This is a genomic window from Sinorhizobium terangae, assembly GCF_009601505.1.
Taxonomy (GTDB): Bacteria; Pseudomonadota; Alphaproteobacteria; order Rhizobiales; family Rhizobiaceae; genus Sinorhizobium; species Sinorhizobium terangae.
Genome location: NZ_WITC01000036.1, coordinates 1 through 115,343 on the forward strand (window position 1 = coordinate 1; position 115,343 = coordinate 115,343).

Sequence of the window (115,343 nt, forward strand, 5' to 3'; positions counted from 1 at the left end):
GGATTCCCTTTTTGTTGGGATTGTGATTCAAGATCATTGCTGGTGAGGAGGCCAGCAATGATGGCGCGACCTCTTTCTCTTGATTTACGCCAGCGCGTCGCCGCCGCTTTGGCCGGAGGCATGACGGTGCGGGCGGCCGCCTTGCGCTTTGGGATATCGGCGGCGACGGCGGTGCGGATCGGCCAGCTCGACCGGTCCGGCCGCGGTTTGGCGCCGGCCAAGATGGGGGGCCATGTCAAACCCATGCTGCGGGGCGCGGCGGCCGATGAGGTTCACCGCCGACTGGCGGCCAAAACCGATTGGACGGTGCGGGCGCTTGCCGCCGATCTGAAGGCGGCCGGGATCGATGTCTCGCATGACACCGTTTGGCGGTTTCTGCGCCGCGAAGGCAAGACATTTAAAAAAAACGCTGATCGCCAGCGAGCAGGACAGGCCGAAGGTGGCGCGCTTCCGAAGCCGCTGGAAGACCCATCAACATCGACTTGATCCGCGCCGCCTGGTGTTCGTTGACGAAACCTGGGTCAAAACCAACATGACGCGCAGCCGCGGCTGGTGTCAGCGCGGCCAGCCGCTGATCGCCAGAATACCGCATGGCCATTGGAAGACGCTGACCTTCCTCGCCGGGCTGCGTCACGACCGCATCGTCGCACCCTTCGTGCTCGACGGCCCGATCAACGGCATTGCCTTCACCGCCTGGGTCGAGCAATGCCTGGCGCCAACCCTCAACCCCGGGGATATCGTCATCCTCGACAATCTCGGCAGCCACAAGGGCAAGCCGGCGCGCAGCGCCATCCGCGACGCCGGCGCCCATCTGTTCTTCCTGCCGCCCTACAGCCCCGACCTCAATCCGATCGAGATGATGTTCGCCAAACTCAAGACCCTGCTGCGCAAGGCCGACGAGCGTAGCGTCGAGGCGACATGGCGGCGCGTCGGCGAAGCTCTCAAGGCGTTCAGCCCGCACGAATGCGCCGCCTATCTCAGGCATGCAGGATACGTTTCAACGTAGGTCTGACAGACTCTAGCGGCTGCTATTTAAGAACCAATTAAAATTGACGTATGCAAATTCAGGATGTCCGCGGCAATCGGAGGCGGCTCTAAATCGCCGCGGAACTACTGCATGATTCCTCAAATCGGAATCGATTTAAGGACAAAATCATGCAGCAATTCAAAGTGCTACAGCGACCTTTGCGCGTCCGATTGAACGCGACGCGCTTTAGCGGCGCATGAAGGCTTCGAAGGCCGCGCGCGCTTCCGCACTCTTCAACTGCGCTGCGAAGTGCTGAGCCTCCTCGTCGATACGGGCGAGCACATCACTTCGATCCCCACGAATGAGATCACGCGCAATGCGCAGCGCTTCCGGCGGCTTCCTGGCAAGGCGCGCCGCGAGCGAGAGCGTCTCTTCCTCCACCGCTTCCGGGCCAACGACCTTCCAGATCAGCCCGGCCTGCAAGGCATCGGTGGCCGCTAGAGGTTCTCCAGCGGCGAGAAGCCCGAAGGCACGCTGGTGCCCCATGATGCGCGGCGCGATCAGGCTGGATGCGGCCTCAGGCACGAGCGCAAGGTCGACGAAGGGGGTCTTGAAGACCGAACGTGCCGAAGCAACAGTCAAGTCGCAATGGAGATGGATGGTCGTGCCGATGCCGATCGCCAGACCGTCGACGCCGGATACAACCGGCTTTTTCGCGCCCGCGAGCGCCAGCAGGAAATCGAGTACCTCGGTCCCCATCGTGCCGCCCATTGCAAAGGCGAGAAAATCGGCCATGTCGTTTCCGGCGGAGAAGCATCCTTCGGAGCCGAGGAAGGCCGTGGCCCGGACAGCCGGATCGGTTCCTGCGACCGTCAACGCCTTGGTCATCTTGGCGTACATCTCGCGCGTGATGGCGTTCTTCTTTTCCGGGCGGTTGAAACGGATGACCTGGACGCCGGGCAAGGCCTCCGGGCGTTCGACAAGCACATGATCGGTCATGAGTTCCCCCTCAAACGAGAGCGGCGCGCGCGGCCGCAAGGCTTTCCGCGCCACCGACGACGCGGTCCTTGAGCGCGCCTGTTTCTGCGAGCAGGTTCTCCGCCGCGAACCGGCAGAGCGCGATGCGCGCATCTTGTTTTCCGTCGCCTGCCTGCGCCAGGCCACCCTTGGCGAGATAGGCGCCGGTCAGCACCAGCCCGAAGAGGCGCTGATAGGCGGTGGCACCGGACAGCGCGTCGGTGAGCTTTCCGCCTTCCAGCGCAGCAAGCAGCCATTCGCTCGCGTCGGCGAGATCGCCGATCGCAGCATCGAGCCGCACCGCCGTCTCGCCGAAACCCTTCCTGTTGGTGGATCCGACGGCGGCGGCGATCTCGCTCAGTTCGGCAATGAGTCCGCGCACATGGGCGCCATCGGACAAACGCAGTTTGCGGGTGACGAGATCGATCGCCTGGATACCGTTGGTGCCTTCATAGATCGGCGCGATGCGGGCATCGCGCAGGTAGCGGGCGGCGCCTGTCTCCTCGATGAAGCCCATGCCGCCATGCACCTGGATGCCCAAGGAGGCGACGTCAACACCGGCATCGGTGGCGAAGGACTTTGCGATCGGTGTCAGCAGACTCGAACGCTCCTGCCAATGACGGGCTTGGTCGCCTTTGCTGGCATGTGCCATGTCGACTGCGTGGGCGCAGGCATAGGCGATCGCGCGCGACCCCTGTGTCAGCGCCTTCATCGTCAGAAGCATCTGGGCGACATCCGGATGCTCAATGATCGGACTCATGCCCTCGCCGCTCCAGCCGGGCGCCCGGCCCTGCGTGCGTTCCTTGGCATAGGTGATCGCCTTCTGGGTGGCGGCATCGGCGATCGCGACCCCCTGCATGCCGACGGCCAACCGGGCGTTGTTCATCATCGTGAACATGCAGGCGAGCCCACGGTTCTCCTCGCCGATCAGATAGCCGATCGCACCTTTTTCATCGCCGAACTTGCCGTCACCATAGATCATCGTGCAGGTGGGCGAACCGTGAATGCCGAGCTTGTGCTCGAGCGAATGACAGAAGAGGTCGTTACGGGCACCGAGCGAGCCGTCGGCGTTGACAAGGAATTTCGGCACGAGAAACAGCGAAATGCCCTTCGTGCCGGCGGGCGCGTCCGGCAGGCGCGCCAACACCAGATGGACGATGTTGTCGGTAAAGTCGTGCTCGCCCCAGGTGATGAAAATCTTCTGGCCGAAGATGCGATAACTGCCGTCGTCGCGACGCTCGGCCCGAGTCTTGAGCACGCCGAGATCCGAACCGGCATGCGGCTCCGTCAGGTTCATCGTGGCGGTCCACTCGCCCGAGACCATTTTCGCGAGATATGTCGCCTTCAGGGCTTCCGAGCCGTGCTTCTCCAAGGCTTCGATGGCGCCCATGGTCAGCGTCGGGCCAAGCGCGAACGCCATCGAGCCGGCGTTCCACATCTCCATCGCGGCGACGTGCAGCATGTGCGGCAGGTTTTGCCCGCCGAAGGCTTCCGGCGCCGTCAGTCCGTTCCAGCCGCCGCCGATCCAGTTGTGATAGAGATCGCGCCAGCCTTCCGGCGTCTTGACCGCACCGTCGACGAGCCGTGCGCCCTGCCGATCACCGATATCGCCAAGAGGGGCCACCTCTTCCGTCGCAAAGCGCCCGGCTTCCGCGAGGATTGCATCGACCAGATCCTCGCCCAGTTCACCGAAAACACCGGCATCCAAGGCCTCGGCCATGCCGGCTACGTGCTTCAGTGTGAATGCGATCTCGTCGACCGGTGCTTTGTACATGATGGTCCTCCCCGTGCAGCCATTGCCATCGTCGACCGCGCGTCCTTCTTCGAACCGACACTATTGATTTTTACGTATACGTCAACGTCAATTGCGTTCGGCTCGCATTGCGCAGGCGTGTAACAAAACTGTCATCGACGGCGATTAGAAGCCGAGTCCGGATTGCCCGCTCACACTTTACCTCATTTCGGTCAGGCCAAGGCGCTGAGATGAACTTGATTTCTCCCGAGATACCGGGCCTTGTCTGGGCCTACCGCTTCATACCGGGGGAGAGCCGATGCCAGCGCATCGCGGCCGACTCTTCGATCGACAACCTGTCTGGCGGCGACGGCTGGGTCTGGCTGCATCTGGCGCTCAGCGATGCGCGCACGCCCGGGTTGATCGAACGCATCAGCAACCTACCGCAGGCAGCGATTGCCACGCTGACGAGTCACGACACACAGGCCGCAATTACCGTTTCCGAGGACGTCGTCCACGGGACGCTGGTGGATTTCGAGCGCACGTTCGACGAGGTCACGAAAACGATCGGCTGGCTGCATTTCGCGGTCAGTGACAAGATCATCATCACGACGCGGCTGCATCCGTTACGCAGCATCGACCGGGTGAAGGCGGCCGTCGAGAAGAGCACCAAATGCAACCGGCCGATCGACCTCTTCGAAATGCTGGTTGTCGAGTTCCAGAGAACGTTGATCACCCTCGTCCTGGAACTGACCGAAGAGTTGAATGTCATCGAGGATCACGTCTACGGAGAGGCTGGCCACAGGCAGCAGCCAGGGCTGGCACCGCTGCGCAGGACCGTGGTGCGGCTGCATCGGCACCTGCGGACCATTCTCGCCCTGTTGCGGCGGGCCGGAGCGTCGGAGGAGGATGAGGTGCCGCCGGGTTTCATCGACGCGGCCGAGCGGCTCTCCGATCGGCTGGAGGCGGTTGACCGGGATGTCTTCGCGCTCCAGGAGCGCGCGAGGCTTCTCCATGAGGAAATCGACAGCAAGATTTCCTCGGAGACAAACCGGCATCTCTACATCCTGTCGCTGATGACAGCGTTCCTTTTGCCGCCGACACTGGTGACCGGCTTCTTCGGCATGAATACGGGAGCCCTGCCCTTCGCCGATGGAAGCGGGACACTCTACGCGGCGTTGATCATCGCCTTTTCAATGGGCCTTGCCTGGCTCATTCTCCGTCGCATCGGCATTCTGTAGCACGCCGTTGCGGAAGGATGCGGACCGGTCTTCCAGCCTCATCCAAAGGCCGGAATCACTTCCGACCTGCCTTCTCGTCGGCCTGCAAGCCGATTTTAGCTGTAGGGCGAGTAGCACTGCCGACGCGGGCCGCCATAGGGTTGATAGGTGTTGTCATAGGCCCTGTAGGACCGATAGCGCGCGTAGCACCATTCGACGTGCCTGTTGCCGTAGCGAGCAACCGGCGGGCGGGCGATCGGTGGACGGACGATCGGCCCACCGATAATCACGCCAGTGCCGAAGGCCCCTCCCGGGTACCACCAGCCATCGTGATAGCGATAGCCGGGACGATAGTAACGATAGCCGCGATAGCCGTTGTAATAATAGCGGTCACCGTAGCGATAATATCCGCGCGGCCGATATTGAACGTCGGTTACATTGCTCTCAGCTTCGATCCTTGAAGGCGTGGGTGTGAACGCCTGCGACGGTGCGGCGGACGTCCCCAGCAACAAGGCTGCGAACGCCGCCGAGAGCCACTTGCCAGTCATTGTCTTCATGGTTTCCTCCATGACCGAAAGCCGGAAATCAACGGCGTGTTGAACGCATAAGTAGCGGGTCTTGTTCCCTATTTCTGGAACATGCAGCCGGCGATTGCGCCTTTGCCACTGGAGCAAGGGTCGAAAGATGAACCGTGCCGGCCACCTGCAACATCACAATCCTGAGCCGAACTTACGCATGACGCTTCTGCCGCAGGTCTGTGTACAGGAGCGATCGTTTCGCGCAGGATCGACACGGGGCTGAGATTTACGACCTTTTAACGCTAGTGTCGGCAATCTCAGTGGATGGAAAAGCGGGGACTCTCGATCTCGGGGACGATCTTGCGCCTGGCGGCCCTTCTGGGTCTGACCTTCGCGGCGGCGAATGTTCACGCGCGTGATCTCGAACCCTGGAAGCAGCGGCAGAACGCCATCATCGTCGATGCCTATGAGATGAACAGCATCGACTGGGAAGCGCTGCTGAAGGACAAGCGCATCGCCGGGTTCATCGCCAAAGCCTCCGACGGCCTGCCCGAGAGCTTCTCCTGCACCGGAGACCATGGCGGCGACACGGTCGCCCATTGCAAGACGATGTGGCGGAAGTACGCCGTCAGCCGCGAGCTCTACCAGACGCGCCGAATGATCGCGCGCGCGTACGGCCTGCTCTGGGGCGCCTATCATTTGGCCCGGCCCGGCAATCCTGTCGATCAGGCCAATCATTTCCTCGACTACGCCAATCCGCGCGACGACGAGGTGATGGTCCTCGACATAGAGGGGATCGACCCGGAAAAATACATGTCGCTGGAAGACGCGGCCATCTTCGCCGGGCATATCAAGGCCCGCACCGGCCGCTATCCGATCCTTTACACCAATCACATCACCGCGAAATACATCGCCGCCAACCGCTACAAGCACCGGCTGCTGTCGCGTCTTCCGCTCTGGTACGCCCGCTACAAGCCGGACATCCGCAAGGTTTTTCCGATGGGGAACTGGGACGGCTATGCCCTCTGGCAATTCTCCTCGTCGCACAATTGCGGCAAGCGGCGCTGCCCCTACCGTGTGCCCGGCACGCTTGACGACATCGACGTGAATGTCGCGGCGATGCCGGCGTCCGCGCTGAGGGCCGTCTGGCCGCAAGGCGCCCTTCTGCCCGAGAAACCGCCGGTGTTGACCGTGGTCGCGGCGGCGACGCGCGGGACAGCGCCGACGGCCAGCGCCAGGGCGGTAGCTTCCCTCGAGCGGCCTGCCTTGCTCGTCAGCCGCGCGACGGCCGAGAGCAAGTCGGGCAGCGGCGTCGACAGGACCGTTACCGGCTCGATCGCGGTCAGAGCTGCCGAAGTGCACCTGCCCGATCAGACCGAGCGGCGCTGACAGACCCGCCCGTCACGCCTCGATCTGGACGTCACCAATCGGCCGAGAGCAGCAGGCAAGGATGTAGCCCTCTTCGATCTCGTCATCGAGAATGCCGCCATTGTGGTTCATCTCGACATCGCCGGCGACCTTCATCACGCGACATGTGCCGCAGATGCCGCCCTCGCAGGCCGCACCGATCCGGACGCCGTTGGCGCGGGCGGCCTGCAGGATCGTCTGGCCAGGCACCACCGTCACGTCCTTGCCGCTCATGGTGAAGGTCACCCGAGCCGCCTCCGCCGAAACCCCCGCCCCGGCGCGCACCGCAAGCTCCTCTGCCGCGGGTGCGGCGGCTGGCTGGAAGCTCTCCTCGTGATAGCGCGCCATATCGAAGCCAGCACCCTTCAGCATCTCCCTGACGCCGCGCATGAAGGGCTCAGGCCCGCAGCAAAACACCGTCCTCTCCAGGAAGTCCGGCGCGAGCAGAGGCAATTTTGTCGCATCTATGCGACCGCGTAGCCCATGCCAGCCATGGCGCGCCTCATGGCCTTCGACGAGAAAACCAAGATTGAACCGCCGCATCTGGCGGGCGAGAACCTCCAGCTCGGAACGAAACAGGAGGTCCTCCGGCCTACGCGCGCAGGAAATGAAGGTGATGTCCGTGTCCGGCGCGCAGTCCGCCATCCAGCGCGTCATCGACATCATCGGCGTGACACCCGAGCCGGCCGAGATAAACAGGTATTTATCCCCCGGATGGCGAACGAAGCTGAAATCGCCGAGCGGCCCGAGCGCCTTCAGCCTCGTGCCCGGCTTCAGATTGTCGAACATCCAGCGCGTGCCGGTGCTGTCCGGCTGCGCCTTGACGGTGACGGCAACCGAGAGCGGGCGGGACGGAGAGGATGACAGCGTGTAGGTGCGCATCACCGGTTCCTCGCCGACGGGCAGTTCCAGCGTGACGAACTGCCCCGGCAGGTAGCGGAACCAGGCCGGCTTGTCCGAGCGGAAGGTGAAGGTCATCACGTCCGCAGTCTCGACCACGGCCGATATGCATTCGAGCAGATGCTGCCGATCGATCCACGGATGAAGCTCATCGAAATGGCGGAAGGAAGAGCCCATTTCCATGGTCATGCCACCCGCGAAAGAGGAGCGACGTCGCCTTGCAGGCGGTTCTGCATGAAATTGCAGTACCATTCGACGAACTGCATGACGCCGCCCTCGTGCTCGGCCGAATAGGGGCCGGGCTCATAGGCCGGCGAGCGGATGCCGAAGGCGTTTTCCTCGACGATCTGGCGATCCTGGTCGTTGGTCTCGGTCCAAACGTGGGTAAGGTCCTCGATGGTGTAATCGACGCCCTCGACGGCGTCCTTGCTGACAAGCCATTTGGTGGTGACCTGCGTCAGTTCCGGTCCAAGCGGCAGCACGCGGAAGGTGATCGCGTGATCGCCGAGCACATGGTTCCAGGTCGTCGGGTAGTGGAAGAGCAAGAGCGTGCCGATCCCGCGCTCGTTGACGCCGGTCGAAAGCGGTTTGCGAACGGCCGCTTGTCCGGACATGGTGTAGCTCTCCGCCCCGTTGATCAGCGGCATCCGCGTCATCCGGAATTGGCCGGTTGGTGCAATCCTGAAGCTGCTCGGAAGGCCTGCCGCCTCGCACCTTTCCCAATGGGCGCCGATCTCCGGGTCGTTCATGGCACCCTGGACGCCCGTCACCGTCGGGGCCTCCGGGTAGGTACGGCAAAGCTCCGGATGGTTGGCGGCGCAATGATAGCACTCGCGGTTGTTCTCCCAGACAAGCTTCCAATTGCCCTTCTCGACGATCGTGCTCTCATAGGCGACCTTGGTCTCCCCGAGTCTATGCGGCGCGAGATAGCCGGCAACCGTCTCCCGGAACGGCTGGAAATCCATCGGCTCGTCGGCGAGGCTGATGAAGATGTAGCCGCCAACCGTTTCGCAATGGACCGGCTTCAGGCTGTGCTGAGCCGGATCGAACCCTTCGGGCATCTGCCGCGCGAAAAGCAGCTTGCCGTCCAATTCGTAGGTCCACTGGTGATAGGGACAGACGAGCTTGGCCGATGAACCCTTGTGCTGCGTGCACACGCGCGAGCCGCGGTGGCGGCAGGAATTGTGAAGCGCCCGGATCGTTCCCTGCCGGTCGCGGACGATGACGATCGGATAGTCGCCGACCTGAACGGTAAAGTAGTTGCCGGCTTTCGGAATTTCACAGTCGTGACCGATGAAGAGCCAGTCCTTGTACCAGATGTGCTCGAGGTCCTGCCGGTAATATTCCGGGTCGGTGTAGAAGGCCCGGTCGAGGCTATAGCCCTCACGACGGTTTATGAGCCGGCGCAGCATATCGTTCTGAATGTCCATGTCCTGTCCTCGTTCATCAGTTCGCAGAGGCAGGACAGGAACCAACGCCGACAATGATGCCGGCGCGTCAAAGGCTCCGATCCGGCTGCCCGCCGCAACCAGTTACGGTCGATTTTTCGTCCCAAGGCTGGTTTCCGGGCTCTGGAGTGGCCCCTAAAGGGACCCGCCCGGCGCCTTCCCGGACACACCGTCCAGTGGCCTTTTGCCGTGGCTTTCGCTCCACCACCGTTGCGGGGGCAGCGCCGGGATCTGACCGGCTTCCCAATTCTCCGCCCTCCCTGGAGCGGCACCTTGAGTGTCCATATCTAAGCGCGCCCAGCATCTTTTCATTTGCCGATTGACGACATCGGCTCCCGGAAAGACGACACGATATCCGCTCATCGATCCTAAATTTGGGGATTGATATTATTTATTATAAACAATGTGATAGCGGAAAATGTAAGCAACTGATGATTTTTTCGGCAGCGTCATCCCGGGCACGAATTTGACTGGCCATTTTACGACACACCTTCGAAGCGGATACCATCGACAAAATGTGTTGAAAAATCATCTGTTAACCCTGAAGGACTAGCATTCGGGGAGATCAACTCGCTTCGCGGACAAGGATGGCGCCGGCGCGGATGGCTAGACTGAGATATTATGATACCGGCACGAGAGCCGTGATCCCCGCACCAAAGGCCACACCCCACGCGGAGTTCCTGCGGACCGGACGGATCGACCGCCGACGGCACTGGATGGCCGAGCAGCGGCGTTACCTGACGCATGAGGAGGTTGCGGAGCAAACCGGGCGGAAGCTTTCGGCGGCCGGGGAGACTACCCACAAGCGGATCAACGCTTTCCATTCTTCGATCCAATTCCCGAAGATGGTCTTTCACCGCACCCTGCCGAACAGTCCGCATCTCGGCTACTGCCATGTGACCGCCGCGAAAACGCACCTCGAGCGTTCGCACGACGTCACCTGGGCCTTCTATTTCGCGAACTTCTTCTCCGATCTCGGTGACGAGACGCATTTTTTCGATCGGATACAGAGGGGTTATTCGCGCATGTACTTCGCCGTCGCCATCGAGCCCGGCGGTGACGAAGGGCAGATGGTCATCAACCGCAATGTGCGGGGCAACGGATTGATCTTCCGAACGCAGGATCCGAAGATAGCACTGAAGAACGTCCTGATGCTGGGCGCACGGGACGACGCACTGCGCAAGATCATTCGCAGCCTTTGACCGACACGGTCGGCATTGCTCTTATGCATGTCGCTGTCCCAAAACCGCTGCGCACTTTTGGGTGACGTGCCTTGGCGAAGAAAATCGTTCTGTTTTTCCGGCACGTCCGTTAAAGGAGGCGACGGAAAGGCAAACGGAACCGTCATGGCCGAAATCATCGATACACGCACAGAACCGGCCCGGGCGATCGAGCACGCCTGCGTCGTTCTTTCCGAGGGCGAGCCGGTCGCGATCCCGACGGAGACGGTCTATGGGCTTGCGGCGGACGCGACAAACCCCGAAGCGATCAGCCGCATTTACGAGATGAAGGGCCGGCCCCGTTTCAATCCATTGATCTGCCACGTCTCGGATATGGCGATGGCCGAGGCGCATGTGACGTTCGACCCGATTTCGCGCCAGCTTGCGGACGCCTTCTGGCCGGGTCCTCTAACCCTTATCCTGCCGCAACGGCCGGAGAGCACCGTCCACGCGCTCGCTTCCGCCGGGCTCAATACGCTCGGCATCCGCATGCCTGCTGGCTTTTCACGGCAGGTGATCGCTCGCTTCGGACGCCCGCTTGCGGCGCCGAGTGCCAACACCTCCGGCAAGATCAGCCCCACCAGCGCAGCCCATGTTCAGGCCGACCTCGGTTCCAAGCTGAAGCTCATCCTCGATGCCGGCCCGGCTGGAATCGGGCTTGAGTCCACAATCATCAAGGTTGAAGGCGGCACACTGCGGCTCCTGAGACCCGGCGGGTTGGACGCCGGCGAGATCGAGAAGCTCACAGGGTGCGAGGTCGTGCGGCCGGACAGCGCCGGCGCGACGATCGAGGCGCCCGGCATGCTTGCGTCACATTACGCTCCGGGAGCGACCGTAAGATTGAATGCCGAGGATGTCCGGGCGGGAGAGGCGTTGATCCGCTTCGGCGGCAGGCCGCTTCCCGGCGAGGGCGAAGCGACGATCGTGCTGGACTTGAGCCCCGGCGGCAATCTTCGCGAGGCGGCCGCCAACCTTTTCGACTACATGAAGCAGGCGGATGCGAGCGGTGCTCGAACGATCGCCTTCGGCCGCGTGCCGGAAGAAGGCCTCGGAGAGGCAATCATCGACCGCCTGCAGCGGGCAGCGGCGCCCAGGGGCTGAACAATTCGCCGAAAAACGAAGGAGCGATCATGACGACCATACTTTCTCCCGAACTGATCGCCTCTTTCATCGACATCGTCGGCAGCGGCCACGCGCTCAGCAGTCCGGCGGAGACCGCGCCTTATCTCGTCGAGTCACGCGGGCTCTATCACGGCACCACCCCGCTCGTTCTCAGGCCAGGCTCCGTCGAGGAGGTCTCGCGCATCATGCGCCTGGCAAGCCAAACCCGTACCGCGATTGTCCCGCAGGGCGGAAATACCGGACATGTGGCCGGCCAGATCCCGCGCGAAGGAAAAGCCGACATGGTTCTTTCGCTCGAGCGGCTGAACCGCATCCGCGACGTCGATCCCGTCGGCAATGTCATCGTGGCCGATGCCGGCTGTATCCTTGCCGATGTCCAGAAGGCGGCGGACGATGCCGGACGCCTCTTCCCGCTGTCGCTCGGCTCCGAAGGCTCCGCCCGGATCGGCGGTAATCTCTCGACCAATGCCGGCGGCACGGCCGTGCTCGCCTACGGCAATATGCGCCAGCTTTGCCTGGGGCTGGAGGTCGTGCTGCCGACCGGCGAAATCTGGGACGGATTACGCCGATTGAAGAAGGACAACACGGGCTACGACCTTCGAGACCTGTTCATCGGCGCGGAAGGAACGCTTGGCGTCATCACCGGTGCGGTACTGAAGCTGTTCCCGAAGCCGCTTGGCCATCAGGTGGCATTCGCGGGCCTTAGGAGCGTCGAGGATGCGCTTGCCCTCTTCGATCGTGCTTCGACCCTCTGCGGACCGGCGTTGACGGGCTTCGAACTCATGCCGAGGATCGGCATAGAGTTCACCTCCCGGCATATTCCGGGCGTGCGCGATCCGATGCCGACAGTCCATCCCTGGTACGCGCTGATCGATATTTCGACCTCGGATTCCGCGGAGAGCGCCGAGCGCATGATAGAGGGTGTGCTCGAGACGGGCGTCAGCAATGGTCTCGTCGAAAATGCGATCATCGCGACGAGCGAGACGCAGCGCAAGGCGCTGTGGCACATGCGCGAAAGCATGTCGCCGGCACAGAAGCCGGAAGGCGGCTCGATCAAGCACGATGTATCAGTGCCCGTATCGAACATCCCCGCCTTCATGGCCGAGGCCGACACCGCCGTCATGAAAGCGATACCCGGCGCCCGTATTTGCGCCTTCGGCCACATGGGCGACGGCAACATCCATTACAATATTTCGCAGCCGGTCGGCGCCGACAAACAGGTCTTCCTTGACCGCTGGCGCGAGATGAACGCCATCGTCCACGGCATCGTGCTGAAGTATCGCGGATCGATCTCGGCCGAGCACGGCATCGGTCAATTGAAGCGCGATGAGCTCGCGGAAATCCGCCCGGAAATCGAGATCGAACTGATGCAGCGGATCAAGCATGCGTTCGACCCCGCAGGCATCATGAATCCAGACAAGGTGTTGCGCACAAGGTCTATGTGATCTAACCGCCCAGCCTGAGCTGCGTCAGCTGCATCAGCGTATCGGCGCTGATGCCGAAACCGCCACCGCCTGACAGGATCGTGGCGGCGGGAGAGACATCGGTGTTGTTCTCGACGTCATAAAGCGCTGTGAACCGCTGCAGGAGCTTATCGAGCTTCTCGGGATCGTGGAGATCCTCGATGTTCATCACGCGCTTGATGTATTCGGCTTGAACATCGATGTCGCTGCTTGCCATCTCCTGCGGGATGCTGAAGGCGGTTCTGACGACCTGCATCAAGGCGCTGTCGGCAAGAAGGTCGTAAACCGTGTTGACGTCGGTAGCCATGCGCTTGAAATAGAGCGCCAAGCGCACACCGGCATTGTCCTCGCCGGCGTTTTCTTCCAGCGTCTGGTTGAGGTAAAGATCCATCGTGGCAATGATGCCGCGCCGGGTCTGGATCTGGCCTGCGGCTCCGCGCGCAAGCTTTCCTTCGCCGTCGAAATTGAAAGAGGCCACGATCTCGCGATAGCGGGTGTCGTCCACCGTGTTGATGAAGCTTTCCGGGTCATCGAGATCGGAAACAAACATCTCCCTGAGATAGCTGGTCTCGATGGTCTCGGGATCAATGCCTGCGGCGACAAGGACGAAATCGACCAGGCGCCGGTTACCGAGCAAATCGTCGAGCGTTTCGATCTTCTGCATCTCGGCACTGTAGTATTTCGCCTCTTCCTGCGCCTTGGCCTTATCTTCGTCCGTGCCAAAGCGGCTCTTTTCGATGACATAGGCCTTCGATGTATTGAGGATTTCGGCCTCGGATTGTGCAAGCTTGGGCGCGCCGAGCGAGCCGTCAGGCTCAAAGTTGAACGCCTTGGCGAGCGTCACGTAACGCTCGTCCTTGAGAGAATTGGCGTAGCTGTCGGGGTCGCTGAGATCGCTCGTCAGGACTTTTCTCAGCTTGCGTACGCTGTCCCCCTCCTCCTCGAGACCGAATGCGCGCAGCGTAAGCGTCATCATGCTGGTGTCGTTCAGCAGATTGTCAACGCTCGTCAGCGTGTTGATCAGCATCTTGAAACGAGAGATCAAAGCCTCGTCCGCAGCATCGTCCTTGTCGTTGTAATGGATCATATAGCCATCGGACGTGGTGGCGATCTGCGCTGCCGTCTGCGCGCTGTCGCCGCTCGCGAGCGTGCCATCGGTCTGGAAATTGAAGGCGGCTGCCATGGCCTTGTAGGCCTTGTTGTACTCGCCGCCCATCGTGTTGGCGTAGCTGTTCGGGTCGTCGAGGTCACTGGTCAGAATGTTCTCGACGGTCGTCGTCAAGGTGCTCGGCGGCAATCCGAAAGCAGTCACCACGTAGTTGAACAGGCGGGTATCGGCCTTCAATGCGGCGACCGTCGTGATGCTGCCGATCTTCGACTCATAATAGCTCTTGTTGAGCAAAGCCTCGGCCGAGGTAACGCGGTCGCTGGCGTTGAGGATATAGCTTTCGTTGATGGCACTCTTTTGCGCCGCGTCCTGCGGCAAAGTGCTGGCGGGCAGGGTCCCGTCGGTCTGGAAATTGAATGCCTTTGCGAAATTCAGCGCCGCGTTGCTGCCGAGCTTGTTAACGTAACTGTTCGGATCGCTGACGTCGCTGGTCAGGATCTGTCTCAAATGGGTATAGGAGGTGTATTTGGGATCGAACCCGAAGGCCTTCATCGCATAGGTCCTGAGACGTTCATTGCCCAGGAACTGGTCGACATCCGTCACCGTATCGATCACCGCGTTGTAATAGCTCGTCTCGGCATTGAGCACATTCGACTGGTTGGCGATCGTTTCGCTGTAAAGCCCGATCAGCGCATCGGTCTGAGCGTCGGTCTGGGCAACGGCGGTCGACGAACCGAAACTGAACGCCTCGGCGAAGTTGCGATACCGCTCGTCCGTCAGGCGATTGGCAAAGCTGTTGTCGTCCTTGAGGTCGCTCTCGAGAACCTTTCGCATGAAGGCGACCGCATAGGTCATGTCCTCCAGGCCGTGGGCCTTCATCGCGTAGGAATAGAGGCGGTAGTCGTCGAGAAATTCGTCGACCGACGTCACCTTGCCGATATTCGTCTTGTAGTATTCGGCCTCGCGCGCAACCCGCGGCTGTATCGACACCCGGTTAAGACTGGCCCTCATGTCACGGGTAATGAGATTATAGTCGATATAGGTCGAAACCATGCCGCCGCCTTGTCGATTGCTTCTTGTCGATTGCTGGCGGGCCGCGCCCACCAAACAGAATTCTGACGCCACATCATCTTCCTACAGACTTGTGTGTGGCTTTTCCGGCATTCGTTCGCGGTTCAAAAAAATCCCGGCAATTTCGTTGACGAAGAAGAAACCTTGACGGGTCGGCTTTTGCTAACCATCGGGCCACGCAAAGTTTTTTTAACCGCGATTTTTAAGCCGTCCGGAAGAGCGGCTGCCTATTCTCCCGCCCTAGAGGACGAAAAGTCCCGACGAGAAGACCGGGAACCGGCTCTCAAGGAAAAACAAGGGCGATTGAAATGCGCAACACACTTTCTCAACCGGCCTGGGTTGAAAACAAACTGAGGCTCGATCCCAAGCGTTTTCCGCAGCAGGCAACCTACGCCTTGCGCGGACATGCCGGCAATGTCACCATCAGCCTCGACGAACGTGGCGCTGTTTTGCGCAAAGTGCTACCATCGAGCGGCCTGCCGCTTTCGATCGCGCTGCCTGCGCGAGCGTTCAAGGGTGTTGCAGCGCGGGCCATCGACCACGGCGACGGAGAGGTTACAGTGACGCTCGAACTCCATCACGACGATCCGGATCTTTGCATCCCGCTGCTCGTCGCCCACGACCTTTCCGACATTGCCGCCGACTGGCGGGCCTGGGCGGAAGCCTACCGCATCCCGATGCTGATGGTCGAAGCCGACGGCGTCGCACGTCCTCTGGAAGAGCACCTCGGCGATGTCCGCACGGCTCCGACGAAACCGCGCCGCCGCCACTCCTTTTTCGCCGAGCGCCGCCCGCGCTTTCTCGTGCGCCGCTCGACCGGGACGCTCGGCGTTCACATGAAAATCGGCGGACGCGAAATCATCGCCCGGACCTGATTCCACTCCCTATCGACGTCCAGTGCGAGGACCGGCCGAACCCTGCGGTCGGTTCTCGTCTTTTGGCGCCTGTGGAGCACGCGGGGAACGCCGCCAGGTTTTCCACATGTTGCGGGCAAATGTTACCGCAGAAACAGTGGCTTCGCCTTCATCATGCCATATGCGCTCCATAGCCAATGGCACGAATGAAGGAGATATCGCATGCGCAAGCATCTGCTCGCCGTCCTCACTGCCATCCGGGCCGCTTTTCGTGCACGTGCTGCCATCAAGCTGCGCAAGCCCGATGGCGGACCGAGCTGGGCGTAACCGGCGTCACGATGGACGAGGCTTGACCGAAATGTCCGGTCGACCGGAAGCCCACACGTCCTCCGGATCCAGCCGGAGGATTTTTCATATGAGACGGATGAGTAGCGTCAGGACAAGCCCTGCAAACACAATGAGACCGACGACGCTGTTGAACTTGAACAATGCAAGGCATTGCAGCGGGTCATGGATATTCAGCACCAGGATCTGATAGCCAAGCATCACCGCCGCCACCAAAAGGGCCGCATAAGCGAAGAAGCCCACGCCCGCCGCGACAAAAGCGAGCAACATAAGCAAGACGGCAAATCCATAGAGCCCGATCAGCCAAGGCCGGGGATTGTCGCCGAACCGGCGCGCGGTCGAACGGACGCCGATCAGTGCGTCGTCCTCCCTGTCCTGATAGGCATAGATGGTGTCGTAGCCAATGGTCCAGGCGATCGCGGCTGCGTAAAGCAAAATGGAGGCAAGGGAGAGCGCGCCGAACTCCGCCGACCAGCCCATTATGGCGCCCCAGGAGAAGGCAAGGCCGAGGAAGAATTGCGGCCAGTCGGTGAAGCGCTTGGCAAACGGATAGATCGCCACCAGCGCCAGCGACAGAATACCCAGGAAAATACTGAAGCCGTTGAACTGCAGCAGGACGAGAAGTCCCACAAGGGCCTGCAGTACGATGAAGGCCTTCGCCTGGAAGCGCGTGACGCGCCCGGAAGGCAGCGGGCGCGACCGGGTGCGCGCCACTTCCATATCGATATCGTGGTCGACAATGTCGTTGTAGGTGCAGCCGGCACCGCGCATCGCGATCGCGCCGACCGTGAACAGCATAACGTGGAACAGGAAACGGCCGGCCGAGAAGCTGCCAAGGGTTGCCGCAGTTGCGGAAGCCAACGCCGCCGACCAGAGGCAAGGCCACAACAAAAGCTGCCACCCGATCGGCCTGTCCCAGCGGGCAAGCTGCGCGTAGGGCCAAAGCGCGCGCGGCAGCACGCGATAAACCCAGTTGTTGGATGGTGCGTCGTAAACGCGGCCGGAATCGAGAGAAGAGGTGTTCATCACTCCTGTTTGGCTCCCCGAGGGCGGACGGTCAAGCGGCAACGCTCCGTCCCACAGTCAGTGCGGCATGGTTGCGGCAATTCAAAGTGGTACAGCATCCTCTGCGCGCCTGATAAGACGCACGGCGCTGTGGGCCGTCAAGGAAGAGTAAAGTCGAAGCGATAGGTCGCGGCAACGCCGACCAGAAGCTGGTTTCGGCTGCCGCGTTCGCGCACCAGGCTCGAATCGGCGGCGGGGCCCATCAATCGCCGGTATTCGGCATAGGCGCTGGTCTCCAGCTTCTCTGTCGCCTGCCAGGTGATCGCAGCACCGAGGCCGGCGGAGTGGATGCCGCCGCCCGGGTCATAGGCGCTCAGGTCGGACGCGGCGGATTCCTTGTTGTTCACACCGTAATAGGTGTCGAAATAATCACTCGTCGCAGCCGTCAGACGCGGACCGCCGGAAATCCGTACTGTGTCGCTGACATCGACGAACGCGTCCGCCGCAACGTCCGCGACGACACCGTGATGGGTGCGGATACCCTGGCGGACTTCGGCGCGCAGACGCATCCAATCGGTCGGATAGACTTCGGCGAAGCCGCCGACTTCGCCGCCGAACTTGACCGGATCGAGGCCCTTCAGATCGCTCGACCTATCCTCGTCGCGCTCAAAGAGCAGCTTGCCCACGACGCCTGCCCGCAAGCCGCCCTGATCGAGGAGCCCATAGGACATATTGTCGTTGCGCGACGAAAAACGCACGGTGCTGCCGGCCTTGCCGAGCGAGACCAGCGGCGCCGCCTGGAACATCCGATTGGATGCGCCTTCATATTTCGGGCCGATGAAACCGGTGGCGCCGACCTTCAGATACCAATCGCCCGACCAGATAAAGCGGCCGTCTTCGGCCTTAGCCGCGCCGGCCAGCAGAAGAATAGTTCCGGAAAGAAAAGCAATACGGATACGCAATGAACAACTCCGGGTGAATCATGCAGCAATTCAAAGTGCTACAGCGACCTTTGCGCGTCCGACTGGACGCGCGGCGCTGTAGTCGGCTGGATCGTGGCACGAGCGAGGGAGAGAGCTCTTATGTGATACAACCGCCGCTTTATTTGTGGTGTATTCCTACGATTCCGTTAACCAGGTCAATTCAGCATTCATTTCCCATGGCATGTTGTCGGTCAGCTTGAGTGGTCGCGCAGATAGAGGCTTGGCGGTGCGCCAAGCATGCGCCGGAACATGGTCGTGAATGCCGCGACGTTCTCGTAGCCCGCATCGAGCGCCACGGTCGTGATCGGTTCGCCGTCGGCGAGGCGCGGCAGCGAGCCGAATATGCAGGCCTGCTGTCGCCAGGTAACGAAGCTGACGCCGGTCTCGTGCCGAAAAAGGCGTGTAAAGGAACGGCGGCTGATGCCCATGCGATCGGCCCACTGATCTATGGTCGCGTTCGCGGAAGGTGTCTTCAGGAACTGCCGGCATAACGTGGCAAGCCTCTGGTTCCGCGGGAAAGGCAGGCCCAACGGCCGCTCGGCGAGCCGCGGGATCTCCGCCAGCAACAGATCCATGATCAGTTGCTCCCGTCGTTCCGACGATACTTCTTCCTTAGCACCGACCAAGGCGTCGATAAGGCTGCCGACGAGCGCCGTGATCTCCAGCACGAGCGGCCGATCCGCGCGATTGGAGGCGGCGGAAATATAGATCGAGTGCATCCGGACATCGCTCACCATCTCCGCCGAGTGTTCCGTGCCAGCGGGTATGAGCAGGGCGTGACCCGGAGGGATCATCCAGCGCCCGCCCGGCGTGTGCACCAGGACAACTCCGCAGCGCGCCCACCACAACTGCGTGCGGCTATGGCTGTGTGGCGGAATCCTCAAGCCGGAGGCGTAGTCCTTGCCGATCGCCAGGACAGAGGCGTTCGCCTTCTCGATCCATTCCAGGCTTCTGAAGTGATCCGCATCCGGCAGTTGCAGCAGGTGATTTCTTCTCGATACCGGCATTTGGCCCACTCGCGAAAGAACTGGACCAAATCACAAAAGCAGGCCAGCGACAAGCCGTCTAGAGATGACCGGCAGATCAACAGGTGAGCCGTTCGCAGGGAAACATCTCATGGCTTCAGTGACGTCGACAGCAAGCATCAGTCCCGAAAAGACCGCCTTTTCCGTCATTCTTGCGGTCAGCTTCTGCCACATGCTGAACGATGTCATGCAGTCGCTGCTTACCGCACTCTATCCGTTGCTGAAGGAGAATTACGCACTCGACTTCGTTCAGATCGGCCTCCTGACCTTCACGTTTCAACTGACCGCATCGATGTTGCAGCCGGCGGTCGGCATCGTCACCGATCGGTGGGGCCTGCCCTATTCCCTGCCGGTGGCCATGCTTTCAACCTGCTCGGGCCTCATTCTCCTCGCAAACGCCGATCACTTCTGGATCCTTCTCGTGGCCGCGAGCCTGATCGGCGTCGGCTCTGCGATCTTTCATCCCGAATCTTCCCGGGTGGCGCGGCTCGCGTCGGGCGGCCGCCACGGACTGGCGCAATCGCTCTTCCAGGTCGGCGGCAATGCCGGCAGCGCGCTGGGACCGCTGCTCGCCGCCTTCATCGTCATTCCATTCGGCCAGGGCAGTCTCGCCTGGTTCTCGATCGTGGCGATCACCGGCTTCTTCGTCCTTTCCTGGGTCAGCACCTGGTATGTGCGCCATCGCCGCATGACCATGAACCGGCCCGCTCCGAACCGCGCGCTTCCCTTGCCGAAGGCTCGCGTTCTGTGGGCAATCGCGATTCTCGTTCTGCTGACCGCGACGAAGAACGTCTATCTCGCCAGCATATCCAGCTACTTCACCTTCTTCGTAATCGAGAAGTTCGGCACGAGCGTGCAGCAGGCCCAGCTCATGCTGTTCCTGTTCCTCGGCTCGGCGGCTGCCGGGACCTTCCTCGGCGGCCCGATCGGCGATCGGTATGGCGCGCGCTTCGTCATCTGGTTCTCGATTCTCGGCGTCATTCCGTTCGCGCTCATGCTGCCCTATGCAAACCTGTTCTGGACAGGCGTGCTGAGCGTAATCATCGGCCTCATCTTCTCGTCCGCCTTCTCGGCCATCGTCGTCTTCGCACAGGAGCTCGTTCCCGGCCGCGTGGGGCTGATCGCCGGCGTCTTTTTCGGCTTTGCCTTCGGCTTCGGCGGCATGGGCGCTGCAGTGCTCGGCATCTTCGCCGACCGCCAGGGCATTACGTTCGTTTACGAGCTCTGCTCCTACCTGCCGTTGCTGGGCATCCTGACGGTGCTGCTGCCAAGGCTTCCGACGAGGTAGGACGCGGCCCATGCAGTCCCGGCGGAGGACATCGGTCCAGCTACCGGTCGCGTCGAAACCGGTTTGTGCCGACGCGACCCTCTGTAATCATTCATAAATTATTGCGCGTTAGCGTTATTGGATGGGGGCTTGGGCAGGGGCATGAAATGAGAGGGCGCGCGGTCTTTTCCGTCTTCCTGGCGACGCTGGCATACGCGTCCGCCGCTCGCGCCGAAACACTCAACCTGCTCATCTGGGAATCCTACATCGACCAGGAAATCGTCGACCGCTGGACGGCGAAGACGGGCGTCGCGATCCATCAGGTCAACTATGACAGCGGCGATGCCCGCGACGAGATCCTGGCGGACCCTGGCAGCAACATTGATATCGTCGTCGTCGGCGAAAACGGTGCAGCGCTTTTCGGCAGGAAAGGCGTTCTCGAACCGCTTACGGAAATCAATGTCCCCTCGCTCAAGGATTATGCGCCTGAATGGCGCAAGCGCTGCGCCGGGCACGGCCTGCCCTATCTTTGGGGCACCATGGGCATTCTCTACCGCTCCGATGTCGTGAAGGAACGCCCGACCTCCTGGCAGGATCTAATGCGCCCGAAGCCGGCGTTGAAGAAGCACATCGCGATGTTCGACGACCACAACGAGGCCTTCGTTGCCCCGTTGATGCTGCTCGGCGCGTCGATCAACGCCAACGACAACGAGACGCTGAAGGCCGCCTTCGACCTCATGAAGGAACAGGCACCGTCCGTGCTGACCTATGATTATGTGGTCACCTCCATCCAGAACCCGGCGATCGGCGGAAACATTCACATGGCGCTCGGCTACAGCGGTGATGAGCATGTGCTCAACGACAAGGTTGGCGTCTCCGGTCTCTGGAAGTATTCGGTCCCGAACGAAGGCACGCTTTCCTGGCTCGATTGCATGGCCGCGACGGCGGGCTCGCCGAACAAGCGGCGGGCGCTGGAATTTGTCGACTTCATCGGCTCGGCGGAGAGCGCAGCCGCAAACGCGGTGGCACTGTCCATGCCGACAGCAAGCAGCGCGGCGCTCAAGCTCCTGCCCGAAGCGATGCGCTCCGACGCGGCGGTCTACCCCCCTGCGGAAATCCTGGCGAAAAGCCAATATCAGCAAGAACTCTCTGTCCAGTCGGTGCAAGCGCGCCGGCGCATTATCAGTACGTTGGCGAATTTCCAGTGACACTCGGCAAGCGCGCACTCATCCTCATCTTCCCTGTGGTGCTTGCGGGCTACCTCCTCGCCGCCCTCTCGGTCCACATCGCCCAAAGCCGCTCGATCCGGTCGCTGGAACACGCCAAGCTGTCGCAAAGGCTCGAGCATGCGGCCGCGGTCTTTCAGAACGAGGTCCGACGGAGCAAGAGTTTCCTCAACGCTCTCCTGAACAGCAATGCGCTGCGCCAGTTCGTATCCGAAACGGACAGAACCTATCGCGCCACTGCGCTTGGCGTGCGTCTGCAGGAGAGCGTAAAGTCGCTCTCGGACGAGCCGATGGGTTTCGTCTCATTGGTCATCCTGACCTCCAGGCTGGACACGGAATACTATTTCGAAAACAGTTGGGATCCGTTTGCGGAGGTCGACCATGCACAGGTCGAACTCGCCAGACAACTCGTCAAGGGCAGCAAGCTTACGGATTGGACCTATCTTCACGACGTCGGCGGACGACCCAGAATCGTCTACTCGCAGTTCATCGATCCGATAACCCTTGGTCGCCCTCTGCCCAGCAACAAGGCGAACGCGCTTCTGATGCAGGTGGCCGTACAGCCCGATCGGTTCCTTCAGATGCAGGCCGCGCTGAAGAAGGAATATGAGGCCGACATCGTTCTCCAGCCCTGGCCGCTCGCCGTTACCGATGACCTTTCGGCGAGCGCACCTCTCGGACCGGCGCTCTATGCGACGCTGACGATTTCGGACGCGCATTTCGACAGCCAGATGCTGCGCCAGAAGACGTTGCTCGCCCTCGGCGCAGTGGCGATGAGCCTTTTTTCCATATGGCTGATCGTCTTCCTGATCCGGCGCTTCATTACCGGGCCGATCGCCACACTCGACGCCAACGTCATGGCGGTCATGGTCGGAGCACGCGACGAAATCGTGGATCACGACGAAGCGGGCGAAATCGGCCGCCTGACGCAGAACATCCGAGAGTTGCATCGCCAGTCGGTTCATTCGCTCGAGCTCGTGCAGAAAAGCTCATGGACGGACACGCTTACCGGCATCAGCAATCGCGCGCATTTCAACGCGCTTGCTACCGGCGTCGTTCAGGACGCCATTTCGTCCGGCGAAAAATGCAGCTTGCTGTTCATCGACATCGACAACTTCAAATTTGTCAACGACAAGCATGGCCACGAGGTCGGCGACGAGCTCTTGAAGACACTTGCCGCACGACTTGCAGACCATGTCGACACCATCACCCAAAGGCGGGGACAGAAACCAGCGATCTTCGCCCGCCTGTCCGGCGACGAATTTGCCGTGCTGGTGCGCTCAAGGCCGGGCGACGGCACCGTCCGGGAAATCGCGGCGGCAATTCTCGCTCTGTTCGACGACGGCTTCGAGGTTTCAGGCAAACGCTATCCGGTGACGGCGAGTATTGGCGCGGCGATCTGTCCGGACGATGCGAGCAATGTTGCCGAACTGATCTCCAACGCCGACGCCGCCATGTATCAGGCCAAGAGCGCCGGCAAGAACCGCTCCAGCCGTTTCTCCCGCGCGCTGCACGACAAACGCACGCGCCTGCGCCAGATACAGGAGGAACTGCGCTCTCTCGATCCGGACGAGCAGTTTCACCTCGTCTACATGCCGATCGTGGACACGAGAGGCCGCGTCACCGGTTGCGAGGCCCTGCTGCGCTGGCACTCCCCCATTCTCGGCAACGTCACTCCGGACGAATTCGTGCCGATCGCCGAAAGCTCCGGGCTGTTTTCCAAGATCGACTGGTGGGTCATCAACAAGGCGATGTCCGATTGCCGCCAGTTGAAGGCGCTTTTCGGCCCCGATACCGTTCTAGCGATCAACATTTCCTCCGCCGAACTGCACTCGCGCTCGATCAGCGACTATTTCTCCGATTGCATCGAGCGCCATGGACTTCAGCCGCAATCGATCGACATCGAACTGACGGAGACCTTCGCGGTCAAGGTGAGCGATCAGTTGCGCCGGAACATCGACGATCTGCGCCAGAAGGGCTTCCGGCTCTCCATCGACGATTTTGGCGCCGGCTACACTTCGGTTCAGCAGATCATCGACTATGCCGCGGACACGATCAAGCTCGACAGGGCGCTCGTCTCCAACCTGACCGCGTCACAGTCCCTGCCCGTCCTCAAGGCCGTTGTCGCCCTCTGCCACGCGAAAGATATGGCCGTGGTCGGCGAAGGCGTGGACACGCCGGAGAAGCTTGCGATGCTGACCGCAGCGGGCTGCGACCGGTTCCAGGGCTATCTGATCAGCAAGCCGCTTTCGCTCGACGATCTCGGAATCTGGGCGCTGACCCGAACAGCGCGCGCCACGCCGGAAGCGGTTGAAGGAAGTGCCGAGGACTCGCGGACGGGCTCTCGCTCAACCCCGGTAGCCATGTGATTCCGCTGCAGGGACCGCTTTTTCCTTGACCTTACCCCGCTTGCCGTCCTAACCGCAGCGCAGCAATGACCTGATGGCGAGGGTGGCAATGAAGGTTCTTCTGATCGGATCGGGCGGACGCGAACATGCGCTTGCGTGGAAAATCGCACAATCGCCGAAACTGACCGCGCTTTATGCCGCACCGGGAAATCCCGGTATCGCCGAAGAAGCGACGATCGTCGCCCTTGATGTCGACAACCAGCAGGCTGTGGTCGACTTCTGCCAGCGGACTGCGATCGATTTCGTCGTTGTCGGCCCCGAGGCGCCACTTGTCGCGGGGCTCGCGGACACGCTCCGCGCCGCAGGCATTGCGGTCTTCGGCCCGTCTGCTGCCGCTGCCCAACTCGAAGGCTCCAAGGGCTTCACCAAAGATCTCTGCGCGAAATACGGCATTCCGACCGGCGCCTACAAACGCTTCACCGAGGCGGATGCGGCCAAGGCCTATGTGCGGGAGCAAGGTGCTCCGATCGTGATCAAGGCCGACGGGCTCGCCGCCGGCAAGGGCGTAACCGTCGCCATGACGCTTGACGAGGCCCTCGCCGCAATCGACGAGTGCTTTGCCGGCGCCTTCGGGTCAGCCGGTGCCGAGGTGGTCGTCGAGGCCTATCTCGACGGCGAGGAAGCGAGCTTCTTCTGTCTCTGCGACGGCAAGAACGCCCTGCCGCTCGCCTCAGCGCAGGATCACAAGCGCGTCGGCGACGGCGACACGGGGCCAAACACCGGCGGCATGGGCGCCTATTCGCCGGCGCCGGTAATGACGGCGGAAATGGTCGAGCGCACGATGAGGGAGATCATCGAGCCGACGATGCGCGGCATGGCGGACAGCGGCTATCCGTTCACCGGGGTCTTTTTCGCCGGGCTGATGATCACCAGAAAAGGCCCGGAGCTCATCGAATACAATGTCCGCTTCGGTGACCCCGAGTGCCAGGTGCTTATGATGCGTATGAAGAGCGATCTGTTGCCGCTGCTTTACGCGGCAGCGACGGGAACGCTTGGCGAGATGAGCGTGGACTGGCGCGACAAGGCGGCGCTGACTGTCGTCATGGCCTCGCGAGGATATCCGGGCGCCTACGAGAAGAACACGCCGATCACTGCCCTCCCCGACGAATCCGCAACGACCAAGGTGTTCCATGCCGGCACGGCGATGAAGGACGATCAGTTGGTCGCGACCGGCGGCCGCGTGCTCAATGTCACGGCGATGGGCGAAAGCGTCAGCGAGGCTAAGGACGCTGCCTACGCGACGTTGCGCGGCGTCTCATGGGAAAACGGATTCTATCGTCACGACATCGGCTGGCGCGCCGTCGCGCGGGAAACCGCCTAGAGCATTTTGCAGTCAGGTGAGATCACCTGACGTCGCACAAATGCGGCGCACTTTTGGGCGACATGCATTAAGCGAAAAAGCCGGCATCATTCAATTTTTACCAATCCTCATGACGGGAAGGTAAGGGAAAACACATATCGTCGCCCTCGATAGTTTCGAGGAGAATCCAATGCGTTCCCTGCTTATCGCCGCCACTTGCGCGCTTCTCGCCGGTACGGCCGCCGCATCGTCGATCGAGGACGTCGTCTCCGGCAAGGCGGTCAACTCCAGTGTCGCTACGGTTTCCTGCGTGGACTGCCCGCCGCTGCAGCCGAAAAAGAAGTCCTCCTATGTCGTCCCCGAGATCGCTCCCGGCACCGACAAGGTCGAACTCAAGGAAGTCGGTGGCGAGGTAAAGCTGGTGCGTACCGAAGCCTGGCTCGGCGGATCACCGGTCGTCTTCGTCAGCAAGGCACCCGAGGAAGTCGTGAGAGCCGCGGCGATGAAAATCGAGCCGGCAACGGCGAATGCGTCCGCAAGCGTGGATCTTAGTCAGCCCGGCACGCATGAAGTCGTTTCCGTCGAGATCGATGAGACGGCGAAAACTGCGGCTGTTCTTCCAATCTCGCGCGCGGAACCGGTTGCAGCCTCAATGGCGGGCAACTCACAGGAATTTGATCCGGCTGGATTCGAACTTCGGCTAGAGTAAAACCATATAAATACAGTTCCCTGCCCCGTCCAGCTGACCCCTTACTCACGGCTGGCGGGCCTTCGCTGCAATGGCGAGAGATTGCGCCCCTGAGAGAAGCAGGGGCGTAATCTTTTGGAGGAAACCCCATTCCGCGCACGGCCTAGCGCATCGGCCCGAAAACCCGATTTTCGGAAAGCACGATGCGTGGAATCAAAGAGTTACAGCGTCCTTTGAGCGTCCCAAACGGCGCACGGCGCTGTAACCTTCATCTGCCCTACAGCGCCGTGTCTTGTCGGGCGCGCAAAGAACGCTGAAGCACTTCGAATTGCTGCATGTTTTTCGGCTACGATTCAAGGAAACCTGCAGCGGCGACGAGGCGATCTATTTCGCTGTCGGAATAAACCTCGATGCCGTTCTGCCGCAGCAATGCGGCGGTCACGCCCATGCCCGAGTGCCGGGCGCCGCTGAAGTTGCCATCGTAGATGAAGCGTGAACCGCAGGACGGACTGCCGTCGATCAGCAGCGCGAAGCGACAGCCGGTTTCCAGCGCAAGCGCCAGGGCATTTTCGGCTGCGCGAACAAATTCCTCCGTCACGTCGCGGCCGGTGTTTTCGACCACCCGGGCCTTTCCCGAAAGCACGTCGGTTCCCGCTTGTCCGTCCGCGATCTCCGCCGGAGGTCGTGGAACCGGCATGCCGGCCGACATCTCGGGACAGATCGTCACCAGCCGACCCTCCTCGCGCCAGCGATCGATCGCCGGGTGAGCAAGCGGCTTCGATGCGCCGTCATAACGCACCGCATGGCCCATGAGACAGGCACTGACGAGGATCTTGGCGGTCATGCCGCTTCATAAGCGGTAACCACGCGTCCTTTCAAGCGGCGAATCTACCGGAGCAACGGCAGGGCGATGGAGGCCAGCAAAAGGAAAGCGAAGATCAGATTGGCGACACGCGCCTTTCGCGGGTCGTGGAGGATTGCCGCCATAGCGGCACCGAACCAGAGCCAGGTCGTGTTTACAACGATTGCGAGGATGCTGAGAGCGATAACCTTCGCCATGGCGCCTTCGCCGGCGCCGGTAGCGCTGCCCGCATAAACGGCGCCGATCGCGGCATAGGCTTTGGGGTTGGCGATCGCGAGCACGAGGCCGCTCAGAAAGGACGGAGCGTTCGAGCCCTGGTCTTCAGTGGCAACGGGCGGCGCGGTGGCGATATGCCACGCGAGATAGATCATGTAGGCGCCGGCGAGGACCATGAGCGCCGGCTTCATGCCCGGCAGTTCGAGAATAACGGCTGTTACGCCCGCTGCGATCGCCAGCACGACGGCAATCGTGCCGATATTGACGCCCGCGGCGTAGTGCGCGCTCAGCCGCACGCCGTGGGCCGCGCCCATGCCGGCGAGGCTGAGCGTTGCTGGACCCGGACTGCCCATCAGCGGCAGCGCGGCAAGAACAAGGAGAGCGAGATCTCCAGCCATGGCCACATCCTCTGTGTCAGATCCAGAGATCGTTTTCAGCCGTGCGCTCACCGCCCTCATGCCCGGTGTTCAGGATGCCGCGCGGTTCGATGAGCAGCATCTTCACCTCACGGTCGGCAAAGGGCTTGTGCTCGACGCCCTTCGGTACGACGTACATCTCGCCCGGGCCCACGTTGACCGAACCGTCGCGGAAATCGATCCGAAGCGTGCCGTCCAACACGATGAAGGCCTCATCCGTTTCCGGATGATCATGCCAGACGAAATCGCCCTCGATGCGAACGATCTTGACCTGATAGCCGTTGATTTCCGCGATCACGCGCGGCTGCCACTGGTCCGAAAACCGCGCCAGCTTGTCCTGAAAATTGACCGGCGCATAGGTCCGCTTCGACGCATCCATTGCCGCTTCCTCCTGCCATTTCGAACGAGGTTAAGGCGATCATCGCAAGCGGTATTGAACAATCGTGCGAGGCGGAGCGTTCAACTCCAGGCTGGTTTGCCCGCCATCCGCAGCCAGCGTCCGGGTGAAAGACCGAAGGCCTTCTTGAAATGGCGGTTCATATGCGCCTGGTCGGCAAAACCGGCATCCAGCGCAGCCTCTGCGGGCGATGTCCCTCGTCTCAGATCGGCTTTCACCGCCTCCAGCCGGCGTTGCACGAGATAGCGATAGGGACTCGTACCGAACAGCCGCCGGAAGTCGCGGCTAAGTCCCCAACGGTCCCGACCGCTGATTGCCTCAAGCGTCTCGAGCGTAACCGTGCCCTCCGGCAAATCGTGCAGGTAGAGCCGCGCCCGTTCCGCCGCACGGTAGTCCAGCGCACAGCGGCCGGGCGAAGAGCCGCCGGCGGCGGCTTCGAGCGCATGGGCAAGCTCGAAAAGGCCGTCGTCGAACTCCAGCGCTTCGATCCGGGCGTCCGTTGCAGGCAGGAGCGCGCGAACCGCTGCAAAGAGCCGCGGATCGGATGAAATGCCGCCGACAATGAAGGGCAGCGGGCGGCCACCAAGGACGCTTTGGATGGCGGCCGGCTCGATGTAGATCATGCGGTAGCGGAAACCGTCATCGCTGCCCGCATGACCGTCATGCAACTCGTCGGGATGGAGCACCATCGTCCTGCCGGGGAGACTGAAGCGATCGGCGCCGCGATAGTGGAAGCTCTGGACGCCGGAAAGCGTCTGCCCGATGGCGTAGGTATCGTGCCGGTGCGGCTCATAGGCCGGGCCGGCGAAGAAGGCTTCGATGCGCTCGAACGGCACAGCGTCGTCGGCAACCGCTATCCAGTCGCCGCGGTGCTCACGGGCCAGCGGCTCGATGATGCCCTCACCTGCACTCGGATGCTCACTCGTCATGCCCTACGAGATAGGCCAATTGCTCTCGCTTGTCGATGCAAAGGGACTCGACGCGGGCCTGCCCGAGCAGGTGCAGTCAACCGCACGAGAATGACAGTCGCTACCCAGCAATCTTCGAGAAATCCGCAACCGCCCCCGTGGCGGAGCGGATGAGCCCCAGCAATGCCAGGCGGTTGGCACGGATCGCTGTGTCCTCGTCATTTACCAGGACATCATCGAAGAATTGATCGACTGGCTCACGAAGTTTCGACAACGCCGCCATGGCCGAGCGGAAGTCCTCCTTGACGATTGCGTCACGGGCATCGCCGGTCGCGACCTTGATCGATGCGTGGAGGGTCCGCTCGGCATCGAGCTTGAAGAGCCGCTCGTCGACGGAAGCGGCGACTTCCGTGCCCTTCTTCTCCTCAGCCGCCAGGATCTGCGTTGCGCGCTTGGTGCCCGCCAGCAGGTTCTTGCCCTCCTCGGCGGTAATGAAAGCCGTCAGCGCCTCGACGCGCCGCGCGATCAGCAGCAGGTCGTCGGCGTCCGCTGCCAATACCGCGTCGATCAGATCGTAACGTGCGCCAAGGTCACGCAGATAAACCTTCAGCCGGTCATGGAAAAAGGCGAGAAGATCGGCAGAAATATCACCGGCGACCTCCGGCCTCTGCTCCTTTATCCCCGCGAGCGCAATTTCGAAAACAGGTCGGAGCGGCAGGCGCGCCTTGCCTTCCAGGATGAGCCGGATCACGCCGAGCGCGGCACGGCGCAGCGCATAGGGGTCCTTCGAGCCCGTCGGCTTTTCGTCGATCGCCCAGAAGCCGACAAGGGTGTCGAGTTTGTCGGCAAGCGCAACGGTTACGGCAACGGGATCGGCCGGCACGCGGTCGGACGGTCCCTGGGGCTTGTAGTGGTCCTCGATTGCATTGGCGACGGCGGGTGTCTCGCCCTGCAGCACCGCATATTTGTGACCCATGATGCCCTGAAGCTCGGGGAACTCCCCGACGGCTTCGGTCCGCAAATCCGCCTTGGCCAGCACGGCGGCGCGGTCGACCTCGGCAACGTCCGCGCGGGTGACCTTGGCGAGCTCCGCGGCCAGTGAGCGGATGCGGGCGACGCGTTCGCCCTGCGTGCCGAGCTTGGCGTGGAACGTCACGTTCAACGCGTCGAGCTTTGCCATGCGCTGGTCGAGCGGCTTCCTGAGGTCGAGCCCGAATTTCTTCGCGGACGGCTCGAGCGTTTCGAGATCGGGCAGGTTGCCCTGGTCCCGCTTCCAGAAATGCGCCGCGTCCGAGAGGCGCGCGCGCACGACCTTGCCGTTGCCGTGGACGATTTCCTTGCCGCCGTCCTTGGCCTCGATGTTCGACACGAGGATGAATTTGTTCGACAGCGTCTCGGCGCCCGGCTCGCGCGTGACGAAGCACTTCTGGTTGGTCTTGATCGTCAGGCGGATGATTTCCGACGGGATTTCGAGATAGCTCTCCTCAAAACTTCCCATCAGCACTTGCGGCCACTCGACAAGGCCCGACACTTCCTCGAGCAGACCCTCGTCCTCGACGAGTTCAAGGCCGCTGGCGAAGGCGACGTTGTGGGCGTCGGCGGAGATGATCTGCTTGCGGCGCTCGGCATCGATCACGACCTTCGCCCTTTCGAGCTTCTCAGCGTAATCGGCAAACCGGCGAACGGCGATCGGCTCAGGCGCATGGAAACGGTGGCCATAGGTCACGTTGGAGGCGACGATACCGTCGACCTCGAACGGAACAACCCTGGTTTCCTCCGTCTCCGAACCGAAGGTGCAGACGATCGACTGGAGCGGGCGCACCCAGCGCAGGCTTCCGGGCTTCGCTGAGGCGGCACCGGAACGCATTGATTTCGGCCAGGGGAAATTGCGGATGATCCCCGGCATTATCTCGGCGATGATCTCCTCGGCGTCCCGGCCTGGCTTGAGAATATGGGCGACATAAAAGTCGCCCCTCTTTGGATCGCTGTGGACATGGGCCTCGCTGATCGACGAGAGGCCCGCACCGCGCAGGAAGCCCTCAATCGCCTTTTCGTTGGCGTCGGTGCGCGGCCCCTTGCGCTCCTCGCGAATATCGGCAGACCGCGCATTCAGGCCGCGGATATCGAGCGTCAGCCGGCGCGGCGTCCAATATTCACGCGCGCCCTCATAGGTCAGACCCGCGTCGACCAACGCATCCGTCACGAGCTTCTTCAAGTCGCCCGCCGCCTTGCGCTGCATGCGGGCGGGGATTTCTTCGGAGCGCAGTTCGATAAGAAGATCAGGCATGGGACTCTGGACTTTGTTCTGTTCCGGACGGTTGCGGCGGACTTAGCAAGCTCCGATGAAAAAGTCACCAAGCCCGGCAAGGAAATTGGCCTGTAGCGACGGCACTACCAGCCGCCACCGCCACCACCACCGCCGCCGCCGCCGGAAAAGCCACCACCGGTGGAAAAGCCCGAGGACGAGCTCTTGGGCGGCGGCGGCAGGGACGACGTCATGGTGTCCGCCATCGAACCGGCGAACCCGCCGATCCTGTCGCCGAAGGAACCAGGGCCAAAGTAATCGCCGTGATACCAGCTCGGCTGATAGGCAGCGGCAGCAGCGGCACCCGCGGACGCGGCAAGCAGCCAGCGGTCGAATGTCTCCGTCCATGGCTTCTCGACGCCAAGCGCCACGGCATAGGGGAGCAGCGTCTCGAAGTGCCGGGGCGACATTTCCGGCGCGCCCTGGAGGTTCATCCGGTCCTTCTCGGCGAGCGTCATGTATTGCCGCAGCCCGTCGATTCCGTCCATCATCCGGGTGCCGAGCGGCGTCGGGGCCCCCATCAGGAAGAAGAAAAGCACATTGACGAGCACGATACCGCCAACCGCGAAGAGCAGCGGCAGGTCGTCCGCGCCAGTCGCCGAGAAGACGATGGCAGCCAGGACTCCGGAAAATATCGTAAGGAACACGAAGGCGAAGAAGGCGAGGAGCACGATCGACATGATCCGGCGCGCGAGGCTCGAGCCGCGCCGCAACGACTTGCCAACGGAGACGGCGAAAATCGAGACGAAAAAGGCGATGAAGACCGGCACGATGACCAGCGGAATGCTTTCCTCGCTAAGATCGCCAAAGATGAAGAGTGCGGCCAAGGCAAGCAGCGAAAGCACGACGCCGCCGACAATATAGGCGACGTTGGCGCGGTAGTACTTGCCGCGGTGTTCCCGCTCCATCGAACTGCGGAAGGCAGACCCCGCCGCCTCGACCGTCTTGCCGTTCGCCCGATCGATCGTGAGCTTGCCGCCCGCAGTCCCAACCGCCTTCATCAGCGCCGCCTCGCCGATCGGCAGCTTTTCGGCACCCGCCTTGCCCGTCGCGGTGATGACGATCGCCTTCTTGAGGTCGTCGAGGACAACATAGCCCTTGACCGCCAGGTTGAGCGCGGCGGCCGACAGCGCGGTCCATCCCTCGCCGGAGAACCCCTTGTTGTCGATATAGTTGACGAGCGCCGGCGAAATGCCATCCGGCGCGTCCCAGCGCGGCACCATCACACCGCGCTCAGGGTCGCGGCCGACGCGCACCCAGGCGCGTCCGTAGTAGAGCGCGACAACGACAAGGCCCGCACCGGCAATGACCAGAGCCAGATGGTCGCGCAGCCACCAGATGTTTTCCTCGGATGCGCTTGGCCGGTCGATGCTGCCCTTCGGCAGCTTGACGGCGATCGTCAGACCTTCCCGCGGGCGCAGCCGACGCGTCGTCGCGAAGAAGATCTCGTCCCCCTCCTCGACCGCCCGAGCATCCTTGCCCGTTGCGCCATAACCGCCGGTAAACACGTCGAGCGCTTCGGATTTCACGCCCCTCGGCAAGGTGACGGTGGCGGTTGCCTCCTCGATCGGGAAGGCCCACTCGGTTCCGGTCACATTCCAATAAAGTTCGTCGTGATCGTCGAAGAAACGTATCTGCCGGCTTGTCTCATAGGTGATCTGGAACGTGTGTTCCCCGCGCGGCAGGAACACGTCGGCCTCGCCGGTATAGATGCGGATACCGCGGTCGATCGATTCGGTGCGGTAGCTCTCCTTCTCGCCGTCGCGTTCCACGGAGATGAGATCGAAGTCGACCTTGCTGCGCCGGCCGCGCGCATCGGCGAAGGTCAGCGGGAAATCGCGATAGATGCCGCGCCGGATCTGGTTGCCCTCGACATTGGCCGTGATCGTCTCGGTCACGGTGAGCGTTCCGTCCTTGGCGACCTCGATGACCGAATGGAACGACGAGATAAACTCTTGCGCGGCTACGGTGAGTGGCCAAACAAGGACGAGAAGAACAAACGCAAGCGCTGCGGAAAAACGCTTCATCGCAATTTCCTTCTCCGCATCGTCAGAACTTGACCGATGGCACCGCCCGGTCCGCTTCGTTGGCAATCTCGAAATAACCGGCCTTGGCAAAGCGGAAGGCATTGGCGATCAGATTGGACGGGAAGCTTTCGACCTTCACGTTAAGGTCACGGGCAGCGCCGTTGTAATAGCGCCGGGACATCTGGATCTCGCCTTCGATCGTCTCAAGCGTGCGCTGGAGCTCCGCAAAATTCTCGTTGGCCTTGAGATCCGGATAGGCTTCCGCGAGCGCAAAGAGCTTGCCGAGCGCCTGTGAAAGAGCGCCTTCGACGGCGGCCCGGCCGGCAACGTCGCCCTGCGGCATGGCCTGCGCTCGATTGCGCAGCGCGACGACCTCTTCAAGCGTCGACTTTTCGTGCGCCGCATAGCCCTTCACCGTTTCGATCAGGTTGGGGATCAGATCCGCGCGCCGCTTCAATTGCACGTCGATGCCGGACCACGCCTCTTCGGTGACTTGCCGCGCCTTGACCAGGCCGTTGTAGACAAAAACCAGATAAAGGATCACCGCGACGCCAATTGCCAGTCCGATCATGAAAGCCCCTCCTTGAGAATCCGCCAGAGATTAGCACCGGCTTTCCAGCTTGAAAGGCATTTTTTGCAATCAAAGCAACGGGCGGCCGCAAAGTTGCGAGCGGCTCGCCTGGCCTGCGCGAGCTCGATTTCCTTACATCGGAATCGACCACTGGCTGCAACTACAAAGCTGTTCCGCCGGGAACGGCGCTGAAACCAAAGATAGGCGAAATTCGCCTCATCGGCCAACTCAAGACGAAAAGCCCAGGACCATGAAAACGCTCGCAACCCACATCAACGTAATCGCCTTCCTGGCCCTCTTCGTTGCCTATGCGAGCGGAGCCCAGGGCGACAGGCCGAACGGCGTGCGCCGTGCCCTGCAGACTTATGGCGGCCAGTTGTCGGCGGAGATATATCCGATCGCAGGTCTGCTGTTGACGGATACGCGCCGATGCGCCCGAGGCCCGTGCCGCTAACGATCTTTCGATCGAAACAGGCGGAGGCCTGCGACCTCGTCCACTATGCTGCTTCCCTGCTCCAGTTGGCGCCGCCGGCGTCGGTCAGCAGGAACGCCTCGCCGCAAGCCTTTGCCAGCGTGCGGACGCGCAGGATATAGCTCTGGCGCTCCGTCACGGAAATCACACCGCGCGCATCCAGCAGATTGAAGACGTGGCTCGCCTTGATGCACTGGTCATAGGCGGGGAAGACGCATTTATGCAGGCGATTGTTGCTGCTGTCACCGGGTGCGCCGGCCGCCAGCAGTGCCAGGCACTCCTTCTCGGCATCGATGAAATGCTGATGGAGCATCGCCGTGTTGGCATATTCGAAATTGTATCGGGAATATTCCTGCTCGGCCTGCAGGAAAACGTCGCCATAGCTGATCTTCTCGGCGCCCTCGCGGCCGTTGAAGTTCAGGTCGTAAACATTGTCGACGCCCTGGACATACATGGCGAGGCGCTCGAGACCATAGGTCAGTTCGCCGGAAACGGGCGAGCACTCGATGCCGCAGACCTGCTGGAAATAGGTGAACTGCGACACTTCCATGCCGTCGCACCAGCACTCCCAACCGAGACCCCAGGCGCCAAGCGTCGGGCTCTCCCAATCGTCCTCGACGAAGCGGATGTCGTGCAGCAGCGGGTCGAGGCCGATCGCGCGCAGCGAGCCGAGATAGAGTTCCTGCAGGTTCGACGGGTTCGGCTTCAGGAGCACCTGGTACTGGTAATAGTGCTGAAGCCGGTTCGGGTTCTCGCCATAGCGCCCGTCGGTCGGGCGGCGCGACGGCTGGACGTAAGCCGCACGCCACGGTTTCGGTCCAAGCGCACGCAGCGTCGTCGCCGGATGAAACGTACCGGCGCCAACCTCCATGTCGTAGGGCTGGAGCACAGCGCAGCCCTTATCGGCCCAATAGTTGTGCAACGTCAGGATCAGCGCCTGAAAGGAGCGTTTCGGGTTCATATGGTCCGGGAGGGAGGCGGTGGTCATAGGATCACGTCCGAGTTCTTCGAAATTTGCCGGACAGGTGCCATGCCACAAAGCAAGGGTCAAGCGTCTTACCTAGTCCGCGTCAGGGATGAGGCATGCGTCTTTCACTCGTCATCGCGCTTCAGGCGGTATTCTCCGGTCTTCGGATCCTTGACAAGAGTTCCATTGGCGCCGGTCTGCTGTTCGCGGCGCAGGCGCTCGCGCTGCCGCGCCAGCTTTTCGGCGTCGGCGATGAATTTCCGATAACCGAGCCAGGCGATAATACCGATGATCACGAGCAGGATGAGCTGCGGCATTGTTCCTCCTCTGCACGCTTCCTCCGATTCCGGCGAAGCGATACAGCCTCTCAAAGTTCTACTTCCACCTGGTGCGCCTGACCAGACGCGAGGGGTGGAGCAGCGCGCCTAAAGCGCGTCGCGTTCAGTCGGACTCATGCGACGCGCCTTAGGTCATGCTCTTATGCATGTCGTTGTCCCAAAACCGCTACACACTTTTGGGCGACATGCACTAGAGCCCGTACCGCGCCCACAGCGCCCTTTCCTCAAGCGCTTCGGCAAGCCCCGCCGCCGCGGATGCCGCCAGGGGTGCTGCGATCGCGGCGGCAACGGCCGCGCCCGGCTGGCGGCGGCCGAAGAGGCTGCGCGCCGGCTGGATCAATTCGAGCCGCGTTTTTGCGCCATAGCGTCTTCTCACCTCTCCGCGCATATCGCCAAGTGCGTCGACAAGGCCGAGTTCCTGCCCACGCCGACCGGTCCAGAAAAGGCCGGAGAAGATATCGGGATGGTCGGCCAGAAGGGCTCCCCGGCGGGTCTTGACCATCTGGATGAACGTGTCGTGGATCTCAAGCTGCAAGCTCTTGAGAAACTCGACGTCGCGCTCCTTTTCCGGCTGGAACGGATCGAGCACCACCTTGTTTTCACCCGCCGTGTAGACGCGACGCTCGACACCGATCTTCTTCAGGAGTTCGGGAAACCCGAATCCACCGGAAACGACGCCGATCGAGCCGACAATCGAGGTCGGATCGGCGATGATCTCATCGCCGGCAAGCGCGATCATGTAGCCGCCGGACGCAGCCACGTCTTCGACGAAGATGAGGACGCGCTTCTTCTTTTCTTCCGCGAGATCGCGGATGCGCTGGTAAATCAGGCGCGACTGCACCGGCGAGCCGCCCGGCGAGTTGATGGAGATGGCAACCGCCGGCGCATCCTTGACCGAGAAGGCCTTGTCCAGAAGCGGGGCCACAGTCGCAAGGTTGAGAACCGGGCGAAACTGGCCACCGCCGGCCATGATCGCTCCGTGAAGCCGGATCGCCGGGATCGTCAATCCCTCCCCGCGGAACCGCTTCGGCACTAGCCTTTTCAAGAATCCGGCCATTTCAACTCCTGCCCGTCATAAACCTGTTCTGCATGTATGCACTGCCGTCGCAAACACAATGCCTCGTTTTTTCGCTTACGTTTTATCACCGACGGCGGTAAGCGGCCCGCCCATTGTTGAGGTCATCCACTTCCGGAGAAAACCGGTGTGTTCCCTCGTCGTGCATGATGAGCGGCGCGCGCAGAGCCAATCGCTTTCGGCTCTGCTTGATCGCCGTCACGAGGATGCGAACGGCGTTCTCGCCCGCGCGCGGGAGAAGCGGCGTGATCTCGATACCGCCGAAACGCCGACCGCATGCCGCGATGATCTCGGCGATCGACTCCGGCCGGGCAATGAGAGACAGCTGCCCGCCTGGTTTCATGATCGCCCCTGCGGTCTTGATCCAAGCCTCGAAAAGATCGTCGGTCATCGCGTGGGCCTCGGCCTTGAGGCTGTCCGGCGTCTTCCGGTCCGCGGCATCGTTGAACGGCGGGTTCATGATGACATGATCGAAGGCATCATCCGGCAGACCCGCGGCGGCGCGCGCCTTGCCGTTCAGCGACACGTCCGCCTCGAGGACCGAGACCCTCGAAGCGAAATATGCGTTCTGCGGCAGTGCGAGGCTGCGGCGAGCGAAACCGGCCATGACGGCCGAACGCTCCACCAGGAGCACGTCAGCCTCCTCGAGCCTCGAGGCGACCGCCATGCCGGCGGCGCCTGCACCGGCACCGAAATCGGCCACGCGGCAGCGATCGCGGCAGGAAACGAGCGAGGCGAGGAGCATCGCATCCATTCCCGAGCGATGCCCCTGGCCCAGCGGCTGAATCAAGTGAAATCGGCCGCGGTGGAAGGCATCCACGGTTTCCGGCATCGCCGTCATTGCACCGCCCCTCCATAAGGAAGGTCGCAAGTGGTTCCCGGAAAAGCCGAAATCACTGCCGCAATTCCTGTTCCAGGCCCGCATCGATCAGGATCCGCCTCGCCTTCTCGGCATCATCCTCCGCAACCATGAAACGGCGCGGCAAAAGTCCAAGCGAGCCCTCCAAAATACTCATTCCCTGATCGGCAATAAGGCAGCCGATTCCGGCATCCTTCATCAGGCTTTCGGCGAAGGAGAGGAGTACGGCGTCGTTGGTGCGGATCAGTTCCTTCATTCGGCTCGGTTTTCCTGTCTTATTTCAAGCACGCGAGGCAATTCGCCTCTTGCCGCCTGAAAGCCCTCTTTCTATTGTCGAAATCGACGATGAAACAGGAGTCCGGGCGTTGGGCGTAGTGATACCGCTGGAAGACAATAAAAACAAACAGGCGTCTGTGAAGCCGCTCGTCGACCTGACCATGTCCGACATGGAACGGGTCAATCAATTGATCCTGTCCAAGGCCGGCTCCGATGTCCAGATGATCCCGGAGGTCGCCAACCACCTGATTTCGTCCGGCGGCAAACGCCTGCGCCCCATGCTCACGCTCGCCGCCGCCTCGCTGTTCGGCTACGAGGGCGACGCCCACGTCAAGCTCGCAACCAGCGTCGAGTTCATGCATACGGCGACACTGCTGCACGACGACGTCGTGGACGAAAGCGACCTCAGGCGTGGCAAATCGACGGCGCGCACGATCTGGGGCAACCAGGCAAGCGTGCTCGTTGGCGACTTCCTGCTCGGTCAGGCATTCCGCATGATGGTCGATGTCGGCTCGCTCGAGGCCCTCGACGTGCTTTCGACGGCGGCCTCGGTCATTGCAGAAGGCGAAGTCCTGCAGCTTTCGGTCGCCAAGAACATGGAGACAACCGAAGACGACTACCTGCAGGTGATCCGCGCCAAGACGGCGGCACTCTTCGCGGCGGCGGCGGAAGTCGGACCGATCGTCGCGGCAACCAGCAATGCGAACCGCAAGGCGCTGAAGTCCTACGGCATGAACCTCGGCTTGGCCTTCCAATTGGTCGACGATGTGCTCGACTACGGCGGCTCTTCGAGCGAACTCGGCAAGAATGTCGGCGATGATTTCCGTGAAGGCAAGATCACGCTGCCGGTCATCCTCTCCTATCGCCGCGGTACGCCGGAAGACCGCACCTTCTGGCGCGAAGCCATCGAAGGAGGAAACAGCGACGGTGCCAATCTTGAAAAGGCGCTCGGCCTCATCCGGCGCTATGGCGGGCTGAGCGACACGATTGCGCGTGCGCAGCATTATGGCACAATCGCGCGTGACGCATTGGCGCCGTTGCCGGCTTCTCCCTGGAAATCAGCGCTGATAGAGGTGATCGATTTCTGCATCGATCGAGTAAGCTAGACCGGCGGACAATTCCATATTAGGAATTTCTTGCCGCGTTGCGCCAAAAAAGCCATTCTGTTCCTCAAGACTTGCTTCCGGCAATCTCTGATCGATCCGGAACAACCAGCGACGGTGAAGCAAAACGCACCGTCGGCAATGAAAGGTTTGATATGCGGCAAAATACATTCCTTCGCCTTCTTAGCAGCGCAGCACTGCTTGCTTTCGCATCAGTGTCCGGCAGCTATCAGGCTTTTGCCGAGGAAAAGGCGGCGGTCGAAGACACGAAGCCTTTCGACATCAGATCGGTCGACACCTTTTCCGGCGCATTTCTCGCCGCCCGCACGGCCGATGTGGATCGCGACTTCGCATCAGCAACCGAGCTCTACAAGATTGCCCTGCGGTTGGAACCGGACAACAACGACGTCAAGCAGCGGCTGATGATCACGCTGCTCATGGCAGGCAAGCTTGATGAGGGCGTCAAGATCGCCGACGACCTCAAGTCCGATCCGGCCGTCGAACGGATCACGACGGTGGTCCGTGCCATCGAGGCGATCCGCAAGCGCGAATACCGCAGCGCCCAAAAGCTCCTCGCCTATGACGGCCCTAACGATCTCGACCGGCTGATGAATACGCTTCTGTCCTCCTGGGCGAAGTTCGGCCAGGGGCGGCCGAAGGAAGCGCTCGCGCAGATCAAGGCGCTTGAGGGCCCGGAATGGTTCCGTGTCTTCAAGAACTATCACGCCGGCGCGATCGCGCTTGCCGCCGGCGACAAGGCAACGGCACGCGCACGGCTCAACGACGCCATTCTCGACCGAGAAGGCGGCAGCGCCGCCCCGGACACATTCATGCGTTCGGTCGAGGCACTGGCACGCTTCGAGGCTCGCGAGGGTAACAAGCAAAAGGCGCTCGATACGATTGCCGTCGGCGAAGGTATGGTCAACAACTACACGCCGCTCGAGGCGCTGAGAAAGAGCATCGAGGAAGGCAAGCCTCAGGAACAGCAGGTTCGCACCGCCGTACAAGGCGCCGCCGCCGTGCTCTTTTCCGTCGGAGGCGCACTCAATCGCGAAGGCGCGGAAGACGTCGTTTCGCTTTATCTGCAGACTGCACGCCAGCTCGATCCGGAAAGTGCCGACATCCTCGTCATGCTCGGCGGCATTGCCGAAAACCTGAAGAAGCAGGATGAGGCGATTGCGCTTTACAAGAGCGTGCCGGAAGGTTCTCCGATGCGCCGCCTTTCCGAGCTCCAGCTTGGCCTTAGCCTTGCCAGCGTCGGCAAGGTCGATGAGGCCAAAAAGCACCTGAGAGCGCTGATCGACGTCGATCCGAAGAATATCCGCAACTATCTCGCCTATGGCAGCGTTCTGTCGGACGCCAAGGATTACAAGGAGATGGGCGAAGTCTACGACCGCGCCGTGGCGGCCATCGGTCCGGTACCGAAACGCGGCGACTGGACCGTGTTCTTCCAGCGCGGCATCGCGTACGAGCGGCAGAAGATCTGGGAGAAGGCCGAGCCGAATTTCCGCAAGGCGCTGGAGCTCAATCCGGACCAGCCGCAGGTCCTGAACTATCTCGGCTACTCCTGGGTCGACATGAACATTAACCTCGACGAGGGCCTAAACATGATCCGCAAGGCCGTCGAGCTCAAGCCCGACGACGGCTACATCGTCGATTCGCTCGGATGGGCCTATTTCCGGATGAACCGGTTTGACGATGCGGTAACAGAACTCGAGCGGGCGGCCGAGCTGATGGCGGGCGACGCCACGATCAACGACCACCTCGGCGATGCTTACTGGCGGGTCGGACGCAAGCTCGAAGCGGTATTCCAGTGGAATCAGGCACTGGAATTGAAGCCCGAGGAAGCAGAAATTCCGAAGATCAAGGCAAAGATCGAAAACGGCTTGCCGCCCGTCAAGCCGCAGGTTCCTGCCGCGGCCGACGCCAAGGAGTTGCCGAAGAAGACGGGGCCCGCGACGCCGGGCAAGAAATCCTGAGAATATGCATTTGGACGACATTCCGGGCTTCGCGCTGACATGCGCGGCGCCCGCCAAGATCAATCTGGCGCTGCATGTCGTCGGCCAGCGCGCCGACGGCCACCATCTTCTCCAAAGCCTCGTTACCTTCGCGGATTGCGGCGACCGGATCGGGCTTGCGTCGGCTGACGCCGACCGCTTCACGGTGTCCGGGCGCTTTGCGGACGGGTTGCCGCTTTCGGCGGAGAAAACGGGCGGCAATCTGGTGCTGCGCGCGCGCGACCTGCTGCGAAGAGACCTGATGTCACGAGGCATCGCCGCCGGTCCGGTCCATCTCCATCTCGAAAAGAACCTGCCGGTGGCCTCCGGCATTGGTGGCGGTTCGGCGGATGCGGCGGCAACGCTTCGTGGTCTCCTTACACTCTGGGGCGCGTCCGTCGAGCCGGCAAGGCTCGGTGCGGTTGCGCTCGAACTCGGGGCGGATGTGCCGATGTGCCTCGATGGCCGGCCGCTTCTCGCCGAGGGAATCGGCGAAGAGATCACCGCCCTTCCCGATCTCCCATCCTTTGCAATCGTTCTCGTCAATCCGCTGGTCGCCGTCTCGACGCCGATGATCTTCCGGACGCTCGTCAACAAGGTGAATCCACCGCTCGACCTGCCGAAAGGCATGAACACGGCGGCGGAATGGTTGTCGGCGATGGGCGATATGCGCAACGATCTGGAGGCGCCGGCGCGGAGGCTCGTTCCGGTGATCGAGGAAGTGTCCGTTAGCCTGAAGGCGGCGGGCGCCACGCTTGTGCGCATGTCCGGCTCCGGCGCCACCTGCTTCGGGCTGTTCGACAGCGACGAAAGCGCGCATCGGGCCGCCGAGCGTATTTCCGCCAGCCATCCGGAATGGTACGTTTGCGCCGCGCGAACTACACGGAGAGATTAGCACCCAATGCCAGGCATCGACGAAGGCCGTCCCTTCATTCCCGTCGGCATTGCCGTGCTCACGGTGTCCGACAGCCGTACGCGCGCCGACGACAGGTCAGGCGACACGCTTGAGGCGCGCATACGCGCGGCCGGCCATCGGCTCGAAGCACGGGAGATCGTCACCGACGACCGGCAGAAGATCTACGATCAGGTGAAGGCCTGGACGCTGGACGAGGCGATCGACGTGGTCATTACCACCGGAGGCACCGGCTTCACCGGCCGCGACGTGACGCCGGAGGCGCTTGAGCCACTGTTTGAAAAGCGCATGGACGGCTTTTCCGAAGTGTTCCACCGGATCTCTTACGAGAAGATCGGCACGTCGACGATCCAGTCGCGAGCCACCGGTGGCGTTGCCAATGCCACATTCATCTTCGTCCTGCCGGGATCACCGGGCGCCTGCAAGGACGCATGGGACGGCATCCTGAAACAACAGCTCGACTATCGGCACATGCCCTGCAATTTCGTTGAAATCATGCCGCGGCTGGACGAGCACCTCAAACGCGGCTGATTGCGTCCCGCAGTCCTTGTCTCGATATTTTTCCTCATCCAACTGCGGGTTGTTCCCAACGAAACAGCCGGGCTCGATCAAGCCCGGTACATTTCTCACCGTCAGCCGGCGTTGGGGGTGGCCGAAGGCGAGACCGATCATCCATCTCAAGCGCAGCGAAGACAAATCTTCCGACGACACGGGCGGGGGAAGAGCAGGATATATACGACGTGCCGTCCTCCGGATTGCATGGCAAGCCATTTTCGCTAGCAAGGTCATTTGAGAGCCGCTTCGGGGGGTGCCGCGGACAAGACAGGCACCCCATTCTTGCAGTAGCCAGCGACTACTCCGCAGCCGGCCGATTGCCGGCCGCCACCCAAGCGGGAACAATCTCAGTCGACAGTTTGCGCACCGCACGAACATTGACCATGTCGCTGAGCCGCATATTCGCGCGAGCGACGGCGATTGCATCGCGCTTCTGCATCAGGAATCCCGTCTCAAGCGGGCGTGCCCTGCGCGAGAGACGACTTAACAGCGGACGGCGATGCATTCGTGAGGGAGAGAACCGCGCCGGGTTTCTGTTGAGCGACACATATTCGAGAAGCTCGTCCACCCATCTTCCGGTCGGTCGCGCGCCCGGCTCCAGGAGCATTACCCATTCCCCCCGGGCAGAACGGACAATGTCGCCCAAATCCCAATCGACACAGAAACGGCACCCGGCAGCATCGGCGACGCGCGACGAACCGTCCTTTGAACCGTGATCGAGAATGATGACGTCGCTGACGAGGCCCTCCACGGCGCCGGCAACAAGCACGGACAGCGTCTGCGCAAGCTCGGCCTCGTTGTCCCGTGTTTCCATGATGATCGTCAGCATAGTCGTTCCTACCGCATTGCACTCACAAATGCTACAGCCATCGGGGTCGCCCGCTTCGCCGCCCCGGTGCGATCTTCTGTCGCTCAAATTCTAAAGATTTGTTCTTGCTTTGTTCTCGCTCCTGCGATAGGAAAATAATCAGGACGAAACGAAGCCCCGTCTCTTCCGAGGAGATATCGATGACCGAGCTGTCTCAATTGAGGCAGGGCGCCTTTGCGCCCGCCAACACCGCGGACAAGGCCGAAGCAATGATCAAGGGGACGGGCCTGAGGATCGACATCGATCGCCGGCGTGGCCGCGGCGCGGGCCTGAACATGTCCGGCCGCTTCGAACCGCAATCGCGTGAGGTCTTCGACGACGGTTGGGAGAGCATCGAGGAACTGCCGCCCTTCAAGACGGAAGTCCAGGTCGAGAAGCCACGTGCGGTTATCACGCGCAACGAATCTCCGGACATTGGTTTCGACCGCTCGATCAATCCTTACCGCGGTTGCGAGCACGGCTGCATCTACTGTTTCGCGCGCCCGACCCATGCCTATATGGGCCTCTCGGCGGGCCTCGATTTCGAGTCCAAACTTTTCGCCAAGCCCGACGCCCCGCGTCTGCTGGAACGGGAGTTGGCGAGGCCCGACTATAAGGTTCGTCCGATCGCGATCGGCACCAATACCGACCCCTACCAACCGATCGAGAAGGAATGGCGGATCATGCGCCAGATCCTCGAAGTGTTGAAGGCGGCAAACCACCCTGTGATGATCGTCACCAAGTCGGCCATGGTGACACGCGACATCGATCTGCTTGCCCCGATGGCGGAAATGGGATTGGCGCGGGTCGGCATTTCGGTGACCACGCTCGATCGAAAACTGGCGCGCACGATGGAACCGCGGGCATCGACGCCGGCAAAGCGGCTCGAGGCGATCCGCGCCATCTCGGATGCAGGTATTCCCGCCGGTGTTCTGGTTTCACCGATCATCCCGGCGCTGAACGACCATGAGATCGAGCGCGTGCTCGATTCGGCGAAGGCGGCGGGCGCGTCGGAAGCGAGCTACGTGCTGTTGCGGCTGCCACTCGAGGTAAGCCCGCTCTTTCGCGATTGGCTGCTGCGGAATTATCCGGACCGCTACCGCCACGTCATGTCACTGATCCGCTCCATGCGTGGCGGCAAGGACTATGACGCCGAGTTCGGCAAGCGCATGAAAGGGGCTGGCCCCTATGCCTGGCAGATCGGCCGGCGCTTCGAGCTTGCTGCCAAGCGCCTGGGGCTCAACCTGACGCGCCGGCAATTGCGCAATGACGTCTTCGTGCCGCCACTCGGAATGGGAGTTCAACTGTCATTGCTTTAGGTCAGCGCACCCCCTGAGACTTCTCGCCAAATACAAGCCGATCTCCTCTCCGACAGGAGTTCGATAGCATCGTTCAAGCAAAATCTCGGTTCCGGCGCCCTCCCCTGCCTCGTGATGGCGCTGGTTTTCCTCCCGGTTACCGCCGCACTCGTACCGGGGGGCTTGAAGGGAATCGGGCGAATATGCGAGGGTCCCCGCATGTCACGTCGCAATCCGCCCGATTCCCCACTCTTTCCCATCGAGCTGCCCGTCCCTGATTTCGGCTTCGAGCTTGCCGCCCGCCGCGATGGTTTTTGGCCTGTCGCCGGCGCGGACGAGGCGGGGCGGGGACCCTTGGCCGGCCCCGTCGTTGCTGCGGCGGTCATTCTCGATCCGGACGCCATTCCGAATGGTCTGAACGACAGCAAGCTCCTGAGCGCCGAGCAGCGCGAAGCACTATTTGAGCAAATTCTCGCGACGGCGACGGTGTCGATCGCCTCGTCTTCGGCGACACGCATCGACACGACCGATATTCTCAAGGCAAGCCTCGACGCGATGCGCCGGGCCGTCGATGGTCTTTCCACGACCGCGCGTTTCCTGCTCGTCGACGGCCGTGATGTTCCGCCGGGAATTTCCTGCCACGCCAAAGCGATCATCAAAGGCGATTCCCGGTCGATGTCGATCGCTGCTGCATCGATCGTCGCCAAGGTGACTCGCGATCGGATGATGGCGCGCGCCGATGTCACTTTCCCGGCCTATGGCTTCGCCATTCATGCCGGCTATGCCACCACAAAGCATCGAAACGCCATCGACAGCCACGGCCCCTGCTCGCTGCATCGAATGAGTTTCCGGCCCTTTCGCCAGGTTTGATGCCTTCGACCAGCAATCGACAGGTGGCGCGCCAGAGCATTTTGCAGTCAGGTGAAATCACCTGACGTCGCGCAAATGCGGCAAAAGCAAACGGATAAAGCGGTGGCGCGAACGCACGTAAGCGCATCCCGCGCTATAACGCGGCCCGTCTTCGAGACGCGCAAAGATGGCTGCAGCACATTGAATTGGCCGCCGAGCGAGCTTCCCCCCAAGGGTTGGACTGGCGCCGCGATAACTCCCCTCGCCGTCGACGTCCAGCAATCGCTCGCCTCAGGCACTCGCCGCATGCAAAAAACCCCCGAAAGTGGAGGTCCAACTTTCGGGGGTCAATTCGCGAGGTGACGCCTTCTTTGAATTTTCAGATCGTTGCCGTCTCAGTTGAGCCGAGTCTTGACCTCGCCGAGCGCCTTCTTGAACAGCGTATCCTGCGCATCGGCATCGGTCTTGGTCGACAAGACCTTCTCTGCGGCGCTGATCGCCAGATCAACGGCTGCCGAACGGACCGCATTGATCGCGTCGCTTTCGGCCTGCTTGATCTTCTGTTCGGAAAGTGCCGTGCGGCGCGCGACATATTCCTCGGTCTTCTGCTTGGCTTCCGCCGTCAGCATTTCCGCTTCCCGCTGCGCGGCGGCAACGATGCTGGCGGCCTCGGCCTCAGCGTCCTTGCGCTTGCGCTGATACTCGGCCACCAGGCTCTGGGCCTCTTCGCGCAGGCGCTTGGCTTCCGCCAGTTCGTTGCCGATCTTGTTGGCGCGAGCGTCGAGCGCGCTGGCCATCATCCCCGGAACCTTCAGATAGGCGATGAGGGCCAGGAAGAGGATCAGGCCGATAAGGGCGTAGAAAGTAGCATCAAGTGCCATCGTTCATTGTTCCTCAGTTGCCTGCCGATGCCTTGACGGCGGCAGCGATCTCGGCCTTGGTGACGGTTCCACCGATCAGTTGCTTGACGACCGCGGTTGCCGTTTCCTCGGCGATCGCGCCGACATCGGCGAGCGCCTTGGACTTGATATCGGCAATGCGCGTTTCAGCGGCGGTGATCTTCTTCGCCAAGTCTGCCTCAACCGCAGTCCGGTCGGCGCTGGCCTTCGCCTTAGCAGCCTCGCGTGCCGTATCGGCGATCGAATGGCCCTTGGCCTTGGCGGTTGCCAGTTCCTGCTCGTAGGACGCGATGGCAGCGTCGGCTTCGCCTTTGAGGCGGGACGCTTCATCCAGGTCCTGAGCGATCCGGTCGTGGCGGGTCTCGAGAATGCCGCCAATACGCGGAATGATGACCTTCGACATCAATAGATAGAAGAGGCCGAACGTGATCGCGAGCCAAAGCAACTGCGATGCGAAATGGCTCGAATCGAAGGGCGGGAACACGCCCGTGCCGTGTTCGCCTTCGGGGGCCACACCCGTTTCGGTGTGCACCTCGCCGGCTGCAGCGGGTTCGTGCGCTTCGCCTTCAGTGGTGGTTGACTGGGCATAAGCCGCGGTCACAAACATGCTCACCTCCAGGTGCACTCAAGAATATGCGTGACCGCGGCCCCTGATGGAGGCCGCGGTCAAAACTTCGGTCCGTATTAGACGGCGAAGAGGAGGAGCAGGGCTACGAGCAGCGAGAAGATGCCCAGAGCTTCCGTAACGGCGAAGCCGAATACGAGGCGGCCGAACTGGCCGTCAGCAGCCGACGGATTGCGCAGAGCGCCGGACAGGTAGCTGCCGAAGATGTTGCCGAGGCCGAGAGCCGTGCCGGCCATACCGAGGCATGCAAGACCTGCACCGATGAACTTTGCTGCTTCCGCTTCCATGATTGACTCCTTCGAATGGTGTTGCGGCTTAGATTTGTGCTTCCGGCGGTTTGTCCGACCGGAAGCCAGCGACTGTTATTCCCTAGTGGCTTCCCGGATGGACGGCGTCGTTGAGGTACATGCAGGTCAGCACCGCAAAGACATAGGCCTGGAGGAAGGCGACCAGGAATTCAAGACCGGTGAGAGCGACGGTCATGAGGAGCGGCAGGACCGCGCCGCCGATGCCGAGCGCGCCAAACGCGCTGAGCGAGGCGACGAAGCCTGCGAAGACCTTCAGCGTGATGTGGCCGGCCAGCATGTTGGCGAAGAGACGGACCGACAGGCTGATCGGACGGGAAAGGAACGAGATGACTTCGATCGACACCACCAGCGGCAGGAGCGCACCCGGCACCCCATGCGGCACGAAAAGCTTAAGGAAGCTCAGGCCGTGCTTATAGAAGCCGTAGAGAATGACCGTGCCGATCACGAAGACGGCGAGTGCGAAGGTAACGATGATCTGACTGGTGACGGTGAAGAAATAGGGAAACATGCCGAGCAGGTTCGCCGTCAGGATGAACATGAACAGCGAGAACACCATCGGGAAGAATTTCATCCCGTGGCTTCCGGCCCCCTCGCGCAGCATCGAGGCGATGAATTCATAGGACATTTCCGAGACCGACTGCATGCGCGTCGGGATCAGGCCGCGCTGCGAGGTCGTCAGATAGAGAAAGCCGGCAGCCGCACCGACGGTCGCGACCATGAACAGCGACGCATTGGTGAAGGAAAAGTCAATTCCGCCAATCTCGATCGGGACAATCTTGTTGACCAGGAACTGGTGGGTCGGATCGTTTGACACCGCGCTTCTCTTTCGTTTTGCCCGCCCGCGAGCGGAAATCGTGTTCATTCGGGCAACGCCTCAGGCGCCATCCCCGTCCTTCTTGTCATTTCCAGGGCTGCGTCTTCCCTGGTCCGGCGTTGCCACCAGCCCGGCCGACCGCAGCACATTCAAGACGCCGGCACAGAACCCGAGCAGCAGCAAGACGATCATGCCCCACGGCCCTGTACCCGCAAAGTGGTCCAAAAGATAGCCCAGAAACGCCCCGACCACGATGCCGGCGATGAACTCGCTCGAGAGCTTCATCGCCGCCGCGTAGCCTTGCCGACTTTCCGCAGCGCGCGTCTCGACGTCGTCCGACTTGTCCGTCCGCTTGGACGCGATGTCGTCGCCAAGGCGCTTCAGCCGCGTTTCCAGACTTTCTTCCGGCTTCTCCGTCACATGGCTCCCCTTTGCAGTCCCCACGCGGTCTTAAACGCGATCTCGGTCATACAAACGGCCGGTGTTCAAGCCACGCTTCGGCCCCATTTGAAGTCGCGCGCAACATAGTTTTAGGCACCCGCATAGTCAAGGCATGCGAGCCCCTTCGACGTGGACAATATTTCTCCATGATTTCAGATAGTTAGCCAGAATATTGGCAAGCTGCGGCAAAGCAGCAACGAGAATCGGCGGCGACCGGACTGTATCAGGTAACCGCGCGGCGCCAGATCATCCGGCGGAGTCGAGACTGTCTATCAGCTCCAGCCGCCGCCATAGGTGCGATAGAAGATGTGCAAGCCGATCTTGCCGACGCGCTTCATGGTTTTTGCCCAGGCCGGGTTCACATAGGTCGCGTGATAATGTGTTGCCGACCCCACTTCCGGCAGCCAGATCTTACCGGCGGTGACGGCCATTGCGACTTCCTTGGCGGTCTTCCAGTGCGAGCGCGAGTAGATCAGGTCGCGGATCATGTCGCAGGCGAAGGAGAACTGGCAACGGTTGCGCCAGGCCTTGTTCTGATAGACGACGCCGCAAATCGTCTTCGGGTAGGTCGGGTTGCGGACGCGATTGAGAATGACCTGCGCCACTGCGGCCTGGCCTTTCACGGACTCGCTGCGGGCCTCGAAGTAGATTCCTTCGGCGAGGCAGGTCTGCTCTTCCTTGCTGAAGACCGTGGCGGGCAAGGCGGTTGCCGCCCAGGCGTGGTCGTCGGGCGCGATTTCCGGAATGAAGCGGCCGGCGTTCTTGTCTTCCCTGAGAATCGAATCGAAGGGCGACTCACGCGCATAGTCCGGCTCGGGCCGGACATAGGCGGTCGCAAGAATATCGGCCTTGTCGTTGGTAATCAGCTTGGCGAGCATCGGCGAAACGCCGGGATCGGCCTTCGGCGGCTTCTTTCGGTAGAAGGCCGTGGCGATCTCGATCTCCTTGCCCTTGATACGCGGCTTGGCGAAAACCATCTTCTCGAGCCCGTCGAAGTCCGGCTCCATCAGCGAACTCGTACGCTGGAGGATCGAACCGGCGGTAAAGTCCTTCGGCGGCGTCACGGGGGTGACGGCAATGATCCGACCCTTCTTCAGCTTGCGGGTCACGCGGTCTTCGTCTGGCGAGGCGCCCTCGTGCTTGGTTTCCGCGGTCAGCGCCACATGGCTGCCGTCGGGCATCGTGATGCCGGCACCACCATCCAGGGCACCGGTGGTGATCGGATCGGCGAACACCATCTCGACCTCGTGCAGCGAACCCGCCGGCGATTGTGTCAGATACATCCGCCAGCGCTCGCCGCCTCGGTTGATGCCGGACAGGAAGGTCGCCAGGTCGGAATAGGCGACCGCTGAGGGGAAGCTCAGGAAAATGGCAATGCCGATCATCGCGGGCGCAGCCCAGGCCGGCAAAGACATACGAGACTTGCAACGCAACTTCTGGCTCTTACGCACCAACCGGCTCCACGCAACACTTACTCGGGCACGCGTTCTCCCAAGCCGGCGAAGGGCCAGCTCCAAGATTCCGTGCAGGAAGCTAAGATTTGGAAGCGGTCGGACAGCGCACCGAAACCGCCTCGGTAGAGCCTAGAAAATGCAGGAATAACCTAGTTGCTTGTGCGCTTTGTGCGCGTCAGCTCCGGGCTAACCCTCATCTCTAACTCTCCATGCATGAACCATAGGAGCGTCATGGTTAATGCTGGTTTAATGGACGACAGGAAATGCAGTTGCGCGAGTTGATGTCGGAGCAACGGGCCGTTTCTTTGAAGCTCAAGGCGGTGGGCGTTGCGTCGTTGAAGAGCAATATGGGCTGGTACCAGACATCATCGAGGCCCTGCCGTTCCGCCGCAGTGTAATCGCCACCGCCGCACCGGATCCTCTTTGGCGAACGGTGCCAGTCGCTGGGCGCACCGTTGAGCGCCCAGGCGAGCGCACGAGCATCGCTAAAACCGCAGCACAAGCCCAAGGATCGGCCCCTGCTGGACGGCATCGAACACGAATCCGTCGTCGCTATAGTCCACCCCCAGAGCGCGGTAGCCGGCAACCGCCGAAATCGTGTCGCTGAACCGGTAGCCGATCGCCGCGGCAACGTCCCAGTCGAGATCGGCAGCACCGGCACCGATGAGCCCCCAACCCGTCAGGTAAATTTCAGGTGTCAGCGAATAGGTACCGCGAAAGCCGGCCAGACCGTCCACCCAGGTGGCGTCATCGCTTCTGGAGCGCCCATCAAGAAGCCCGCCGTGGAAGGAAAGCTCGCTTTCGACGGACCATACGCGCAGGCCGCCGACCACGTCCAACCGAGCTGCCCCGCTCTCGAAGACGGAGTATCCCACGCCGAGCAGCCCGGCGAACGTTTCCGATGTGAGCTCGACGTCCGTTGCGAGAACACCTCGCGGTGTGCCCGCTTGGCCCGAAATCTTGGTGTACATGACGTCAGCGAAGATGCTGTACGGTCCGTTGCGGGCTTCGCCAATCGCCATCGCACCGAACTCAAGGTGATCGAAGATATCGCTGAAACTGGCATCGACATCCACCGCCGGCAGCCCGAACTGCGCGACGTCACCCGACAATCCGGCCGCCCAGAAATAGGGGGCGAAGGAAAAGGTCCATCCGCTTTCGGTGGTCGTCTGCTGAACCTCCGGCGTCATCGGGGAATAAATGTCCGCGGCCTTGACCGTGCCGGCAACGAGGCAAGTTCCGATTGCCGCTAGAGTACGAACGATGCAAATCTTCATGATATCTCCCTGTAACGGTCGCTGTTGCGAGCAATCTCTCTTCCAAGCCCCTCGTTCAATCCCGGCTCAGGACAGCAGCCTGATCCGTCATCTGCCGGGCTATCGGCTGCAGTTCCCGGACCTCTCCTGACTCTGCTCTCCGCACGCGCTATCGGACGTATTTGACCTCGCCGCGCCGGATGGTCCGACGAGTGTCTCGACGTGGTGGACGTAATTCTGCCGCGTGTTCTGATCGACTATGGCAGCAGGAGCAGCAACGACCAGGCCTGCTGCGGTTCCGACGGTCTGGGCGGCCCCGGCGGTCACCGCCACGATATGGTCGCCAAGCCCCAGACGACTGTCGGTCAAGGTCTGGCCGCTGGACAGTCGGCTGCCAATCAGTTGTACGATTTCCGGCGACTCCGCGAACTTTGTGTGGTGCAGATTGTCACCTGCCTTGATCCTGGTGAGATCGATGACGGTGATCCCGTTCGCAGCCAGTTCCTCCCTGTAGGGCGACTGCTCCGGATCGATCGCTCCCAGCCGCGAGACATTTCCCCAGACGCGACGAGAAACGGCGAGCGCACGGTCATCGCGGGAAACGAAGAGCGTGAAGCGCGGCCGTTGCTTGCCCATGTCGGCGATCTGCGAACCGAAGACGTCGACATCCACGTCCGGCGCCGCCAACATGACATTCTTGAACTTCGCCGGCAGCCCGTCGTTGCGGATGGCCATCTGCCGCAAGGATTCCAGCGCCAGCCAATTGCCCATCGAATGGGCCAGGATCGAGACTTCCTTAACCTCGGGATCACGCGCCAGATACTGAAACAAGTCTTCTACCGCGTTGCGGGTATAGTTGGTGCTTTCGCGGTCGTAGCCATAGGCGAGCAGACTCCCCCGTGACGGCCACGTCGCAAGCACCGGTACGCTGTGCGCACCCGAGTCGTGGATGATCTGCGCAAAACGGAAGACCGCATCCTCGAACTGGTTGTTGAACCCATGGATAAAGACGAGGACGCTGCCATCCGGGCTCTTGCGCACATGGCTGTTCAACCATTTTTCGGCCGCACTGCGGTCAACTTCCGCCGCCTTCAACGCTGCGAAGTCCGTCTCCGGATTCGGCGGAAGCTTGCGCGGCCAAGCGACTTCACCCGCCTTGCGTGCGGTCTCAGGCGGAATGGACACTGTAATGTCCGCGAATGCCGGAATGAGCGCGCGTTCACCGCTGAACATCTCGCCCGGCTTTTCCGCCCGGCCCCGGGTCGTCGCAACCAGCATTTCAACTTGGGTGGCTGACGGATTGGCCGCTACCGGCACGAGCACCCCCGTCGGGCGGCCCGCACACGCGGAGAGCACCATCGCGCTCAAGGCCGCGACGCATGGTAAAAGCAGCCATGACAGTCGTCCTCCGCCTTTGGCGTTCCGGGAGTGGTGCCGCGTCAATTCAATTACTCCTGTATGCACGCCGGCGGAAAGAAGGACCGGCAAACGCAGAGTTTGCCGGTTCGACCGAAACCGGTGCTCACTTCAAGTATTCGACCTTCAGACGTTCGATCTTGCCGTTGAAGGCGAACGGCTTGCGGTCAAAGTATGCGAGGGAGACTGGAGAGTAGCTGTCTCTGCCCACGTCGAAGGCGTCATTGGCGGTGAACGCGAGCGGAGCGGAGCGCGGCACGCGCCCTTTCGCCACCTCTTTGCCATCGATGCGGATAACGACGTCGAGCGGTGCGCCGCGATTGCTGCCGGACTTGCGTTTCGACCTCTATGTTGACCTTGCCGCTCGGCAACGGTTCGGAGGATTGAAGACGCGTCCGCTCGATCTCGAACAGATTGTACTCGTAGGTGAGCTTGCCGTTCTCGACCCACAAAGCGACACCACCCGAAAAGGCACCCAATGCGTAGAGCACGCCCTCCGAGTCCGGCTTCAATTCCGCCTCGATGGTTACAAGGTTGCTGCGAGCTCCAACTTTCGGCGCCGTGAATTCGGGAACACCCACGACGTCTTGCGTGAACTGGAACTCGGTCGCGGGATTGGACGGCGCATCTTCCGGATGGAAGACGGCAGACCATAGCCCTCCCCCGACGGGGAACACCTTGTTGGCTTCGGCCTGAACGCCAAACGCCTTTTTCAGTTCCTCGACTTTTTCGGGATGATCGGCCGCGACGTCCTTCGCCTGGGAGTAGTCCTTGCTGAGATCGTGAAGTTCCCACACGTCATTGTCCGGCGACCATTTGAAGATGGCGGGATCGAGGCCGGGAGTCCATGGTGTACGCGGCCCGAAGACGGATGCGATCCACTCTTCCTGATAGATGGCACGGCTGCCCATGATCTCGAAGTACTGCTCCTTCTTCTGCCCCGCAGTCTCGGGAGAGTCGAAGGTGTAAGTCATGCTGACACCATCGAGGGGGTCCTGGGTGATGCCGTCCACGAGCTTCGGCGGCTGAATGTCCAGAACGTCATAGATCGTTGGCACGATGTCGTTGAGATGATGGAACTGGGAGCGCGGTTTCTTGTCCGGCTTGATCCTGCTCGGCCAGGAGACCACGAGCGGCGTTCGCGTTCCGCCGAAATGGGCGGCAACCAGCTTGGTCGATCGATGCGGCGTGGAACCGGCCCAGGCCCAGCCGGCATGATACATGTTGTCGGCCTTGGGTGATCCGAGAACATCCATTCCACCCAATTCATTCATCGTGCGGATGTGATCCTTGATTTCCGTAGCGATGCCGTTCTGCGCCAGAAGCTCGCTGATCGTACCGTTCTGGCCTTCCGCGCTGGACCCGTTGTCGCCCCAGACATAGAAGATGAGGGTATTGTCGCGAATTCCCAGTTCATCGAGGGCCTCGATCAACCGCCCGGCCTGAGTGTCCGCATGTTCGGTATAGCCTGCAAAGACCTCCATCAGCCGACGCTGGAACGGCTTCTCGTCTTCTGGAATGTCCTTCCATCCCGCAAGCGTATCCGGGCGGGGCGTTAGTTCCGTATTCTCCGGTATCCAACCGAGTTGTTTTTGGCGTGCATAGATGCGCTCTCGCATGGCATCCCAGCCGTCATCGAATTTGCCTTTGTACTTGTCCGCCCATTCCTTGAAGATGTGATGCGGACCATGTGCAGCGCCGGGCGCCCAGTACATGAAGAAGGGCCGGTCCGGCGTCAGCGCGTGCACCTGCTTCATCCACGACACCGCCTTGTCGGTCATGTCCTCGGTGAAGTGGTAGCCTTCCTTCCCGTGAGATGGATCGACGCGAACGGTGTTTTCGACAACGGGGGGCTCCCACTGGGAGGATTCCCCGGCAAGAAAACCATAGAAATAATCGAACCCGATTCCTTCGCCGGCGGGCCAGTCCGTGTACGAGCCGACCGCGGTCGTTTCATTGGCCGGGGTATTATGCCATTTGCCGAAGGCTGCAGTCGCGTAACCGTAATAGCCAAGGACTTTCGCGACGGTTGCGGAGGTGCGTGGTATCCTCCCGGTATATCCGTCCCAATCGTTTGCCAACTCGGCGATCTGGCCATTCCCGACGCGATGATGGTTGCGCCCCGTCAGCAATGCCGCCCGCGAGGGGGAGCACATGGCGGCATTGTGGAAGCGATTGTAGGACACTCCGTCTTCCGCAAGGCGGCTCAACGTCGGTGTTTCGATCACTCCGCCGAAGGTGTCCGGCAACGCCGGGCCGACGTCATCAAGCATGATAACGACGATGTTCGGGGCGTTCGCGGGAAGGCGCGGCTGCGCAGGCAACGGGCTGTAGGTGGACTGAGCTATCGTCGGGCCGGCTTTGCTCCCTGAGGGCTTCGGCGGAAAAGGCAATGATTCCTGAGCCATTGCGGGAGCGCTCAGAAGCAGGAGCGCCGTGCTCACTCCCAACCAACGTGTTCTCGCGTGCTTAGGTGACTTCATACGACCCTCTCGGTCTGATAACGCATCTGAAACCGACGTGACATGTTGAGGTGTCTATAGGCTCGGCATGCCGCGCCGCTGGACGATAGCGACGGCAGTAGTTGGGCGCACATAGATGCGACCCGCCCTTCAACACCTTGCGCGGAATTCTTATCTCGGGCTGACAGGGATCATGGCTGTCGGCTTCGCGCCCGCCGCGCGGGTTTCTGGGAATACAGCACGCCTTCGAGGGGTCTGCCTCGTGCCGCGGCGAAAACCAGTCGGACGTCCACTCCCAAACGTTCCCGATCATGTCGTAAAGGCCGTATCCGTTGGGCGGGAAGGCTTTGACCGGAGAGGTGCGCGAATAACCGTCCTCAACGTTATTGGTTCTCGGGAAGGCGCCCTGCCAGGTATTGGCCAGATGACGTCCGGCAGGGATAAATTCCGAGCCCCAGGCATATTCAGCGCCATCGAGGCCGCCTCTGGCAGCAAACTCCCACTCAGCCTCCGTTGGAAGATCCTTGCCCCTCCACCGCGCGTACGCGAGCGCGTCGTGGTAGGAAACATGAACGACTGGATGGTCATCCAACCCTTTGATGTTGCTTCCCGGCCCGTATGGGTGATGCCAGCAGGCCCCCTCCAGAAAGGACCACCATCGAGTCCAGTCTTGCAGGTCGACGGCCCCGTTCGGCTGATGAAAGACCAATGAACCGGCATACAGCATCTCCGGTAAAATACCGGGGTAGTCCCGTGGATCAGGAGGAGATTCCGAAAAGGTGCGATAACCGGTCGCCTCAACAAACTCCGAAAACTCGGCATTTGTTACAGGCGTTTCATCGATTAGAAAGCCATCGACACGAACGCGATGTATCGGCCCCTCTTCGGGATAGCGTGCGTCGGACCCCATCGAGAAGGTTCCGCCCTCGATGAAGATCATGCCGGCGTGCGCGCACCCAGCAACGCCGGTTCGGTGAGCCGCTTCCAAGGTCACGCTTCCCCCTTGCCCCGTGGCGACAACGCGTTCGCAACGCTTGGTCACAGCGTTACAATAAGCGCAAGCGCGGCGCTTGCCATTTGATGCCAACTACGGGCAGAAACGGCCTGTTCAAGTAGTCTCGACGGGTACCAGTAAGAGCCGCCGGAAACGCTGTACTTTCGGCTTTCTCGCTGTGCCACAGGGATCATTATCGCTATATCTCAATCGCACCATGCTTCCGGTGTGAGACGTGAGAAATCGATGGTGGGCTTTGCAGCCGCCACGGTAGCGTGCGCGTCAATACAGATGTCAACTCACCCTCTTCACGGGCGGTATCGTCCAAGAACCGTCAATGATGGACGGATTGCTCTCGTTGGGCCAATAGAGGCGCATCATTAGAATGAACTTTCCTTTGGGCGCCGGGAGCCAATTCGATTCCTTGTCCGCTCCAGGTGATTCATGCTGGATCAACAGGTCGATCGAGCCGTCCGGATTTGCCTTGAGTGGCTGCCTTGCGCTGATCGAGTAGCGATTCAGCGGATTGTCGACAAAGAAGTAGTCGGCATCATACATGGTCAATGACCAGAAGCCCGAAACAGGCGGCGTCAGGCCTTTCTTGAATGTCAGAACGTACTTCTCGGACCCGTTATATGCCCGCTTGATCAGTCCGCTGTCAGATTTCAGCGAGGTTGGATAGATCGCATCCTGCGGCCGATTTGCTCCGAGACCGATCGCGGTGACCAGGGCACGCTGCATATAGTTGGTACCGTAGATGCCGGTCTTTGTCGTGAAGCCCCAGCCATCAATATCCTGCACGTCGCCGTCGCTGAATTTGAAATGCATCATGATGCGTGCGAAGCCGAGCTGCGGGACGCGCTTCACAAATGCCGGATCGAATTTGGTCTTGTCGAAGTCCTGACCGGGAACGATTCCCAGTTCAGCGAGCTTGGCGACCATGGGCGCGTCCGCGTCGGTCGGCGGATTGCGCTTCAGGAGCTCGGCGAAGAGAGTGAAGTACTCGATGGCGTCCATGTTGTTGACCTGCTCGCGAACGGCGGTCTTCATGTCGATCGACGGATCGACCTTGCCCTCGGGTGGAGCCCAGTCCTTCCCCCAAGCGCTCAAGGGGTAGAGCTTCACTTCATCCTGCAGTTTATGAACTTCGGCGTAGTCCTCCGGGGTGCCGGTGCAGTAGATGCGTCCCAGCAGCCACACGATGCTCGTCGGAGACTTGTACTGCGTCACACCCTCCGGGAGCTTCCCCTCCCAACCGGGGCCGGTGACCACGAACGTCTGGGCGTCCGTGCCCGTGGTGCGTTTTCCGGGAACATCGAACACTGTCGTCCAGCCGTCCAGCATCGGAAACAGGGCATAGCGGTCTTTCATGTCGGGCAGGCTAACGACCCAGGGCTCATCCCCCACGTCAAAGAACGCAGTCGTATAGAGGGTATCGGCGTTGGGTGCCGTCACGTCCCGGAACTTGGCGTCCGGATACTGGCGCAACTTGATCAGATGCCCCATGGGGCCCCTGCTTCCCTCCGCCTCGGCGACGTTGGTAATCACCCGCCTGGTCATTTCCATCGTTACCAGGGGATAGGCGTAAATATAGGCCTCGACAGCCAGCGCGAACTCATCGAGTCCTTCCGGCAAATCCGCTACCAATCCTTCTGCGGCCATCGCCGGCGTAGCAAGAGATCCAGCCGCCATCGCCCCAAGGCCGGCTACCGTCAAGTCACGACGCGTGATATCCATTCTGTCCCTCCAAGAAAAATTGAGTTGCGAACCAATGCGTTGAGTTCAGTCGATGTAAACGACGACGTAGCGCCCGCCTTCTGGTTGGTAGTAGACCCCGCCGCAACGCCACACCATGACGCCGCTGACGCTGGTCCTGACGCAGCCGGCCGGCAGTGTGGCGGCATAGACGGTGGAGCGGCGGATCACTCGACGCGTCGTACGGCGGGCGACGCCGGCCACACTTCCCGGCGTTACTGGCCGGCCTATGATTGCGTGCGCCTCCGATACGAACGGCATGGGAACGATATCGACCGCAAGCATGGCCAGACCGGCGACGGCGACCGAAAGGACCTTCGACCTGCGCCTCTTCATTGCGCCGCCTCCAGTGCAAGCTCGCCGGTAACGTCGGCATGGACGTGTTCAACTTTGTTCGCGTCGGCTGGCGGCGTGAATTTGAACTGCGCTGTATCGATCCCGTCCGAATTCCAGTTGCTCAGCCGCAGCGTGTATTGCGGCGCCCCGGCCATCCATTTGGTCGTGATGACATATTTGAGCGGTAGTGGCTTGCTGCCCTTGCTAATCCAGATTTGCCAGTCGACGATATCGGTCCTGAAGGCGAGATGATCGCATTCGACGCCGTTGACGAATGCCGATCCGACAACTGTTCCCTCGGTGACGCCATCGGTGAGGGCGGCATAGGGGTCACTTGCCAGCAACTCCGCTCCCGGAGCATCAAGTTCGGTTGTGGCGCGAAGTTCCTCGCTCGCATCTTCAATGCTGCGGCCGGGACTTTGCAGTTGGGCATAAGCATTTGTGATCCGGTCGTGGAGCGATATCGTGGTGCCGTCGAATATCACCTCCGCCTGGGCAAAGGGGCCCATACGCTTCATCCGGAAACCCTTCGCGCGATCGAGTGCAATGGAGCCGGATGCGCTGTACTGAATCTTCTGGCCATCCAGAGTGAGGATTTCCTGATCTGCGTCGTAGTCGACGCCAAGCGCGGGCATCGACTTGAGATTCTCGCTCATCGCAGCCAGGATTCGCTCGGCCTCCGGGTCGATCCCGTCTCTCGCCGAGGCCGGCCATGCGACCACGCTGACTACGAGCATCGATATCAGTGTGTACGAGCGCCATGCCGTGCCAGGCGATCTCATTACGGGTTCATTCATTTGCTCACCTAGCGGACTCGTTTTCTGTGGGTCGCCGGGTCAACTTCCTTGCGAAAGCCTTCCCAATCGGTTGCATACTGCTCTAGTGCTCAACTTACGTCTTGCCTTTTCATGCCAAGTTTGCTGCTCGGATGTTATATTCTGTACCCTCGATCCGGCTTAGGGCCTTGCTGCCGATGGGCCCTGCCTCGCCAGGCACGATGTTTCGGCCATCGAGTTCTGCGCGCGCCTCGGCATCTCGCCAAATGCGTTCCGGACGCGGCCGGCTGGCTCCCGCGCACCACGCTCTCATATGCCCAACGAGTTGCGCCCGATGCCCGAGCAAGGTCAGCGGTTCGGTGTGGAACCGCCGTTCGCCGGGCCCGCTGGTCATCTCCAAGGCCGGTGCTTCGGCGGCCATTATAGGAGCGGGATGCGCCCATAGTTCATCAAGGTTCCGCATCCCGCTTCTTCACCCTCCGGAGGAACTAGCGCACGTAGATCGTCAGCCCGCCGTCGGCCGCCTGTTCGGCGCCGCCGATATTGTCGATCTCGATATTCTGTGCCTTAAGTTTCTCCAAGAGTGGCTTGTTGGCTTCGACTGCCGCAAGCAGCGCCGCGCGCTGGTCCGGCGTGGCGTTTTCAACCCACATCCGCGTCTGGTCCTGCTCCGACAGGGTGCTGACGAGGACGACATTCACCTTGTCGCCGCTATAGCTGCGCACGGTCGCCTCGATCTCCTTCGGCCAGTTCATGGTCGCGCCTTGGGCATAGGCCATTCCACCGAAGCTGAAGGCGGAGAGGGCGGCGATGACGGAGAAAGTCGCAATTCTGTTCATAAACATGCTCCTTCCTAGGGGTTGGGCTGGCCGCGCGGTAACAGGAGTGTTGAGCGCGCCAGCATCGCAGACACCAGCGCGAACCAATCCGCGCCGGATTCATGACATGCGCAGGGGCCCTATCCGACATCGGTTTAATCCAGTCGGTACAATCGCTGCGGGAGAGCCCTGTGCGGGTAAAGCGGCGCTCGGTTTGATCCTGCCTTTTTGCCGCGATACTTAGTCCAGCGTTTCAATAGCAGGGCGGATAGGGATAATAGCCACAGGCCGGGCGGTAGTAGGGGGCTGCCGCAGCGGCGGCACCAGCGTACCAGGCGCCGCGATAGGCAGTGCGGCGGGCGACGCCGGCGAAGGAGAGCGGCGTCAGCGGCATGCCGATAATGTCGATGAACACCGAGGCCGGACCGTCGGCGCCATCGAGGCTTCCCTCCAGAACCTCGACGGCGAAGGACAGTTGCTCGCCATCGAGCTTGGGCGACGTCAGAACGACGACCGCGTCACGGATCGTCGAACCGTCCTTGCTCAAGACGGATATGGTTGCGTTCGGCGGGTCCTTGGCGAAACTGTCGCTGCCTTCCGCCCACTCCTCGATTAGCTGCTTGGTCGGCGCGTGGCCAGCCGCCCGCACCGGACGATCCGCAAACAGTATGGAGTTGGCGGCCACGCCGGTCAGGGTCAACGTTTTGTCCGCCAGATTGGCGCCGCGCGCATTGAGGACGATCAGCGACGGCACGACCTCGGTTCTTGCCTGACCGATCGTCTTTTGCAACGGGACGTGTACGGGCGCCGGCTCAGTGCTTTGCGCCAACGCCGTTATGTGACTGAGAGCGAAAAACGTGATCGCAATGGAGCTGGCGGTAAGTTTCGACGGCATCAGTTCCTCCTCAAGGTCGCTGAGCGTTGCCATGAACAACTTCGTCGCAAAGGTCTTCTCAGCCGGTTGCATACTGCTATAGTATTCAACTTACGTCTTGCCTTTCCATGCCAAGTTTGCTGCTCGGATGTTACATTCTGCACCCTCCATCAGGGTTAGGGCCTTTCTGCCGATGGCGCCCTACCTCGCGAAGCACGATGTTTCGGCCATCGAGTTCTGCGCGCGCCTCGGCATCTCGCCAAATGTGTTCCAGAACGCGGACGGCTGGCTTCCGCGCGCCCAGTGCTTTCACATGGCCAACGAGTTGGCCGCTCTCCTGGGGGACCCGTTCGCGGGCGCGCATGTCGGGCGCTTGACCGAACTGCGCGATCTCGGCCAATGGGGACAGTCGGTTCTCGCAGCGGAGAACGTGGCTGATGCATGTGTGCTCGCGGCAGCCAACGTGTCCTCGATCCATCACGGGTCGGATGTACGCTTCGTGGTGGAAGGCGGAACCGCTCGCATCATCTTCCGCTTCGCCGATCGTTTCGAGTTCGATCCGCGGCACTTCATCTTCGGAAGCCTCGCCGTATTGCGGAAGGTGCCGCTTCTGGCGGGAGAGCCCTCCGCGATAAAAGTTCGACTGACTGCGTCGAGGTCACGCGGAAGCGAGGCGCTGGAGGAGTGCTTGGGCCCCAACATCGAAATGGGATGCGATCACGATATGATCGAGATCGATCGGGAGTTGCTGAACCTTCCTCTCAAAATCCGACGCAATCGCCCTTCGAAGGTGACAGAGGCACTGGCCTCGACGGTGGAGGCGGCGAAGCTGCTTAGCGAAAGGCTGTCCGATGGTCATGCGCTTGGGCTGGAGGTCGTAGCAAGAAGCATTGGCATGTCGGCTCGGACCCTGCAGCGGCGCCTGAAGTTTTGCGGCGTCGATTTTGAGGACTTGCTCGACGAGACGCGGCGCGGGGAGGCCATCCGGTTGATCTGCGAAGGCGTTCACAGCATGACCGACATCGCCTTCAGGGTAGGCTACAGCGATTCCGCGCATTTCACGCGCGCGTTTAAGCGCTGGACGGGAGTGGCGCCCTCCCGCTTCCGGACGGATGCGCAAAGGGCGCCGTAGCACTTTGAATTTGCTGCACTGCGATCTAAGGATACGTGCAGGCGAACCGGCGATATTTTCGTCGGAGAAAGAAGATAGTCTTCCCTGGCGTTTCAGATGATCACGTGCGAACCGAGCTCGACCACGCGGTTGGTCGGCAGACGGAAATAGTCCGACGGGTCGATCGCCGCGCTGGCGAGCGCGATGAACAGACGATCCTGCCAGTGCGGCATGCCGGACTGCGCGTCGGGTACGAGCTTGCGGCGGCCGAGATAGAAGGACGTCGACATGATGTCGAATTTCAGCCCCGACTTGCGGAAAAGACCCAGGGCCTGGGAGACGTTCTGCGTCTCCATGAAGCCGAACTTCATCTCGAGAAGCGTGAAGCGTTCGGACAGGGGCTTCGCGCTGACCCGCTCCTCCTTGGGCACTTTCGGTGTGTTGGCCGTACGGATCGTCAGGATGAAGTTCTGCATATGCAGCACGTGATTGTGCTTGATGTTGTGCAGGAGAGCCGCGGGCGTCGACTCCGGGTCGCTTGTCAGGAAAATCGCCGTGCCGGGCACCGCCACCGGCGCATGCTCGCTCTTGCGTTCGATCGACTTGATGAAGCTCGCCAGCGGAATGTCGATATGCCGCGTCTTGGCATGCAGCAGTTCCGTCCCGCGCTTCCATGTCCACATGATTATGATGAAGGTCGCCGCGATCAATATCGGCACGTAGCCGCCATCATGGATTTTCAGCATGTTGGCGCCGAGGAAGAAGAACTCCAACGTGAACAGTGGCAGCAGCGTGCCGGCTGCCCACCAGGCCGACCAGTTCCAGCGGGCACGCAGGAACTCGAAGGACAGGATGGTCGTCACGACCATGGCACCGGTGACGGAGATGCCGTAGGCGGTCGCCAGCGCCTCGGAGGAGCCGAACATGAAGACCAGGGCCATGACGCCGAACATCAGCAGGGTGTTGACGTTCGGCAGATAGATCTGGCCGGTATGGGTCTCGGAAGTGTGGAAGATCGCCATGCGCGGCAGGAAGCCGAGATGGATTGCCTGGCGCGTCAGCGAGAAGGCGCCGGTGATCACGGCCTGGCTGGCAATGATCGTCGCCGCCGTCGCCAGGATGACGGCTGGAAGCAGCGCCCATTTCGGAAACATCAGGAAGAATGGATCGGACATCGCCTGCGGGTTCTTGAGAACGAAGGCGCCCTGGCCGAGATAATTCAGCGTCAGTGCCGGAAACACCACGGTGAACCATGCCCATTGAATCGGCCGCCGACCGAAATGGCCGAGGTCGGCATAAAGTGCCTCCGCCCCGGTCACGGTCAGAAACACCGCGCCGAGCACGATCATGCCGACGAAGCCTTCGTTGAGCATGAATGTGGCCGCGTAGTACGGATTAAACGCAGCGAAGATCGACAGATCGTCAGCGATGTGCATCAGACCGACAGCGCCCATCACCAGAAACCAGACAAGGGTAATCGGCCCGAAGAAATTCGAAACCGCAGCCGTACCCTTCGACTGCACTGCGAATAGCAGCAGCATGATCACCACGGCGATCGGAACGACATAATCGGTCAGGTCCGGCGTCACCAGCTTCAGCCCCTCAACCGCCGAGAGCACGGACAGTGCCGGCGTGATCATCGCATCGCCGATGAAAAGAGCCGCTCCGGCAATGCCCATGAAGAAAAGAATCGAGGTGTGACCGTTAGCGGTCTTCATCAACAGAGCGAGCAGCGAGAGCGTGCCGCCCTCCCCCTGGTTATCGGCACGCAATAGAAAGAGCACATACTTGATCGTGACGATGATGGTCAGCGTCCAGATCATCAGCGAGATCAACCCGATGATCTCAACGTCCGTGACACCGTCATGCGAAACGGGCCGCAGCGCCTCGCGGAACGCGTAAAGAGGGCTGGTGCCGATATCGCCATAGACGACGCCGATCGAGCCGAGCCCGAGGACGAGCAGGCGGCGCATATTCTCGGACCCGTGTACGGCAGGGGCAGACAATTGAGACATACGTGTCCAACAGGCTCTTAAAGCCAGCCTTTCCAACGGAAGAAGAAGAAGGGTATCACGGCCGATATCACCATAGCCGCCAGTGCCCACGGGTAGCCGAGCTGCCATTCAAGCTCCGGCATCACGCGGAAATTCATGCCATAGATGGACGCGACGAGTGTCGGCGGCAAGAGGACGACCGAGGCAATCGAGAAGATCTTGATGATCGCATTCTGCTCGACGTTGATAAGGCCCAGCGAGGCATCGAGCAGAAAGGTGATGTTTCCCGAGATGAACGCCGCGTGCTCGGAGAGCGATTGTATGTCCCGCGATATCGACCGGCAAAGTTCCCGGCTGTCCTTGTCGCCTTGCACAGCGGGAACAGTGTAGACGAAGGTCAAAAGCCTTGAAAGCGAGGCAAGGCTGTCGCGCGTTTTTGCGACCAGCCTGTAGTGACCCGCCACATCGCGCAGCCGTGCCTCGAGAAAGTGCGGCGGACGGCGTCTGGCCGCCGCCTTGTCGCCGAAAACTTCGATCGACAGGCCGTCTATCTTGTCCACCGCCTGCTCCAGGATTTCCGCCGTCCGGTCGGCGATCGTCTCGAGCAGCCGGGCGAGAAGCACGGCTCCGTTGCGGCACCCGCCGGGAATCCGGTGCATACCGGCTTTGAACAACCCGAACGCCCTGGGCTCCGCGTAGCGGATCGTCACCAGCCGGCCGCCCGAAAGAATGAAGCCGACATCCGTCAGGCCGGGAATTTCCGTATCGCTGCGATAGACCAGCGAAGCCGTCATGAAGACGGCGTCGTTCTCAGTGTAGAGGCGGCTTGACGGCTCGATATCCTTCAGGTCGTCCCGCGTCGGGATGGAGATCCCCAGCAATTTCTCCATCATCAGATCTTCCGTCTTGGTCGGCTCGACGAGATCGATCCAGACGACGTCGGGACGCAGGGACGCCGGCGGCTCTGCCGCCGACAAGGCAACGGCGTCACCGTTCGTACAGTATCCCGTGATCATGCCGCTGCCCTTTTCATGCGGCCGACAAAATCGACCCACGAGGCTCTGAAGCGATCAACCGCCACACGATTTCCATAATGCAGATTCATCAGATGAAGCTTCCGCCCTGCACGACAAATCCTCAATCGTTTGTCGCGGGAGGCCACAGTCTCCGGCGAGAGGCGCTGAGCCGATCACCCTGCACAGGGGCGGCAAGGCATATGGCGCAACACGCGCGCAAAATCAATGCTCCTTTGCGCATGCCTGTCCTCGCAGGATTTCATTTCGGCGCAAACTAGAGCCTTTCATGTCTAAATGGAAGCGATTCTGCCGGAGCAGGTTTTCATCGGGATCAGAGGCGATTGCCCATTGCATGATTCCTTAAATCGGAATCGATTTAAGGACAAAATCATGCAGCAATTCAAAGTGCTACAGCGACTTTGCGCGTCCGATGGGACGCGCGGCGCTGTAGTGTCGTACTTGACCGTACGGCCCAGACGATCGCCTCTGATCCTGGTGGAAAGGCCGTATGCTCAGGCTACGGCGCGCCAGCCGAGCAAATGTTCCACTCCGCTTGAGCCAACAGAATCGGTTCCATTTAGACATGAAAGGCTCTGACCTGCTCGGACGAGCGACGCAAATCTATTCGAAGACGATATCGGGCATCGTCCGGCCCTTGCTATGGCGAGCCGCCGAAACCTGCTCCCAGACCTTTGCTGCAATATCCCGGTAAATGCGCGCAACCTCGCCGTCGGGTTCGGAAACCACCACCGGCGTTCCCGCGTCTGAGGTTTCGCGAATACCCATGGTCAAAGGTACCTCGCCGAGGAACGGCACGCCGATGCGCTCGGCTTCCTTGCGCGCGCCGCCGTGACCGAAGATGTCGTAACGATTGCCGGTGTCAGGCGCCACGAAGTAGCTCATGTTCTCGACGATCCCGAGAACCGGGACTTCCACCTTTCGGAACATCGTGAGCCCCTTGCGTGCATCGACGAGCGCCAGGTCCTGCGGCGTCGAAACGATGACGGCGCCGGCCAGCGGAACCTGTTGGGCCATGGTCAGTTGCGCGTCACCCGTACCGGGCGGCATGTCTACGACGAGAATGTCGAGCTCGCCCCAGGCCACCTCGCGAAGCATCTGCAGCAGGGCCGACTGGATCATCGGACCGCGCCAAATCATGGCAACTTCCTCGTCGACGAGGAAACCCATCGACATGACCGTCAGCCCGTAGTTTTCCATCGGCCGAATGAGCCGCCCTTCGATCTGCTGCGGCCGGCCGCTGATTTTCAAAAGGCGCGGCATGGAGGGGCCGTAGATATCGGCGTCGAGCAGACCGACCTTCAAACCGTTTGCCTGCAATGCGAGCGCGAGATTCACCGATGTCGTCGACTTGCCGACACCGCCCTTGCCGGAAGCAACGGCGATAATGGCACCGACGCCGGGGATCCCCGCCTTTGCCGGCGCGCCGCCGGCGGGACGCTGAGCGTGCCCGTGCGCCGCGGGCGGAACCTGCCGCGGTGTCTGAACCGGCGCCGCCTGCGGTGCCGCCTTGCGATCTGCCGTCAGCGCAACCATTGCCGCCTTGACGCCGGGTATTTCGCGCACGACCCTCTCCGCCGCGGCGCGCATCGGCTCAAGCTCCTTCGCCCGATCGGCCGGAACGGTGATCGAAAAATAGGCTTTTCCGTCGGAAATGAAGACATCGGAGACAAGGCCGAGGTCGACGATATTGCCCTCCATGTCCGGACCGCGCACGTTCCGCAGCTTTTCAAGAACCGTTTCCCTGGTTACGTCCGGCATGCCGCCCTCTTCATCTGTCTTCGTTACGCCGCCTGGCATTGATTAGGCGGTAACATTTTGAACCACTGCGGTGCCGCGCGTCTCTTCCGACGTGCAAAGGACGCTGTAGCGCTTTGAATTGCTGCATGTTTTTCTCCTAAATCGCCCACGATTTAAGGAAACATGCAGCGGATAATTTATCCCCAAATCTGACCCGATTTAAGGAATTATGCAGTAGATAGTTGAGGCGGAGCGGTTCGCCAATGCGACAGATTGGGAAAAACAGGGCCGCCAGCCGATCGTCGTGTCCGTACATCCGGGATCACAAACGACTGGCGGCGGCCCTGCTTCCTCGCAACCTTCGTGGGCGCTGTTTTATTGTAGTCCCCTCTGGACACAACACACAGATGCACAATGCGTGCCAGATTCGCGCCTTGCAAGAAAATATAGTGATTTCAATTGGATGAGGTCTATGCGCTTTAGCAATGCAGGCAAGGATGGCTGCACTGTTTCTGAGCAAGCACATTATTTTCGCGCAAGGGCGCGGCTCGCGCCGGGTATCAGCTGATGTAGCCCTTCTTCATCGCCTTCACGACCGCCTGCGTGCGGTTCACGGCGTCGAGCTTCTTGGTAACGTGATTGAGATAGTGATTGACGGTGTGCTCGGACAGACCAAGGATACCGGCGATTTCGGCGCTGGTCTTGCCGGCTGCCGTCCAGCTCAGGCACTGGATTTCGCGCTCGGACAGGGTGGTATTGGTATTCTTCCAGACGGCGCCGATCTCCGCCAATCGATTGTAGACGTGGATCGCGATCATCTGCAATTCCATCGCCGCCGTCATCGGCAGGTCGGCTTCCGGCCCCATGAGAATGACTGCACCGCGGCCGCCTTCGGCATCGTGGACCGGGAAATAGTTGGCCTGCAAAAGGCCGTTCTCGTGCAACATGGCGATGTAGTCTGCAGCCGATGCCGGCTTGCCGCCCTCGTTTTCCCAGTCTTCAAGCATGATCTGGAACGGTGTCGTGGTCTCCCGCAAGCGACGCACGCCCGTGCTGAAGCGCAGCATCGACAGGCTGTCATACTTGTTGAGGAGTTCGGCCGGCATGTTGGATATGACGGTCGTTGCAGCCAGCCTCTCCACTTCGATCGCGGGAATCGAACAGATGAGAAAAACCTTGAAACCGAAGAGCTGCGTGACCCGCCGCATATAGCGGATGATATCGAACTGGGTCTCAAGCCTTGCGATTTCAGACGCGAAATCACCGCCCCGGGGCAGATCGGTGTCAGTCATCCCGGCCGTCATCGTATCTTGCATTTCGCACGTTCCATGGCATTCATCGATTACCAAATAGCCCGAGCAGTCGACCAATGCCAACAGATGATCCACGTTCGGCGCCATTCATGCGCAAAAGGCTGTGTATTTTCCCCCGCTTTGCGCGCCGCATGTTCCGTCCGGCCTTTTCGAAAAACGAAATTCAGTTGATCAGCCCTGCACGCATGGCTTTGGCAACGGTCTGAACACGATTGACGGAATCCAATTTGCGCGTCGCGCGATTGAGGTAATGGTTCACCGTGTATTCGGAAAGCGCCATGATTCTCGCCATCTCCATGGTCGTCTTGCCCGCAGCGGCCCAGCGGAGGCACTCGATCTCACGACGGGAAAGGCTGCCGGGTCCCCGCCGGTCACGGCCTCGCACCTCGCTCAGCCGACTGTAGAGAAGACCCGCCCAAAGGTTGAGCGCCTGCATCTCGTCGTTGGAAACAAGCTCTCTGTTGCCACCAAAGGCGACGGCGGCGCGTCGTCCCGATGCGTCATGAACCGGCAGATACAGACCGCGCGGCAGACCGGCCGCTTCGAAGACACAAACCGCCGCGTCACCCTTGCCGTCGAGCCGCCTGCGCGCAAGCAGATGGGCATCGTAGGTGAACGGAATCGTGCTGCGGCGCAGCCGCTGGATGACGGGGCTTCCATCGATCAGACGAGCGCTGTCGTAGCGCCTGAGAAACTCCGACGGCCAAGTCGTCATCAGCGCCTGCGTGCCCAGGCTGTGGCATCCGGCATCCGGGATCGACAAAACCAGGAATCCACGAAAGCCGTAGGCGTCCGATATCTGACCGAGAACCCGCTTGATATCGTCTTCGTCGCCCAGCGCTCCCGCGACTGACCGCCCGCTCGGGAGTATCAATGAGGACATACCTGCGCTGAAATCTACCACCCGCTCGTCTCCCACATCCCGCGCCCGATCGAGCGAGGCCGCCTTCGCCGTGATAAACGACGTCAAAACTTCCGTCAAAAATCAAGTCCGCTTCAAGTCCTTGCAACCGGCCGTAGCGGCGCGCCTGATATATCGCAAGCTAATGATCTCGAAACAGCTCGTCCAGTCGAAGTTCCTAATTTACCGTAAAGCAGAGTTAACGTCCATTGCGCCCGGGGCCGAGGCGCATTCGGACCTCCTCCTCGATCTTTCCCGCCGCCTCCCGTACGAAGTCGGCCCAAGCCGCCAACTGCGCCATGTTGACGCGATAGGCAGGCCCGGTGACGGATACGCCCGCAACCAGATCGTGTTCCGGAACGAAGATCGGCGCGGCGACGCAGCAGATTTCCGCCTCGTGCTCTTCGCGGTCAAACGCGTGCCCATCGCGGCGAATTTCATCGATTTCCGCAAGCAGGCCGGCCGCAGAGCGGTGCGTATGGGCCGTGAACGGATGGAATTTCATGTTTGCGGCGATTCGCAACAATTCCGGCTGCGACAGCGACGACAGCGCGGCCTTGCCTATGCCCGTACAATAGGCCGGTGACGCCTTGCCGATTTGCGAACTCATCCGTACCGCCTGCCGGCTCTCGACCTTGTCGACATAGATGATCTCGGTCTCCTGCAGGACGCCGAGGTGAACCGTCTCCCCGGTCAGTTCGTGCAAACGCAACAGATGCGGCTCAGCGATGTCACGGAAGCGGTTGCCGGACCAGGAGCGATAGGCGAGCTTCAACAGGCGCAGGCCCGGCTCGTAAGACAGATCACGGCCCTGAACGAGCAGGCCTTCCTCGACCAGGTGACTGAGCAGCCGATGCACGGTGCCGCGCGGCTGCCCGACGGATTGAACGATATCCGTGAACCGCTGCGGGCTGCCCGCCGTCACCACCGCCTCGAGAACCGCCATGGCCTTGCCGAGCGTGCCGGTTCCGGCGATTTCAATCTCTGCGTCGGTTGTTTTGGTTTCGTTCATGTCATCAGGCTTCGTAGCAGCGGCGTGCCTTGACAGGACAAAAGCAACGGCGCGATAATTCCAGATAGTAAAACATTGTTCCACATAATGGAACTGCCACCTCATCCAATATCAGCATAGAGGAAACCATGCCAATGCCGAGCGGTCAGTTTCCCGACCTCCAAAACAAGGGTGTGCTCATCACCGGCGGTGGGTCGGGCATAGGCGCCGCCCTGGTGGAAGCTTTCCTGCGGCAAGGTTCGCGCGTGGTCTTCATTGACATCGCTGAGGAAGAGAGCCTTGCGCTTTGCGAGAAGCTGGCCGCCGAAACGGGAAGAAGACCCCAATTCATTCCCGCCGATCTCAGACAGGTCCCGAACTTGAAAGCGGCCGTCGAAACCGCCGCCGGCATGCTCGGCTCGATCCGCGTGCTCATTAACAATGCCGCACGTGACGACCGGCAGCAACTCGAAGCGGTGACGGAAGAGAGCTGGGACGAAAGCCTGTCCGTCAATCTCAGGCACCTGTTCTTCATGTGCCAGTCAGCGGCACCCCATATGCAGCGCGCCGGCGGCGGGTCGATCATCAACTTCTCGTCGATCGCCTTCATGCTCAACATGCCGGATGTCCCCGCCTATGCCACCGCGAAGGCCGGCATTATCGGCCTCACAAAGTCGCTGGCCGGGAAACTCGGGCCGGAGAATATTCGCGTCAACGCGATCCTGCCCGGCATGATCGTCACCGAACGGCAGAAGCGGTTGTGGCTGGACGACGACGCGATTGCGCGGATGCAAGAGAGACAGTGCCTGAAACGCATGCTGATCGCCGACGACCTCGTGGGGCCGTGCCTCTACCTGGCTTCGGATTGCTCGGCGGCGATGACGGCTCAGACCATGATCATCGATGGAGGCGTATTTTGATGACGGCAGGCTATTATGCCGCGGTCGATTGGGGAACCACGAGTTTCCGGCTGTGGCTCGTCGGCGAGGACGGAGCCGTCCTTGCGGAACGCCGCAGTGCTGAAGGCATGACGACGGCGGCGAAGGTTGGCTTCCACGCAGTACTCGACACCCATCTCGCCGCGACGGATGCTCCCGGCCATCTCCCGATCATCATTTGCGGCATGGCCGGTGCCCGCCAGGGCTGGAGGGAGGCCGGTTACCTCGATACACCGGCCGCCCTCACCGCGATTGCCGGCAACGCTATCTGCGTCCCCGACGTCGACCGCGACATCCGGATACTGCCCGGCCTCGCCCAGCGCGACATGCGCCATCCGGACGTAATGCGCGGCGAAGAAACGCAGCTTCTCGGCGCCGCCGGTACGCTCGGCACCGGGCGGCACCTCGTGTGCATGCCGGGTACGCACAGCAAATGGGTCCGCCTCAACGGCGACACGGTCGAAGGCTTTTCCACCTTCATGACCGGCGAACTGTTCGACGTCGTCTCGCGCCACTCGATTCTCAGCCATGCGTTGGCGGATGGAGGCGTCTTCGCCGGCAACGATCCGGCTTTTGTCGAAGCCGTGTCAGAGTCGGCGCGGAATCCGGCTCTTGCCACGAACCTGCTTTTTTCAGTTCGCGCGGGACAGCTTCTCCACCGGTTGAGTGCCACCGACGCCAAGGCACGGCTCTCCGGCACCCTGATCGGCATCGAGATCGCAGGGGCCCTCGCGACGGCCGGATCGATCGACGGAATTTGCCTCGTCGCATCGGGCCCGCTCGGAGCGCTCTACCATGCGGCCCTGCAAAACCAGGGCCTCAAAGTTCAACATGTCGACGCCGATGATGCCGTGCGGGCCGGCCTCTCCGCCGCCGCTTGCGCCATCTGGCCCCTCTGACCGAAAGAAAGAAGATGAACCGCATCCCCTTGCCACCGATGAAATATCCGCTGGTCGCCATCCTGCGCGGGCTCAAACCCGCCGAAACGGAAGGCATCGTCGGCGCGCTGATCGAGACAGGCTTCACCGCAATTGAAATCCCGCTGAACTCGCCCGACCCGTTTCGTTCCATCGAGATCGCCGTGAAGATGGCGCCGGCCGGCTGCCTGATCGGCGCAGGAACTGTGCTGACGACCGAGCAGGTGGAACAACTTGCCACCGTCGGCGGACGGCTGATGGTGAGCCCCAATGTCGAACCGTCGGTGATCAAGCTTGCCGCGGCGAAGGGCATGGTCACGATGCCGGGTGTGTTCACGCCGACCGAGGCGCTCGCCGCCGCCGGCGCGGGAGCGTCCGGTCTCAAGTTCTTTCCCGCGAGCGTACTCGGCCCCGCCGGTATTGCGGCGATCCGCACGGTTCTTCCAACCGATATCGAGATCGCAGCCGTCGGCGGCGTGTCGGAAAGCAACTTCGCCGACTACGCCAAGATCGGTATTCGCAGCTTCGGCCTCGGCTCGAGCCTCTACAAGCCCGGCATGAGCGCCGCAGACGTTGAACAGCGGGCGAAGGCGACGCTTCAAGCCTATGACGCAGTTTATGGAGGCCACCGATGACCGATCCCGTTCCGTTTTCCGGCCGCGTCCTCTGCGACCTCTGCTCCGAGCTCGGCGAAGGTCCGACCTTCGATCCCGGCAGCGGCACTGCCTGGTGGTTCAACATCACGGGCCGGGAACTGCACGAACTGCATGTTGAAAGCGGCCGCAAGACGGTTCACACGCTGCCCTTTCTCGGCACCGTGCTTGCCGTCATCGACCCGGCCCGGCAGTTGGTCGCGTCGGACCAGGGGCTTTTCCTTCGCGATACGGGAAGCGGCAAGCTCTCCCGTTTCGCCATGCTTGAGGACAAACCCGGCAACCGCTCCAATGACGGTCGCGTCCATCCATGCGGCGCTCTCTGGATCGGTACGATGGGACGGAAAGCCGAAAGGCATTCGGGTGCGATCTACCATGTCGCCGGCGACCGCGTCACCAAGCTTTACAGCAATATCAGCATTCCAAACGCCATTTGTTTCTCGCCCGACGGAGCCACGGCCTATTTCACCGATTCGGCGGCCAACCATCTGATGCGCGTCGATATTGATCCCGCGACCGCTCTTCCGACCGGGGATGCCGTTGTCCTTTCCGACGAGAGCACGTCTCCCGGAGACGTCGACGGCGCGGTCTGCGATGCCGACGGGCTGATCTGGAACGCGCGCTGGGGTGCAAGTTCCGTCGACGTCTACAGGCCGGACGGCCAAAAGATCGCCCGCTATGCCGTGCCCGCGACGCAGCCAAGCTGCCCGGCCTTCATCGGGGCGAAGGCTGACAGGCTGCTTATAACCTCGGCCTGGCAGGGAATGGACGAGTCCGCCCGGGCGGCCGATCCCAATGCCGGGAAGACTTTCGACCTCGGCGTCGAAGTCAAGGGCCGTTTCGAGCCCGCCTTTCTGCTCTGACCGCATAACAAGTGCTGGTATCGGGCTGCCAAAAAGTCATACAATTTAGCCATGCGATGAATCGCCATGGAACGGGAGGGCTCGAATGAGCGAAAAGAAAAAAGAACTGAGAAGCCGCCATTGGTACGGCGGAACGCACAAGGACGGCTTCATTCATCGATCCTGGATGAAGAACCAGGGGTTCCCGGATCATGTTTTCGACGGGCGGCCAATCATCGGCATCTGCAACACCTGGTCCGAGCTCACACCCTGCAACAGCCACCTGCGCGTCCTGGCCGAAGGCGTCAAACGCGGCGTCTGGGAGGCCGGCGGTTTTCCGGCCGAATTCCCGGTTTCCTCGCTCGGGGAGACGCAGATGCGCCCGACCGCCATGCTTTTCCGCAACCTCCTGGCGATGGACGTCGAAGAGGCGATCCGCGCCCACGGGATCGACGGCGTGGTGCTGCTCGGCGGCTGTGACAAGACGACCCCGGGGCAGTTGATGGGCGCCGCCTCCGTCGACCTGCCGACGATTGTGGTTTCCTCGGGCCCGATGTTGAACGGCAAATGGAAGGGGAAGGACATCGGCTCGGGCACGGACGTCTGGAAATTCTCCGAAGCCGTACGGGCCGGTGAAATGAGCCTGCAGGAATTCATGGCTGCCGAAAGTGGCATGTCGCGTTCGCCCGGCGTCTGCATGACCATGGGCACCGCAACCACGATGGCCTCGGTGGTGGAAGCGATGGGCCTTTCGCTCCCCACCAACGCAGCCCTTCCCGCTGTCGACGCGCGCCGCATGGCGCTCGCACACATGACTGGCAAGCGGATCGTAGAGATGGTGCACGAGGACCTTCGGCTTTCGAAGATCCTGACGAAGAAGAACTTCGAGAACGGCATCATCGCAAACGCCGCCGTCGGCGGATCGACCAATGCTGTCGTGCACATGCTCGCAATCGCCGGACGCGCCGGCGTCGACCTCTGTCTTGAAGACTTCGATCGCGTCGGCGGCCAGGTCCCCTGCATCGTCAATTGCATGCCGTCGGGCAAGTATCTCATCGAGGATCTCGCCTATGCGGGCGGCCTGCCGGCGGTCATGAACCGCATCCAGCACCTGCTCCATGCCGACGCGCCGACGGTTTTCGGCGTGCCCATCAGCAAGTATTGGGAAGGTGCCGAGGTCTACAATGACGACGTCATCCGCCCACTCGACAACCCGCTGCGCGCCGCCGCCGGCATTCGCGTGCTGAAAGGCAATCTTGCCCCGAACGGCGCGGTCATAAAGCCATCGGCCGCGAGCGAGCATCTGCTCGCGCACGAAGGTCCGGCTTACGTGTTCGAGACAATCGAAGACCTCAAGGCCAAGATCGACGATCCCGACCTGCCGGTAACCGAGGATACGATCCTCGTCCTCAAGGGGTGCGGCCCGAAGGGCTACCCCGGCATGGCGGAAGTCGGCAACATGCCGATCCCGCGGCGGCTCGTCGAAAAGGGCGTTCGCGACATGGTGCGCGTTTCGGATGCGCGCATGTCGGGCACTGCCTTCGGCACGGTGGTCCTGCACGTCAGTCCGGAAGCCAATGCCGGCGGCCCTCTTGCGATCGTCAAGACCGGCGACCGTATCCGTCTCGATGCCATGAAGGGCGAGTTGAACCTTCTGATCAGCGAGGAGGAGTTCGCGGCTCGCATGGCCGCCTGGCAGCCGCCGGAGCAGAAATGGCAGCGCGGTTATTACAAGCTCTATCATGAGACCGTGCTGCAGGCCGATAAGGGTGCCGACCTCGACTTCCTCGTCGGCAAGAGTGGCAGCGATGTGCAACGCGAGAGCCATTAAGACGTCTTCGGACAGCGCGCGATAGCGGTAAAGTATGAAGATCTCGGATTGAGCTCGTCCGGGATCTTCACGCGAAATTTCGTTACTCACCTAAGTATTTTCCGGGGGCCATGCGAGAAGTTCTGGCGACGGACGTAGTTTTAGCTATACCTTAACAAAGAAAGGCTGCGTTTGCCGACCCTGCATGACACGACCGCCAACGGCTTGATCCTGCCAAAACAACGCAGCCCAAGGTAGAACCGCCACCACTTCCCTCGGTGGCTGCTTGCATTTTTTACGGAACAGATTTCGCCTCCGGACGTTGCTTGAGTATCACCAGCGCGGTGTGGGCAGGCCGCTCGCCAACGCCGTGGGGTGGTCGACAACGTCAACGAAAGGCAGTCTGATATGACAAAGAAACTTGTATCTTCCGTTGCGGCTGGCGCGCTTCTCGTGGGCGTTACCTTCGCCCCGACAAGTTTCGCGCAGCAGACAACGACTCCGCCTCCGGCAGCACCCACGCAGACGCAGCCGGGCGGCACGACACCGCCTGCGACGGAGCCTCCGGCCGACCAGGCCCAGACTCCTCCTCCCGCTGGCACCGAGGCACCTAAGGATACTGCCGCTAAATCGGACTATTTGACCGAGCAGGCAGCCGATCAGATCGCGACGAGCGATTATGTAGGCCAATCGGTTTACAATGCGGCCGATGAAAGCATCGGCAAAATCGACGATCTGATCATCAAGAAGGACGGCGGCGTCCAAGCGGCCGTGATCGGCGTCGGCGGCTTCCTCGGAATCGGCCAGAAGAACGTCGCGGTCCCGTTCGACCGGATCGAGATCTCCGAGCAGGCCGACACGGCAGCGCTGAGGCTGACCACGACCGAGACGGCCGACACGCTGAAGGCAGCGCCGGAGTTCAAGACGAAATCGCAGATGATGGCCGAGCGCAATGCAGCACAGCCGGTCGACACATCAACGACATCGTCAACCGGTACGTCACCGGCAACGCCGACGCAGCCGTCACCTCAGCAGTAAGCTGAATGGGCAGCGGACATCCCGCTCCCATACCTGAAAAGCGGCGCAATGCGCCGCTTTTCTACTGCATGATTGTTTAACCGGAATCGATTTAAGGACAAGATCATGCAGCAATTCAAAGTGCTACAGCGACCTCCAATTGAAAGCGCGGCGCTGTAACGGCCTCAGAAAAGCACGCAGTATCGCAGGGCATCATAGATGCCCGCGTGGATATTGCGGCTCGCGACCGCATCGCCGATCCGAAACAGATCGAACGTCCCTTCGGGATTGCGCGAGACAATTGGGTTTTCGCGACGGATGAGAGCCTTGTAGTCGACCGCGCCAAGGTTGCGGGACAGCGGCTTGAGCTCGATATAGAGTTCGGCCATCGGCACCGTGCCATGCTCGACGATCACCTGCGCCACCCGACGCTCGATCGAAGCGGTCTCCGAAAAATCCGAACACAAGGTCGCAACCAGTGAATTGCCGTCGCGTCTTACCGATTTCAGCCGCGTGTTGATCGTAACCCGCACATTCTTCTCGGCAAAGATCTTCGCATAGGGAACGTGGTTCATGCCGCCGATCTCGGGTGCGAACATGCGCTCCGGCGAAACGATCTCAAGTTCGACGCCAGCTCTGGCTATCAGTTCGGCCGCGGTCATGCCGCTGTGCGCGCCGTTGTCGTCATAAAGCAGAACAGGTCCCTCGGGCTTCACGGCGCCCGCAATAATATCCCAGCTCGAAACGACGAGGTCGTCGCCTGTCTCGAGCGCGGGATTCTGGGCGATGCCGCCGGTGGCAACGACGACGAGATCCGGTTCCCGCGCCAGCACGTCCTCCACGCCGGCAAAGACATTGTAATGGATCGGAACGCCGAGCCGCTCGAGTTCGGAAAGCCGCCAGTCGACAATGCCGATCATTTCCTTGCGACGCGGGTTCCGCGCTGCCAGCAGGATCTGGCCGCCGGCTTCACTGGTTGCCTCCAAAAGCTCGACCGAGTGACCGCGTTCGGCGAGCACGCGGGCCGCCTCTAGGCCGGCGGGCCCCGCCCCGACGACAACCGCACGCCGGCGGGGGCCATCGCTTTTCGAGATGACGTGCGGCACGATCGCCTCGCGTCCGGTCGCCGCGTTGTGAATGCAGAGGGCGCCGCCGCCCTCATAGATGCGGTCGAGACAATAGGTCGCGCCGACGCAGGGGCGGATCTCGGCCTCACGCCCCTCTTCGATCTTCCTGACGATATAGGGGTCGGCAATATGGGCACGGGTCATGCCGACCATATCGAGCTTGCCCTCGGCGATCGCATGCCGCGCCGTTGCCACATCGGCAATGCGGGCGGCATGGAAGACCGGAAATTTCGTGGCTGCCCGTACTTCTCCGGCGAAATCGAGATGCGGCGAGGCGGCCATGCCCTGGATCGGGATCACCTTGGTGAGCGGTGCGTCGTGCTCGATATGGCCGCGAATAATGTTCAGGAAGTCGATCTTGCCGGAGCCCGCGAGCCGTCTCGCAATCTCGACGCCTTCTTCCTTCGACAGGCCCTTGTCCCAGTCCTCGTCCGCGACCATGCGCGTGCCGACGATGAAATCCGGACCAACCGCCTTGCGCACGGCGTCCACCACCAGGTTCATGAAGCGTAGGCGATTGTCGAGCGACCCGCCATATTCGTCGTCACGATGATTGGTGGCTGGCGACCAGAAGCTGTCGATCAGGTGGCCGTAGGCCTCGATTTCGATACCATCGAGACCGGCGGCCTGCATGCGGCTGGCGGCCGCTGCATAGTCGCCCACGATCCGCTCGATATCCCACTCCTCGATTTCCTTCGGAAACGACCGGTGCGCCGGCTCGCGGATGGGAGAGGCGCTCAACACCGGCAGCCAGTCGCCCTTGCTCCAGTTCGTACGGCGGCCGAGATGAGTCAACTGGATCATCACGGCGGTGCCGTACTCATGACAGTCGTCGGCGAGTTTCTTGAGCCACGGTACGATCTCGTCGGCATAGGCATGGAGATTGCCGAAGGCCGGCGGAGAGTCCTCGGAGACGATGGCCGAACCGGCCGTCATCGTCAGCGCTATGCCGCCCTTGGCCTTTTCCAGGTGGTAGAGACGATAGCGATCCTTCGGCATGCCGTCTTCGGAATAGGCCGGCTCATGGGCCGTCGACATGATCCGGTTCTTGAGTGTCAAATGCTTCAGACGGTAGGGTTGGAGCAGCGGGTCCTTCGAAACGGTCATCCAACGGTCCTTGAGGCTTCCACGCCCGTCAGTACCAGGCGTCGGGCATGCTGTTCTTTCGTCTGGCGACATAATCCACCAGAGCTTCGTCGATGGCTACATCCAGAGGCGGTGCTTCGTATTCGTCAAGCGTCTTTTTCCAGCTGCGGTTGGCGCGTGCCGCCATGTCCGTCTCGCCCTGCTCGACCCATTTCTCGAACGGTTCGTTGTCGGAAAGCGCGCTGTCCCAAAAAGCGGTCTGATAATTGCGCATCGTATGGTCGCAGCCGAGAAAATGGCTGCCCGGTCCGACCTCGAGGAAGGCATCCATGGCGAGCGCATTGTCGTCGACGACGACGCCCGCGAGATAGGAATGCAGCGCCCCGCAGAAATCGGTATCCATCACGAACTTCTCGTAGGACATGGCGAGCAGGCCATCGACGAAACCGGCCGAATGCAGGATGAAATTGGCACCGCAGTGGACCGCAGACAGCATCGACATGACGCCCTCCTGCATCGCCTGCGCATCCGGCCGCTTCGAATTGGAAAAGTTGCCGGCGCAACGCAGCGGCAAGCCCAGCCGGCGGGCGAGTTGACCGACGACCATGCTGCCGATCGCCGGCTCGGGCGTGCCGAAAGTGGGCGAGCCGGAGCGAAGCGACATCGATGACAGGAAATTGCCGAAGATCACCGGCGCCCCTTTTCGTTCGAGTTGCGTCAGCGCACAGCCTGCGAGCGTTTCGGCATAGGACTGGGCGATGGCGCCGGCATTGGTGACAGGCCCCATAGCCCCGCCCAGGATGAAGGGCACGATGACCGCCGCCTGATTGGCGCGCGCATAGGCGCGCAAGGATTTCGTCATCGTCCCGTCCCAGACGAGCGGCGAATTGACGTTGACGTTGCCGAGGATGACGCAATTCCTGTCGACGAAATCGGCGCCGAAGACAATGCGCGCCATCTCGATCGAATCCTCGGCACGTTCCTCGGCCGTGATCGAGCCCATGAAGGCGCGGTCGGAATACTTGATATGGCTGTAGACCATATCGAGGTGGCGCTTGTTGACCGGCACGTCAACCGGCTCGCAGATCGTTCCGCCGGAATGGTGCAGCCACGGGCTCGATTGGGCGAGCTTCACCAGATTGCGGAAATCCTCGATCGTGCCGTAGCGCCTGCCCTTGTCCAGGTCCATCACGAAGGGAGAACCGTAGGCCGGGGAAAAGACGACGTTGCGGCCGCCGATCTCGACGCTGCGGGCGGGATTGCGGGCATGCTGGGTGAACTGCGACGGTGCGGAACGGACGATCTCCTTCAGCATGCCCGGCTCGAAGGTGACCCGAGCCCCATCGACCTTCGCGCCGGCGCGCTTCCAATGGTCGAGTACCGCGGGATCATCGCGGAACTCGATGCCGACCTCCGCAAGGATGCGATCCGCGGTCCGCTCGATGCGCTGCAGGCTTTCCTCGCCGAGAATGTCGTAGGTCGGTATGTTGCGGACGATATAGGGAACGCCAAGATTGCTGCCCCCTTCCCGTCGCTGTGCGCGTGCACCGCGTGTTCTGCGGGGCGTCGCAACCGTTGCTGCTGACGTCGATTCCATTGCAACCTCCCATCATTTTTCATGATGCTAGTGACCATCAAGACCGTTGTAACGGTGGAAAAATTCGACGCATGCTATAAGGTGCATTTATGGAAAATCTGCGCCGCCTCCTTCCGTCCGCCGCCAGTCTCATCGTTTTCGAGGCAGCCGGCCGCCATCAGAATTTCACCCGCGCCGCCAACGAGCTCGGGATGACGCAAGCAGCCGTATCCTACGCCATCCGCGGTCTCGAGGACCAACTTGGCGTGCCGCTGTTTCACCGCGTGCACCGGGCGGTCGAATTGACTGAAGCGGGCGAGAAATTCCATGCAGACGTCTCGGTCGGCCTGTCGCGAATCCAGAAATCAGCCGAAGATATCCGCTCGAAGGGCCGCGAGACGAATGTTACCCTCGCAGCGTCCACCGCTTTCGCCTCGATGTGGATGCTTCCACGGCTGAACCGGCTGCGCGAAGACTTGCCGGAAATCGACCTTCGCATCCAGACCAGCGTGCGCGATCTCGACCTCGACGAGGAGCCGATCCCGCTCGGCATCCGAGGCGGTGATCCCGGTCACTGGCCACGCTATCATGCCGCCCTGCTGGCCGAGGAAGTGGTCAATGCCGTTGCGACGCCCGCCTATATCGAGGCGCACGGCCTGCCAGAGACGCCGGCCGACCTGTTGCGACACAATCTCATCCACCTCGAGGAACCCGTGCGGCGGGCCTGCGACTGGACGGAGTGGTTCGCAAGTGCGGGCCTTTCCTACCCGGTCCAGGGACGACGGCTGGCGATCAACGACTACGTGCTCGTCATCCAGGCCGTGCTTGCCGGTGAAGGGATCGCACTGGGCTGGGAGCACCTGATCGAGCGGCAGGTTCGCTCCGGTGCGCTCGTTCCGGTGGGCGGGCACGTCCTGAAGACCGGACACGCATTCTACGTCGTCTGGCCGCGATCGCGCGAGCTTAACACTCAGGCTCGGCGCATCAGAGATTGGCTTCTGGACGAGGGCTTGCGTGACCGCTGAAATCAAGCGTCACCGGGATGCCGCGCTGTCGCGATAGCGATCCGAAAGATAGCGCATCGTGGCAACGGCGTCCGCCGGCTTGCCGTAGAAATAGCCCTGTCCCATCCCGCAGCCAAGCGCCTTCAGCTTCAGCGCCTCGGCGAAATCCTCGATGCCTTCGGCGACGACCTCGAGCTCCAGCCCCTCGCACATCGAAACGATGGCCTTGATGATGTGCTCGGATGCCCGATCGGCGGAGATGCGGGATACGAAGGCGCGATCGATCTTCACCTTGTCGAAGGAAAAATCGCGCAAGCGGCCGAGGCTCGATTGCCCTGTCCCGAAATCGTCGAGCGACACGCGCACGCCCGCCGCCCGCAGTTCGGAAACGATCTTTTGCGCCACATCCGCATCAGCCATCACCGCTGTCTCGGTAATCTCGAGCTCCAGGCGGCGGGGGTCGAGCCCGACCTGGTTGATGATCGACAGCAGGCGCGAGCTGGTCGCCGGATCCATCAGCTGTGCTGAGGACAGATTGAAGGAAAGGAAGAGTTCCTTCGGCCAGGACAGCGCCGCCTGTGCCGCCTTGCGCAGCAACGTTTCGGCCAGCTGCTCGATGAATCCGCGCTCTTCGGCGAGCGGTACGAAGATCGACGGCGAGACGTAGCCGAGATCCGCGTCGCACCATCTCGCCAGTGCTTCGAAGCCGACGACCGTATCGCTGCGCAGGTCGACGATGGGCTGGAAATGCACATCGACCTGGTCGGCGATGATCGCGTTGCGCAACGCCTGCTCAATCTGAGTGGCGCGCTTCATTTCCTGGGCGATCTCCTGCGAATAGACGGTAATCTGGGCTCGACCCCGCCGCTTCGAGCGATAGAGTGCGGTGTCGGCGCTCTTCAGCAGGTCTTCAAAGCTGTCGCCCGCGAAAGGATAGACCGCGAAGCCGAAGGACGCAGAGAGCCGGACGTTTCGGTCGCCAAGATCGAAGGGAGCAGACAGGACTTCCTTCAGCACCCGGCCGAGTTTTTCCGCGCCATTGCGCTCGAAGATCAGCGGCAGCACGAAGGCGAACTCGTCGTCCGTGGTCCGTGTCACGGTCGCACCTTCCGGAACGCAGGCTTTCAGACGGTGCGCGACCTGCCGGAGGATCTGATCGCCGGCCTCCGGCCCGAACAGGTCGTTGATCGGCTTGAAACCATCGAGATTGGCAAGGCCAATGGTGAACGGAGCAGGGTCACTCGCGCGTTCGGCCGCAAGTTCACAGACCGTTTGGCGCAGATGCCGGCCATTACCCAGGCCGGTCAGTTCATCAAGAAGCGCCAACGCGTGCGTCACGTCAGTGATCTCATGACCCGCGACCTGCCTCCACATCATCGCCGCAAGCTCCCGCTGTCGGCCGATGCAAGCACTGCCAAACAGCCGTGGCGCCACGGCTCTCGCCGGTGGAGACGGACCTCTCGCATCGGGGAAGGTAGGGGCTGGGCGGCTGGACGAAGCACATACATTGCTGCGAGGCTCTACACTTTCTGGCAGTTCAACGCAGACGATGACAATCGGCGGTTAACAATCCCATAGCGCCTCGCTATCAAATCTATGGCCGGCCTCCCCAATTCTAGTGAGTTGACAGGATTCACGCCTCAGCCGGCGACACGCATGTTTCCGGCCGGCATGTATTTTCTAAGCACCGCCTCGATCATGTCCGGGCTGACCGGTTTCATGATGTGGTCATCCATCCCCGACGCTTCGCATTGCCTAAGGTCGATGTCGAGCGCCTGCGCCGTCACCGCGATGATCGGTGTCCGCCGCCCCGTCCCCACTTCGGCATCACGGATGGCGACTGCGGCGTCGAAGCCGTTCATGACCGGCATCGATATGTCCATCAGCACCAGGGCCGGCTGAAGTTCGTGCCAGAGCTCCACTGCCTCCTTGCCATTCGCGGCGATCCGATGGGAGACCCCGAGCCCCTCCAGTATCTGGGCAAACACGAACTGATTGATCTGATTGTCCTCGGCGACCAGCACTTCGATATCCGGGACATGCGTTTCGGGCGCAACGTCGCCTTCGAAGGAGATCCCCCAGTCCGCCTGCGAAGGCGACGTCCGCGATTGCGGACGCTCGGCGCAAACACGAAAGATCTCGGCAAGCAGGGCGCCGGCATCGATGTCGGCGGCGATCTTGAGGACGGCGCTCGCGTGCCAGCCGGCAAGGACGTGCTCGACGCTCGGGAATGCGCCGTCGACCACCAGGATATCGAGCTTTACGCCGCAACGTTCGGCAGCGGACGCGAAAGCTTCGAGCTCGTCGATATTGCGCACCGCACATGCGTCGAGACCGGAACCGCGCAAACGCGCCACGAGCCGTTCCTCCGCGCCTCGGTCGCCGGTCGCAAGCAGCACGCGCAGTCCGCGCGCCGGCAGGGTCTCGATCATCGATCCCGCCTCGACCAATTGCTGCACGTTCAATGCACGGAAGGGATCGTAGAAGTTCTGGGCCGGCGTAAAGATGCTGTAATCGAGGATCTGAAGGCCGCTGCTGGCCGTGCCGTCGCCCGTACCGTGATACCAAGCCGCGATATCGGTGACGTCGTTCATGCAGGTCACCACAAAATGACGGCCGGGCATGCCGATGCGATATTTGCGTGTCACGACCCAGAGATCGCTGCCGTCGGCGCGAACGATGTGTTCCGCCTCCGAGTATGGCTTGCCGGTTTCGAGCACTGATCGGTCCGACTGTTCGAACCGTTCCGCCAGTTCGGCGTCGACAAGGTCCCACGCGGAGCGCCCGAGGATCGCCTCCTGAGAAACCTCATGGATCGTGCAGAACGCCTTGTTGACGGCGATGTAGTTGAGGTTCCGATCCTTGACGCAGATTGGATTGGGCTGTGCGTCGAGGATTTCTTCGGTCAGTTCCACGCGCTCGAGGTCGGTCTGAAGCTGTTCGTCGCGCTTTTTCTGTTCCGAAACATCGGTGACCGACAACATGCCGATACCGCTCGACAGCCGGCGCTTGCGCAATGAAACCCAGCGTGTGCGACCGGCCCGCTCGACGCTCTCGTAGCGCTCGCGCCAATGAAGCGCCATGTGTTCGGCGATCCAGTCTTCCCTGTTTGCTCGGCGGCGGCTGTTTTCGGGTAGTGTGCCGGGACGCACACCGGTATCGTAGACGGCGCCCAGGAAGTCGCGGAGCCGAGTGCCGGGCGTCAACAGGCGGGCGGGAACCGGAAAGAACTGCAGGATCGAGGGGGTGGCGAAGAGGATCGTATCGTCTCGACCGCAGACAAGCAAAGCGAGGCCAAGCGCGTCGCAACTCGACTCGAGAATGATCCTGTTGATGTCTGCGCCGCCCGACGCCACATCGGTCATTACGCTGTCCTCATTCGCCGTCTGCATGGTTCGTTGCACCGGATGCAGCAATCTAAAGTTTCACAGCGGCCCTTGCGTGTCTGAAAAGACCCGCGGCGCCGGCGCGGCGGTTTCATTCCGGGACATGCTGGCCGGCCTCGGAAGGCGTCTCTTCGGGCGGAATGCGTGACGGCGTCCAGCAACGCCGCAGGGCTCCAAAGACAAAACCCGTGCTCATTCAGGTTGCTTTGGAAAATCGCAGCAGAACGTTAAAGGGGAATTAAATCATGGCCTCATTTTTCCTGTGACTATCGGTGGCGACCGCCCGTGTGACCGTCCCCCCGCGGCAGATCAAGCGCAGACACCCCTTTCCCTCGCGCGGCGAATCCGGGAAAATGAGCCATGATCATCAAGCAACTTTCAGAAACGCTCATCAACCAGATTGCCGCCGGTGAGGTCATCGAGCGGCCCGCCAGTGCTGCCAAGGAATTGATCGAGAATGCGCTCGACGCCGGCGCGACAAGGATCGAGATTGCAACCGCCGGCGGTGGCAAGACGCTGCTCAGGGTGTCCGACAACGGCAGCGGCATGTCGCCCGCCGATCTCGCTCTGGCGGTTCAGCGCCATTGCACCTCAAAGATCAGCGACAGCCTGACGGATATCCGGACTCTCGGCTTTCGCGGCGAGGCCCTGCCCTCGATCGGATCGGTCGCGCGCCTGTCGATCACGACGCGAACGGCCGGCGCCAGTGAGGGGGCGGCGATCGCGATCGCGGGCGGCAAGACCGAAGCCGTGCGCCCGTCACCGGCCAATGTCGGCACCGTCGTCGAGGTGCGCGATCTCTTCTTTGCGACCCCCGCGCGGCTCAAATTCATGAAATCGGAGAAGGCGGAAGCCGCCGCAATTTCCGAGGTCGTCCGCCGCATGGCGATCGCCTTCCCGAAGGTGCGCTTCGTGCTTTCCGGCTCCGACCGGACGACCCTGGAGTTCCCGGCCACCGGCGAAGACCGCCTGGCGCGGATGGCGCAGGTGCTCGGCAGGGATTTCCGCGACAATGCGATCGAGATCGACGCCGAACGGGAGGACGCCCGGCTTACGGGCTTTGCTGGCGTGCCGACCTTCAATCGCGGCAACTCGCTTCAACAATATGTCTTCGTCAACGGCCGGCCGGTGCAAGACAAGCTCATCCTGTCGGCCATCCGCGCCGCCTACGCCGAAACCATCCCCCATGGACGCTACCCGGTCGCCGTCCTGGCGATCGAACTCGACCCGGCGCTCGTCGATGTCAATGTTCATCCGGCGAAGTCGGACGTCCGGTTTCGCGATCCGGGGCTTATCCGAGGACTGCTTATCGGCGCGATCCGCGAGGCGCTCGCACGCGACGGAGACCGCGCTGCGACAACCGGCGCAAGCGGGATGATGCGCGCCTTCAGACCGGAGATGCAGAGGCCACAGCAACCCTGGGCGCCTGCGGCCTCTCCCTACCGGCCGCTGCATTTCGATCAAACTGCAAACGGCTTCGCAGAGGCTCCGCAGCGAGCCTTCGCGGAATTCTCGGAGCCGTCGGCACGCTCCGCCGCTCCGGCCGAGGACACGCGCGTCGCGGCTGCATCCCCCGCGTCCTTTCCGCTTGGCGCTGCGCGTGCGCAGCTCCACGAGAACTACATCGTTGCACAGACGGATGATGGCCTCGTCATCGTCGACCAGCACGCCGCACACGAACGCCTCGTCTTCGAGACGATGCGGACGGCGCTCCATTCCCGCCCGGTGCCCGCCCAGACCCTGCTCATCCCGGAGATCGTGGATCTCCCCGAGGATGATTGCGATCGGCTGATGGCGCATGCAGCGGAATTCATCCGGCTCGGCCTCGCAATCGAACGCTTCGGTCCGGGGGCGATCGCCGTGCGCGAGACGCCGGCGATGCTCGGCGAGGTGGATGCGGCCGGCCTGGTGCGGCAGCTTGCCGACGAGCTTGCGGAATGGGATACGGCGAACGGCCTTGCGGGCCGGCTTGAATATCTCGCCGCGACAATGGCCTGCCACGGCTCGGTCCGCTCAGGCCGCCGGATGCGGACGGAGGAGATGAACGCGCTGCTTCGCCAGATGGAAGCAACACCCGGCTCGGGTCAGTGCAATCATGGCCGGCCAACCTATATCGAGCTGAAGCTGTCGGATATCGAACGCTTGTTTGGTCGCAGCTGACGAGCGATCGACTGCCGGTACTGGTGTTTTGCCGGGCGCTGGGATAGACCAAGAAAGCAATCGAATTCGGAAGGCAGACGCAGGCAATGATGAACCGCTTTGAAGGAAGTTCCTCGCGCGAGGCGAAGATCCGCTATCTCGACGGCGACTTCCAGATCGTGCTCGCCGGATCACATGTCGTCTGTGCCATGACGGGCAAAGCGATCCCGGTGGACGAATTGCGTTATTGGAGCGTCGCCCGGCAGGAGCCCTATGTCGACGCCGCCGCCTCCCTCGAAGCGGAAAAACGCGCCGGTGCGCTTCCCAACCAGCGACGTTGAATTCGGTACGAGCCCTCCTCACAGAGTGACTGCTTTGGCCTCCCGCAGCTTGCGCGCCCGTGCGGCGGCAAGCGTCCGATCTATGATTTTGCCGGGCACCGACGGATCGTCGAAGCGCACGTCGATTTCGATCACGTTGCTCTTGGCCGCCAGTTCTCCCGCCCGGCCATGGCCAGGTTCGAGACGGACCATGTCCTTCGACGTGGTTACCAACGTATAGCCCTGGCTCGCGGCGCGATCGAGCAGGTCGGCAATTTCATCGTCGGAGAAATGGTGATGATCGGGAAAGCTTCGCGTCTCCTCGACGATTGCACCCGTCTCACGCACGGTCCGATAAAACTTCTCCGGATCGGCGATACCGGCCCAGGCAAGAACCTTGACACCCGCGAGCTTGCCATCATCGATCCGGATGGTTTCCGCGGCATAGACGGGCTTGCCCGCCCGTGCAGTCCGGCGGACCAAAGGGTCGGCCGCTGACCCGCTGCCGATCTTGAGGAGCGCTGTTGCGTGGCGAAGCTGGTCGGCAATCGGCGCGCGAACCGGTCCCGAGGGGACCAGGTGCCCATTGCCGATGCCTCGCCCGGAATCGACCACGAGCAAGGCAAAGTCGAACGCAAGCCGCGCGCTCTGGAAGCCGTCGTCCATGATGATGATGTCGGCGCCTTCGGCAGCGAGCCTGTGCGCACCCTCGACACGGCGACGGCAGACGACGGTCAGGGCTTCGCGGGCGAGCAACAGCGGTTCGTCGCCGACGTCCCGGGCACGGTGGTGATGCGGGTCGACGATCGTCGTGACGTCCAGCGAACCGCCATAGCCGCGGCTCAGGAAGCCCGGCTTCAGCCCCTTCGCCTTGGCGGCGCGCGCAAGCGCGATGGCGGTCGGCGTCTTTCCGGCTCCGCCGACGGTGAAGTTGCCGACGCAGATCAGCGGCACCGGCGGCGCGGCGCGGCGGGCGCGATCCATGCGCATTCCGGCGATGCGGCCATAAACCCAGGAAATCGGCCAAAGCGCATAGGCGCGCCAATCGGCCTTGGTCCACCAGAACGGTGGCGCTTCTGAAACCATTCTGCCTAATCTGCCTCCACGACCTGCCCTGCCCCCAAACCGGCCAGGAACGCGACTTCTACAGCGCGGCGGCCGCGCTGGGCTGAACAACGCGACCGACAAAAAACGTCAGAATGGGAAAAAAGGCAAGCCGGTCGGTGCCGAGACCTACAGCACCGCCTCCAGTTCCGTTATGTCCGCCAGGCAATGGTCCGAGGCCGCGGCAAGCGATTGGCGCGAGCCGGTGCCGGTCAGCACTGCGACCGTGAGACCGACGCCGGCGCTGCGCCCCATATGCATGTCGTGATTGTTGTCGCCGACGACCGCCACCTGATGCGGCGCCAGCCCCGTCGCCGCACAGAAACCCAACACCATGCCCGGCTCCGGCTTGACGCCATGGCCGCTGTCATAGCCGGCGACGTAGTGCAGGTAACCATCGAAGCCGAAGCGCTTGGCGGTTTCCCGGATCGACCGTTCGTTGTCGCTCGATGCGACGCCGAGGCGGTAGCCCTTCGCGTGAAGGCCGGCAAAGAAGGCGCCGAGATCCGTCACCGGGACGGCATAGTCCGCGGACTGCGCAAAGAGGCTGTCGAAGAGCGTCGTCAATTCCTCGACCGTGAAGGGCGCGCCGGCGCCAACCATGCCTGTGGCAATTTCCACCGTATTGCCGGCGGCAAGCAGGCTGTCGGGCGCAACATAGCCGCTGTCCGGGTCCATTCCGCCCGCCTGAAGCAGCACCCTCGCAAGCGCCTCGTCGCCTTTCGCGGCGATGCGCGCCAATTCGTAGTTCACCGGCACCCAGCTCTTCACGTAGTCGAGAAGCGTCCCGTCCTTGTCGAACAGGATGCCGACGATGGTTTTCGATGCGACCATGATCCGATCCGCAATTGGCGCTTCAGCCTTCCATACGCGGCTCCAGCCGTGCCTTCACGACCAGCGGGTTGATATAGGGCTCAAGTCCCTTGATCGTCGCCGTCAGCGCGCCACGCATCTGTTGCACGCTTTCGAGACCGGCGTCTATCATCGAGCGACGCATGTCGTCGTTGCCGAGCAGATAATTGACGCCCTTGGCCAGCATCTCGACATCGCGCACGATCTTGGCGCTGCCGTTCTTGGCGAGCATCTGATAGGTTTCGCGGAAATTCTGGACATTGCCGCCGGAAAGTACCGCACAGCCAAGCATGGCCGGTTCCAGCGGATTCTGACCGCCTTCGGCGAAGAGCGACCGACCGACGAAGGCGACCTCGGTCAGGCGCAGATAGAGACCCATTTCGCCGATCGTGTCGCCGAGGAAAATATCGACGTCCGGCGTCAGCGGGTCGTTGCGCGTCCGCCGCGCGACCTTCAGTCGCCTGGCGATCAGTGCTGTCTCCACTGCATCGCAGCGCTCGGGGTGGCGCGGGACGATGATCGTCAGGAGACCGCTTCTATCCTTCAAGGCGCGGTGAACGGTCGCCGCGGCATCCTCCTCGCCGTCGAAGGTTGAGATCGCCGCCCAGGTCTTGCGTGCTCCGATCTGCTGGCGATACTCCTTGAGCGCCTTCGGGTCATGCGGCGGAGCGTCGGTGTCGACCTTGAGGTTGCCGGACACCATGACCGGGAGTGCGCCGAGCGTGCGAAAGCGTTCCGCGTCCACTTCGGATTGCGCGATGACGAGCGCCAGGTTCTCGAAGAGAGCCTCTGCGAGCGAGGGCCGCTTTTTCCAGCGCGCGAAGGTCCGGTCCGAAAGGCGGCCGTTCACCAGGACCTGCGGAATGTGCCGGCTGCCGAGTTCGACAATGGTCATCGGCCAGATTTCCGATTCTGCAATGATCGCCAGATCCGGCTCCCAATAGTCGAGGAAGCGGCTCACTGCGGGCTTGCAATCGAGCGGCACATATTGGTGTACGACGGCAGAACCCAATCGCTCAGCGGCAACCCGGGCCGACGTCGTCGTACCGGTGGTCAGCACCACGGAGATGCCACGGCGGCGGATTTCCTTGATCAGCGGTGTGACGGCGACCGTTTCGCCGACGCTCGCAGCATGGAACCAGACCAACGGTCCTTGCGGGCGCGGCGCGCTTGCATGGCCGTAGCGCTCGCGGCGGCGCGCCGGGTCCTCCTTGCCTTTCGCTGCGCGTATGGCGAGATACGACCAGGCCAGGGGATAGATCGCCGTCCCGATCCAGCGATAGCTGGAAAGCGCTAGCCGTGCACGAAGGCTGCTCATGAATACGCGCCCTCGCCCATGTGCCACCTGACACGGATGTCATGCACAGTCCGGGGGCAGGCACGCCGTGCGCGTCCGAATGACATCGACATCAATCATTTTCCGGATCGAGCAGCCGATGCATATGAACGATGAAATAACGCATATGGGCGTTGTCGACCGTCATCTGCGCCTTGGCCTTCCAAGCGGCATGAGCGCTGTCGTAGTCGGGAAAGATGCCGACGATGTCGAGCTTGTCCAAATCCCGGAAGTGGACGTCGGTAAGCGTCGTCAGCTCGCCACCGAAGACGAGATGCAAACGTTGCTTTTTCGCGGATTCTTGAGCCATCGTAATTCCATTTATTCTTGAAGGGTGTTGATTTGCGGCATTCGCCTCCAAAGGTCAATGGGGCTCCAACGGGCGGGAGGCGGCAAGCAAAGCCGGCAGCGCCTGCCTCGAACCCGCGCCAAGAATGCCGTGCGTGACAATGGGGCGATTGTAGGACAGAGGCAGGCCGTCCAGCCCGCAAAGCGCACCGCCTGCCCGCGCAAGAATGAGGTCGGCAGCGGCAAGATCCCAGTCATGCGAGTTCTTCTTGACGATGGTTCCGTCGATCCGTCCGTCCGCGATCATCGCCAGCCGGTAGGCAAGCGATGGCACATGCTGAACGCGCACAATTTCTTCGCGGTAGGGCGAAGCCAGCTTGCCGACCAGATCCTCCGCCATCGCAACCTTCAGCGTCTCCTCGCGCTCGGGCACGCGCACGGCGATCGCGGTTCCGTTCTTCAGCGCCTCGCCGTCGCGGATGGCCTGAAATACCTCGCCGAGCGCCGGCGCATAAAGCGCGGCCGCAACTGGCTGGCCCCGATGGACGACGGCGACGCTCACACACCAAAGTTCACGGCCAGCGATGAAGGCACGCGTTCCATCGATCGGATCGACCACGAACACGCTCTCCCGGGAAAGGCGGCTCTCGTCATCATCGGTCTCCTCGGAAAGCCAGCCATAATCGGGTCGGGCACCCAGCAACCTTCCCTTGAGGATGTCGTTGGCGGCGAGGTCCGCCTCGCTCACCGGCGAGCGGCCCTCGTTCTTCCAGCGCACGTCAAAGGTCTTGCGAAAATATCCGAGCGCGGTGTCGCCTGCGGCGATCGCCGCAGCGAGGATCAGCTCAAGGTCCTCGCTCCAGGCAGGCGTGAACGGTCGGGCTGTTTCTGACATTCAACTCCATACGCGCAAGACCTTCCCGCGCGCCTCAATGTTGGCGGAACACCCCGCCACAGCTCCGCGCGTCTCATCAGACGCGCAAAAAACGCTGTAGCACTTTGAATTGCTGCCTGTCTTTGTCCTCAAATCGGGGTCGATTTAAGGAGGCATGCAGTAGCGATCAGGTTCCGGCGAGCGTCATGCCTTCGATGGCAAGGGTCGGCGCAGCAATGCCGAATTTCCTGTCGATATCATCGGCAGGCGTCAAAGCCATGAACATCTGCTTGAGATTGGAAGCAATCGTTACCTCGGATACGGGAAAGGTGATCTCGCCATTCTCGATCCAGAAACCGGAAGCGCCGCGGCTATATTCGCCCGTCACCATGTTGACGCCCTGGCCGATGAGCTCGGTGACGTAGAAACCCGTCCCGACGCTCTTTATCAGGTCGTCGCGCGAGATCGTTCCGGGCTCCAGGGCGAGATTGGTCGAGGCGGGATTAACCGTCGGGCCGCCGCGAACGCCGCGTCCATTGGTTTCGAGCCCCAACTCCATGGCCGCTGAGGTCGACAGGAACCAATGCCGCAGCACACCGTCCTCGACCATCGACAGTTTCGATCCGCTCACCCCCTCGCCATCGAAGGGGCGCGACGAGGCGCCGCGGACGATCAGCGGATCATCGGTCACTTCGATGCCGGCCTTCATGATCTGCTTGCCCATCATGTCGCGCAGGAAGCTCGTCTTGCGCGCCACCGATGCGCCGTTGATCGCACCCGCCAGATGACCGACGAAACCGCGCGCAATGCGCGGGTCGAAAACGACAGTGACGTTCTTTGCGGTCGGAACCTGGCGCGGGTTGAGGCGCGCGACCGCCCGTTCGCCAGCGACGCGGCCAATGTCCTCGGCCGTTCGCAAATCATCGAAATAGAGGCGGCTGTCGAAATCGTAGTCGCGTTCCATCTTCGTGCCCTCGCCGGCAATGGCGCTGACGGAGCGGCCGAAGCGAGTTGCCATGTAGGAGCCCGAGAAGCCATGCGAGGTAGCCAGAACGAGTCCGCCCATGCCGGCCGAAGCACCGGCACCGCTTGAGTTGGTGACGCCGAAGACGGCAAGGGCCGCCTCCTCGGCGGCAAGTGCAGCCTCGGTCAAGGCTTCGGTCGATACCTCGCTGCCATCGAAGAGATCGAGGTCCGGGTAGGATGTCGCAAGCCGGCCGGAGTCAGCAAGGGATGCGTATGGGTCCTCGGGCGAGGCCTTGGCCATAGCGACCGCACGCTCGGCAAGCACCTTTAAATCGAAGCCGGGATTTGCCGAGACACTTGCGACCCGGCGCCCGACGAAGACTCTCAGCGAAAAGTCATCGCTTTCGGAGGCTTCCGTCGCTTCGACCTTGCCGAGCCGCACAGAAACCGAGCGGGAGCGGCCCCGTACGACCACCGCATCCGCAGAGTCCGCGCCGGCCCGGCGCGCGAGTTCAACGAGCTCGGCGGCTTGCTTCTCCAAAGCAGCGGAATCGATCATCTCAGACATGATTTGGCCTTTCATTCCTGCCCCATTTATTGTGCACTGAACCATGCATCAAGGGTATCTTCGTGATTCCCCGCCCCAGCATCCAAATGATATCCGGCAAAAGCCCTGCATGCAGGGCCCGCAGCAGCCGTGACAGCGAGAGCATCGAGCATGCAGACGACATCGTTTCTCTATACCCAGGCGCTCATGCTGCTCGGCGGCGCCGTGCTCGCGGCACCGCTCTTCAAGCGCCTGGGGCTCGGCACGATACTCGGCTATCTCGCAGCCGGCATCCTGATCGGCCCGGTCGCGCAACGGATTACCGAGGGAGAGGAGATCCTGCACGTTTCGGAACTCGGGGTCGTGTTCCTGCTCTTCATCATCGGTTTGGAATTGAAGCCTTCGCGCCTGTGGCAGATGCGGCGCGACATCTTCGGACTGGGTGCTGCGCAGGTTGTCCTGACCGGCCTCGCTCTCTCCTCCCTGATCGCATTCGCCGGCCTTCTCGAATGGAGGGGAAGCATCATTGCCGGTTTCGGGCTTGCGCTCTCGTCGACGGCCTTCGCAATGCAGATCCTCGACGAGAGTAACGATACCAATACGCGCTACGGCCAGCGCGCCTTCTCCATCCTGCTCCTGCAGGATCTGGCGATCGTTCCGCTGCTCGCCCTCATCCCCTTGCTGGCAGCGCAAGCTCCGGAAGACGCGACGACGCCATTTCAGGACTTCGCGATTGCGGTCAGCGCCATCGCCATTCTCTTCTTTGCGGGCCGTTATCTGCTCAATCCGCTCTTCCAGGTGATCGCCCGCACCGGAGCGCGCGATGTCATGATCGCGGCCGCCCTTCTCGTCGTCATGGGCGCGGCGACATTGATGCAGCTTGCCGGTCTTTCGATGGCGATGGGTGCCTTTCTCGCCGGCGTGCTCCTGGCGGAATCGTCCTATCGCCATGAACTCGAAGCCGACATCGAACCCTTTCGCGGTATCCTCCAGGCGCTGTTCTTCATGGCCGTCGGCCTGTCTCTGGAACTCGGCGTCATCGTCGAAAACTATCTCCTGATCATCGTTGCAGTGCCGTTGCTGATGCTGGTGAAGAGCCTCGTGCTCTATTGGCTTTGCCGCATCACCGGCTCCCGCCACAACGACGCGCTGCGCATCGGCCTTCTTCTGCCCCAGGGCGGCGAATTCGGCTTCGTGCTTTTCACCGCGGCGGCCGCTGCGGGGGTCTTTTCACAGGGAACCTCGTCGCTGCTCGTCGCCATCGTAACGCTCTCGATGGCGCTCACCCCCGTCGCGGCGATGCTCTCCAAGCGCTTGATGCACGAGCAGGACGAGTTGGCCGATGAGATCGAGGAGGACTTCGAGGGTGCCGGCGCCGACGTGCTGATGATCGGCTTTTCCCGTTTCGCCCAGATTGCCTCACAGATCCTGCTCGCCGGCGGCCGCGACGTGACCATTATCGATCACTCCGCCGCGCGCGTGCGCCAGGCCGCAACCTTCGGCTTCCGCATCTATTTCGGCGACGGTACCCGGCTCGACGTGCTGAGAGCCGCAGGCATCGAGCGCGCGAAGCTCGTTGCGGTCTGCACGCAGAAGAAGGAAACCACGGACAGGATCATCAGCCTTGTCCAGGCCGAGTACCCGAACGCCCGCATCTTCGCCCGCTCCTACGACCGGCTGCACACACTGGAACTGCGTGCCAGGGGCGTCGATTACGAACTGCGCGAGACCTTCGAATCCGGCCTGCTCTTCGGTCGCAAGACGCTGGAAGCACTGGGCGTTGGCGACGACGAAGCAATCGCCATCATGGACGACATCCGCCGTCGCGACGAAGCGCGCCTCGTTCTGCAAGAAGCCGAGGGCATCTCCGCGGGCCGCGACATGCTGCACTCGCGGCCGGTGAGGCCCGAGCCGTTGGTCAAGCCGAAGCGCGAAGTCAATCACTCCGCCGACACCGAGGAGCGGATCCTGCCGAGCCTTCCGGCCGAGGACCCGCCGCAGAAGGACGAGACGCTGGCGCAGACCGACTGACAGGGGCCTCGCCCTCAGCCGATCTCCTTCCAGCTCTCGATCCGCTCGGAAAGCGCACGCTTGAATTGCTCCTTGGTACTTGCCGTCGCGGCCAGGACCTCGTGGGCGCGCAGGAAATCGAGAACCCGGAAGCGCCCGACATCGGGACGCATCAATATGTCGGGCGCGCCGTCTTTCATTTTCATCGCAATGATGGATTGCATCATCAATTGGCTCGTGCCGAACAGGCTGTCGATCCGGCTCGGTATCGTTCGCCCGTCGCCATCCGGACCACCGACGACATCGATAGCGACCAGAATATTCGCCAGGCCGCGTAAGTGATCGAATGGGATCGGATTGTAGATGCCGCCGTCGATCATGACTCGGCCATCGATCTTCACCGGCATGAATACGGCCGGCAGGGCAGCGGAGGCGGCAAGCGCCTTACGCAGGTCACCGCTTTCACAAACGCGTTCTGTTTGACCGTAGTAGTCCGTCGCCGTGACCTTCAGCGGGATCAACAGATCGGAAAAGCGGCTGGGAATCGCTTCGGGCAGAAAGGCGTTCAGGACGCGCTCAATGTTGAACCGGCCGAAATGGAGCCCGTTCGACACCGCCTCGGAAAGGGTCGTCGGCCTCAGTCGCCACAGCCGGTTGAGCACTTCGCCGCGATGGCCGACGGTCGACAGCACATGGTGCCGGATCTCCTCCCCGCGCATCCCGGCCGCCATGCCGGCGCCCATGAGCGCACCGATCGACGAGCCAGCGATCGCCACGGGCCGGATGCCCATCTCGTCGAGGGCCTCGATGATGTGGATATGTGCAAGTCCCCGCGCGCCTCCGCCTCCGAGCGCCAAGGCAACCGAGGGGCTCTGCCCCGCGGTCGGTTGCACGACTTCAGACAAGGTATCCTTCCGCATCACGCTCGTCTCCGCTCATCCGACGGGCACCCGATCGGCCGCTTTAGCACGTCGAACTGCTACACGATTTTGTCCTTAAATCGATTCCGATTTAAGGGAATCATGCAGTAGTCACTCGCCGCGGAATCGGTAGAAATGCATCCGCGTGTCGCCAAAAACGCGCACATCAAGCAGCTCGAACTCTGCCGGCAGCCGCGGCTCAATGTCGGCCCGTTCCTCGAGAATTGCCAGAGCGCCGGGGACGAGCCACTTGCCCGCAGCGGCCGCCGCAAGTGCACGCTCGCCGAGCCCCTTGGCATAGGGCGGATCTGCAAAAACCAGATGAAACGGCTCCATCGTCCCGACCGGCCCAAGATCGGTGGCGTCGCGACGGAAAATCTTGGCGCGCCCCTGAAGTCCGAGCGTCTCGATATTCACCCGGAGCAGCCCCCTGCCCTCGACACCCTGCTCGACGAAGAGCGCCTGCCGACAGCCGCGCGACAAGGCCTCGAGGCCGACCGCACCGGTACCAGCAAAGAGATCGAGCACGCGGGTGCCGTCGAGCGCTTCCGGATAGGCGTGGCTCAAGATATTGAACAGGCTTTCACGCGTCCGATCGGTCGTCGGACGGATATCGTTGGACTTGGGCGTGGCCAGGACGCGGCCGCGAAACTCTCCCCCGACGATCCGCAAGGCCGATTACTTCCCCTTGCCCCGGGGCTTGCCGCCGCCGGGGCGGCCGCCCGGCTTGCCACCGCCCGGCTTGCCGCCGCGGGGGCCGCCGGAGCGCTGGCCTGGCGATTTCCCTTGACTGGGCTTGCCGGCCGGCTTTCCGCGCGGGCGGTCGCCGGAAGGGCGGTTGCCGCCCTCACGACCTTGAGGCCGATCGCCTTCGCTGCGGTTTGTGCGCGGCTTTCCGGAGAATGCGCGATTTTCGCCCCCGGCGCGTGCCGGGCGCTCAGCGCGCGTGCGTTCACTGCTTTCGCGCCGCGGCGGGCGATCGCCATGATCCCGCGATTTCCGTTCTGCTGGGTCAGGCCGGCGTCGGCCGAAGCCACCTTCGCGCGCGTCGTCCTTGCGGCGCACAGGTTCGCTGGCGCTGATCCAGTCTCCATCTTCATCGCCGCGCTTGACGACCGACCGCGGAGCGCGCTCCGGGCGGACAGCGCCCTTGGCTGCTGCGCCTTTGCGGTCGGGATCGAACTTTCCCGATGTCTTCGTCGCCAGGCCATCCTTGGTGCGGCCATAGCGTTTCGTCTTCGGTGCGCCTTCCGGACGCTCGCGGCGCACGGGAGTCGCCGCTTGATCATCCGCCGACTTCGGCTTCTTTTCGGCTATCGGGCGTGCGCCCGGCGCCATCCAGACGTTGGCGGTGCGGCTGCGCTTTGCCGGCACCCGAGCCGGGCGGTCGGCAGGTCGGCCGCCGGAACGCTCGCCACGATCGCGCGAACGGCCTTCGTCGCGCCGCGTGTCGAGGCGTGCAAGCGCACGCTCGCGCTTGTCCTCCGGCTTTTCGCGCCGCCCGGCGCGCTCCGCCTTGCCGGCATCCTCGGCAACCTCGTCACGATCACCCCTCTCGGCCGCCGGCTGATCATTGTAGAGAGGCGCGTCGAAATTCGCCTTCGCGTCCTCGATCAGGCGAGGGCCGAGCTGGTCCCGCAGCGTGCGACCACGAATTTCCTGAACTTGGCCTTCCGGCAGGTCGCCCAACTGGAAGGGACCATAGGAGATGCGGATCAGTCGGTTCACATCAAGACCAAGCGCGCCGAGCACGTTCTTGATCTCGCGGTTCTTGCCTTCGCGCAGACCCATGGTGATCCAGACGTTCGATCCCTGAACCCGGTCGAGCGTCGCCTCGATGGCTCCGTAGAGGACACCGTCGACGGCGATGCCGTCCTTCAGCCGATCGAGCGCTTCCTGATCGATCTCGCCGTGAGCGCGCACGCGATATCGACGCAGCCAGCCGGTGGACGGCAGCTCGAGCACGCGAGCGAGCCCCCCGTCATTGGTCAAGAGCAGCAGGCCTTCGGTGTTGATGTCGAGGCGGCCGATCGAAAGCACGCGCGGCAGCCCCTCCGGAAGGTTCTCGAAAACCGTCGGCCGGCCTTCCGGATCGGCGTTGGTCGTCACCAGCCCAGCGGGCTTGTGATAAAGCCAGAGGCGCGTACGTTCGATGCCGCGGATCGGGTGACCGTCGACCTCGATGCTGTCGGCAAGCGTTGCGTTGACGACAGGCGTGTCGAGCACGACGCCGTTGAGCTTGACGCGCCCTTCCATGATCATCCGCTCGACATCGCGGCGGGAGGCAACGCCGGCGCGCGAGAGGATCTTCGAGATGCGCTGCGGCTCATCCGCACCGGGCGCGCTTGCAGCCGGCCGAATGTTGGCGGACGGGGTGGCGCCCGTCTTCTTCTCACCGGAACGAGGTTTCTTTTCCCGGCCGTTGGTCTTGCCGCCGGGCCGCGTGGACTTGTCTTTGGATGTCATTTGTGTTGCCTGCCTTTTGCGGCTGTCCTATCAGGTCAAGCGCCGTGGGTTAAGAGAAATTATTGATCGAGCGATGACGGATACGACACGCTTCATGGATGCGGCCCTCAAGGAGGCCCGGCAAGCGGCAGCACGCGGGGAAGTGCCGATCGGCGCTGTCGTCGTGCTCGACGGCAAGATCGTCGCCGCTGCCGGAAACCGCACGCGCGAACTGAACGACGTCACCGCCCATGCCGAGATCGAGGCGATCCGGAAGGCCGCCGCGATTGTAGGCGGCGAACGGCTGACCGGTGCGGATCTCTACGTCACGCTGGAACCTTGCACCATGTGCGCCGCGGCGATCTCCTTCGCCCGAATACGCCGCCTCTATTACGGTGCGGAAGATCCGAAGGGCGGCGCGGTGGATAGCGGCGTCAGGTTCTATGCATCGCCCACCTGCCACCATGTTCCGGATGTCTATTCCGGCCTTTCCGAGCGGGAAGCCGCCGATATCCTTCGCGATTTCTTTGCCGGCAAGCGCTGAACGGTCGAGCGGTTAACTGTCGGCAAGGGCCTTGAGCGCCGCCCCCGCAAGCCGGTAGCGCTTCCATTCCGCCATGGGCTCCGCGCCGACTGCCTCATAAACCCGGATGGCCGGCTCGTTCCAATCGAGCACGCTCCATTCGAAGCGGCCGCAACCTTGCGCAAGGGCGATGCGCGCAAGATGTTTCAGAAGCAGCTTGCCGGCACCCGAACCGCGGTATTCAGGTGTGACATAGAGGTCTTCGAGATAAAGACCCTTGCGCGCTTGCCAGGTGGAAAAGCTATAGAACCAGATGGCGAAGCCGGCAGGCACGCCGTCGATCTCGCAAATCACCGCGTGGGCGACGGCGTTCGGACCGAAGAGCGAAGATTGCAAGAGCTCGATGGTCGCTTCGACCTCATGCCCCGCCTTTTCGTAGATCGCGAGCTCCGTGATGAAGCGCAGAATCGTCTCCGCGTCTTCCGGGACGGCGTTGCGAATGCTGGGCTTCATGGCTTAGAACGGCCAGTACCACTTGGTGCCGGAATTGGCGATCTGCGCCTCCTTCTTGCGGCGGCGTTCCTTCACCTTTTCCGGCTCGCCGAGATCCGTTTCGGCACCTTCCGGGAGACGACGATATTCGATCGGCGGATCGCTCAGGAAGCGACGCTTGTCCGAATACGCGCCCTGCTCGATCTTGCGGGCCTCGCGATAGGCCTCCTGCTGCTCCTTGGCCGAAAGGCGGCGGCCATTGGCGCTCGCCTTCGCCAGAGGCGAGACATAGTTGGGATCGTTCTTGTTGGCGTCCGCCTCGTCACGCAGGCGCTCACGGACCTCCTCCGGCGACTCGACCCACTGCGGGTTCGTTTCGCGGTTCGCCATTGACTGCTGCGGCTCGATCAGAGCTGTCTGCTGTCCCTGCGGCGGCAGCACGAGCGCCGGGCGGGGTTGATATTTGACCGGATCGCGCTTCGGCGGGGCAAGGCTCACGGCGCTGCCGAGGTCGTCAAGCAGTTGTTCGCCTGCCGACTTGTCCGTACCGTAGGTTGGACCACCGATGCAGCCCGAAAGCACCAAACCGCCCGCCACGATGGCGGCAATGCTGGCGACAACTCGCAACTCTCGCGTCATTTCCATGAATTTCCTTCCAGCCAGCCGCACCCCACATGCCGCGGCCACTCAGCGCCCCTTGGCCGAAAAATCCGCCAAATTTCGGGCAGGTTGTACCGGATGAACGCGACAAGCGCAATTCACCCGGCCAAACGGTGCGTCAAGGCTTGAATCCAAGCTCCCTCAGAGCCGAAGCATCGCGGGCGGAAACGTCCGGATAGAGCGGGTCGGAACCGACATCCGTGGTGATTCGCCAGGAACGAGCGCATTTCTGCCCCTCGGCCAGCCTCGGCACGACACTGACCTTGGCGACGTCCGGCAACGCGAAGGCATCGGCCGGTCCCTCGGAGCCGACGACCTCGATCGCCGATGTGATGCAGATCTCGGCAAAGTCCTGGCCTTCGAGCGCCTGGCGCAAATCCGCATCCGCAACATGGACGACGGGCGCCGCTTCCAGCGACGAGCCGATGCGCTTTTCCTTGCGCTCGATTTCGAGTGCACCGGTCACGACCTTGCGGACTTCGCGGATCTTGCGCCACTTCTCGGCGAGCGCGTCGTTACGCCACTCCGCCGGCACGGTCGGGAACTGCTCCAGATGCACCGAGACGGCTTCCGGGTTGCGGGAGAGCCAGGCTTCCTCGGTGGTGAAAGGCAGCATCGGAGCGAGCCAGGTAACCAGACAATCGAAAATCGTTCGGATGACGTGCAGCGCGGCGCGGCGACGGATCGAGGACGGTGCGTCGCAGTAGAGCGCGTCCTTGCGGATATCGAAGTAGAACGCCGACAGCTCGACATTCGAGAAATCGATAAGCGCACGGGCGATCCGCTTGAAGTCGAAGGCGTCGTAGCCGTCGCGCACCAGCCGGTCCAATTCGGCCAAACGGTGCAACATCAACTGTTCGAGTTCCGGCATGTCGGAAAACGCGATCACCTCGCCCTTGTCATGAGCGAGCGTGCCGAGCATCCAGCGGATCGTGTTCCTGAGCTTGCGGTAGGCGTCGATGTTGGTCTGGATGATCGTCTTGCCGAGACGCTGATCCTCCCAATAGTCCGTCGTCATTACCCAGAGGCGCAGGATGTCGGCGCCGGCATCCTTCATCACCTCCTGCGGGGTGACGGTGTTGCCCTTCGACTTCGACATCTTCTCGCCCTTCTCATCCATGGTGAAGCCATGGGTGACAACGGCGTTGTACGGCGCGCGGCCGCGCGTCGCGCAGCTTTCGAGCAGCGACGAGTGGAACCAGCCGCGGTGCTGATCCGAGCCCTCGAGATAAACGTCGGCCGGCCACTTCAGGTCGGGGCGATCCTCCAGCGTGAAGGTATGGGTCGAACCGGAATCGAACCAGACGTCGAGAATGTCCATGACCTGATGCCACTTGGCATGGTCATGGTCGTTGCCGAGGAAACGCTCCTTGGCGCCTTCGGCGAACCAGGCGTCGGCGCCCTCCTTCTCGAAGGCTTCGAGGATCCGGGCGTTGACGGCGTCATCGATGAGGATTTCGCCCTGATCGTCGGCGAAGATCGCGATCGGCACGCCCCAGGCACGCTGGCGCGAAAGCACCCAGTCCGGCCGCTGCTCGATCATCGCACGCAGGCGGTTCTGGCCGGCGCCGGGCACGAAGCGCGTGCCGTCGATCGCCTTCAGGGCGCGCGAACGCAGGGTCGTGCCGTCGCCGAAGTCCTTGTCCATGTAGACAAACCATTGCGGCGTGTTGCGGAAGATGACCGGCTTCTTCGACCGCCAGGAATGGGGATAGGAGTGCTTCAAGCGGCCACGAGCAAATAGCGTGTGGCGGGCGATCAGCGCCTTGATGACGCGATCATTGGCGTCGCCCTTCTTGCCCTTGTCGTCGATGACGCGACCGGCTCCACCTTCCGCATCCGGACCGAAGCCGGGCGCATCGGCGGTGAAATAGCCGGCATCGTCGACCGTGAACGGGATCGCCGAGGAGATGCCGCGCGCTTCGAGTGCGCGGGCGCTGTCCATCCAGGCGTCAAAGTCTTCGCGGCCGTGACCGGGGGCCGTGTGAACAAAGCCCGTGCCGGCATCATCCGTCACGTGATCGCCGTCAAGCAGCGGCACGTGGAAGGCATAGCCGCCGCCGAGACCGTGGAGCGGATGGGCGCACGTGATCGCCGCAAGCTCGTCCGCTTCGACGTCGCGGACGAAGCTGAACGTCACCTTCGCCTTGGCAGCCGACTCTTCGGCAAGGCGCTTGGCAAAGATCAGCTTTTCGCCGGGCTGCGGACCATAGTCGTTTTCGGCGGTCGCGACCTCATAGAGGCCATAAGCGTAACGGGACGAATAGGCGATCGCGCGGTTGCCGGGGATCGTCCAGGGCGTCGTCGTCCAGATCACGACGAAAGCGCCTGCGAGTGCGTCCGGGCCCTCGGTGATCGGGAATTTTACCCAGATCATGTCGCTCTCGACATCGGCATACTCGACCTCGGCCTCGGCGAGCGCCGTGCGCTCGACCACCGACCACATGACCGGCTTCGAACCACGATAGAGCTGACCGGCCTTGGCGATCTTCATCAATTCGCCGGCGATGCGGGCTTCCGCATGGAAGTTCATCGTCGTGTAGGGCCGCTCGAAATCACCCTCGATGCCAAGGCGCTTGAACTCCTCGGTCTGGACCTCGATCCAGCCGCCGGCGAAGTCACGGCACTCCTTGCGGAACTCGTTGACCGGAACCTCGTCCTTGTTCTTGCCCTTCTCGCGGTACTTTTCCTCGATCTTCCACTCGATCGGCAGGCCGTGGCAGTCCCAGCCGGGAACGTAGTTGGCGTCGAAGCCACGCATCTGGAACGATCGGTTGATCACGTCCTTGAGGATCTTGTTCAGCGCATGGCCGATATGGATGTTGCCGTTGGCGTAGGGCGGACCGTCGTGCAGCACGAACTTCTCGCGGCCGGCAGCCGACGCCCGGAGCTTCTTGTAGAGGCCCATCTTCTGCCAGCGGGCAACCGTCTCCGGTTCCTTCTGCGGCAGACCGGCGCGCATCGGAAACTCCGTCTGCGGCAGATAGAGGGTAGAAGAATAATCGATCTTTTCAGCGGTTTCTGTCATGGTCTTTGCGTTCGTCTTTTCCGCGCGGGTATCGTCACGCATGCGGAACGGGTCTCTGTCTCGAAGATGACTTTGGGGGGCGTGGAAACGCCGAAATCCCGGACCCGCCGGCGGTCTAGCGCGCGCGGAGGGCCGGGCCAATAATTCGCTGATCGACGATCAATCGACGGTGCCGGGTCATAGTGGCCGGTTCTTTAAGGCGTTTTCAGCCTTTTGAAAAGGTCCGCCAACGTCGCATGGCCGAATTCTTTGGCTGCGAAAGGCCGGGCGCCTCCCGGCAGAGCTCAGGCGAAATTGAGTCTCCGGTCGATCTCGCTCAGGGGCTGGACGCCGGAAAGGAGCTGGCGCGCCTCCTCCTCGTCGCGCTTGATCTGCGCCATCAGCGGCTCCAATCCATCGAACTTGAGCTCATCGCGGAGATGGCCGAAGAAGGAGACACTGCAGACTTCGCCGTAAAGCTCACCGGAGTAGTCGAAGACGAAAGTCTCCAGCAGCGGCTCGCCATCGCTGTCGACGGTCGGGCGACGGCCGTAGCTTGCGACGCCGTCGTAAAGAGAGCCATCGGCGCGGCGGAACCGCACGGCGTAGATGCCGTTCTTGAGTTCCGCTTCGGGCGGCAGCCTCATATTGGCGGTCGGAAAGCCGAGCGAGCGTCCAAGCTTCTTGCCGCCGATCACTTCCGCCTCGACCGTGTGACGGTAACCGAGCAGTCCTGCCGCGTGCGCAACATCCCCTTCGGCGAGCAGGGAACGGATGAAGCTCGACGAGATCACCGAAGCGTTTTCATCGCGGAAGGCATCGACGAGCGTGACGCCAAAACCCTCCCGCTCGCCGGCCGCCATCAGGAATGCCGGGCCGCCTTCGCGCCCTTTGCCGAAATGGAAGTCGAAGCCGGTGACCACGTGGGATGCATGCAGCCATTCGCGCAGGATGCGATGGATGAAATCGGACGCGGAAAGCTGAGAGAAGGTCCGGTCGAAGGGGTATTCGATGACGGCGCCGAAGCCCATGCCTTCGAGGATGCGGGCCTTGAGCGGGGCGGGCGTCAGGCGGAAGACCGGCGTGTCCGGCCTGAAGACGGTGCGTGGATGCGGCTCGAAGGTCAGGACGAGCGCGGGAACGCTGCGTTTCGCCGCTTCGTCCAGCGCCCGGTTCAACACCGACTGATGTCCGCGGTGAACGCCATCGAAATTGCCGATCGCGATGACGCCGCCGCGCAGGCGCTCCGGAAGCGGATCACGGGTTTCGTTGCGATGAAAAACCGTCATGTCCGTCTTCCCGTCAGCCAAGCCGCGGCATCCACCACTTCGGCGCGGCCCCTTCCCTTTTCAGGAAGGCGGCAAGTTTCGCCTCGTCGGTGCGGCTTTCATGCATGTATTCCTGGGCATGAATTCCGGCGCTGATATAGAGCAGGTCGAAGCCCGCGTCCTGCGCCCCCTTGACGTCGGTCGGCATGCCGTCACCGATCGCGATGACGCGGGAGAGATCGAACGCACCGCGCACGGCCTTTGCCTCAGTCAGGGCGGCGCGGTAGATCGCGATGTAGGGCTTGCCGGCAATGCGCGCCTCGCCGCCCAGATCCTCATAGAGCTTGGCGATCGCACCGGCACAGGGGATCAGCCGATGCCCGCGCTCCACGACGAGGTCGGGATTGGCGCAGATGAACGGGATCTTGCGCTTGGCGAGTCCCGTCAATGTCGCGCGATAGTGTTCGGGCGTTTCGGTCTCATCGTCATAAAAGCCGGCGCAGACGATCGTCTCCGCGTCCTCCGCCGAAACGATCTCGGTACCTAGACCTTCGAGCAGAGGCAGGTCGCGCTCGGCTCCGATAAAGAAGATGCGTTTCGCGGCTTGCGAGATCAACGCCCGCGTGACGTCCCCTGATGTAACGATGCGATCGTAGGCTTCGTCGGGAACGCCAAGGCCGCGGATCTGCACCACGACGCCGGGATGCGGCCGCGGCGAATTGGTAATGAGGACGACAGTCAGGCCTTTTGCGCGCGCCTCTGCGAGAGCCTCGCAAGCCGAAGCGAAGGCCTGGACGCCATTGTGGAGCACGCCCCAGACATCGCAGAGCACCACGTCGTACCGGCTGGTGATTTCCCGAAAACTGTTGATCCTTACGGCCATATCGGCTTCCCGCAAACTCGGCTTCTCGGCTCACATCGCAAGGAAGGGCAAAGAATACAAGTCTCGCGTTCAGAAAAACGCGGCGCTTCCCAAGAATTCAGACGCACAATGCAGCCAGCGATCTCAGAAAAACCTGAGGAGCGCGTCGGCAGCGAATTCGTCGTCATTGCACACGTCGAAGATTACCCGGGCCGTCGCGATACCCGTTTGTCTGGGGAAATGGAATTGAACGAGGCCACCGTTGACGTCTTTGCATGGTTGCCATTGGATGCGGATTTTGGCGCGATGCCTCGCGTGGGCCGTCCCTCTCCCCATGCAATTGAACAACAAAGGGCTCGCGGCCCATCAACGATCACAACCGGCAAAAATTCTCTCGACCGATCCTTGACTCGTTCAGCGCACGGTCCTATTTCGGCGACGCTAGCACTCGTGAGATATGAGTGCTAACACTCATCCACCGGGTCGATGAACGATCCGCAATGTCATTTGATCGAGGGATTAGACAATGGCAAGCACCAACTTCCGTCCGCTGCACGACCGCGTTGTCGTCCGCCGCGTCGAGTCTGAGGAAAAGACCAAGGGCGGCATCATCATTCCGGACACCGCAAAGGAAAAGCCGCAAGAAGGCGAAATCGTGGCTGTCGGTTCGGGCGCCCGTGACGAAAGCGGCAAGGTTGTTCCGCTCGATGTCAAGGCTGGCGACCGCGTCCTGTTCGGCAAGTGGTCCGGCACCGAAGTCAAGATCAACGGCGAAGACCTTCTGATCATGAAGGAAGCCGACATCATGGGCATCATCGGCTGATCGGCCGGCACCCTCCAACTTCCGTAATTTGAAACCGGGCCCGTCCCGGAACTTCGAAACCAGGAGCTTTCAAAAATGGCAGCTAAAGAAGTCAAGTTCGGCCGTACCGCGCGCGAAAAGATGCTGCGCGGCGTCGACATCCTCGCCGATGCAGTCAAGGTAACGCTCGGCCCGAAGGGTCGTAACGTCGTCATCGACAAGTCCTTCGGCGCTCCGCGCATCACCAAGGACGGCGTTTCGGTCGCCAAGGAAATCGAACTCGAAGACAAGTTCGAGAACATGGGCGCCCAGATGGTCCGCGAAGTCGCTTCGAAGACCAACGACATCGCCGGCGACGGCACGACGACCGCGACCGTTCTCGCTCAGGCGATCGTTCGCGAAGGCGCCAAGGCAGTTGCTGCCGGCATGAACCCGATGGACCTGAAGCGCGGCATCGACCTCGCCGTCACCGAAGTCGTCAAGGACCTGCTTGCCAAGGCCAAGAAGATCAACACCTCGGAAGAAGTCGCCCAGGTCGGCACCATCTCCGCAAACGGTGAAAAGCAGATCGGCCTCGACATTGCAGAAGCAATGCAGAAGGTCGGCAACGAAGGCGTCATCACGGTTGAAGAAGCCAAGACCGCTGAAACCGAACTCGAAGTCGTCGAAGGCATGCAGTTCGACCGCGGCTACCTGTCGCCCTACTTCGTCACCAACCCGGAAAAAATGGTCGCGGACCTCGAAGACGCTTTCGTTCTCCTGCACGAGAAGAAGCTCTCGAACCTCCAGGCCATGCTCCCGGTTCTCGAATCCGTCGTCCAGACCGGCAAGCCGCTGCTCATCATCGCTGAAGACGTCGAAGGCGAAGCGCTCGCAACGCTCGTCGTCAACAAGCTGCGCGGTGGCCTGAAGATCGCTGCTGTCAAGGCTCCGGGCTTCGGCGACCGCCGCAAGGCCATGCTCGAAGACATCGCGATCCTGACGGGCGGCACGGTGATCTCCGAAGACCTCGGTATCAAGCTTGAAAACGTCACGCTCGACATGCTCGGCCGTGCGAAGAAGGTTTCGATCTCCAAGGAAAACACGACGATCGTCGATGGTGCCGGCCAGAAGTCGGATATCGAAGGCCGCGTTGCCCAGATCAAGGCCCAGATCGAAGAAACCACTTCGGATTACGATCGCGAGAAGCTGCAGGAGCGCCTGGCAAAGCTCGCTGGCGGTGTTGCCGTTATCCGCGTCGGCGGTGCGACGGAAGTCGAAGTGAAGGAAAAGAAGGACCGCATCGACGACGCTCTCAACGCGACGCGCGCTGCCGTTCAGGAAGGTATCGTACCGGGCGGCGGCGTCGCCCTGCTGCGCTCTTCCGTCAAGATCACCGTCAAGGGTGAAAACGACGACCAGGAAGCCGGCATCAACATCGTTCGCCGCGCTCTGCAGGCTCCGGCCCGCCAGATCGCTGAAAATGCTGGTGATGAAGCCTCCATCGTTGTCGGCAAGATCCTCGAGAAGAACACCGACGACTTCGGCTACAACGCACAGACCGGTGAATATGGCGACATGATCGCCATGGGTATCATCGACCCGGTCAAGGTCGTTCGCACCGCCCTGCAGGACGCAGCCTCGGTTGCTGGCCTTCTCGTCACCACCGAAGCCATGATTGCCGAGCTGCCGAAGAAGGACGCTCCGGCAATGCCTGGCGGCATGGGCGGAATGGGTGGAATGGACATGATGTGATAAGGCGAAAGCCTTAGCACAGCGATGTTTCCGGTACCGGAACTGAGAGGGCGGCTTCGAGCCGCCCTTTTTGCTTTTCGTCAAACCAAATGATGCATCTCGAACAAGGCACTGCGAAAAAGAAACGGCAGCCCAAAACAGTGCAAAAAACCGTTGAAGTTGTAAAAAAACGAACTATAACAACGCGCCAAGTGAACACCAGATTCACGCGAAGGTGGAGAGCGGCCACGAACTGAACGAGCATCTGCTCGCTTTTGGCTTGTGTACCTGGTCCGAGTAAAGAACATCATCGCCAAAGCTTTTTTGATATTTGCTCGCAACATGGCCGACCTTCTTGCGAAATGATTTCGCTTGACGGGCTGTCTTTCCCGCGTCGAACCAATCGACCAAGAGATCAGCATGGCACGAGTGGCTTGGCCCTCGGATCAACGGCAGCGAGCGGTCCTTTTTCGAATGCGTCTGTCCGGACTTAGATACCGGCTGTTCGCTCTGCATGTTTCCTTAAATCGTTGCCGATTCAAGGATAAAACATCCGGCAATTCAAAGTGCTATAGCGGCCTTGCGCGTCTGATAGGACGCGCCGCGTTGCAGGGCATATCTGGGGCAAGTCGTGTTTAAGATCGCAAGAACAAATTCCCTGTCCTCCGGCATTCACGGCTTGCCACATCAGGAAATACCTGCGCAGTTCTGCGTTTCCGAGGGCTGGTCCGGTGATCTCACCACGGGTCTCTTCGTACTCGGCGACAAGGCCGCAGCGATTCACGGTCTGCGAGAGAACGAGTGCGGATTGCTCAATTTCGTCCGCTGTTACGATCCGGCCGATCGCAATCACGTGCTCGAACTTTTCGAGCAGGCGGCAACGTCTTCCTCGACCTTCTGCTTTTCCACGACGATCATCCTCGAAACCGGGCAAAGGCAGCCGCTCTTCTGCATCGGCGAGTCGTCTGGACTTGAAGAGCGCTATTCCGGCTCGATGCTTGGGGTCTTCTTTTTCCCGCGCTTTCTGATCGAGGGCCCGCAGGCGATGGTGCGGCAATAATCATTCACTGCTTCATTGAAACAGCAGATGGCCTAACTCTCTGAAACTACGCAAGCCTTGGGGTATGCACTTTCCTTCGACCTCCGGCCGGCCGCCGCAGTCGCATCAAGCGACGGCAGCTTGTACTCGCGTGCCCGGGGCTGCGGCGATGGGCGCTGGGCGCCCGAGCAGATAGCCCTGAGCCTCGTCGCAACCCTCCGCTTGAAGGATGTCGAGCTGTTTTTGCGTTTCGACGCCCTCGGCAAGGACCGGCACGGAGAGGCTTTGCCCGAGGGCGAGGATGGCCCGGACGATCGCCTTGGCCTGGGGGCTTCCTTCGACCTCCCACATGAAGCTCTTGTCGAGCTTGATCTTGTCGAAGGGGAACGACCGCAATGTTTCGAGCGACGAGTAACCGGTGCCGAAGTCATCGATGGCGATGGTGACTCCAAGCTCCTTGATCTGGCGGAGCGTCAGCAGCGCGCGCTCCTTGTCGTCGATAATGGTGGACTCGGTGATTTCGAGTTCGAGCCGCTTCGGGCTGAGCCCGGTTTCCGCGAGCACCTGCTGGACGAGGCTGACGATGTCACCATTGGCCAACTGCACCGGCGAGATATTGACGGCAATCTTGTGTTGGCCACCCCATCCGGCCGCCTCGCGGCATGCCTCGCGCAGGACCCATTCACCGATCGGCAGGATCGCACCGCATTCTTCGGCCAGCGGGATGAATTCATTCGGCGGGACCATGCCGCGTTCGGGATGATGCCAGCGCAGCAGCACTTCATAGCCGGTGACGTCGCCGGTCATCACCGATTTCTGCACCTGATAGTGAAGCGCCAGCTGGCCCTTCTCGACCGCGTCCCAGAGATCGTTTGCAAGAGCCCGGCGCTTGCGGGCAGCCTCGTCCATCGAGACCTCGTAGAAGCAGACCGCCTGGTTCAATGCCGCCTTGGCGCGATACATGGCGAGATCGGCATTGTTGATCAGCGTGTCGGCGGTTTCGGCGTCCTGCGGATAGATCGCAACGCCCATGCTACCGCCGGATTTCAGCTCGAAATCACCGAAGCGCATTTCCTCGTGCAGGCAATTTTCAATGCGCCGCAGGAAATCATGGAGCTCGGTGAGTTCCTCGAAGCGCTTCACCGCCGCAAACTCGTCGCCGCCGAAACGGGCAACGAACTCGCCCTCCTGAAGTAGCGCCTTCATCCGCTGCGCGATCGTGACCAGCACGAAGTCGCCCGCGGCATGACCATGCAAATCGTTGACTTCCTTGAACTTGTTCAGGTCAAGGCCGATGACGGCCACCTTGCGCGAGAACCAGGCAGCGGCATCGAGCTCCTCCTCGAGGTAGCTGTTGAACTGCAGCCGATTGGGTAGCCCCGTCAGACTGTCGTGTCGGGCGAGGAACGAAATCTGTTCCTCGGAGTCCAGTCGCTCGGTGATGTCCTCATAGGTGGAGACCCAGCCGCCATCCGGCAACATGCGGTGCTTCGTCAGGATGGAACGTCCGTTCGGCAGCTTCTCGACAAGGTCGGCTCCGCCCGTGCCGACAATGTCGATGCGGTGTTTCTGATAAGCCGCATCGGCTCTGGCCTTGGCCACCGCCGGGTCAGGATAGGCGCTGGCAGATGCCCGCTCGAGAATTTCCCGGAAAGTCACGCCCTTGCCGGCCATCGATTCGGAGAGATTGAAGATCTCGAGGCAACGCCTGTTCGAAATCAGCAGGCGGTCGGCCTTGTCGAACAGACATATGCCCTGCGTCATGTTCTCCAGCGCGATGTCGAGATTCTTGCTGACTTCGGCGATACGATCGGCGTTCGCCTTTTCCTTGGAAATGTCCTTGGCAATCTTGATGAAGCCGCCGTGCCGTCCGGCTTCATCGATGATCGGTTCGATCACCACGTGCGCCCAGTAGCGGGTGTCATCTTTGCGATAGCGCCAGCCTTCCGTCTCGTATTTTCCATCGAGAAGGGCGAGACGCAGCGCCTGTTGCGGCAGGTTGGCCTGCCTTTCTTCCGGTGCGTAGAAGCAGGCGAAATTCTTGCCGATGATCTCCGCGGCAGTGTATCCCTTGTTCGCCTCAGCACCGGCATTCCAACTGGTCACGTGGCCATCGATGTCGAGCATGCAGATCGCATAGTCCTTGACGCTCCGGACGAAGCGGGAAAACTCCTTCTCCGACGCGGCCGCCAGGACCTCCGCCTGACGGGCGAAACCGGCCGCAGTCAGAACGATCGACAGCAGGAAGAATGCCGTTCCTGCAATGACGAAGGCCAAGAGATGCGGCTGCAGCATGCCTATGCCCGCCTCAGCCACGGGGCCGGCTTCGATCGTCACGGCGGCCATCGCCGTAAAATGCAGCGTCACGATCCCAAGCGTCATCGCGGACGTCGCAAGCAACTTGGCCCTCAGCGGCTGGTCGCCGCGGGCGACTGCGAAAAGCGCGGCCACATCGAACAGCGATCCGGCAAGGATCGAAGAGACGACGAGCGTCGCGTCCCAGCGAATGAAGCCGGGGACGTCCAGCGCAGCCATGCCGAGAAAATGCATGGAGGCAACGCCGGCGCCAAGCACCAGCCCGCCGAACAGCCAGCCGGCGCGCCCCGCCACATAGGTCGCGATGCCGAGGGCCGATACCGTCAGCACAATTGCCGCCGCCAGCGACAGGATCATGAGGTTCGTCTGATAGCCGACCAAGACACCCGGATCATAGGCAAGCATCGCAATGAAGTGGGTTGCCCATATCCCGAAGCCGCTGGCGATGCCGGCGGCGGCGATCCAGGTCGCCCGTGGCCCACCGACCGCAGCGCGCGCACGCTGAAGCAAGGTGACAGCGCCGAAACTCGACAGGAAGCAAATCAACGCCGCCAGCACGACCATTCGCGGATCGTGTTCCACCACGAGGCATGTCAGGATCTTGAACATAACAGATCGCCCAAATAACCACTGCACGGACGCAGGTCACCTGCTCCGGCTCGCCATCTGTTGACGTTTCGCGGTTTAAAGAAGCGTGAAAACCCGACGAAGAGGGCCATTCCGAAACGGAACGGTGCTTTCTTCGTTAACAGATCGAGAATTCCGGGCGATGTCGCCGGCTAAATGAGCAGTGACTTGAGGTCAGTGTCAGGATCGGCGAGTTTCGCTCGATCCGGTGTTGTTCCGCTTTCGAGCAGCTTCTTTCCCGTCACATAGGCCTTGGCGTCGTTTATGGCATCGACGGCGATGAACTTGCCCTGGCGGAAATACCAGACCGATACGCTGCCTTCGCGCTGGCCCGGACGGACCAGCGTTTCGTCGTGGCCGAGACCGAAGCCGGCGATCTGGAGCTTCACGTCGTACTGGTCCGACCAGAACCAGGGCTTCGGATCGTAGGGCTCGGAGCTGCCGGCGAGGATGGCGGCAATCGCCTCCGCCTGGTCAACGGCGTTCTGAACCGATTCCAGGCGGATCCGCATGCCTTGCCACGGTAGGACCGCACAGTCACCCATGGCAAAGATCGCAGGATCGGAAGTTCGGCCGTAGCTGTCAACGATGATGCCGTTGGAGGTCTCCAAGCCCGCGTCATGCGCCAGAGCATCGTTGGCGCTGACGCCGATGCCGACGATCACCACGTCGACCGGGATCGTTGAGCCGTCCGCCAGTTCAGCGGCCGTCACGCGCCCATTGTCGCCGATCAGGCGGTGGAGGCCCATGCCCTCGCGGATTTCGACGCCGCGGGCGCGATGAATCTCGCGAACGATCGCGGATGTCGCGGCCGAGGCCACCCGTTGCAGGATACGGTCCGCCATTTCGATGACGGTCACCTCCATGCCGCAGGTGCGGGCGACCGCGGCGGCCTCAAGGCCGATATAGCCCCCGCCCACCACCAGTGCACGGCGACCGGGGCGCATCTCCTCGGCGAGCAGATCGGCATCCTTGAAATCCCGCACGACGTAGACGCCGGCAAGATCGCCACCGACCGAGGCCGGCAGCCGCCGCGGCGCCGCCCCGGTCGCGAAGGCAAGCGTCTCGTAACCGAGCACCGATCCGTCGCCCAAACTCACCTGCTTTTGCCCGCGGTCGATGCGTGTGACGGTGGTCGAAAGGCGAATGTCGATGTCGTGCTCCGAATACCAGGCCTCCGGCCGATAGAGCAGCCGGTCGAGCGTCATTTCGCGGAGCAGATATTTCTTGGAAAGGGGTGGCCGCTGGTAGGGAAGGCTTGCCTCAGAAGACACGATCGTCACTGGCCGCTCGTCCTTCAAAGCGCGAAGTTTGGCAACCAACGCGAAGGCGGCCTGACCGCCGCCGATAACAACAAGTCTTCCCGACACCTGCTTCCCCGTCTCTACTGCATGATTCCTCAAATCGGGATCGATGTGAGGATAAAATCATGCCGATTCAAAGCGCTACAGCGATCTTTGCACGCCTCGGAAACGCACGGCGCTGTAGACACTGCTTTAGCAAGCCGTACCCTTTCCGCCCGAGCTTCGTCAACTCGGGCGGAATGGCAGGACCGCCAGGGGATCAGGGCTTGCGCGGGATTTCCATCCCCTTCTGCGCGGCCGGCCGCGCGAGGCCGCGATCGACCCAGGCCATGACATTCGGGAAACTCTCGTATTCGAGCACTTCCGCGCCGCCATAGAATCTGCGCGCGCCCTCGACCCAGGGGTAGGTGGCAATATCGGCGATCGTGTATTCGTCGCCCATCAGCCACTGCCGGCCTCTCAGCCGCGTCTCGAGCACGCCGAGCAGGCGCTTCGATTCATCGCGGTACCGCTCCATCGGATAGGAGTTGTTGGCAACCCTTTCGGCCGCGAACTTGAAGAAATGCCCGAACTGACCGAGCATCGGACCAACACCGCCCATCTGGAACATCACCCAGCAAAGCGTCTCGTAGCGGCCGGCGGCATCCGCCGGGATAAGCTTTCCCGTCTTTTCTGCCAGATAAACCAGGATCGCACCGGATTCGAAAAGACCGATCGGCTTTCCGCCGGGCCCGTTCGGATCGATGATCGCCGGGATGCGGCCGTTCGGGTTGAGCGACAGGAATTCGGGCGACTTCTGTTCGTTGGCATCGAACGCAATGCGATGCGGCTCGTAGGGCAGGCCCAGTTCTTCCAGGGCAATGGAAATCTTCACGCCGTTCGGGGTCGGCAGCGAATAGAGCTGGATGATATCCGGGTTGGTTGCCGGCCAGCGGGTCGTGATCGGGAAAGAGGAAAGATCAGCCATAAGGATGCCTCGAGGTGGGATGGCGAAGGTGGGATGTGCCGCCCCTACATAGGTCGTCGCAATTGCAATTGTCAGCACCCGAGGTGAAATTTCCTGCGTGACACCTGAGGCTCGCCGCGGGCTCTCAGAGCGCGGCGCGGACGGCTGCCACGATCCGGTCAATGACGGGATCGCCCGCATGGGCCGCCTTCCGCGCCCTGACGAGGCAGGCTTCCGACCGCAGGATCACACCGTCCGAAAGGATCTTGAGATGGTTCGCCTTCAGCGTCGAACCGGTCGAGGTGATGTCGACGATGATGTCCGCGGAACCGGAAGCCGGCGCGCCTTCGGTCGCGCCCAGACTTTCGACAATACGATAGAGCTGGATGCCATGGCTTCCGGAGAAAAACTGCTGGGTCAGGCGCCAGTATTTGGTGGCGATTGCCAGCCTGCGGCCGTGACGTGCACGGAAATCGGCGGCGACGTCGCCGAGGTCCGCCATGGTATCGACGTCATACCAGATTTCCGGTACGGCCACGACGACATCGGCATGGCCGAAGCCGAGCCGGGCGCAGAATTCCACACGCGCATCCGCGTCGGCCAAGCCCTCGCGAACGAGGTCTTCACCGGTGACGCCGAAATCGACGGCGCCGCTGCCGATCTCGCGAGAGATTTCCGAGGCCGAAAGAAAGGCAATCTCGACGTCGTCCCAGCCTTCGACCCGGCCCCGGTAGGAACGATCGTTGCCGACCGCGACAATCTTCATTCCGGCCCGCTCGAAGATCGCCGAAGCATCATCCTTCATCCGCCCCTTCGAAGGCAGTGCAATCGTCACCGTCAATTCGCGCCCCCTGCGGCAGAAACCGCCTGCTCGATCCGGTCAAGCCACAGGGAGAAGCCGACTGCCGGAATATGTTCACGGGCGCCCAGAAGCGTCAGCAGGCGGTCGAAGCGTCCACCACCGGCGAGAACGGCCGCCATGCCTTCGACCTCGATCTCGAAGACGAGGCCGGTATAATAGTCGAGCGGACGACCAAAGGCGGCGCGATAGCGGACGAGACTGATGTCGGCGCCCGCCTGAGAAAGTGCAGCGACGCGCGCGTCGAAAAGCGCCAATGCGGCTTCGATCTTCAACCCCGACTTTGCAGCGAAGCGGAAAAGTGCGGCCGGCGCATCGGCGAGCGGCAGGTTCAGCGTCAGGAATTCGCGCATGACGGCGAGCGTGACCTTGTCCAGCCGCGTGTTCGCCAGTTCCATTTTTTCCTTCAGGCGGCGAGCGATGTCGCGCGGCGACCGGCTGGCATTGGTGGAGTAGCCGGTTGCCTCCATGGTCTCGCCGATAAGGGCAACGAGCCGATCCTCGTCCTCCAGCATGCCCATGATCGCAAGCCGCTCGACCTCGTGACCGAAGACACCTGCGGATTTCGGATCGGCGAGTTCCGCCAGAAGTTTCTGCAGCTGCTTCGGCTCGCCGAAGGCATGGATCAGCCGCTTCTGCCAGCCGCCAGGCAGCCCGCAGGCTCCGACAACCGCTTCGAACACCGATTGGTCGCCCAGCGTCACCTTAAGGCGCCGTCCCGGCAACCTGTTCGCAAGAACCTGCATCGCGTTGCTCACGGCCCGCGCGTCCGCCCGCGCGGTGTCCGGCTCGCCGAGATCCTCGATGCCCGCCTGATAGAACTCGCTCGACCCCTCGCGCCGCTGGCGGAACACTTCGCCGAGGTAGGCATAGCGCTGCGGCGTGCCGGTCGCCGTCTCGATATGACGAAG

The 115,343-nt window shown here is 61.8% G+C and carries 100 protein-coding genes, 1 pseudogene and 1 riboswitch (1 of these 102 running past the window's edge); of the genes and pseudogenes, 34 read left to right on the top strand and 67 right to left on the bottom strand.

Going from position 1 to position 115,343, the window contains the following annotated elements; genetic code table 11:
* Window positions 1-60: 60 nt before the first annotated feature.
* A protein-coding gene (locus GHK62_RS08415; protein WP_167528167.1) for an IS630 family transposase occupies window positions 61-1,006 on the top strand; the annotation gives its coding sequence in 2 pieces (ribosomal slippage) (window positions 61-399 and window positions 401-1,006; 945 coding nt in all).
* 207 nt (window positions 1,007-1,213) lie between these two features.
* Here GHK62_RS08415 and GHK62_RS08420 read toward each other — a convergent pair.
* Both GHK62_RS08420 and GHK62_RS08425 read right to left on the bottom strand, forming a co-directional pair.
* Window positions 1,214-1,966 carry a crotonase/enoyl-CoA hydratase family protein gene (locus tag GHK62_RS08420; protein WP_153438057.1) on the bottom strand — a complete coding sequence of 251 codons (753 nt, stop codon included), beginning with the start codon at window positions 1,964-1,966 and terminating at the stop codon, window positions 1,214-1,216.
* Window positions 1,967-1,976: 10 nt separating this feature from the next.
* Window positions 1,977-3,758 (bottom strand): acyl-CoA dehydrogenase family protein, encoded by a 1,782-nt coding sequence (locus GHK62_RS08425; protein WP_153438059.1) that lies wholly within the window; start codon window positions 3,756-3,758, stop codon window positions 1,977-1,979.
* 209 nt (window positions 3,759-3,967) lie between these two features.
* Here GHK62_RS08425 and GHK62_RS08430 point away from each other — a divergent pair, with 209 nt between their 5' ends.
* Complete coding sequence (locus GHK62_RS08430; protein ID WP_153438060.1) at window positions 3,968-4,957, top strand: transporter; 990 nt, start codon at window positions 3,968-3,970, stop codon at window positions 4,955-4,957.
* Between the two features lie 95 nt (window positions 4,958-5,052).
* Here the strand turns inward: GHK62_RS08430 and GHK62_RS08435 are convergent, their stop codons facing one another.
* Window positions 5,053-5,484, bottom strand: coding sequence for a BA14K family protein (locus tag GHK62_RS08435; RefSeq protein ID WP_153438869.1), 432 nt, complete (start codon window positions 5,482-5,484; stop codon window positions 5,053-5,055).
* A 294-nt stretch (window positions 5,485-5,778) separates the two neighbouring features.
* Between GHK62_RS08435 and GHK62_RS08440 the strand changes: the two genes are divergently transcribed.
* Window positions 5,779-6,843: a glycoside hydrolase family 25 protein gene (locus tag GHK62_RS08440; RefSeq protein ID WP_167528195.1), complete on the top strand. Its 1,065-nt coding sequence runs from the start codon at window positions 5,779-5,781 to the stop codon at window positions 6,841-6,843.
* Between the two features lie 12 nt (window positions 6,844-6,855).
* Here the strand turns inward: GHK62_RS08440 and GHK62_RS08445 are convergent, their stop codons facing one another.
* Window positions 6,856-7,950 carry an FAD-binding oxidoreductase gene (locus GHK62_RS08445; RefSeq protein WP_167528196.1) on the bottom strand — a complete coding sequence of 365 codons (1,095 nt, stop codon included), beginning with the start codon at window positions 7,948-7,950 and terminating at the stop codon, window positions 6,856-6,858.
* On the bottom strand, window positions 7,947-9,191 hold the full coding sequence (locus tag GHK62_RS08450; RefSeq protein ID WP_153438062.1) for an aromatic ring-hydroxylating oxygenase subunit alpha: 1,245 nt from the start codon (window positions 9,189-9,191) through the stop codon (window positions 7,947-7,949). Before GHK62_RS08450 ends, GHK62_RS08445 begins: the two co-directional genes overlap by 4 nt.
* Before the next feature lie 108 nt (window positions 9,192-9,299).
* Window positions 9,300-9,500: riboswitch (cobalamin riboswitch) on the bottom strand.
* A gap of 311 nt (window positions 9,501-9,811) precedes the next feature.
* Here GHK62_RS08450 and GHK62_RS08455 point away from each other — a divergent pair.
* The 3 genes from GHK62_RS08455 to GHK62_RS08465 all read left to right on the top strand — a co-directional run bounded on the left by GHK62_RS08455 (window position 9,812) and on the right by GHK62_RS08465 (window position 12,996).
* Complete coding sequence (locus GHK62_RS08455) at window positions 9,812-10,411, top strand: DUF6656 family protein (RefSeq protein ID WP_153438063.1); 600 nt, start codon at window positions 9,812-9,814, stop codon at window positions 10,409-10,411.
* A 144-nt stretch (window positions 10,412-10,555) separates the two neighbouring features.
* On the top strand, window positions 10,556-11,530 hold the full coding sequence (locus GHK62_RS08460; RefSeq protein WP_153438065.1) for an L-threonylcarbamoyladenylate synthase: 975 nt from the start codon (window positions 10,556-10,558) through the stop codon (window positions 11,528-11,530).
* A gap of 29 nt (window positions 11,531-11,559) precedes the next feature.
* Window positions 11,560-12,996 (top strand): FAD-binding oxidoreductase, encoded by a 1,437-nt coding sequence (locus GHK62_RS08465; RefSeq protein ID WP_153438067.1) that lies wholly within the window; start codon window positions 11,560-11,562, stop codon window positions 12,994-12,996.
* 1 nt (window position 12,997) lies between these two features.
* Here the strand turns inward: GHK62_RS08465 and GHK62_RS08470 are convergent, their stop codons facing one another.
* A complete protein-coding gene (locus tag GHK62_RS08470; RefSeq protein WP_153438069.1) occupies window positions 12,998-15,175 on the bottom strand; it encodes a DUF1217 domain-containing protein in 2,178 nt (725 codons plus the stop codon).
* 326 nt (window positions 15,176-15,501) lie between these two features.
* Between GHK62_RS08470 and GHK62_RS08475 the strand changes: the two genes are divergently transcribed.
* Window positions 15,502-16,068: a DUF6101 family protein gene (locus GHK62_RS08475; RefSeq protein ID WP_153438071.1), complete on the top strand. Its 567-nt coding sequence runs from the start codon at window positions 15,502-15,504 to the stop codon at window positions 16,066-16,068.
* Window positions 16,069-16,458: 390 nt separating this feature from the next.
* Here the strand turns inward: GHK62_RS08475 and ubiA are convergent, their stop codons facing one another.
* The 3 genes from ubiA to GHK62_RS08490 all read right to left on the bottom strand — a co-directional run bounded on the left by ubiA (window position 16,459) and on the right by GHK62_RS08490 (window position 19,387).
* Window positions 16,459-17,418: a 4-hydroxybenzoate octaprenyltransferase gene (gene ubiA, locus GHK62_RS08480; protein ID WP_153438073.1), complete on the bottom strand. Its 960-nt coding sequence runs from the start codon at window positions 17,416-17,418 to the stop codon at window positions 16,459-16,461.
* Between the two features lie 137 nt (window positions 17,419-17,555).
* A complete protein-coding gene (locus GHK62_RS08485; protein ID WP_153438075.1) occupies window positions 17,556-18,359 on the bottom strand; it encodes a MipA/OmpV family protein in 804 nt (267 codons plus the stop codon).
* A 212-nt stretch (window positions 18,360-18,571) separates the two neighbouring features.
* The gene (locus GHK62_RS08490; protein ID WP_153438077.1) at window positions 18,572-19,387 is read right to left on the bottom strand and encodes an AraC family transcriptional regulator; all 816 of its coding nucleotides are present in this window, start codon (window positions 19,385-19,387) and stop codon (window positions 18,572-18,574) included.
* A 109-nt stretch (window positions 19,388-19,496) separates the two neighbouring features.
* On the opposite strand from GHK62_RS08490, the gene GHK62_RS08495 reads away from it, so the two are divergent.
* From GHK62_RS08495 to GHK62_RS08515, 5 genes are all read left to right on the top strand, one after another.
* Entirely contained in the window at window positions 19,497-20,693 is a 1,197-nt protein-coding gene (locus tag GHK62_RS08495) for an MFS transporter (RefSeq protein WP_153438079.1), read from the top strand.
* Between the two features lie 146 nt (window positions 20,694-20,839).
* Complete coding sequence (locus tag GHK62_RS08500) at window positions 20,840-21,880, top strand: polyamine ABC transporter substrate-binding protein (protein WP_153438080.1); 1,041 nt, start codon at window positions 20,840-20,842, stop codon at window positions 21,878-21,880.
* Complete coding sequence (locus GHK62_RS08505) at window positions 21,877-24,267, top strand: putative bifunctional diguanylate cyclase/phosphodiesterase (protein WP_184108445.1); 2,391 nt, start codon at window positions 21,877-21,879, stop codon at window positions 24,265-24,267. Before GHK62_RS08500 ends, GHK62_RS08505 begins: the two co-directional genes overlap by 4 nt.
* 88 nt (window positions 24,268-24,355) lie before the next feature.
* Window positions 24,356-25,627, top strand: coding sequence for a phosphoribosylamine--glycine ligase (purD, locus tag GHK62_RS08510; protein WP_153438082.1), 1,272 nt, complete (start codon window positions 24,356-24,358; stop codon window positions 25,625-25,627).
* Window positions 25,628-25,796: 169 nt separating this feature from the next.
* Window positions 25,797-26,315 (top strand): plant virulence effector HPE1-like domain-containing protein, encoded by a 519-nt coding sequence (locus GHK62_RS08515; protein ID WP_153438084.1) that lies wholly within the window; start codon window positions 25,797-25,799, stop codon window positions 26,313-26,315.
* Window positions 26,316-26,640: 325 nt separating this feature from the next.
* Here GHK62_RS08515 and GHK62_RS08520 read toward each other — a convergent pair whose 3' ends face one another.
* The 7 genes from GHK62_RS08520 to GHK62_RS08550 form a co-directional block, all read right to left on the bottom strand.
* Window positions 26,641-27,138: a 2-thiouracil desulfurase family protein gene (locus GHK62_RS08520; RefSeq protein ID WP_153438086.1), complete on the bottom strand. Its 498-nt coding sequence runs from the start codon at window positions 27,136-27,138 to the stop codon at window positions 26,641-26,643.
* Between the two features lie 44 nt (window positions 27,139-27,182).
* On the bottom strand, window positions 27,183-27,770 hold the full coding sequence (locus GHK62_RS08525) for a LysE family translocator (RefSeq protein ID WP_153438088.1): 588 nt from the start codon (window positions 27,768-27,770) through the stop codon (window positions 27,183-27,185).
* Window positions 27,771-27,786: 16 nt separating this feature from the next.
* Window positions 27,787-28,167 carry a cupin domain-containing protein gene (locus GHK62_RS08530; protein WP_153438090.1) on the bottom strand — a complete coding sequence of 127 codons (381 nt, stop codon included), beginning with the start codon at window positions 28,165-28,167 and terminating at the stop codon, window positions 27,787-27,789.
* Window positions 28,168-28,247: 80 nt separating this feature from the next.
* The gene (locus GHK62_RS08535) at window positions 28,248-29,114 is read right to left on the bottom strand and encodes an AraC family transcriptional regulator (protein WP_153438092.1); all 867 of its coding nucleotides are present in this window, start codon (window positions 29,112-29,114) and stop codon (window positions 28,248-28,250) included.
* A 100-nt stretch (window positions 29,115-29,214) separates the two neighbouring features.
* On the bottom strand, window positions 29,215-31,380 hold the full coding sequence (gene glyS, locus GHK62_RS08540) for a glycine--tRNA ligase subunit beta (protein WP_153438094.1): 2,166 nt from the start codon (window positions 31,378-31,380) through the stop codon (window positions 29,215-29,217).
* A gap of 104 nt (window positions 31,381-31,484) precedes the next feature.
* Window positions 31,485-33,425 (bottom strand): DUF2207 domain-containing protein, encoded by a 1,941-nt coding sequence (locus GHK62_RS08545; RefSeq protein WP_153438096.1) that lies wholly within the window; start codon window positions 33,423-33,425, stop codon window positions 31,485-31,487.
* Window positions 33,426-33,447: 22 nt separating this feature from the next.
* Window positions 33,448-33,996, bottom strand: a complete 549-nt coding sequence (locus GHK62_RS08550; protein WP_153438097.1) for a LemA family protein — start codon at window positions 33,994-33,996, stop codon at window positions 33,448-33,450.
* 250 nt (window positions 33,997-34,246) lie between these two features.
* On the opposite strand from GHK62_RS08550, the gene GHK62_RS08555 reads away from it, so the two are divergent.
* Complete coding sequence (locus GHK62_RS08555) at window positions 34,247-34,450, top strand: hypothetical protein (protein WP_153438099.1); 204 nt, start codon at window positions 34,247-34,249, stop codon at window positions 34,448-34,450.
* 43 nt (window positions 34,451-34,493) lie between these two features.
* Here GHK62_RS08555 and GHK62_RS08560 read toward each other — a convergent pair whose 3' ends face one another.
* The 5 genes from GHK62_RS08560 to GHK62_RS08580 form a co-directional block, all read right to left on the bottom strand.
* Window positions 34,494-35,456 carry a glycine--tRNA ligase subunit alpha gene (locus tag GHK62_RS08560; protein WP_153438100.1) on the bottom strand — a complete coding sequence of 321 codons (963 nt, stop codon included), beginning with the start codon at window positions 35,454-35,456 and terminating at the stop codon, window positions 34,494-34,496.
* 104 nt (window positions 35,457-35,560) lie between these two features.
* Window positions 35,561-35,752, bottom strand: a complete 192-nt coding sequence (locus GHK62_RS08565; RefSeq protein WP_153438102.1) for a hypothetical protein — start codon at window positions 35,750-35,752, stop codon at window positions 35,561-35,563.
* Between the two features lie 211 nt (window positions 35,753-35,963).
* The gene (locus tag GHK62_RS08570; protein WP_153438103.1) at window positions 35,964-36,830 is read right to left on the bottom strand and encodes a S49 family peptidase; all 867 of its coding nucleotides are present in this window, start codon (window positions 36,828-36,830) and stop codon (window positions 35,964-35,966) included.
* 85 nt (window positions 36,831-36,915) lie between these two features.
* Complete coding sequence (locus tag GHK62_RS08575) at window positions 36,916-37,689, bottom strand: tRNA1(Val) (adenine(37)-N6)-methyltransferase (RefSeq protein ID WP_153438105.1); 774 nt, start codon at window positions 37,687-37,689, stop codon at window positions 36,916-36,918.
* Window positions 37,690-37,741: 52 nt separating this feature from the next.
* On the bottom strand, window positions 37,742-37,963 hold the full coding sequence (locus GHK62_RS08580; protein WP_153438107.1) for a putative signal transducing protein: 222 nt from the start codon (window positions 37,961-37,963) through the stop codon (window positions 37,742-37,744).
* Between the two features lie 109 nt (window positions 37,964-38,072).
* On the opposite strand from GHK62_RS08580, the gene GHK62_RS08585 reads away from it, so the two are divergent.
* The 4 genes from GHK62_RS08585 to moaB all read left to right on the top strand — a co-directional run bounded on the left by GHK62_RS08585 (window position 38,073) and on the right by moaB (window position 42,527).
* Entirely contained in the window at window positions 38,073-39,089 is a 1,017-nt protein-coding gene (locus GHK62_RS08585) for a polyprenyl synthetase family protein (protein ID WP_153438109.1), read from the top strand.
* Between the two features lie 152 nt (window positions 39,090-39,241).
* Window positions 39,242-41,065 carry a tetratricopeptide repeat protein gene (locus GHK62_RS08590; RefSeq protein WP_153438111.1) on the top strand — a complete coding sequence of 608 codons (1,824 nt, stop codon included), beginning with the start codon at window positions 39,242-39,244 and terminating at the stop codon, window positions 41,063-41,065.
* Between the two features lie 4 nt (window positions 41,066-41,069).
* Window positions 41,070-41,978, top strand: a complete 909-nt coding sequence (locus tag GHK62_RS08595) for a 4-(cytidine 5'-diphospho)-2-C-methyl-D-erythritol kinase (RefSeq protein ID WP_153438113.1) — start codon at window positions 41,070-41,072, stop codon at window positions 41,976-41,978.
* A 6-nt stretch (window positions 41,979-41,984) separates the two neighbouring features.
* Window positions 41,985-42,527, top strand: coding sequence for a molybdenum cofactor biosynthesis protein B (moaB, locus tag GHK62_RS08600; protein WP_153438115.1), 543 nt, complete (start codon window positions 41,985-41,987; stop codon window positions 42,525-42,527).
* Window positions 42,528-42,849: 322 nt separating this feature from the next.
* Here the strand turns inward: moaB and GHK62_RS08605 are convergent, their stop codons facing one another.
* Window positions 42,850-43,380, bottom strand: a complete 531-nt coding sequence (locus tag GHK62_RS08605) for a glycosyltransferase family protein (RefSeq protein WP_153438118.1) — start codon at window positions 43,378-43,380, stop codon at window positions 42,850-42,852.
* Between the two features lie 179 nt (window positions 43,381-43,559).
* Here GHK62_RS08605 and GHK62_RS08610 point away from each other — a divergent pair, with 179 nt between their 5' ends.
* Both GHK62_RS08610 and GHK62_RS08615 read left to right on the top strand, forming a co-directional pair.
* Entirely contained in the window at window positions 43,560-44,717 is a 1,158-nt protein-coding gene (locus tag GHK62_RS08610; RefSeq protein ID WP_153438120.1) for a PA0069 family radical SAM protein, read from the top strand.
* A 198-nt stretch (window positions 44,718-44,915) separates the two neighbouring features.
* Window positions 44,916-45,566: a ribonuclease HII gene (locus tag GHK62_RS08615; RefSeq protein ID WP_153438122.1), complete on the top strand. Its 651-nt coding sequence runs from the start codon at window positions 44,916-44,918 to the stop codon at window positions 45,564-45,566.
* 374 nt (window positions 45,567-45,940) lie between these two features.
* Here the strand turns inward: GHK62_RS08615 and GHK62_RS08620 are convergent, their stop codons facing one another.
* The 15 genes and pseudogenes from GHK62_RS08620 to GHK62_RS08690 all read right to left on the bottom strand — a co-directional run bounded on the left by GHK62_RS08620 (window position 45,941) and on the right by GHK62_RS08690 (window position 60,827).
* Entirely contained in the window at window positions 45,941-46,426 is a 486-nt protein-coding gene (locus GHK62_RS08620) for a F0F1 ATP synthase subunit B (protein ID WP_153438124.1), read from the bottom strand.
* 13 nt (window positions 46,427-46,439) lie between these two features.
* Window positions 46,440-47,051, bottom strand: a complete 612-nt coding sequence (locus GHK62_RS08625; RefSeq protein ID WP_153438126.1) for a F0F1 ATP synthase subunit B — start codon at window positions 47,049-47,051, stop codon at window positions 46,440-46,442.
* A 77-nt stretch (window positions 47,052-47,128) separates the two neighbouring features.
* Window positions 47,129-47,356 carry a F0F1 ATP synthase subunit C gene (locus GHK62_RS08630; RefSeq protein WP_012707029.1) on the bottom strand — a complete coding sequence of 76 codons (228 nt, stop codon included), beginning with the start codon at window positions 47,354-47,356 and terminating at the stop codon, window positions 47,129-47,131.
* Window positions 47,357-47,438: 82 nt separating this feature from the next.
* Complete coding sequence (locus GHK62_RS08635) at window positions 47,439-48,191, bottom strand: F0F1 ATP synthase subunit A (protein ID WP_184108444.1); 753 nt, start codon at window positions 48,189-48,191, stop codon at window positions 47,439-47,441.
* A 60-nt stretch (window positions 48,192-48,251) separates the two neighbouring features.
* Window positions 48,252-48,611 (bottom strand): AtpZ/AtpI family protein, encoded by a 360-nt coding sequence (locus GHK62_RS08640; protein WP_184108443.1) that lies wholly within the window; start codon window positions 48,609-48,611, stop codon window positions 48,252-48,254.
* Between the two features lie 293 nt (window positions 48,612-48,904).
* A complete protein-coding gene (locus GHK62_RS08645; protein WP_153438131.1) occupies window positions 48,905-50,047 on the bottom strand; it encodes a cell wall hydrolase in 1,143 nt (380 codons plus the stop codon).
* A gap of 524 nt (window positions 50,048-50,571) precedes the next feature.
* Window positions 50,572-51,363: a hypothetical protein gene (locus GHK62_RS08650; RefSeq protein ID WP_153438133.1), complete on the bottom strand. Its 792-nt coding sequence runs from the start codon at window positions 51,361-51,363 to the stop codon at window positions 50,572-50,574.
* A 99-nt stretch (window positions 51,364-51,462) separates the two neighbouring features.
* Complete coding sequence (locus GHK62_RS08655) at window positions 51,463-52,785, bottom strand: alpha/beta hydrolase (protein WP_234886831.1); 1,323 nt, start codon at window positions 52,783-52,785, stop codon at window positions 51,463-51,465.
* Window positions 52,786-52,864: 79 nt separating this feature from the next.
* Window positions 52,865-55,241 (bottom strand): annotated as a pseudogene (locus tag GHK62_RS08660) (arylsulfatase).
* Entirely contained in the window at window positions 55,228-56,160 is a 933-nt protein-coding gene (locus GHK62_RS08665; protein WP_153438880.1) for a formylglycine-generating enzyme family protein, read from the bottom strand. The pseudogene GHK62_RS08660 and the gene GHK62_RS08665 overlap by 14 nt, the downstream one beginning before the upstream one ends.
* A 348-nt stretch (window positions 56,161-56,508) precedes the next feature.
* The gene (locus tag GHK62_RS08670; RefSeq protein ID WP_153438135.1) at window positions 56,509-57,951 is read right to left on the bottom strand and encodes a DUF1254 domain-containing protein; all 1,443 of its coding nucleotides are present in this window, start codon (window positions 57,949-57,951) and stop codon (window positions 56,509-56,511) included.
* 45 nt (window positions 57,952-57,996) lie between these two features.
* Window positions 57,997-58,305 (bottom strand): hypothetical protein, encoded by a 309-nt coding sequence (locus GHK62_RS08675; protein ID WP_153438137.1) that lies wholly within the window; start codon window positions 58,303-58,305, stop codon window positions 57,997-57,999.
* Window positions 58,302-59,087, bottom strand: a complete 786-nt coding sequence (locus GHK62_RS08680) for a DUF2092 domain-containing protein (protein WP_153438139.1) — start codon at window positions 59,085-59,087, stop codon at window positions 58,302-58,304. Before GHK62_RS08680 ends, GHK62_RS08675 begins: the two co-directional genes overlap by 4 nt.
* A 482-nt stretch (window positions 59,088-59,569) precedes the next feature.
* Window positions 59,570-59,920 (bottom strand): hypothetical protein, encoded by a 351-nt coding sequence (locus GHK62_RS08685; protein ID WP_153438140.1) that lies wholly within the window; start codon window positions 59,918-59,920, stop codon window positions 59,570-59,572.
* Window positions 59,921-60,152: 232 nt separating this feature from the next.
* Complete coding sequence (locus GHK62_RS08690) at window positions 60,153-60,827, bottom strand: hypothetical protein (protein WP_234886832.1); 675 nt, start codon at window positions 60,825-60,827, stop codon at window positions 60,153-60,155.
* Between the two features lie 139 nt (window positions 60,828-60,966).
* Here GHK62_RS08690 and GHK62_RS08695 point away from each other — a divergent pair, with 139 nt between their 5' ends.
* Window positions 60,967-61,905: a helix-turn-helix transcriptional regulator gene (locus GHK62_RS08695; RefSeq protein WP_153438142.1), complete on the top strand. Its 939-nt coding sequence runs from the start codon at window positions 60,967-60,969 to the stop codon at window positions 61,903-61,905.
* Between the two features lie 92 nt (window positions 61,906-61,997).
* On the opposite strand, the gene GHK62_RS08700 is transcribed toward GHK62_RS08695, so the two are convergent.
* The 6 genes from GHK62_RS08700 to GHK62_RS08730 all read right to left on the bottom strand — a co-directional run bounded on the left by GHK62_RS08700 (window position 61,998) and on the right by GHK62_RS08730 (window position 69,878).
* On the bottom strand, window positions 61,998-63,899 hold the full coding sequence (locus GHK62_RS08700; RefSeq protein WP_153438144.1) for a potassium transporter Kup: 1,902 nt from the start codon (window positions 63,897-63,899) through the stop codon (window positions 61,998-62,000).
* Window positions 63,900-63,916: 17 nt separating this feature from the next.
* A complete protein-coding gene (locus GHK62_RS08705) occupies window positions 63,917-64,894 on the bottom strand; it encodes a magnesium transporter CorA family protein (protein WP_153438146.1) in 978 nt (325 codons plus the stop codon).
* A 621-nt stretch (window positions 64,895-65,515) separates the two neighbouring features.
* Window positions 65,516-66,673 carry an iron-sulfur cluster carrier protein ApbC gene (gene apbC / locus GHK62_RS08715; protein ID WP_153438150.1) on the bottom strand — a complete coding sequence of 386 codons (1,158 nt, stop codon included), beginning with the start codon at window positions 66,671-66,673 and terminating at the stop codon, window positions 65,516-65,518.
* Window positions 66,674-67,212: 539 nt separating this feature from the next.
* A complete protein-coding gene (locus GHK62_RS08720; RefSeq protein WP_153438152.1) occupies window positions 67,213-68,052 on the bottom strand; it encodes a LuxR family transcriptional regulator in 840 nt (279 codons plus the stop codon).
* Between the two features lie 76 nt (window positions 68,053-68,128).
* Complete coding sequence (locus GHK62_RS08725) at window positions 68,129-68,869, bottom strand: helix-turn-helix transcriptional regulator (RefSeq protein WP_184108442.1); 741 nt, start codon at window positions 68,867-68,869, stop codon at window positions 68,129-68,131.
* Window positions 68,870-69,065: 196 nt separating this feature from the next.
* Window positions 69,066-69,878 (bottom strand): IclR family transcriptional regulator, encoded by an 813-nt coding sequence (locus GHK62_RS08730; protein WP_153438154.1) that lies wholly within the window; start codon window positions 69,876-69,878, stop codon window positions 69,066-69,068.
* Window positions 69,879-70,006: 128 nt separating this feature from the next.
* On the opposite strand from GHK62_RS08730, the gene GHK62_RS08735 reads away from it, so the two are divergent.
* The 6 genes from GHK62_RS08735 (at window position 70,007) to GHK62_RS08760 (ending at window position 76,055) form a co-directional block, all read left to right on the top strand.
* Window positions 70,007-70,777 carry an SDR family NAD(P)-dependent oxidoreductase gene (locus GHK62_RS08735; protein WP_153438156.1) on the top strand — a complete coding sequence of 257 codons (771 nt, stop codon included), beginning with the start codon at window positions 70,007-70,009 and terminating at the stop codon, window positions 70,775-70,777.
* The gene (locus GHK62_RS08740; protein WP_153438158.1) at window positions 70,777-71,694 is read left to right on the top strand and encodes a 2-dehydro-3-deoxygalactonokinase; all 918 of its coding nucleotides are present in this window, start codon (window positions 70,777-70,779) and stop codon (window positions 71,692-71,694) included. The genes GHK62_RS08735 and GHK62_RS08740 overlap by 1 nt, the downstream gene beginning before the upstream one ends.
* Before the next feature lie 14 nt (window positions 71,695-71,708).
* Window positions 71,709-72,347 (top strand): 2-dehydro-3-deoxy-6-phosphogalactonate aldolase, encoded by a 639-nt coding sequence (locus tag GHK62_RS08745; RefSeq protein ID WP_153438160.1) that lies wholly within the window; start codon window positions 71,709-71,711, stop codon window positions 72,345-72,347.
* Window positions 72,344-73,228: an SMP-30/gluconolactonase/LRE family protein gene (locus tag GHK62_RS08750; protein ID WP_153438162.1), complete on the top strand. Its 885-nt coding sequence runs from the start codon at window positions 72,344-72,346 to the stop codon at window positions 73,226-73,228. The genes GHK62_RS08745 and GHK62_RS08750 overlap by 4 nt, the downstream gene beginning before the upstream one ends.
* Window positions 73,229-73,313: 85 nt before the next feature.
* Window positions 73,314-75,038 carry an IlvD/Edd family dehydratase gene (locus tag GHK62_RS08755; RefSeq protein ID WP_153438164.1) on the top strand — a complete coding sequence of 575 codons (1,725 nt, stop codon included), beginning with the start codon at window positions 73,314-73,316 and terminating at the stop codon, window positions 75,036-75,038.
* Window positions 75,039-75,425: 387 nt separating this feature from the next.
* Window positions 75,426-76,055, top strand: a complete 630-nt coding sequence (locus GHK62_RS08760) for a PRC-barrel domain-containing protein (protein WP_153438166.1) — start codon at window positions 75,426-75,428, stop codon at window positions 76,053-76,055.
* 164 nt (window positions 76,056-76,219) lie between these two features.
* Here GHK62_RS08760 and GHK62_RS08765 read toward each other — a convergent pair whose 3' ends face one another.
* Both GHK62_RS08765 and GHK62_RS08770 read right to left on the bottom strand, forming a co-directional pair.
* Entirely contained in the window at window positions 76,220-78,268 is a 2,049-nt protein-coding gene (locus tag GHK62_RS08765; RefSeq protein ID WP_153438167.1) for an NADH:flavin oxidoreductase, read from the bottom strand.
* A gap of 28 nt (window positions 78,269-78,296) precedes the next feature.
* Window positions 78,297-79,844 carry a trimethylamine methyltransferase family protein gene (locus GHK62_RS08770; RefSeq protein ID WP_153438169.1) on the bottom strand — a complete coding sequence of 516 codons (1,548 nt, stop codon included), beginning with the start codon at window positions 79,842-79,844 and terminating at the stop codon, window positions 78,297-78,299.
* A gap of 89 nt (window positions 79,845-79,933) precedes the next feature.
* Between GHK62_RS08770 and GHK62_RS08775 the strand changes: the two genes are divergently transcribed.
* The gene (locus GHK62_RS08775) at window positions 79,934-80,848 is read left to right on the top strand and encodes a LysR substrate-binding domain-containing protein (protein ID WP_153438171.1); all 915 of its coding nucleotides are present in this window, start codon (window positions 79,934-79,936) and stop codon (window positions 80,846-80,848) included.
* A 9-nt stretch (window positions 80,849-80,857) separates the two neighbouring features.
* Here the strand turns inward: GHK62_RS08775 and GHK62_RS08780 are convergent, their stop codons facing one another.
* Together GHK62_RS08780 and GHK62_RS08785 are read right to left on the bottom strand one after the other, a co-directional pair.
* Entirely contained in the window at window positions 80,858-82,201 is a 1,344-nt protein-coding gene (locus GHK62_RS08780) for a putative bifunctional diguanylate cyclase/phosphodiesterase (RefSeq protein WP_380785562.1), read from the bottom strand.
* A 266-nt stretch (window positions 82,202-82,467) separates the two neighbouring features.
* Window positions 82,468-84,192: a response regulator gene (locus GHK62_RS08785; protein WP_153438175.1), complete on the bottom strand. Its 1,725-nt coding sequence runs from the start codon at window positions 84,190-84,192 to the stop codon at window positions 82,468-82,470.
* 381 nt (window positions 84,193-84,573) lie between these two features.
* Here GHK62_RS08785 and mutL point away from each other — a divergent pair, with 381 nt between their 5' ends.
* Together mutL and GHK62_RS08795 are read left to right on the top strand one after the other, a co-directional pair.
* A complete protein-coding gene (gene mutL, locus GHK62_RS08790) occupies window positions 84,574-86,373 on the top strand; it encodes a DNA mismatch repair endonuclease MutL (protein WP_153438176.1) in 1,800 nt (599 codons plus the stop codon).
* Between the two features lie 86 nt (window positions 86,374-86,459).
* Window positions 86,460-86,693, top strand: a complete 234-nt coding sequence (locus GHK62_RS08795; protein WP_136507310.1) for a DUF2093 domain-containing protein — start codon at window positions 86,460-86,462, stop codon at window positions 86,691-86,693.
* Window positions 86,694-86,711: 18 nt separating this feature from the next.
* On the opposite strand, the gene lpxK is transcribed toward GHK62_RS08795, so the two are convergent.
* From lpxK to GHK62_RS08830, 6 genes are all read right to left on the bottom strand, one after another.
* Window positions 86,712-87,758: a tetraacyldisaccharide 4'-kinase gene (lpxK, locus tag GHK62_RS08800; protein ID WP_153438178.1), complete on the bottom strand. Its 1,047-nt coding sequence runs from the start codon at window positions 87,756-87,758 to the stop codon at window positions 86,712-86,714.
* A gap of 147 nt (window positions 87,759-87,905) precedes the next feature.
* The gene (locus GHK62_RS08805) at window positions 87,906-88,610 is read right to left on the bottom strand and encodes an HAD family hydrolase (protein WP_153438180.1); all 705 of its coding nucleotides are present in this window, start codon (window positions 88,608-88,610) and stop codon (window positions 87,906-87,908) included.
* Between the two features lie 22 nt (window positions 88,611-88,632).
* Window positions 88,633-89,946, bottom strand: coding sequence for a lipid IV(A) 3-deoxy-D-manno-octulosonic acid transferase (gene waaA / locus GHK62_RS08810; protein ID WP_153438182.1), 1,314 nt, complete (start codon window positions 89,944-89,946; stop codon window positions 88,633-88,635).
* A 91-nt stretch (window positions 89,947-90,037) separates the two neighbouring features.
* The gene (locus GHK62_RS08815) at window positions 90,038-90,274 is read right to left on the bottom strand and encodes a DUF4170 domain-containing protein (protein WP_153438184.1); all 237 of its coding nucleotides are present in this window, start codon (window positions 90,272-90,274) and stop codon (window positions 90,038-90,040) included.
* Between the two features lie 54 nt (window positions 90,275-90,328).
* Window positions 90,329-91,147, bottom strand: a complete 819-nt coding sequence (locus GHK62_RS08820; RefSeq protein WP_153438186.1) for a 3'(2'),5'-bisphosphate nucleotidase CysQ — start codon at window positions 91,145-91,147, stop codon at window positions 90,329-90,331.
* A gap of 166 nt (window positions 91,148-91,313) precedes the next feature.
* A complete protein-coding gene (locus GHK62_RS08830) occupies window positions 91,314-92,660 on the bottom strand; it encodes a TldD/PmbA family protein (RefSeq protein ID WP_153438188.1) in 1,347 nt (448 codons plus the stop codon).
* A 150-nt stretch (window positions 92,661-92,810) separates the two neighbouring features.
* On the opposite strand from GHK62_RS08830, the gene GHK62_RS08835 reads away from it, so the two are divergent.
* Window positions 92,811-94,670 carry a monovalent cation:proton antiporter-2 (CPA2) family protein gene (locus tag GHK62_RS08835; protein ID WP_153438190.1) on the top strand — a complete coding sequence of 620 codons (1,860 nt, stop codon included), beginning with the start codon at window positions 92,811-92,813 and terminating at the stop codon, window positions 94,668-94,670.
* A 14-nt stretch (window positions 94,671-94,684) separates the two neighbouring features.
* Here GHK62_RS08835 and GHK62_RS08840 read toward each other — a convergent pair whose 3' ends face one another.
* From GHK62_RS08840 to GHK62_RS08850, 3 genes are all read right to left on the bottom strand, one after another.
* Entirely contained in the window at window positions 94,685-95,569 is an 885-nt protein-coding gene (locus GHK62_RS08840) for a patatin-like phospholipase family protein (RefSeq protein WP_153438192.1), read from the bottom strand.
* A gap of 111 nt (window positions 95,570-95,680) precedes the next feature.
* Window positions 95,681-96,241: a 16S rRNA (guanine(966)-N(2))-methyltransferase RsmD gene (gene rsmD, locus GHK62_RS08845; RefSeq protein ID WP_153438193.1), complete on the bottom strand. Its 561-nt coding sequence runs from the start codon at window positions 96,239-96,241 to the stop codon at window positions 95,681-95,683.
* A gap of 6 nt (window positions 96,242-96,247) precedes the next feature.
* Window positions 96,248-98,035, bottom strand: a complete 1,788-nt coding sequence (locus tag GHK62_RS08850; RefSeq protein ID WP_153438195.1) for a pseudouridine synthase — start codon at window positions 98,033-98,035, stop codon at window positions 96,248-96,250.
* 73 nt (window positions 98,036-98,108) lie between these two features.
* On the opposite strand from GHK62_RS08850, the gene GHK62_RS08855 reads away from it, so the two are divergent.
* Window positions 98,109-98,558: a nucleoside deaminase gene (locus tag GHK62_RS08855; RefSeq protein ID WP_153438197.1), complete on the top strand. Its 450-nt coding sequence runs from the start codon at window positions 98,109-98,111 to the stop codon at window positions 98,556-98,558.
* A gap of 12 nt (window positions 98,559-98,570) precedes the next feature.
* Here GHK62_RS08855 and GHK62_RS08860 read toward each other — a convergent pair whose 3' ends face one another.
* The 5 genes from GHK62_RS08860 to GHK62_RS08880 all read right to left on the bottom strand — a co-directional run bounded on the left by GHK62_RS08860 (window position 98,571) and on the right by GHK62_RS08880 (window position 104,847).
* Window positions 98,571-99,050 carry a GNAT family N-acetyltransferase gene (locus GHK62_RS08860; RefSeq protein WP_153438199.1) on the bottom strand — a complete coding sequence of 160 codons (480 nt, stop codon included), beginning with the start codon at window positions 99,048-99,050 and terminating at the stop codon, window positions 98,571-98,573.
* Window positions 99,051-99,053: 3 nt separating this feature from the next.
* A complete protein-coding gene (locus GHK62_RS08865; RefSeq protein ID WP_153438201.1) occupies window positions 99,054-99,674 on the bottom strand; it encodes a hypothetical protein in 621 nt (206 codons plus the stop codon).
* A gap of 133 nt (window positions 99,675-99,807) precedes the next feature.
* Complete coding sequence (ileS, locus tag GHK62_RS08870) at window positions 99,808-102,717, bottom strand: isoleucine--tRNA ligase (RefSeq protein ID WP_153438886.1); 2,910 nt, start codon at window positions 102,715-102,717, stop codon at window positions 99,808-99,810.
* A gap of 284 nt (window positions 102,718-103,001) precedes the next feature.
* Entirely contained in the window at window positions 103,002-103,985 is a 984-nt protein-coding gene (locus GHK62_RS08875; RefSeq protein ID WP_153438203.1) for a bifunctional riboflavin kinase/FAD synthetase, read from the bottom strand.
* A 13-nt stretch (window positions 103,986-103,998) separates the two neighbouring features.
* Window positions 103,999-104,847 (bottom strand): TIGR01459 family HAD-type hydrolase, encoded by an 849-nt coding sequence (locus tag GHK62_RS08880; RefSeq protein WP_153438205.1) that lies wholly within the window; start codon window positions 104,845-104,847, stop codon window positions 103,999-104,001.
* Between the two features lie 505 nt (window positions 104,848-105,352).
* Between GHK62_RS08880 and groES the strand changes: the two genes are divergently transcribed.
* Window positions 105,353-105,649, top strand: coding sequence for a co-chaperone GroES (groES, locus tag GHK62_RS08885; protein WP_012706990.1), 297 nt, complete (start codon window positions 105,353-105,355; stop codon window positions 105,647-105,649).
* 75 nt (window positions 105,650-105,724) lie between these two features.
* Window positions 105,725-107,362 (top strand): chaperonin GroEL, encoded by a 1,638-nt coding sequence (groL, locus tag GHK62_RS08890; protein ID WP_153438207.1) that lies wholly within the window; start codon window positions 105,725-105,727, stop codon window positions 107,360-107,362.
* Between the two features lie 204 nt (window positions 107,363-107,566).
* On the opposite strand, the gene GHK62_RS08895 is transcribed toward groL, so the two are convergent.
* Window positions 107,567-107,857 carry a hypothetical protein gene (locus GHK62_RS08895; protein WP_153438209.1) on the bottom strand — a complete coding sequence of 97 codons (291 nt, stop codon included), beginning with the start codon at window positions 107,855-107,857 and terminating at the stop codon, window positions 107,567-107,569.
* Window positions 107,858-107,972: 115 nt separating this feature from the next.
* Between GHK62_RS08895 and GHK62_RS08900 the strand changes: the two genes are divergently transcribed.
* Window positions 107,973-108,401, top strand: a complete 429-nt coding sequence (locus tag GHK62_RS08900; protein WP_184108441.1) for a hypothetical protein — start codon at window positions 107,973-107,975, stop codon at window positions 108,399-108,401.
* Between the two features lie 105 nt (window positions 108,402-108,506).
* Here the strand turns inward: GHK62_RS08900 and GHK62_RS08905 are convergent, their stop codons facing one another.
* The 5 genes from GHK62_RS08905 to GHK62_RS08925 form a co-directional block, all read right to left on the bottom strand.
* Window positions 108,507-111,305, bottom strand: a complete 2,799-nt coding sequence (locus tag GHK62_RS08905) for a bifunctional diguanylate cyclase/phosphodiesterase (protein WP_153438213.1) — start codon at window positions 111,303-111,305, stop codon at window positions 108,507-108,509.
* 170 nt (window positions 111,306-111,475) lie between these two features.
* Complete coding sequence (locus GHK62_RS08910) at window positions 111,476-112,693, bottom strand: NAD(P)/FAD-dependent oxidoreductase (protein ID WP_184108440.1); 1,218 nt, start codon at window positions 112,691-112,693, stop codon at window positions 111,476-111,478.
* Window positions 112,694-112,886: 193 nt separating this feature from the next.
* The gene (locus GHK62_RS08915) at window positions 112,887-113,594 is read right to left on the bottom strand and encodes a glutathione binding-like protein (protein ID WP_153438217.1); all 708 of its coding nucleotides are present in this window, start codon (window positions 113,592-113,594) and stop codon (window positions 112,887-112,889) included.
* 124 nt (window positions 113,595-113,718) lie between these two features.
* Entirely contained in the window at window positions 113,719-114,414 is a 696-nt protein-coding gene (hisG, locus tag GHK62_RS08920) for an ATP phosphoribosyltransferase (protein WP_153438219.1), read from the bottom strand.
* Window positions 114,411-115,343 carry the 3' portion of an ATP phosphoribosyltransferase regulatory subunit gene (locus GHK62_RS08925; protein WP_153438221.1) on the bottom strand. The gene runs 210 nt beyond the window's last position, so only the last 933 of its 1,143 coding nucleotides appear in the window; its start codon lies off the right edge, out of view; the stop codon is at window positions 114,411-114,413. Before GHK62_RS08925 ends, hisG begins: the two co-directional genes overlap by 4 nt.

Bases quoted from the DNA above. Each gene is read 5' to 3' on its own strand.
- GHK62_RS08420 (WP_153438057.1), bottom strand. From the start codon at position 1,966: ATGACCGATCATGTGCTTGTCGAACGCCCGGAGGCCTTGCCCGGCGTC.
- GHK62_RS08425 (WP_153438059.1), bottom strand. From the start codon at position 3,758: ATGTACAAAGCACCGGTCGACGAGATCGCATTCACACTGAAGCACGTA.
- GHK62_RS08430 (WP_153438060.1), top strand. From the start codon at position 3,968: ATGAACTTGATTTCTCCCGAGATACCGGGCCTTGTCTGGGCCTACCGC.
- GHK62_RS08435 (WP_153438869.1), bottom strand. From the start codon at position 5,484: ATGACTGGCAAGTGGCTCTCGGCGGCGTTCGCAGCCTTGTTGCTGGGG.
- GHK62_RS08440 (WP_167528195.1), top strand. From the start codon at position 5,779: ATGGAAAAGCGGGGACTCTCGATCTCGGGGACGATCTTGCGCCTGGCG.
- GHK62_RS08445 (WP_167528196.1), bottom strand. From the start codon at position 7,950: ATGACCATGGAAATGGGCTCTTCCTTCCGCCATTTCGATGAGCTTCAT.
- GHK62_RS08450 (WP_153438062.1), bottom strand. From the start codon at position 9,191: ATGGACATTCAGAACGATATGCTGCGCCGGCTCATAAACCGTCGTGAG.
- GHK62_RS08455 (WP_153438063.1), top strand. From the start codon at position 9,812: ATGGCTAGACTGAGATATTATGATACCGGCACGAGAGCCGTGATCCCC.
- GHK62_RS08460 (WP_153438065.1), top strand. From the start codon at position 10,556: ATGGCCGAAATCATCGATACACGCACAGAACCGGCCCGGGCGATCGAG.
- GHK62_RS08465 (WP_153438067.1), top strand. From the start codon at position 11,560: ATGACGACCATACTTTCTCCCGAACTGATCGCCTCTTTCATCGACATC.
- GHK62_RS08470 (WP_153438069.1), bottom strand. From the start codon at position 15,175: ATGGTTTCGACCTATATCGACTATAATCTCATTACCCGTGACATGAGG.
- GHK62_RS08475 (WP_153438071.1), top strand. From the start codon at position 15,502: ATGCGCAACACACTTTCTCAACCGGCCTGGGTTGAAAACAAACTGAGG.
- ubiA (WP_153438073.1), bottom strand. From the start codon at position 17,418: ATGAACACCTCTTCTCTCGATTCCGGCCGCGTTTACGACGCACCATCC.
- GHK62_RS08490 (WP_153438077.1), bottom strand. From the start codon at position 19,387: ATGCCGGTATCGAGAAGAAATCACCTGCTGCAACTGCCGGATGCGGAT.
- GHK62_RS08495 (WP_153438079.1), top strand. From the start codon at position 19,497: ATGGCTTCAGTGACGTCGACAGCAAGCATCAGTCCCGAAAAGACCGCC.
- GHK62_RS08500 (WP_153438080.1), top strand. From the start codon at position 20,840: ATGAGAGGGCGCGCGGTCTTTTCCGTCTTCCTGGCGACGCTGGCATAC.
- purD (WP_153438082.1), top strand. From the start codon at position 24,356: ATGAAGGTTCTTCTGATCGGATCGGGCGGACGCGAACATGCGCTTGCG.
- GHK62_RS08515 (WP_153438084.1), top strand. From the start codon at position 25,797: ATGCGTTCCCTGCTTATCGCCGCCACTTGCGCGCTTCTCGCCGGTACG.
- GHK62_RS08520 (WP_153438086.1), bottom strand. From the start codon at position 27,138: ATGACCGCCAAGATCCTCGTCAGTGCCTGTCTCATGGGCCATGCGGTG.
- GHK62_RS08525 (WP_153438088.1), bottom strand. From the start codon at position 27,770: ATGGCTGGAGATCTCGCTCTCCTTGTTCTTGCCGCGCTGCCGCTGATG.
- GHK62_RS08530 (WP_153438090.1), bottom strand. From the start codon at position 28,167: ATGGATGCGTCGAAGCGGACCTATGCGCCGGTCAATTTTCAGGACAAG.
- GHK62_RS08535 (WP_153438092.1), bottom strand. From the start codon at position 29,114: ATGACGAGTGAGCATCCGAGTGCAGGTGAGGGCATCATCGAGCCGCTG.
- glyS (WP_153438094.1), bottom strand. From the start codon at position 31,380: ATGCCTGATCTTCTTATCGAACTGCGCTCCGAAGAAATCCCCGCCCGC.
- GHK62_RS08545 (WP_153438096.1), bottom strand. From the start codon at position 33,425: ATGAAGCGTTTTTCCGCAGCGCTTGCGTTTGTTCTTCTCGTCCTTGTT.
- GHK62_RS08550 (WP_153438097.1), bottom strand. From the start codon at position 33,996: ATGATCGGACTGGCAATTGGCGTCGCGGTGATCCTTTATCTGGTTTTT.
- GHK62_RS08555 (WP_153438099.1), top strand. From the start codon at position 34,247: ATGAAAACGCTCGCAACCCACATCAACGTAATCGCCTTCCTGGCCCTC.
- GHK62_RS08560 (WP_153438100.1), bottom strand. From the start codon at position 35,456: ATGACCACCGCCTCCCTCCCGGACCATATGAACCCGAAACGCTCCTTT.
- GHK62_RS08565 (WP_153438102.1), bottom strand. From the start codon at position 35,752: ATGCCGCAGCTCATCCTGCTCGTGATCATCGGTATTATCGCCTGGCTC.
- GHK62_RS08570 (WP_153438103.1), bottom strand. From the start codon at position 36,830: ATGGCCGGATTCTTGAAAAGGCTAGTGCCGAAGCGGTTCCGCGGGGAG.
- GHK62_RS08575 (WP_153438105.1), bottom strand. From the start codon at position 37,689: ATGACGGCGATGCCGGAAACCGTGGATGCCTTCCACCGCGGCCGATTT.
- GHK62_RS08580 (WP_153438107.1), bottom strand. From the start codon at position 37,963: ATGAAGGAACTGATCCGCACCAACGACGCCGTACTCCTCTCCTTCGCC.
- GHK62_RS08590 (WP_153438111.1), top strand. From the start codon at position 39,242: ATGCGGCAAAATACATTCCTTCGCCTTCTTAGCAGCGCAGCACTGCTT.
- GHK62_RS08595 (WP_153438113.1), top strand. From the start codon at position 41,070: ATGCATTTGGACGACATTCCGGGCTTCGCGCTGACATGCGCGGCGCCC.
- moaB (WP_153438115.1), top strand. From the start codon at position 41,985: ATGCCAGGCATCGACGAAGGCCGTCCCTTCATTCCCGTCGGCATTGCC.
- GHK62_RS08605 (WP_153438118.1), bottom strand. From the start codon at position 43,380: ATGCTGACGATCATCATGGAAACACGGGACAACGAGGCCGAGCTTGCG.
- GHK62_RS08610 (WP_153438120.1), top strand. From the start codon at position 43,560: ATGACCGAGCTGTCTCAATTGAGGCAGGGCGCCTTTGCGCCCGCCAAC.
- GHK62_RS08615 (WP_153438122.1), top strand. From the start codon at position 44,916: ATGTCACGTCGCAATCCGCCCGATTCCCCACTCTTTCCCATCGAGCTG.
- GHK62_RS08620 (WP_153438124.1), bottom strand. From the start codon at position 46,426: ATGGCACTTGATGCTACTTTCTACGCCCTTATCGGCCTGATCCTCTTC.
- GHK62_RS08625 (WP_153438126.1), bottom strand. From the start codon at position 47,051: ATGTTTGTGACCGCGGCTTATGCCCAGTCAACCACCACTGAAGGCGAA.
- GHK62_RS08630 (WP_012707029.1), bottom strand. From the start codon at position 47,356: ATGGAAGCGGAAGCAGCAAAGTTCATCGGTGCAGGTCTTGCATGCCTC.
- GHK62_RS08645 (WP_153438131.1), bottom strand. From the start codon at position 50,047: ATGTCTTTGCCGGCCTGGGCTGCGCCCGCGATGATCGGCATTGCCATT.
- GHK62_RS08650 (WP_153438133.1), bottom strand. From the start codon at position 51,363: ATGAAGATTTGCATCGTTCGTACTCTAGCGGCAATCGGAACTTGCCTC.
- GHK62_RS08665 (WP_153438880.1), bottom strand. From the start codon at position 56,160: ATGATCTTCATCGAGGGCGGAACCTTCTCGATGGGGTCCGACGCACGC.
- GHK62_RS08670 (WP_153438135.1), bottom strand. From the start codon at position 57,951: ATGGATATCACGCGTCGTGACTTGACGGTAGCCGGCCTTGGGGCGATG.
- GHK62_RS08675 (WP_153438137.1), bottom strand. From the start codon at position 58,305: ATGAAGAGGCGCAGGTCGAAGGTCCTTTCGGTCGCCGTCGCCGGTCTG.
- GHK62_RS08680 (WP_153438139.1), bottom strand. From the start codon at position 59,087: ATGAGATCGCCTGGCACGGCATGGCGCTCGTACACACTGATATCGATG.
- GHK62_RS08685 (WP_153438140.1), bottom strand. From the start codon at position 59,920: ATGAACAGAATTGCGACTTTCTCCGTCATCGCCGCCCTCTCCGCCTTC.
- GHK62_RS08690 (WP_234886832.1), bottom strand. From the start codon at position 60,827: ATGGCAACGCTCAGCGACCTTGAGGAGGAACTGATGCCGTCGAAACTT.
- GHK62_RS08695 (WP_153438142.1), top strand. From the start codon at position 60,967: ATGGCGCCCTACCTCGCGAAGCACGATGTTTCGGCCATCGAGTTCTGC.
- GHK62_RS08700 (WP_153438144.1), bottom strand. From the start codon at position 63,899: ATGTCTCAATTGTCTGCCCCTGCCGTACACGGGTCCGAGAATATGCGC.
- GHK62_RS08705 (WP_153438146.1), bottom strand. From the start codon at position 64,894: ATGATCACGGGATACTGTACGAACGGTGACGCCGTTGCCTTGTCGGCG.
- apbC (WP_153438150.1), bottom strand. From the start codon at position 66,673: ATGCCGGACGTAACCAGGGAAACGGTTCTTGAAAAGCTGCGGAACGTG.
- GHK62_RS08720 (WP_153438152.1), bottom strand. From the start codon at position 68,052: ATGGCGCCGAACGTGGATCATCTGTTGGCATTGGTCGACTGCTCGGGC.
- GHK62_RS08730 (WP_153438154.1), bottom strand. From the start codon at position 69,878: ATGAACGAAACCAAAACAACCGACGCAGAGATTGAAATCGCCGGAACC.
- GHK62_RS08735 (WP_153438156.1), top strand. From the start codon at position 70,007: ATGCCAATGCCGAGCGGTCAGTTTCCCGACCTCCAAAACAAGGGTGTG.
- GHK62_RS08740 (WP_153438158.1), top strand. From the start codon at position 70,777: ATGACGGCAGGCTATTATGCCGCGGTCGATTGGGGAACCACGAGTTTC.
- GHK62_RS08745 (WP_153438160.1), top strand. From the start codon at position 71,709: ATGAACCGCATCCCCTTGCCACCGATGAAATATCCGCTGGTCGCCATC.
- GHK62_RS08750 (WP_153438162.1), top strand. From the start codon at position 72,344: ATGACCGATCCCGTTCCGTTTTCCGGCCGCGTCCTCTGCGACCTCTGC.
- GHK62_RS08755 (WP_153438164.1), top strand. From the start codon at position 73,314: ATGAGCGAAAAGAAAAAAGAACTGAGAAGCCGCCATTGGTACGGCGGA.
- GHK62_RS08760 (WP_153438166.1), top strand. From the start codon at position 75,426: ATGACAAAGAAACTTGTATCTTCCGTTGCGGCTGGCGCGCTTCTCGTG.
- GHK62_RS08765 (WP_153438167.1), bottom strand. From the start codon at position 78,268: ATGACCGTTTCGAAGGACCCGCTGCTCCAACCCTACCGTCTGAAGCAT.
- GHK62_RS08770 (WP_153438169.1), bottom strand. From the start codon at position 79,844: ATGGAATCGACGTCAGCAGCAACGGTTGCGACGCCCCGCAGAACACGC.
- GHK62_RS08775 (WP_153438171.1), top strand. From the start codon at position 79,934: ATGGAAAATCTGCGCCGCCTCCTTCCGTCCGCCGCCAGTCTCATCGTT.
- GHK62_RS08780 (WP_380785562.1), bottom strand. From the start codon at position 82,201: ATGTGGAGGCAGGTCGCGGGTCATGAGATCACTGACGTGACGCACGCG.
- GHK62_RS08785 (WP_153438175.1), bottom strand. From the start codon at position 84,192: ATGACCGATGTGGCGTCGGGCGGCGCAGACATCAACAGGATCATTCTC.
- mutL (WP_153438176.1), top strand. From the start codon at position 84,574: ATGATCATCAAGCAACTTTCAGAAACGCTCATCAACCAGATTGCCGCC.
- GHK62_RS08795 (WP_136507310.1), top strand. From the start codon at position 86,460: ATGATGAACCGCTTTGAAGGAAGTTCCTCGCGCGAGGCGAAGATCCGC.
- lpxK (WP_153438178.1), bottom strand. From the start codon at position 87,758: ATGGTTTCAGAAGCGCCACCGTTCTGGTGGACCAAGGCCGATTGGCGC.
- GHK62_RS08805 (WP_153438180.1), bottom strand. From the start codon at position 88,610: ATGGTCGCATCGAAAACCATCGTCGGCATCCTGTTCGACAAGGACGGG.
- waaA (WP_153438182.1), bottom strand. From the start codon at position 89,946: ATGAGCAGCCTTCGTGCACGGCTAGCGCTTTCCAGCTATCGCTGGATC.
- GHK62_RS08815 (WP_153438184.1), bottom strand. From the start codon at position 90,274: ATGGCTCAAGAATCCGCGAAAAAGCAACGTTTGCATCTCGTCTTCGGT.
- GHK62_RS08820 (WP_153438186.1), bottom strand. From the start codon at position 91,147: ATGTCAGAAACAGCCCGACCGTTCACGCCTGCCTGGAGCGAGGACCTT.
- GHK62_RS08830 (WP_153438188.1), bottom strand. From the start codon at position 92,660: ATGTCTGAGATGATCGATTCCGCTGCTTTGGAGAAGCAAGCCGCCGAG.
- GHK62_RS08835 (WP_153438190.1), top strand. From the start codon at position 92,811: ATGCAGACGACATCGTTTCTCTATACCCAGGCGCTCATGCTGCTCGGC.
- GHK62_RS08840 (WP_153438192.1), bottom strand. From the start codon at position 95,569: ATGCGGAAGGATACCTTGTCTGAAGTCGTGCAACCGACCGCGGGGCAG.
- GHK62_RS08850 (WP_153438195.1), bottom strand. From the start codon at position 98,035: ATGACATCCAAAGACAAGTCCACGCGGCCCGGCGGCAAGACCAACGGC.
- GHK62_RS08855 (WP_153438197.1), top strand. From the start codon at position 98,109: ATGACGGATACGACACGCTTCATGGATGCGGCCCTCAAGGAGGCCCGG.
- GHK62_RS08860 (WP_153438199.1), bottom strand. From the start codon at position 99,050: ATGAAGCCCAGCATTCGCAACGCCGTCCCGGAAGACGCGGAGACGATT.
- GHK62_RS08865 (WP_153438201.1), bottom strand. From the start codon at position 99,674: ATGGAAATGACGCGAGAGTTGCGAGTTGTCGCCAGCATTGCCGCCATC.
- ileS (WP_153438886.1), bottom strand. From the start codon at position 102,717: ATGACAGAAACCGCTGAAAAGATCGATTATTCTTCTACCCTCTATCTG.
- GHK62_RS08875 (WP_153438203.1), bottom strand. From the start codon at position 103,985: ATGACGGTTTTTCATCGCAACGAAACCCGTGATCCGCTTCCGGAGCGC.
- GHK62_RS08880 (WP_153438205.1), bottom strand. From the start codon at position 104,847: ATGGCCGTAAGGATCAACAGTTTTCGGGAAATCACCAGCCGGTACGAC.
- groES (WP_012706990.1), top strand. From the start codon at position 105,353: ATGGCAAGCACCAACTTCCGTCCGCTGCACGACCGCGTTGTCGTCCGC.
- groL (WP_153438207.1), top strand. From the start codon at position 105,725: ATGGCAGCTAAAGAAGTCAAGTTCGGCCGTACCGCGCGCGAAAAGATG.
- GHK62_RS08895 (WP_153438209.1), bottom strand. From the start codon at position 107,857: ATGCAGAGCGAACAGCCGGTATCTAAGTCCGGACAGACGCATTCGAAA.
- GHK62_RS08905 (WP_153438213.1), bottom strand. From the start codon at position 111,305: ATGTTCAAGATCCTGACATGCCTCGTGGTGGAACACGATCCGCGAATG.
- GHK62_RS08915 (WP_153438217.1), bottom strand. From the start codon at position 113,594: ATGGCTGATCTTTCCTCTTTCCCGATCACGACCCGCTGGCCGGCAACC.